At 71.3% G+C, this 91,529-nt stretch carries 102 protein-coding genes and 1 tRNA gene (1 of these 103 cut by a window edge); 65 read left to right on the top strand and 38 right to left on the bottom strand.

Annotated elements, in window-relative coordinates; genetic code table 11:
• The first annotated feature begins 56 nt into the window (after positions 1-56).
• The 5 genes from C5708_RS07775 (at position 57) to fba (ending at position 5,385) form a co-directional block, all read left to right on the top strand.
• On the top strand, positions 57-452 hold the full coding sequence (locus tag C5708_RS07775; protein ID WP_242919584.1) for a VOC family protein: 396 nt from the start codon (positions 57-59) through the stop codon (positions 450-452).
• 8 nt (positions 453-460) lie between these two features.
• Positions 461-1,672, top strand: coding sequence for a formate-dependent phosphoribosylglycinamide formyltransferase (gene purT / locus C5708_RS07770; protein WP_242919582.1), 1,212 nt, complete (start codon positions 461-463; stop codon positions 1,670-1,672).
• Positions 1,673-1,853: 181 nt separating this feature from the next.
• Positions 1,854-2,861, top strand: a complete 1,008-nt coding sequence (gap, locus tag C5708_RS07765) for a type I glyceraldehyde-3-phosphate dehydrogenase (protein WP_242919580.1) — start codon at positions 1,854-1,856, stop codon at positions 2,859-2,861.
• A gap of 185 nt (positions 2,862-3,046) precedes the next feature.
• Entirely contained in the window at positions 3,047-4,237 is a 1,191-nt protein-coding gene (locus C5708_RS07760) for a phosphoglycerate kinase (RefSeq protein WP_242919578.1), read from the top strand.
• Between the two features lie 59 nt (positions 4,238-4,296).
• On the top strand, positions 4,297-5,385 hold the full coding sequence (gene fba, locus C5708_RS07755; protein ID WP_242919576.1) for a class II fructose-bisphosphate aldolase: 1,089 nt from the start codon (positions 4,297-4,299) through the stop codon (positions 5,383-5,385).
• An 87-nt stretch (positions 5,386-5,472) separates the two neighbouring features.
• Here the strand turns inward: fba and C5708_RS07750 are convergent, their stop codons facing one another.
• From C5708_RS07750 to C5708_RS07740, 3 genes are all read right to left on the bottom strand, one after another.
• Positions 5,473-6,105: a DUF2799 domain-containing protein gene (locus C5708_RS07750; RefSeq protein WP_242919574.1), complete on the bottom strand. Its 633-nt coding sequence runs from the start codon at positions 6,103-6,105 to the stop codon at positions 5,473-5,475.
• Between the two features lie 106 nt (positions 6,106-6,211).
• Complete coding sequence (gene bfr / locus C5708_RS07745) at positions 6,212-6,694, bottom strand: bacterioferritin (protein WP_242919572.1); 483 nt, start codon at positions 6,692-6,694, stop codon at positions 6,212-6,214.
• A gap of 126 nt (positions 6,695-6,820) precedes the next feature.
• Positions 6,821-7,006 (bottom strand): (2Fe-2S)-binding protein, encoded by a 186-nt coding sequence (locus C5708_RS07740; RefSeq protein WP_242919570.1) that lies wholly within the window; start codon positions 7,004-7,006, stop codon positions 6,821-6,823.
• Between the two features lie 161 nt (positions 7,007-7,167).
• On the opposite strand from C5708_RS07740, the gene C5708_RS07735 reads away from it, so the two are divergent.
• From C5708_RS07735 to C5708_RS07705, 7 genes are all read left to right on the top strand, one after another.
• Positions 7,168-7,755 carry a GbsR/MarR family transcriptional regulator gene (locus C5708_RS07735; RefSeq protein ID WP_242919568.1) on the top strand — a complete coding sequence of 196 codons (588 nt, stop codon included), beginning with the start codon at positions 7,168-7,170 and terminating at the stop codon, positions 7,753-7,755.
• Positions 7,756-7,759: 4 nt separating this feature from the next.
• Positions 7,760-9,178: a cytochrome ubiquinol oxidase subunit I gene (locus tag C5708_RS07730; protein ID WP_242919566.1), complete on the top strand. Its 1,419-nt coding sequence runs from the start codon at positions 7,760-7,762 to the stop codon at positions 9,176-9,178.
• The gene (gene cydB / locus C5708_RS07725) at positions 9,175-10,200 is read left to right on the top strand and encodes a cytochrome d ubiquinol oxidase subunit II (RefSeq protein ID WP_242919564.1); all 1,026 of its coding nucleotides are present in this window, start codon (positions 9,175-9,177) and stop codon (positions 10,198-10,200) included. The genes C5708_RS07730 and cydB overlap by 4 nt, the downstream gene beginning before the upstream one ends.
• The gene (locus C5708_RS07720) at positions 10,184-10,342 is read left to right on the top strand and encodes a hypothetical protein (protein WP_242919562.1); all 159 of its coding nucleotides are present in this window, start codon (positions 10,184-10,186) and stop codon (positions 10,340-10,342) included. Before cydB ends, C5708_RS07720 begins: the two co-directional genes overlap by 17 nt.
• A gap of 61 nt (positions 10,343-10,403) precedes the next feature.
• Complete coding sequence (gene thiE / locus C5708_RS07715; RefSeq protein WP_242919560.1) at positions 10,404-11,051, top strand: thiamine phosphate synthase; 648 nt, start codon at positions 10,404-10,406, stop codon at positions 11,049-11,051.
• Positions 11,052-11,201: 150 nt separating this feature from the next.
• Positions 11,202-12,002, top strand: coding sequence for an inositol monophosphatase family protein (locus C5708_RS07710; RefSeq protein WP_242919558.1), 801 nt, complete (start codon positions 11,202-11,204; stop codon positions 12,000-12,002).
• 67 nt (positions 12,003-12,069) lie between these two features.
• On the top strand, positions 12,070-13,158 hold the full coding sequence (locus C5708_RS07705; protein WP_242919556.1) for a glycerophosphodiester phosphodiesterase: 1,089 nt from the start codon (positions 12,070-12,072) through the stop codon (positions 13,156-13,158).
• A 4-nt stretch (positions 13,159-13,162) separates the two neighbouring features.
• Here C5708_RS07705 and C5708_RS07700 read toward each other — a convergent pair whose 3' ends face one another.
• On the bottom strand, positions 13,163-13,621 hold the full coding sequence (locus C5708_RS07700; protein ID WP_242919554.1) for a hypothetical protein: 459 nt from the start codon (positions 13,619-13,621) through the stop codon (positions 13,163-13,165).
• A gap of 97 nt (positions 13,622-13,718) precedes the next feature.
• Between C5708_RS07700 and C5708_RS07695 the strand changes: the two genes are divergently transcribed.
• A complete protein-coding gene (locus C5708_RS07695) occupies positions 13,719-15,014 on the top strand; it encodes a hypothetical protein (RefSeq protein WP_242919552.1) in 1,296 nt (431 codons plus the stop codon).
• A 54-nt stretch (positions 15,015-15,068) separates the two neighbouring features.
• Here the strand turns inward: C5708_RS07695 and C5708_RS07690 are convergent, their stop codons facing one another.
• Positions 15,069-16,922 (bottom strand): ABC transporter transmembrane domain-containing protein, encoded by a 1,854-nt coding sequence (locus C5708_RS07690; RefSeq protein ID WP_242919550.1) that lies wholly within the window; start codon positions 16,920-16,922, stop codon positions 15,069-15,071.
• 140 nt (positions 16,923-17,062) lie between these two features.
• On the opposite strand from C5708_RS07690, the gene rpmE reads away from it, so the two are divergent.
• Positions 17,063-17,290: a 50S ribosomal protein L31 gene (gene rpmE, locus C5708_RS07685; RefSeq protein ID WP_242919548.1), complete on the top strand. Its 228-nt coding sequence runs from the start codon at positions 17,063-17,065 to the stop codon at positions 17,288-17,290.
• 133 nt (positions 17,291-17,423) lie between these two features.
• On the opposite strand, the gene C5708_RS07680 is transcribed toward rpmE, so the two are convergent.
• Positions 17,424-17,963 carry a DUF1465 family protein gene (locus C5708_RS07680; protein ID WP_278253807.1) on the bottom strand — a complete coding sequence of 180 codons (540 nt, stop codon included), beginning with the start codon at positions 17,961-17,963 and terminating at the stop codon, positions 17,424-17,426.
• A gap of 95 nt (positions 17,964-18,058) precedes the next feature.
• On the bottom strand, positions 18,059-18,262 hold the full coding sequence (locus C5708_RS07675) for a DUF1192 family protein (protein ID WP_121449816.1): 204 nt from the start codon (positions 18,260-18,262) through the stop codon (positions 18,059-18,061).
• 87 nt (positions 18,263-18,349) lie between these two features.
• Here C5708_RS07675 and C5708_RS07670 point away from each other — a divergent pair, with 87 nt between their 5' ends.
• Positions 18,350-19,333: an NAD(P)H-quinone oxidoreductase gene (locus C5708_RS07670; protein WP_242919665.1), complete on the top strand. Its 984-nt coding sequence runs from the start codon at positions 18,350-18,352 to the stop codon at positions 19,331-19,333.
• Positions 19,334-19,473: 140 nt separating this feature from the next.
• Entirely contained in the window at positions 19,474-20,187 is a 714-nt protein-coding gene (locus C5708_RS07665; RefSeq protein WP_242919546.1) for a cell cycle transcriptional regulator TrcR, read from the top strand.
• Between the two features lie 100 nt (positions 20,188-20,287).
• On the opposite strand, the gene C5708_RS07660 is transcribed toward C5708_RS07665, so the two are convergent.
• Complete coding sequence (locus C5708_RS07660) at positions 20,288-21,772, bottom strand: sigma-54 dependent transcriptional regulator (RefSeq protein ID WP_242919544.1); 1,485 nt, start codon at positions 21,770-21,772, stop codon at positions 20,288-20,290.
• A gap of 226 nt (positions 21,773-21,998) precedes the next feature.
• Here C5708_RS07660 and C5708_RS07655 point away from each other — a divergent pair, with 226 nt between their 5' ends.
• The 4 genes from C5708_RS07655 (at position 21,999) to C5708_RS07640 (ending at position 26,892) form a co-directional block, all read left to right on the top strand.
• Positions 21,999-23,789 carry a M3 family oligoendopeptidase gene (locus tag C5708_RS07655; protein ID WP_242919542.1) on the top strand — a complete coding sequence of 597 codons (1,791 nt, stop codon included), beginning with the start codon at positions 21,999-22,001 and terminating at the stop codon, positions 23,787-23,789.
• 184 nt (positions 23,790-23,973) lie between these two features.
• Positions 23,974-25,320 (top strand): AarF/UbiB family protein, encoded by a 1,347-nt coding sequence (locus C5708_RS07650; protein ID WP_242919540.1) that lies wholly within the window; start codon positions 23,974-23,976, stop codon positions 25,318-25,320.
• Positions 25,321-25,468: 148 nt separating this feature from the next.
• Complete coding sequence (locus tag C5708_RS07645) at positions 25,469-25,933, top strand: PaaI family thioesterase (RefSeq protein WP_242919538.1); 465 nt, start codon at positions 25,469-25,471, stop codon at positions 25,931-25,933.
• Positions 25,934-25,947: 14 nt separating this feature from the next.
• Complete coding sequence (locus C5708_RS07640) at positions 25,948-26,892, top strand: alpha/beta hydrolase (protein WP_242919536.1); 945 nt, start codon at positions 25,948-25,950, stop codon at positions 26,890-26,892.
• Here C5708_RS07640 and C5708_RS07635 read toward each other — a convergent pair.
• The gene (locus C5708_RS07635; RefSeq protein WP_242919534.1) at positions 26,889-27,713 is read right to left on the bottom strand and encodes an FkbM family methyltransferase; all 825 of its coding nucleotides are present in this window, start codon (positions 27,711-27,713) and stop codon (positions 26,889-26,891) included. The two genes, C5708_RS07640 and C5708_RS07635, sit on opposite strands and share 4 nt — an antisense overlap.
• A gap of 136 nt (positions 27,714-27,849) precedes the next feature.
• Between C5708_RS07635 and C5708_RS07630 the strand changes: the two genes are divergently transcribed.
• From C5708_RS07630 to C5708_RS07600, 7 genes are all read left to right on the top strand, one after another.
• On the top strand, positions 27,850-28,077 hold the full coding sequence (locus tag C5708_RS07630) for an aa3-type cytochrome c oxidase subunit IV (protein ID WP_242919532.1): 228 nt from the start codon (positions 27,850-27,852) through the stop codon (positions 28,075-28,077).
• 246 nt (positions 28,078-28,323) lie between these two features.
• Positions 28,324-29,460: a Re/Si-specific NAD(P)(+) transhydrogenase subunit alpha gene (locus C5708_RS07625; RefSeq protein WP_242919530.1), complete on the top strand. Its 1,137-nt coding sequence runs from the start codon at positions 28,324-28,326 to the stop codon at positions 29,458-29,460.
• A gap of 13 nt (positions 29,461-29,473) precedes the next feature.
• Positions 29,474-29,794 (top strand): proton-translocating transhydrogenase family protein, encoded by a 321-nt coding sequence (locus tag C5708_RS07620; RefSeq protein WP_242919528.1) that lies wholly within the window; start codon positions 29,474-29,476, stop codon positions 29,792-29,794.
• 18 nt (positions 29,795-29,812) lie between these two features.
• Entirely contained in the window at positions 29,813-31,225 is a 1,413-nt protein-coding gene (locus tag C5708_RS07615) for an NAD(P)(+) transhydrogenase (Re/Si-specific) subunit beta (RefSeq protein WP_242919526.1), read from the top strand.
• 197 nt (positions 31,226-31,422) lie between these two features.
• Entirely contained in the window at positions 31,423-32,313 is an 891-nt protein-coding gene (locus C5708_RS07610) for an alpha/beta fold hydrolase (protein WP_347567002.1), read from the top strand.
• 36 nt (positions 32,314-32,349) lie between these two features.
• A complete protein-coding gene (locus tag C5708_RS07605; RefSeq protein WP_242919522.1) occupies positions 32,350-33,285 on the top strand; it encodes an ATP-binding cassette domain-containing protein in 936 nt (311 codons plus the stop codon).
• Positions 33,282-34,622 (top strand): ABC transporter permease, encoded by a 1,341-nt coding sequence (locus C5708_RS07600; protein WP_242919520.1) that lies wholly within the window; start codon positions 33,282-33,284, stop codon positions 34,620-34,622. The genes C5708_RS07605 and C5708_RS07600 overlap by 4 nt, the downstream gene beginning before the upstream one ends.
• 129 nt (positions 34,623-34,751) lie before the next feature.
• On the opposite strand, the gene rpsU is transcribed toward C5708_RS07600, so the two are convergent.
• On the bottom strand, positions 34,752-34,985 hold the full coding sequence (rpsU, locus tag C5708_RS07595; protein WP_091735317.1) for a 30S ribosomal protein S21: 234 nt from the start codon (positions 34,983-34,985) through the stop codon (positions 34,752-34,754).
• Between the two features lie 165 nt (positions 34,986-35,150).
• Here rpsU and C5708_RS07590 point away from each other — a divergent pair, with 165 nt between their 5' ends.
• On the top strand, positions 35,151-35,810 hold the full coding sequence (locus C5708_RS07590; protein ID WP_242919518.1) for a COQ9 family protein: 660 nt from the start codon (positions 35,151-35,153) through the stop codon (positions 35,808-35,810).
• Between the two features lie 48 nt (positions 35,811-35,858).
• Here C5708_RS07590 and C5708_RS07585 read toward each other — a convergent pair whose 3' ends face one another.
• Both C5708_RS07585 and purE read right to left on the bottom strand, forming a co-directional pair.
• Positions 35,859-36,938 (bottom strand): 5-(carboxyamino)imidazole ribonucleotide synthase, encoded by a 1,080-nt coding sequence (locus tag C5708_RS07585; RefSeq protein WP_242919516.1) that lies wholly within the window; start codon positions 36,936-36,938, stop codon positions 35,859-35,861.
• 7 nt (positions 36,939-36,945) lie between these two features.
• A complete protein-coding gene (gene purE / locus C5708_RS07580; protein ID WP_242919514.1) occupies positions 36,946-37,440 on the bottom strand; it encodes a 5-(carboxyamino)imidazole ribonucleotide mutase in 495 nt (164 codons plus the stop codon).
• 143 nt (positions 37,441-37,583) lie between these two features.
• Between purE and C5708_RS07575 the strand changes: the two genes are divergently transcribed.
• Both C5708_RS07575 and C5708_RS07570 read left to right on the top strand, forming a co-directional pair.
• Positions 37,584-38,318, top strand: a complete 735-nt coding sequence (locus tag C5708_RS07575; RefSeq protein WP_242919512.1) for a GGDEF domain-containing protein — start codon at positions 37,584-37,586, stop codon at positions 38,316-38,318.
• 5 nt (positions 38,319-38,323) lie between these two features.
• Positions 38,324-39,508, top strand: a complete 1,185-nt coding sequence (locus tag C5708_RS07570; protein WP_242919510.1) for a serine hydrolase domain-containing protein — start codon at positions 38,324-38,326, stop codon at positions 39,506-39,508.
• 5 nt (positions 39,509-39,513) lie between these two features.
• Here the strand turns inward: C5708_RS07570 and C5708_RS07565 are convergent, their stop codons facing one another.
• From C5708_RS07565 to C5708_RS07555, 3 genes are read right to left on the bottom strand one after another with little or no spacing between them, the layout of a single operon-like run.
• Positions 39,514-39,732 carry a DUF465 domain-containing protein gene (locus tag C5708_RS07565; RefSeq protein WP_242919508.1) on the bottom strand — a complete coding sequence of 73 codons (219 nt, stop codon included), beginning with the start codon at positions 39,730-39,732 and terminating at the stop codon, positions 39,514-39,516.
• A gap of 55 nt (positions 39,733-39,787) precedes the next feature.
• Complete coding sequence (locus tag C5708_RS07560) at positions 39,788-40,252, bottom strand: TIGR02444 family protein (RefSeq protein WP_242919506.1); 465 nt, start codon at positions 40,250-40,252, stop codon at positions 39,788-39,790.
• Positions 40,249-40,860, bottom strand: a complete 612-nt coding sequence (locus C5708_RS07555) for a UbiX family flavin prenyltransferase (RefSeq protein WP_242919504.1) — start codon at positions 40,858-40,860, stop codon at positions 40,249-40,251. The genes C5708_RS07560 and C5708_RS07555 overlap by 4 nt, the downstream gene beginning before the upstream one ends.
• A gap of 126 nt (positions 40,861-40,986) precedes the next feature.
• Between C5708_RS07555 and C5708_RS07550 the strand changes: the two genes are divergently transcribed.
• Positions 40,987-41,160 carry a DUF465 domain-containing protein gene (locus C5708_RS07550; RefSeq protein WP_242919502.1) on the top strand — a complete coding sequence of 58 codons (174 nt, stop codon included), beginning with the start codon at positions 40,987-40,989 and terminating at the stop codon, positions 41,158-41,160.
• A gap of 155 nt (positions 41,161-41,315) precedes the next feature.
• Here C5708_RS07550 and pseB read toward each other — a convergent pair whose 3' ends face one another.
• Together pseB and C5708_RS07540 are read right to left on the bottom strand one after the other, a co-directional pair.
• Entirely contained in the window at positions 41,316-42,446 is a 1,131-nt protein-coding gene (gene pseB / locus C5708_RS07545) for a UDP-N-acetylglucosamine 4,6-dehydratase (inverting) (protein ID WP_242919500.1), read from the bottom strand.
• A 24-nt stretch (positions 42,447-42,470) separates the two neighbouring features.
• Complete coding sequence (locus C5708_RS07540) at positions 42,471-43,097, bottom strand: glutathione S-transferase (protein ID WP_242919498.1); 627 nt, start codon at positions 43,095-43,097, stop codon at positions 42,471-42,473.
• 177 nt (positions 43,098-43,274) lie between these two features.
• Here C5708_RS07540 and C5708_RS07535 point away from each other — a divergent pair, with 177 nt between their 5' ends.
• On the top strand, positions 43,275-43,835 hold the full coding sequence (locus C5708_RS07535) for a hypothetical protein (RefSeq protein ID WP_242919496.1): 561 nt from the start codon (positions 43,275-43,277) through the stop codon (positions 43,833-43,835).
• Between the two features lie 10 nt (positions 43,836-43,845).
• Here C5708_RS07535 and mnmD read toward each other — a convergent pair whose 3' ends face one another.
• From mnmD to motA, 3 genes are all read right to left on the bottom strand, one after another.
• Positions 43,846-45,666, bottom strand: coding sequence for a tRNA (5-methylaminomethyl-2-thiouridine)(34)-methyltransferase MnmD (gene mnmD / locus C5708_RS07530; protein ID WP_242919494.1), 1,821 nt, complete (start codon positions 45,664-45,666; stop codon positions 43,846-43,848).
• Between the two features lie 89 nt (positions 45,667-45,755).
• Positions 45,756-46,145 (bottom strand): hypothetical protein, encoded by a 390-nt coding sequence (locus tag C5708_RS07525; protein WP_242919492.1) that lies wholly within the window; start codon positions 46,143-46,145, stop codon positions 45,756-45,758.
• A gap of 180 nt (positions 46,146-46,325) precedes the next feature.
• Positions 46,326-47,198 carry a flagellar motor stator protein MotA gene (gene motA / locus C5708_RS07520; RefSeq protein ID WP_242919490.1) on the bottom strand — a complete coding sequence of 291 codons (873 nt, stop codon included), beginning with the start codon at positions 47,196-47,198 and terminating at the stop codon, positions 46,326-46,328.
• A gap of 177 nt (positions 47,199-47,375) precedes the next feature.
• Here motA and C5708_RS07515 point away from each other — a divergent pair, with 177 nt between their 5' ends.
• Entirely contained in the window at positions 47,376-48,701 is a 1,326-nt protein-coding gene (locus C5708_RS07515) for an MFS transporter (RefSeq protein ID WP_242919488.1), read from the top strand.
• 7 nt (positions 48,702-48,708) lie between these two features.
• Here the strand turns inward: C5708_RS07515 and C5708_RS07510 are convergent, their stop codons facing one another.
• Positions 48,709-50,031 carry a lytic murein transglycosylase gene (locus tag C5708_RS07510; RefSeq protein ID WP_242919486.1) on the bottom strand — a complete coding sequence of 441 codons (1,323 nt, stop codon included), beginning with the start codon at positions 50,029-50,031 and terminating at the stop codon, positions 48,709-48,711.
• Positions 50,032-50,198: 167 nt separating this feature from the next.
• Between C5708_RS07510 and ykgO the strand changes: the two genes are divergently transcribed.
• The 6 genes from ykgO to pseI all read left to right on the top strand — a co-directional run bounded on the left by ykgO (position 50,199) and on the right by pseI (position 53,927).
• The gene (ykgO, locus tag C5708_RS07505; RefSeq protein ID WP_099620601.1) at positions 50,199-50,324 is read left to right on the top strand and encodes a type B 50S ribosomal protein L36; all 126 of its coding nucleotides are present in this window, start codon (positions 50,199-50,201) and stop codon (positions 50,322-50,324) included.
• A gap of 10 nt (positions 50,325-50,334) precedes the next feature.
• On the top strand, positions 50,335-50,949 hold the full coding sequence (locus tag C5708_RS07500) for an HAD family phosphatase (RefSeq protein WP_242919484.1): 615 nt from the start codon (positions 50,335-50,337) through the stop codon (positions 50,947-50,949).
• 66 nt (positions 50,950-51,015) lie between these two features.
• A complete protein-coding gene (locus C5708_RS07495; protein WP_242919482.1) occupies positions 51,016-51,282 on the top strand; it encodes a DUF2312 domain-containing protein in 267 nt (88 codons plus the stop codon).
• Complete coding sequence (locus C5708_RS07490; RefSeq protein WP_242919480.1) at positions 51,279-51,611, top strand: hypothetical protein; 333 nt, start codon at positions 51,279-51,281, stop codon at positions 51,609-51,611. Before C5708_RS07495 ends, C5708_RS07490 begins: the two co-directional genes overlap by 4 nt.
• Positions 51,612-51,648: 37 nt before the next feature.
• Entirely contained in the window at positions 51,649-52,869 is a 1,221-nt protein-coding gene (pseC, locus tag C5708_RS07485; protein WP_242919478.1) for a UDP-4-amino-4,6-dideoxy-N-acetyl-beta-L-altrosamine transaminase, read from the top strand.
• The gene (pseI, locus tag C5708_RS07480) at positions 52,866-53,927 is read left to right on the top strand and encodes a pseudaminic acid synthase (protein ID WP_242919476.1); all 1,062 of its coding nucleotides are present in this window, start codon (positions 52,866-52,868) and stop codon (positions 53,925-53,927) included. The genes pseC and pseI overlap by 4 nt, the downstream gene beginning before the upstream one ends.
• Here the strand turns inward: pseI and pseG are convergent.
• Positions 53,924-54,985 (bottom strand): UDP-2,4-diacetamido-2,4,6-trideoxy-beta-L-altropyranose hydrolase, encoded by a 1,062-nt coding sequence (gene pseG / locus C5708_RS07475; RefSeq protein ID WP_242919474.1) that lies wholly within the window; start codon positions 54,983-54,985, stop codon positions 53,924-53,926. The two genes, pseI and pseG, sit on opposite strands and share 4 nt — an antisense overlap.
• Before the next feature lie 169 nt (positions 54,986-55,154).
• Here pseG and C5708_RS07470 point away from each other — a divergent pair, with 169 nt between their 5' ends.
• Positions 55,155-55,535 (top strand): hypothetical protein, encoded by a 381-nt coding sequence (locus tag C5708_RS07470; protein WP_242919472.1) that lies wholly within the window; start codon positions 55,155-55,157, stop codon positions 55,533-55,535.
• Positions 55,536-55,550: 15 nt separating this feature from the next.
• Here C5708_RS07470 and C5708_RS07465 read toward each other — a convergent pair whose 3' ends face one another.
• The 6 genes from C5708_RS07465 to C5708_RS07440 all read right to left on the bottom strand — a co-directional run bounded on the left by C5708_RS07465 (position 55,551) and on the right by C5708_RS07440 (position 60,459).
• Positions 55,551-56,018 carry a DUF3617 family protein gene (locus C5708_RS07465; protein WP_242919471.1) on the bottom strand — a complete coding sequence of 156 codons (468 nt, stop codon included), beginning with the start codon at positions 56,016-56,018 and terminating at the stop codon, positions 55,551-55,553.
• A gap of 67 nt (positions 56,019-56,085) precedes the next feature.
• The gene (locus C5708_RS07460; RefSeq protein ID WP_242919469.1) at positions 56,086-57,711 is read right to left on the bottom strand and encodes a YadA-like family protein; all 1,626 of its coding nucleotides are present in this window, start codon (positions 57,709-57,711) and stop codon (positions 56,086-56,088) included.
• Between the two features lie 384 nt (positions 57,712-58,095).
• A complete protein-coding gene (locus tag C5708_RS07455) occupies positions 58,096-59,196 on the bottom strand; it encodes a hypothetical protein (RefSeq protein ID WP_242919467.1) in 1,101 nt (366 codons plus the stop codon).
• A gap of 103 nt (positions 59,197-59,299) precedes the next feature.
• On the bottom strand, positions 59,300-59,839 hold the full coding sequence (locus C5708_RS07450; protein WP_242919465.1) for an AAA family ATPase: 540 nt from the start codon (positions 59,837-59,839) through the stop codon (positions 59,300-59,302).
• Positions 59,840-59,946: 107 nt separating this feature from the next.
• Positions 59,947-60,021, bottom strand: a tRNA-Val gene (locus tag C5708_RS07445).
• Between the two features lie 81 nt (positions 60,022-60,102).
• Positions 60,103-60,459 carry a response regulator gene (locus C5708_RS07440; RefSeq protein WP_121449798.1) on the bottom strand — a complete coding sequence of 119 codons (357 nt, stop codon included), beginning with the start codon at positions 60,457-60,459 and terminating at the stop codon, positions 60,103-60,105.
• Between the two features lie 129 nt (positions 60,460-60,588).
• Here C5708_RS07440 and C5708_RS07435 point away from each other — a divergent pair, with 129 nt between their 5' ends.
• Together C5708_RS07435 and typA are read left to right on the top strand one after the other, a co-directional pair.
• The gene (locus C5708_RS07435; protein ID WP_242919463.1) at positions 60,589-61,515 is read left to right on the top strand and encodes an N-formylglutamate amidohydrolase; all 927 of its coding nucleotides are present in this window, start codon (positions 60,589-60,591) and stop codon (positions 61,513-61,515) included.
• 524 nt (positions 61,516-62,039) lie between these two features.
• Positions 62,040-63,875, top strand: a complete 1,836-nt coding sequence (typA, locus tag C5708_RS07430; protein ID WP_242919461.1) for a translational GTPase TypA — start codon at positions 62,040-62,042, stop codon at positions 63,873-63,875.
• Between the two features lie 112 nt (positions 63,876-63,987).
• On the opposite strand, the gene C5708_RS07425 is transcribed toward typA, so the two are convergent.
• Complete coding sequence (locus C5708_RS07425) at positions 63,988-64,479, bottom strand: hypothetical protein (protein ID WP_242919459.1); 492 nt, start codon at positions 64,477-64,479, stop codon at positions 63,988-63,990.
• Between the two features lie 326 nt (positions 64,480-64,805).
• Between C5708_RS07425 and C5708_RS07420 the strand changes: the two genes are divergently transcribed.
• A complete protein-coding gene (locus tag C5708_RS07420; protein WP_242919457.1) occupies positions 64,806-65,165 on the top strand; it encodes a nuclear transport factor 2 family protein in 360 nt (119 codons plus the stop codon).
• A gap of 115 nt (positions 65,166-65,280) precedes the next feature.
• Here the strand turns inward: C5708_RS07420 and C5708_RS07415 are convergent, their stop codons facing one another.
• The 3 genes from C5708_RS07415 to C5708_RS07405 form a co-directional block, all read right to left on the bottom strand.
• A complete protein-coding gene (locus C5708_RS07415) occupies positions 65,281-66,042 on the bottom strand; it encodes an SDR family oxidoreductase (RefSeq protein ID WP_242919455.1) in 762 nt (253 codons plus the stop codon).
• Between the two features lie 94 nt (positions 66,043-66,136).
• Positions 66,137-66,658: a VOC family protein gene (locus C5708_RS07410; RefSeq protein ID WP_242919453.1), complete on the bottom strand. Its 522-nt coding sequence runs from the start codon at positions 66,656-66,658 to the stop codon at positions 66,137-66,139.
• A complete protein-coding gene (locus tag C5708_RS07405) occupies positions 66,655-67,221 on the bottom strand; it encodes a carboxymuconolactone decarboxylase family protein (protein ID WP_242919451.1) in 567 nt (188 codons plus the stop codon). Before C5708_RS07405 ends, C5708_RS07410 begins: the two co-directional genes overlap by 4 nt.
• A 152-nt stretch (positions 67,222-67,373) precedes the next feature.
• Here C5708_RS07405 and C5708_RS07400 point away from each other — a divergent pair, with 152 nt between their 5' ends.
• Entirely contained in the window at positions 67,374-68,798 is a 1,425-nt protein-coding gene (locus C5708_RS07400) for an MFS transporter (RefSeq protein WP_242919449.1), read from the top strand.
• Between the two features lie 14 nt (positions 68,799-68,812).
• Here the strand turns inward: C5708_RS07400 and C5708_RS07395 are convergent, their stop codons facing one another.
• A complete protein-coding gene (locus C5708_RS07395) occupies positions 68,813-69,532 on the bottom strand; it encodes a hypothetical protein (RefSeq protein WP_242919442.1) in 720 nt (239 codons plus the stop codon).
• Positions 69,533-69,584: 52 nt separating this feature from the next.
• Entirely contained in the window at positions 69,585-71,600 is a 2,016-nt protein-coding gene (locus C5708_RS07390) for a methylmalonyl-CoA mutase family protein (RefSeq protein ID WP_242919440.1), read from the bottom strand.
• A 294-nt stretch (positions 71,601-71,894) separates the two neighbouring features.
• On the opposite strand from C5708_RS07390, the gene ccrA reads away from it, so the two are divergent.
• From ccrA to C5708_RS07370, 4 genes are all read left to right on the top strand, one after another.
• Positions 71,895-73,175 (top strand): crotonyl-CoA carboxylase/reductase, encoded by a 1,281-nt coding sequence (gene ccrA / locus C5708_RS07385; protein WP_242919438.1) that lies wholly within the window; start codon positions 71,895-71,897, stop codon positions 73,173-73,175.
• A gap of 122 nt (positions 73,176-73,297) precedes the next feature.
• A complete protein-coding gene (locus C5708_RS07380; protein ID WP_242919437.1) occupies positions 73,298-74,770 on the top strand; it encodes a M20 family peptidase in 1,473 nt (490 codons plus the stop codon).
• Positions 74,771-74,893: 123 nt separating this feature from the next.
• Positions 74,894-76,000 carry an aromatic ring-hydroxylating dioxygenase subunit alpha gene (locus C5708_RS07375; protein WP_242919435.1) on the top strand — a complete coding sequence of 369 codons (1,107 nt, stop codon included), beginning with the start codon at positions 74,894-74,896 and terminating at the stop codon, positions 75,998-76,000.
• Between the two features lie 283 nt (positions 76,001-76,283).
• The gene (locus tag C5708_RS07370; RefSeq protein ID WP_242919433.1) at positions 76,284-76,856 is read left to right on the top strand and encodes an XRE family transcriptional regulator; all 573 of its coding nucleotides are present in this window, start codon (positions 76,284-76,286) and stop codon (positions 76,854-76,856) included.
• A 15-nt stretch (positions 76,857-76,871) separates the two neighbouring features.
• On the opposite strand, the gene C5708_RS07365 is transcribed toward C5708_RS07370, so the two are convergent.
• Entirely contained in the window at positions 76,872-77,138 is a 267-nt protein-coding gene (locus C5708_RS07365; RefSeq protein ID WP_242919431.1) for a barstar family protein, read from the bottom strand.
• Between the two features lie 361 nt (positions 77,139-77,499).
• Between C5708_RS07365 and C5708_RS07360 the strand changes: the two genes are divergently transcribed.
• The 11 genes from C5708_RS07360 to C5708_RS07310 are packed head-to-tail and all read left to right on the top strand — an operon-like array spanning position 77,500 to position 85,151.
• A complete protein-coding gene (locus C5708_RS07360; protein WP_242919428.1) occupies positions 77,500-77,796 on the top strand; it encodes an STAS domain-containing protein in 297 nt (98 codons plus the stop codon).
• Positions 77,793-78,158 (top strand): response regulator, encoded by a 366-nt coding sequence (locus C5708_RS07355; RefSeq protein WP_242919427.1) that lies wholly within the window; start codon positions 77,793-77,795, stop codon positions 78,156-78,158. Before C5708_RS07360 ends, C5708_RS07355 begins: the two co-directional genes overlap by 4 nt.
• A gap of 23 nt (positions 78,159-78,181) precedes the next feature.
• Complete coding sequence (locus C5708_RS07350; RefSeq protein WP_242919425.1) at positions 78,182-80,341, top strand: chemotaxis protein CheA; 2,160 nt, start codon at positions 78,182-78,184, stop codon at positions 80,339-80,341.
• Positions 80,342-80,343: 2 nt separating this feature from the next.
• Positions 80,344-80,805, top strand: a complete 462-nt coding sequence (locus C5708_RS07345) for a chemotaxis protein CheW (RefSeq protein WP_242919423.1) — start codon at positions 80,344-80,346, stop codon at positions 80,803-80,805.
• Positions 80,802-81,683, top strand: coding sequence for a protein-glutamate O-methyltransferase (locus C5708_RS07340; RefSeq protein ID WP_242919421.1), 882 nt, complete (start codon positions 80,802-80,804; stop codon positions 81,681-81,683). The genes C5708_RS07345 and C5708_RS07340 overlap by 4 nt, the downstream gene beginning before the upstream one ends.
• On the top strand, positions 81,680-82,711 hold the full coding sequence (locus C5708_RS07335) for a chemotaxis response regulator protein-glutamate methylesterase (protein WP_242919419.1): 1,032 nt from the start codon (positions 81,680-81,682) through the stop codon (positions 82,709-82,711). The genes C5708_RS07340 and C5708_RS07335 overlap by 4 nt, the downstream gene beginning before the upstream one ends.
• A 12-nt stretch (positions 82,712-82,723) precedes the next feature.
• Complete coding sequence (locus tag C5708_RS07330) at positions 82,724-83,113, top strand: response regulator (RefSeq protein WP_242919417.1); 390 nt, start codon at positions 82,724-82,726, stop codon at positions 83,111-83,113.
• Complete coding sequence (locus C5708_RS07325; protein WP_347567001.1) at positions 83,110-83,679, top strand: chemotaxis protein CheD; 570 nt, start codon at positions 83,110-83,112, stop codon at positions 83,677-83,679. The genes C5708_RS07330 and C5708_RS07325 overlap by 4 nt, the downstream gene beginning before the upstream one ends.
• Positions 83,679-84,065, top strand: coding sequence for a hypothetical protein (locus C5708_RS07320; RefSeq protein WP_242919416.1), 387 nt, complete (start codon positions 83,679-83,681; stop codon positions 84,063-84,065). The genes C5708_RS07325 and C5708_RS07320 overlap by 1 nt, the downstream gene beginning before the upstream one ends.
• 25 nt (positions 84,066-84,090) lie before the next feature.
• Entirely contained in the window at positions 84,091-84,702 is a 612-nt protein-coding gene (locus tag C5708_RS07315) for a response regulator (protein ID WP_242919414.1), read from the top strand.
• Positions 84,699-85,151 (top strand): hypothetical protein, encoded by a 453-nt coding sequence (locus C5708_RS07310; RefSeq protein ID WP_242919412.1) that lies wholly within the window; start codon positions 84,699-84,701, stop codon positions 85,149-85,151. Before C5708_RS07315 ends, C5708_RS07310 begins: the two co-directional genes overlap by 4 nt.
• Here the strand turns inward: C5708_RS07310 and C5708_RS07305 are convergent.
• A complete protein-coding gene (locus tag C5708_RS07305) occupies positions 85,148-85,483 on the bottom strand; it encodes a hypothetical protein (RefSeq protein WP_242919410.1) in 336 nt (111 codons plus the stop codon). The genes C5708_RS07310 and C5708_RS07305 overlap by 4 nt on opposite strands.
• Before the next feature lie 237 nt (positions 85,484-85,720).
• Here C5708_RS07305 and C5708_RS07300 point away from each other — a divergent pair, with 237 nt between their 5' ends.
• Positions 85,721-86,254, top strand: a complete 534-nt coding sequence (locus tag C5708_RS07300; protein WP_242919408.1) for a MarR family transcriptional regulator — start codon at positions 85,721-85,723, stop codon at positions 86,252-86,254.
• Here C5708_RS07300 and C5708_RS07295 read toward each other — a convergent pair.
• Positions 86,251-88,566 carry a PAS domain-containing sensor histidine kinase gene (locus C5708_RS07295; RefSeq protein WP_242919406.1) on the bottom strand — a complete coding sequence of 772 codons (2,316 nt, stop codon included), beginning with the start codon at positions 88,564-88,566 and terminating at the stop codon, positions 86,251-86,253. The genes C5708_RS07300 and C5708_RS07295 overlap by 4 nt on opposite strands.
• A gap of 153 nt (positions 88,567-88,719) precedes the next feature.
• Between C5708_RS07295 and C5708_RS07290 the strand changes: the two genes are divergently transcribed.
• From C5708_RS07290 to C5708_RS07270, 5 genes are read left to right on the top strand one after another with little or no spacing between them, the layout of a single operon-like run.
• A complete protein-coding gene (locus C5708_RS07290; protein WP_242919404.1) occupies positions 88,720-89,304 on the top strand; it encodes a hypothetical protein in 585 nt (194 codons plus the stop codon).
• Positions 89,305-89,324: 20 nt separating this feature from the next.
• A complete protein-coding gene (locus C5708_RS07285) occupies positions 89,325-89,744 on the top strand; it encodes a metallopeptidase family protein (RefSeq protein WP_242919402.1) in 420 nt (139 codons plus the stop codon).
• Complete coding sequence (locus C5708_RS07280) at positions 89,741-90,160, top strand: SWIM zinc finger family protein (RefSeq protein ID WP_242919400.1); 420 nt, start codon at positions 89,741-89,743, stop codon at positions 90,158-90,160. The genes C5708_RS07285 and C5708_RS07280 overlap by 4 nt, the downstream gene beginning before the upstream one ends.
• A gap of 26 nt (positions 90,161-90,186) precedes the next feature.
• Complete coding sequence (locus C5708_RS07275) at positions 90,187-90,621, top strand: DUF1330 domain-containing protein (protein ID WP_242919398.1); 435 nt, start codon at positions 90,187-90,189, stop codon at positions 90,619-90,621.
• A 31-nt stretch (positions 90,622-90,652) separates the two neighbouring features.
• The gene (locus tag C5708_RS07270; RefSeq protein ID WP_242919396.1) at positions 90,653-91,075 is read left to right on the top strand and encodes a hypothetical protein; all 423 of its coding nucleotides are present in this window, start codon (positions 90,653-90,655) and stop codon (positions 91,073-91,075) included.
• 15 nt (positions 91,076-91,090) lie between these two features.
• Here the strand turns inward: C5708_RS07270 and C5708_RS07265 are convergent, their stop codons facing one another.
• Positions 91,091-91,529, bottom strand: partial view of an amidohydrolase family protein gene (locus tag C5708_RS07265; protein WP_242919394.1) — the 3' portion only. Its footprint extends 1,301 nt past the window's final position; the window shows 439 of its 1,740 coding nt (coding positions 1,302-1,740); its start codon lies beyond the right edge, outside the window; it ends in the stop codon at positions 91,091-91,093.

Genomic DNA, 91,529 nt, shown 5'->3' with positions numbered 1-91,529 from the left:
CTGGGTTCCCGCTTTCGCGGGGATGAGCGGAAGAGAGGACCAAAGGCCCAGACCCGATGCCCCAGACCCTGGCCGCGATCACCCTGCTGGTCCGCGACTATGACGAGGCCAGGCGTTTCTATGTCGAGGCGCTGGGTTTCGATCTGGTCGAGGACACGCCGCTGAGCGAGACCAAGCGCCGGCTGCGGGTGGCGCCGCCGGGATCGGCGACCTGCCTGCTGCTGGCCAAGGCGGCGGACGCGGCCCAGGCCGCCGCCGTCGGCGTCCAAGCCGGCGGGCGGGTGTTCCTGTTCCTGGAGACCGACGACTTCGACCGCGACCACGCCCGCTATCTCGCGGCCGGCGTGATCTTCCGCGAACCCCCGCGCCAAGAATCCTATGGCAAGGTGGCGGTGTTCGAGGATCTGTACGGCAATCCCTGGGACCTCATCGAACGCCGTCGAGAAGGATGACGACCACCATGCGCATCGGCACCCCCCTGTCGCCCACGGCGACCAAGGTCATGCTTCTGGGCTCCGGCGAGCTGGGCAAGGAGGTGGCGATCGAGCTTCAGCGCCTGGGCGTCGAGGTGATCGCCGTCGACCGCTACGCCGACGCGCCGGCCATGCAGGTCGCCCACCGCAGCCACGTCGTGGCCATGACCGACCCGGCCGCCCTGCGCGCGGTGATCGAACAAGAGCGCCCGCATCTGGTGGTGCCCGAGATCGAGGCCATCGCCACCGACGAGCTGGCCCGCATCGAGGCCGAGGGCCTGGCCGTGGTCATCCCCACGGCGCGGGCCACCCAGCTGACCATGAACCGCGAGGGCATCCGCCGGCTGGCGGCCGAGGATCTGGGCCTGCCGACCAGCCCCTACGCCTTCGCCTCCACCGCCGAGGAGCTGGCCCAGGGCGCGGCCGAGGTCGCCGGCTATCCCTGCTTCGTCAAGCCGGTGATGTCGTCGTCCGGCAAGGGCCAGAGCTATGTCGAGAGCCCGGCCGGGATCGAGGCCGCCTGGGCCTACGCCCTGGCCGCCGGACGGGTCGAACAGGCCCGCGTCATCGTCGAGGGCCGCATCGACTTCGATTTCGAGATCACCCTGCTGACCGTGCGCGCCCGCGGCGCCGGCGGCGAGATCGAGACCCATTTCTGCGCCCCGATCGGCCACCGCCAGGTCAGGGGCGACTATGTCGAGAGCTGGCAGCCCCAGGCGATGAGCCCGGCCGCGATCGCCAAGGCCCAGGACATCGCCCGCAAGGTGACGGCCGTCCTCGGCGGCCCAGATACGGGCTTGGGCCTGTTCGGGGTCGAGCTGTTCGTCAAGGGCGACGAGGTGTGGTTCTCCGAGGTCAGCCCCCGGCCGCACGACACCGGCCTGGTCACCCTGGTCAGCCAGCACCTGAGCGAGTTCGCCCTGCACGCCCGCGCCATCCTCGGCCTGCCGGTCGACGTCGCCCAGCGCGAGCCGGGCGCCAGCGCGGTGATCTATGGCGGCATGGAGGCCAAGGCCATCGCCTTCGAGGGCGTCGAAGAGGCCCTGGCCGTCCCCGGCTCGGACCTGCGCCTGTTCGGCAAGCCGGAAAGCTTCGAGCGCCGGCGCATGGGCGTGGCCCTGGCCCGCGGCGGCGACGTCGACCAGGCCCGCGAGCGGGCGCGCGAGGCGGCGGGACGGGTCAGGCCGGTCGCCGGCTGAGCCGTGGACGGCCCCTCGCGAATGATGACAACGTTGTCGCGAAGAATCCGTAACGCCACTTGACCGGGCCAGGGGTTGACTTCCGCCCCCCCGCCCGCAAAACGCCCCCGAACCCTCTTGGGCGAAATCAGATGACGCGGGTCTGCGGACCGGCGTCGGGGAAGACTACAAGGAGAGACCCATGGCCCTTCGCGTCGCCATCAACGGATTCGGTCGGATCGGCCGCCTGGTGCTGCGCTCGATCGCCGAGCACGCGCGGCGCGATATCGAGGTCGTGGCCATCAACGACCTGGGCCCGGTCGAGACCAACGCCCACCTGCTGCGCTACGACTCGGTGCACGGCCGCTTCCCGGGCGTCGTCACCTCGGGCGAGGACTGGCTGGACGTCGGCCTCGGCAAGATCAAGGTCACCGCCGAGCGCGACCCGGCCAACCTGCCGCACAAGGCCCTGGGCGTCGACATCGCCCTGGAATGCACCGGCATCTTCACCTCCAAGGACAAGGCCTCGGCCCACCTGACCGCCGGCGCCAAGCGCGTGCTGGTCTCGGCCCCGGCCGACGGCGCCGACAAGACCATCGTCTTCAAGGTCAACCACGAGACCCTGACCAAGGATGACATCGTCGTCTCCAACGGCTCGTGCACCACCAACGCCCTGGCCCCGGTCGCCAAGGTGCTGAACGACCTGTTCGGCATCGAGCGCGGCTACATGACCACCATCCACGCCTATACCGGCGACCAACCGACCCTCGACACCCTGCACAAGGACCTCTACCGCGGCCGCGCGGCGGCCCTGTCGATGATCCCGACCTCGACCGGCGCGGCCAAGGCGCTGGGCCTGGTGCTGCCGGAGTTGAAGGGCAAGCTGGACGGCTCGTCGATCCGCGTTCCGACCCCGAACGTCTCGGTCGTCGACCTCAAGGTCGTCGCCGCGCGCGAAGTGACGGTGGCGGAAATCAACGCCGCCCTGCAGGCGGCCGCCGACGGCCCGATGAAGGGCGTCTTGTTCACCACCACCGACCCGGTGGTCTCCAGCGACCTGAACCACATCGCCGCCAGCTCGACCGCCGCCCTGCCGCAGACCCAGGTCGTCGACGGCAAGCTGGCCCGCGTGCTGAGCTGGTATGACAACGAGTGGGGCTTCGCCACCCGCATGAGCGACACCGCGCTCGAAATGGCCAAGTTCCTCTAAGACCCGCCTGCCCCCCTTCTCCCTCGATGGGAGAAGGGCCGGGGATGAGGGTGAGCGCAGGGCGGGTCGGGAATGGGCGCGAGAGGCGCCGAGGTCCAGCCTGCCTCGTACGAGCGCTGCGCGCTCACCCCCATCCCAACCCTTCCCCCATCGAGGGGGAAGGGCTTTTGAGAAGAGCCCCTCCGATGACCTTCCGCAATCTCGAAACCGCCGATCTCGCCGGCAAGCGCGCCCTGGTCCGCGTCGACTTCAACGTGCCGATGGACGGCGGCCGCGTGACCGACGACACCCGCCTGCGCGCGGCGCTGCCGACCATCCGCTTCCTCGGCGCCAAGGGCGCCAAGGTGGTGCTGCTGGCCCACTTCGACCGGCCCAAGGGCAAGCGCGTGTCGGAAATGAGCCTGAAGCCGGTGGTCGCGCCGCTGGCGGCGCTGCTGGAGCAGCCGGTCGCCTTCGCCGACGATTGCGTGGGCCCCGACGCCCAGGCCGTGGTCGACGGGCTGGAGCCGGGCGGCGTCGCCCTGCTGGAGAACCTGCGCTTCCACGCCGGCGAGGAAAAGAACGACCCGGCCTTCGCCGCCGAGCTGGCCAAGCTGGGCGACCTCTATGTCGACGACGCCTTCTCGGCCGCCCACCGCGCCCACGCCTCGACCGAAGGCGTGGCCCGGCTGCTGCCGGCCTATCCGGGCCTGGCCATGCGGCGCGAGCTGGAGATGCTGGACGCGGCCCTCGGCCAGCCGGTCAAGCCGGTGCTGGGCGTCGTCGGCGGCTCCAAGGTCTCGACCAAGCTCGACCTGCTCAAGAATCTGGTCGGCAAGCTCGACGCCCTGGCCATCGGCGGCGGCATGGCCAACACCTTCCTCTACGCCCAGGGCCACGGCGTCGGCGCCTCGCTGTGCGAGACCGACCTCGCCGACACCGCCCGCGAGATCATGGCCCTGGCCGAAAAGAGCGGCTGCGAACTGCTGCTGCCGGTCGACCTCGTCGTCGCCGACGACCTCAAGCCCGGCGTCGCCACCCAGGTGCGCGGCCTGGACGCGGTCGGCGCGGGCGAGAAGATCTTCGACGCCGGTCCCAGGTCGGTCGAGCGCCTGCTGCAGGTCATGGACCAGTCCAAGACCCTGATCTGGAACGGCCCGCTGGGCGTGTTCGAGGTTCCGCCGTTCGACGCCGCCACCATGGCCGCCGCCCGGCATGCGGCGTCCCTGGCCAAATCGGGTAAGCTGGTGGCGGTGGCCGGCGGCGGTGATACGGTTGCGGCCCTGAACGCGGCCCGGGCGACGGACGAATTCACCTTCGTCTCGACGGCCGGCGGCGCGTTCCTCGAATGGATGGAGGGCAAGACCCTTCCCGGCGTCGCGGCGCTGGCGATCTGACAATCAAATATCGGCCGCACGGCGAAAACGCCGGCGGCCCACTCCGAGGAATACTACCGATGGCGCGGATCACGCTCCGACAACTACTCGACCATGCCGCCGAGCACGGCTACGGCCTGCCGGCGTTCAACATCAACAACATGGAGCAGGGCCTGGCGATCATGGAGGCGGCCGAGGCCGTCGACGCGCCGGTCATCATCCAGGCCAGCCGCGGCGCGCGCAACTACGCCAACGACATCGTGCTGGCCCGCCTGATCGACGCCCTGGTCGAGCTTTATCCGAACATCCCGGTGTGCATGCACCAGGACCACGGCAACGGCCCGGCCACCTGCGCCACGGCGATCCAGTACGGCTTCACCTCGGTGATGATGGACGGCTCGCTGAAGGAAGACGCCAAGACCCCGGCCGACTACGACTACAACGTCGCCGTCACCCGCAAGGTGGTCGAGATGGCCCACAGCTGCGGCGTCTCGGTCGAGGGCGAGCTGGGCGTGCTCGGCAGCCTGGAGACCGGCATGGGCGAGGCCGAGGACGGCCACGGCTTCGAGGGCAAGCTCGACCACTCGCAGCTGCTGACCGATCCGGCCCAGGCGGTCGATTTCGTCAAGGCGACGGAAGTCGACGCCCTGGCCATCGCCATGGGCACCAGCCACGGCGCCTACAAGTTCTCGCGCAAGCCGGACGGCGCGGTGCTGGCCATGAACGTGATCGAGGAGATCCACCGCCGCCTGCCCAACACCCACCTGGTGATGCACGGCTCGTCGTCGGTGCCGCAGGACCTGCAGGACGTCATCAACCAGTACGGCGGCGAGATGCCCCAGACCTGGGGCGTGCCGGTCGAAGAGATCCAGCGCGGCATCAAGCACGGCGTGCGCAAGATCAACATCGACACCGACAACCGCATGGCCATGACCGGCGCCATCCGCAAGGTGCTGGCCGAGAAGCCGGGCGAGTTCGACCCGCGCGCCTATCTGAAGCCGGCCAAGGAAGCCATGCGCAAGGTCTGCCAGCAGCGCTTCCAGGAGTTCGGGGCCGAAGGCTTCGCCTCCAGGATCAAGCCGCTGTCGACCGCGGCCATGGCCAAGCGCTACGCCAAGGGCGAGCTGTCGCCCAAGTTCGGCGCGGCGGCGAAGGCGGCGGCGGAGTGATCCGCCGCGACCCGGCCTGAATGCGAAAGGGCTCCCCGGCGGGGAGCCCTTTTTTCTGGTCCGGAGCGACGCGCCGGAAGGGCGGCCTCACCAGGTTCCGTAGATCGGCGTGAAACGGGCGCGGACCATGCTGAGATCGCGCTCGGCCGCGTCGCGGGCGTAGCTGGCGTCGCGCCAGTCGTCGTCGACCCGGCGGCGGTCGTCGCGCAGCCGGCGCAGGTGTTCGCGGATCGAGCGCCGCTGTTCGTCGGTGGTCTTGGGATCGTCCATCCGCGCCTCCTCGTCGCGGATGTCGCGATCGAGGCGGCGGCGGCGGCTGTCGGCCGAGCTGCGGTCGCTCTCGGCGTGGTCGAGGCGGGCCTGGGCGTCGTGCACCAGCCCGCCGTCGGCGAACCCGGCCAAGAAGCCGCGCTCCAGGGGCGGCGGGCAGACGCCCTTGTAGCTGTCGCCGTTGCGGCCGGCCAGGAAGCCCCGCGCCGGCGTGCAATAGAGCGGCAGGCCGCGTTCGCGGGAGGCGTAATAGACGCGCGCGTCCGGCGCCACGCCGTACTGGGCGCAGGCCTTGCCGTGGTCGTTGATGCGGCTGGCCGGATAGCCGTCGACGCCGTCGGCGTAGCCGATGGCGGACCAGTCGCCCTGCAGGCATTGACCCTTGTCGAGGGTCTCGCACCCGGTCAGGGCCAGACCCGCCGCCACGACCGCCATCCACCTCGAACCCATGCCGCCCTCCAAGCCGGCCGGGGCGCGCATCCACGGCGCCCGCAAGCTATGCGAGCATATGACGAGGTCTTGATGAACCGTGGCTGAACCCGGCCGATGCGCCGGCCTACTCGCCTTCCAGCTCGCCCAGCGCGCTTTGCAGATAGTTCTGCTCGCCCAGCGACTTCACCAGCGACAGCTGGGTCTCCAGGAAGTCGATATGCTCCTCGGTGTCCTCGAGGATCTCCGTCAGCAGTTCGCGGCTGACATAGTCCTGGGCCTCCTCGCACTGCTTGATCCCGGGAACCAGCATGGCGCGGCCGGCGGTCTCGACCGAAAGGTCGGCGGCCAGGCATTCGGGCACGTGCTCGCCGATCGACAGCTTGTGCAGGTCCTGCAGGTTGGGCAGGCCGTCCAGGAACAGGATGCGCTTGATGAGCTTGTCGGCGTGCTTCATCTCGCCGATCGATTCGTCATAGGTGATCTTGCCCAGACGCTTGAAGCCCCAGTTCTCGTACATGCGGGCATGCAGGAAATACTGATTCACCGCGGTCAGCTCATTGGTGAGCACAGCGTTGAGCAGCTTGATGATCGCCTTGTCGCCTTGCATGTCGAAGCTCTCCCGCGGGTCGAATTTCGCGGAAACTCCCCCAAGGCGAAGACTTATTCAACCTCTATGTTTGCAAGTCATTCTGCGTCTCGGGCGCGACCTGTTCAACGACCCTATTCGGCGGCCCTATTCGGCGGCGTAGCGGAGGGCCTCGCGGGTCTCGGCGATCATGTCGCGCATGTCGCACACGCACTTGGCGCATTGGGGCGCGGCGCCGCAGCGACGGAACACCTCGGCCGGCCGCGTCGCGCCCTGGTCGATGGCGGCGCGGACTTCGCGCTCACGGATGCCGTTGCAGTTGCAGACGTACAAGGAACCGATCCCCGATGGAGGAATTCTCCTGACGACAGGGGTATAGCAGATGCGAACGCCGTTGCAACTCATTTGCAGGATGGGCGGGGGCGCATCGTGCGCTTGCCAGGAATTCAGTGACGTTGTAATTTTCAGAAAATTCTGAAATTACGGGAATGCCTATGCAGCTGCCGCCCCTGATCCAGACCTTCGTCCTGCATTTCGGCGAGATGGGCGGGCGCTGGGGCGTCAACCGCACCGTCGGCCAGATCTACGCCCTGCTGTTCCTGTCCGACCGGCCGCTGAACGCCGAACAGATCACCGAGGCGCTGGGGATCAGCCGCTCGAACGTCAGCATGGGCATGAAGGAGCTGGAAGGCTGGCGGCTGGTGCGCAAGCGCCACCTGCCCGGCGACCGGCGCGAGTATTTCGAGGCCCCCGACGACATCTGGCAGATCGTCCGCACCCTGGCCGAGGAACGGCGCAAGCGCGAGGTCGACCCCACCCTGTCGATGCTGCGCGACGTGCTGATGGAGCAGCCCTCCGGGCCGGAGGAGCGCCACGCCCAGGACAAGATGCGCCAGATGCACGACCTGATCGAGCTGCTGACCGGCTGGGCCGGCGACGTGCAGAAGCTCGACAACGCCAGCCTCATGGGCCTGCTCAAGCTCGGCGCCGGCGTCTCCAAGCTGCTCGAGATCAAGGGCAAGCTCACCGTGATCGGCGGCGGCAAGCGCCGGAACCAAGCGACGGACGAAGGGGAGATCTGACGCAATGGACCTTGAAGCCCTGCTGCTGGCGCGATTGCAGTTCGCCTTCACGATCGGCTGGCACATCATCTTTCCCAGCTTCACCATCGGCCTGGCCAGCTTCCTGGCCGTGCTGGAGGGAGCCTGGCTGGTCACCAAGCGCGACGTCTTCAAGACGCTGTACCTGTTCTGGGTGAAGATCTTCGCCCTGTCGTTCGGCATGGGCGTCGTCTCCGGCGTGGTGATGAGCTACCAGTTCGGCGCCAACTGGAGCGTGTTCGCCACCCAGACCGGCCCGGTGCTGGGGCCGCTGCTCGGCTTCGAGGTGCTGACCGCCTTCTTCCTGGAGGCGAGCTTCCTGGGGGTGATGCTGTTCGGCTGGAAGAAGGTCGGCCCCGGCCTGCACTTCGCCGCCACCGCCCTGGTGGCGGGCGGCACCCTGGTCTCGGCCTTCTGGATCCTGTCGGCCAACAGCTGGATGCAGTTTCCGACCGGCTTCGGCCACGACGCTTCCGGACGGATGGTCGCCCTGGACTGGCTGCAGGTGATCTTCTCGCCGACCTTCCCCAGCCGTTTCGCCCACATGGTGCTGGCCGCCTACCTGACCACTTCGCTGGTGGTGGGCGCGGCCTCGGCCTGGGCGCTGCTCAAGCGGCCTGACCAGCCGGAATCGCGGCTGGCCCTGCGCATGGCCATCGGCATGTTCGCCGTCGTCGCGCCGCTGCAGCTGGTCGTCGGCGACATCTCCGGCGACGTCGCCGCCCGCTACCAGCCCTCCAAGCTGGCGGCCATCGAGGCGTTCTGGGAGACCAAGGCCGGCCAGGCCTTCCACATCGTCGCCTGGCCCGACCGCCAGGCCGAGACCAACCGCTGGGAGGTCTCCATCCCCAAGCTGGGCAGCCTGATCGTCGCCAAGGACGCCAACGCCGAGGTCAAGGGCCTGAAGGCCTTCGCCAAGGAGGACCGCCCGCCGGTCGGCCTGGTGTTCTGGGCGTTCCGCGTCATGGTCGGCCTCGGCCTGCTGATGATCGCCCTGGGCTTCTGGGGCGCATGGCTGTGGTGGCGGGGCGGCGGACCGGAGCGGTCGCGGACCTATCTGCGCTTCGCCGTCGCCATGGGTCCGGCCGGCTTCGTCGCGGTGATCGCCGGCTGGATGGTCGCCGAGATCGGCCGCCAGCCGTGGGTGGTGTTCGGCGTCATGCGCACGGCGAGCGCCGCCTCGCCGGTGCACGCCGGGACCGTCTCGGCTTCCCTGCTGATGTTCCTGGCGGTGTACGCCATCGTGTTCTCGGTCGGCGCGCTCTACATCCTGCGCCTGATCGCCCAGGGCCCCGCCGCCGTCGCGGCCGAGCCCGCCCTCGCCGGCCCGCGCGCGCCGGGCTCGGCCCTGGCCGCCGCCCCTGACGCCGACGCCGGCCTCGTCTCGCGGGAGAGCGACCGATGAGCCTCGACCTTCCCCTGATCTGGGCCGGGCTGATCGCCACGGCCGTGCTGCTCTACGTGCTGCTCGACGGCTTCGACCTCGGCGTCGGCATCCTGTTCCCGCTGGCCCGCAGCCCGGCCGACCGCGACGTGATGATGAACTCCATCGCCCCGGTCTGGGACGGCAACGAGACCTGGCTGGTGCTGGGCGGCGGCGGCCTGTTCGCCGCCTTCCCCCTGGCCTACGCCGTGATCATGCCGGCCCTCTACCTGCCGGTCTACATGATGCTGGGGGCCCTGATCCTGCGCGGCGTGGCCTTCGAGTTCCGCCTGCACGGCCGCCGGCGCGGCAAGGCGTTCTGGACCGGCGCCTTCGCCTTCGGCTCGCTGGCGGCGACCTTCTCGCAGGGCCTGATCCTCGGCGGCTTCATCCAGGGCGTGAAGGTCGAGAACAACGCCTTCGCCGGCGGCGCCTTCGACTGGCTGACCCCCTACACCCTGCTGGTCGCCTGCGGCCTGGTCGCCGGCTACGCCCTGCTCGGCGCGACGTGGCTGGTGCTCAAGAGCCAGGACGAGCTGCACGGCGACGCCCGCCGCTGGGCCTGGATCGCCGCCTTCCTGACCGCCGTGCTGCTGGGCCTGGTCAGCATCGCCACCCTGGTCTCGCACCCGCAGGTGGCCGAGCGCTGGGGCGTCGCCGCCGGGGCGGTCGACTGGGGCTATTTCGCCCCGCGCGCCGTCATCCCGCTGCTCGGCGCGGCCGGGCTGGGGGTCATCGCCTACGGCCTGGCCAAGCGGTCGCACCCGCTGCCCTTCGTCGGCGCAGCCCTGGTGTTCCTGTCCGGCTATTTCGGGCTGGCCGTCGGCTTCGCCCCCTTCGTGGTGCCCTACGCCCTGACCTTCCGCGACGCGGCCTCGGCCGACAATGCCCTGGGCCTGATGCTGGCGGGGGTGGCGATCCTGCTGCCGGTGATCCTCGGCTACACCGTCTGGGTCTACTGGCTGTTCCGCGGCAAGGTGACGCCCGATGCCGGCTATCATTGAACCCCAGGGCCCGCCGGAGCCGGGCGCGCCGGCGCCCGCCCTTTGGCGGCGGCTGGCCTGGTTCGTCGGGCTGGCGGTCGCCGCCGCCGCCGCGACCGCCCTGGTCGCCTACGGCATGAAGGCCCTGCTGCCGCCGCCATGAGGGCGAACCCAGCGAGCATCGGCCATTGACGGGGCGCGGGCGGGGTCGTAGCGGCGGGGGCATGGACGCCCTCTGCCGCCTCTACCTGATCACCCCGCCCCGTCTCGACGACCTGGCCGGCTTCGGCCTCGCCCTGGCCGCGGCGCTGGACGCCGGCGACGTCGCCGCCGTGCAGATCCGCCTCAAGGACGCCGGCGACGACGTGGTCGCGGCGGCGGTCGACGCCCTGGCGCCCGTCGCCCACGCCCGCGGCGCGGCGGTGATCCTCAACGACCGTCCCGACCTCGCCGCCCGGCTCGGCTGCGACGGCGTGCACGTCGGCCAGTCGGACGTCCCCCTGGCCCAGGCGCGCAAGATCGTCGGGCCCGACCGCATGATCGGCGTCACCTGCCATGACAGCCGCCACCTGGCCATGGAGGCCGCCGAGGGCGGGGCCGACTACGTCGCCTTCGGCGCCTTCTTCCCGACCGCCACCAAGGACGCGCCGATCCGCGCCGAGGCGGAGGTCCTGGCCATCTGGCAGGAGACCATGGAGATTCCCTGCGTCGCCATCGGCGGGATCACGCCCCAGAACTGCCGGCCGCTGGTCGCCGCCGGGGCCGACTTCCTGGCGGTGTCGGCCGGGGTCTGGGCCCACGCGGACGGCCCGGCCGCCGCCGTCGCCGCCTTCAACGCCGAGATCGCCAGGGGCCTGGCCGAGCGGGCCTGACCGCGCCGGCCCGGGGCGGCCCCAGGGCGGCCCCAGGGCGGCCAGGCGGCGCGAACTTGCCTTATGGCCCCCGCGCCATTAGGTTCCGCCGCCAATTTCCGACCGCCCGCCAACGCCTTCGGCGGGTCGCGTAGCGAAAGAGAAGCCCCCGTGTCCACGCCCTCCGCCCTCCTGAAAGTCATGATCGACGCGTGCCGCAAGGCCGCCAAGGGCCTGACCCGCGACTTCGGCGAGCTGAGCGAGCTGCAGGTCTCGCGCAAGGGGCCGGCCGACTTCGTCTCGGCCGCCGACCTCAAGGCCGAGAAGATCCTGTTCGAGGAACTGGCCAAGGCCCGCCCCGGCTACGGCTTCCTGGGCGAGGAGCGCGGCATGGTCGAGGGCACCGACAAGACCCACACCTGGATCGCCGACCCGCTCGACGGCACCACCAACTTCCTGCACGCCATCCCGCACTTCGCGGTGACCGTCGCCCTGGAGCGCGACGGCGTCATCGTCGCCGGCGTCACCTACAACCCGATCACCAACGAGGCGTTCTGGGCCGAGAAGGGCAAGGGCTGCTTCGTCAACGACAAGCGCCTGCGCGTCGCCGGCCGCAAGCACATGGACGACGCCGTGCTGGCCACCGGCATCCCCTTCCTGGGCAAGCCCGGCCACGCCCAGTTCCTGAAGGAACTGCACCAGATCAGCCAGCGCGTCGCCGGGGTGCGCCGCTTCGGCTCGGCCGCCCTCGACCTGGCCTATGTCGCCGCCGGCCGCTTCGACGGCTTCTGGGAGCGCGACCTCAAGCCCTGGGACGTGGCGGCCGGCGTGCTGTTCGTCGCCGAGGCGGGCGGCAAGGTCAGCGACCTCGACGATCCCGAGCGCGACCCGGTCAAGACCGGGGCGATCTGCGCCGCCAACCTCGACCTGCATCCGCAGATCGTCGAGCGCCTGAAGGCGGCCTCGGCCTGAGGCCAGGCGCGCGGCGGCCCCGCGCCGCCTTGACGAAACCGACACACAGGCCGGCTATGTCAGGTCCATGGACCTGACCCGCCGCTCCGCCGCCGCCCTCGCCCTGTCCGCCGCGCTCGTCCCGCAAGCCGGGCGCGCCGCGCCGCCGCGCAAGCGGCCGGTGGTCATCGCCCATCGCGGCGCCAGCGGCGAGCGGCCGGAGGAAAGCCTGGCCGCCTACAAGCTGGCCATCGAGGAAGGCGCGGATTTCATCGAGCCCGACCTCGTCCCCACCAAGGACGGCGTGCTGGTCGCCCGCCACGAGAACGAGATCGGCGGCACCACCGACGTCGCCGCCCGCCCCGAGTTCGCCGCCCGCAAGACCACCAAGCTCATCGACGGCGAGAAGATCACCGGCTGGTTCACCGAAGACTTCACCCTGGCCGAGCTGAAGACCGTCCGCACCCGCGAGCGCCTGCCGCAGCTGCGCCCGGAAAGCGCCAGCCACAACGGCGAGGGGCCGATCCTGACCTATCAGGAGATCGTCGACCTGGCCAAGGCCGAGAGCCGGCGCACCGGCCGCGTCATCGGCACCTATCCGGAGATGAAGCACCCGACCTACTTCGCCTCCATCGGCCTGCCGCTGGAGCATCGGCTGGCCGACCTCCTCAAGAAGAACGACCTGAGCTCGGCCTCGGCGCCGGTGTTCGTGCAATGCTTCGAGGTCGCGGCGCTGAAGACCTTCCGCACCCTGTCCAAAGCGCGGCTGGTGCAGCTGGTGTCCAACGAGGGCGCGCCGGCCGACTTCGTCGCCCGCGGCGACAAGACCGCCTACGCCGACATGGTCACCCCCGCCGGACTGAAGGCCGTCGCCGCCTATGCCGACGGCCTGGGGCCGGACAAGGTCATGGTCGTGCCGCAGGACAAGGAGCGCCTGCTGCCGGCCACCAGCCTGGTGCGCGACGCCCACGCCGCCGGCCTGGTGGTGCACCCCTGGACGGTGCGGGCCGAGAACTTCTTCCTGCCCGAGAGCCTGCGCCGGGGCGACAAGACCGCGCCGGACTATCTGCGCCAACACGGCGACGTCGCCGCCCTGTTCGCCGCCCTCTACGCGGCCGGGGTCGACGGCCTGTTCAGCGACTTCACCGCCCTGGCGGTCAAGGCCCGCGCGGCCTGAGCCTTCAGAAGCCGAAGCTCAGCTTGGCGCCCAGGAAACGGCCCTCGGGGTCGCTGCCGTGGGCGGACGCCGCGCCGTCGTCGCCGGCATAGGGCTGGCGACCGCACAGGAACCCCACCGACCCGGTGGCCGAGGACCGCTCGAACCGCCGGTCGAGGCTGGTGCTGACCACGCCCGCCGCGCGCAAGGCGTCGGCCTGGCGCAGGCGATCGGCCTGGTCCTGGGGCATGGGCGAGTAGGCCGGGACGCCCGCCGGCTTCGACGGCCCGATCGCCGACGCCGTTGCCAGGGCCCGCTGAAGCGGCGTCTGGAGATCGCCCGGCGGGGCCGAGGCCTGCGCCCAGGCCGGGCCGGAACCCGTGGCCGTCGCGACGCCGAGCGCCAGGACGACCATGAAGACGCGATGTTTGGGGCGGGCGCGGACCATGGCGGCCATCCACAGCTTGCGAGGAGCCCATTGCATCACGCCCGCGCCGTCTGCGCCAGGGCTTGCGACGCTTGCCTGGCGCCGGGCGGCGCGGAATAGTCCGCGCCTGTCCCTTCGCCCTCCAGGACCTCGCATGCTCGTCCGCCTCCTTAGCCTCGCCGCCGCCGCGCTGATCGTCGCCACGCCCGCCCTGGCCGCCAAGCAAGGCCGGCTCGACGGGATCGCCCGCGACTATGTGCGCCTGACCCTGGAGATCGGCGAGCGCGATCCCGGCTATGTCGACGCCTATTACGGCCCCGCCGACTGGGCCGCCCAGGCCAAGGCCCATCCGCGCGACCTGGCGGCGCTGAAGGCCGAGACCCTGCGCCTGGAGGCGGCGGTCAAGGCGGTCGCCCCGGCCAAGTCGTCGCCGATCGAGCGCCGGCGGCGGACCTTCCTCGCCGCCCAGCTCAAGGCCGCTGAGACCCGGCTCGATATGTTGTCGGGGACCAGGTTCAGCTTCGAGGACGAGGCTAAAGGCCTGTTCGCCGCGCGCCCGACCCTCAAGCCGCTCGGCGCCTATGATCCGGTCCTGAAGAAGATCGACGCCCTGGTCCCCGGCGAGGGGCCGTTGTGGTCGCGGGTCGAGGCCTTCCACGACCGCTTCGTCATTCCGACCGACAAGCTGGACGCGGTGATGCGCGCGGCCATCGCCGAGTGCCGCCGCCGCACGGTCGCCCACGTCGCCCTGCCGGCGAACGAGACCTTCACCCTGGAGTTCGTCAAGAACCAGCCCTGGTCTGGCTACAACTGGTACAAGGGGAACGCGACCAGCCTGATCCAGGTCAACACCGACTTCCCCATCCGCATCAGCCGCGCCGTCGACCTCGGCTGCCACGAGGGCTATCCCGGCCACCACGTGCTGAACATGCTGCTCGAGGAGAAGCTGGCCAAGGGCCGCGGCTGGATCGAGTTCACCGTCTATCCGCTGTTCTCGCCGCAGTCGCTGATCGCCGAGGGCTCGGCCAATTTCGGCATCGACCTGGCCTTCCCCGGCGACGAGCGCCGCGCCTTCGAGGCCGGGACGCTGTATCCCCTGGCCGGGCTCGATCCCGCCCAGGCCGGGCGCTACCTGGAGCTGGTCCGCGCGGTCCAGGCCCTGTCCGGCGCCCGCTTCACCATCGCCGCCGACTATCTGGCCGGCCGCATCGACAAGGCCAGGGCGCTGGACCTGCTGCAGACCTACCAGCTGTTGTCGCGCCCGCGCGCCGAGCAGTCGTTGAGCTTCATCGACAAGTACCGCAGCTACGTCATCAACTACGGCCTGGGCCAGGACATGGTGCGCGACCATGTCGACGCCGCCGGCCCCGACCCGGCGGCGCGCTGGAAGGCGATGGCGGCGGTGATCTCCGAGCCGACCGTGCCGGCGGACCTGACGGGCGGACGGTGAACGGGCGAGCCCTGCCTGTCCTCCCCCGCGCGCGGGGGAGGACTTAAGAAAAGATCAGGCCGCGTCGGCGGCGAACTGCAGCTTGGCCAGCTTGGCGTAGAGGCCGCCGCGGGCGAACAGCTCGCCATGGGCGCCTTCCTCGACCACCCGCCCCTCGTCGATGACCACGATGCGGTCGGCGCGCAGCACGGTGGCCAGCCGATGGGCGATGACCAGGGTGGTGCGGCCGCGCATGGCGTCGTGCAGGGCCCGCTGCACCAGCCGCTCGTTCTCGGCGTCGAGGGCGCTGGTCGCCTCGTCGAGCAGCAGCACCGGCGCGTCGCGGACCAGGGCGCGGGCGATGGCCAGGCGCTGTCGCTGGCCGCCGGACAGGGTCTTGGCCCGCTCGCCGATCGGGGTGTCGTAGCCCTCGGGCAGGGCCGACAGGAAGCCGTCGGCCTCGGCCGCGCGGGCGGCCGCCCTCAGGTCGTCGTCGCCGGCGCCCTCGCGGCCGAAGCGCAGGTTGTCGAGGGCCGAGCCCGAGAACAGCGGCGCGTCCTGGGCCACCAGGGCCAGCCGCGCCCGCACGTCGGCGGGATCGGCGTCGCGCAGGTCGACGCCGTCCAGGCGCACCACGCCCTCCTGGGGATCGTAGAAGCGCAGCAGCAGGCGCAGCACCGTGCTCTTGCCGGCGCCGGACGGCCCGACCAGGGCCACGGTCTCGCCCGGCCGCACCGCCAGCGAGAAGCCGCGCAGGGCGGGCAGGTCCGGGCGGCCGGGATAGGCGAAGGTGACGTCCTCGAAGGAGATCTCGCCGCGCGGCGGCGTCGGCATGACGACGGGCGTCGCCGGCGGGGCGATGCCCGGGCGGGCCGACAGCAGCTCGGATATCCGCTGCATGGCCCCCGCCGCCTTCTGCACCTCGCCCCAGACCTCGCCCAGCGAGCCGACCGAGCCGGCGGCCATGATCGACAGTATGGCGAACTGGATCAGCGTGCCCCAGGTCATGGTCTTGGCGACGAGGACGGCGTGGGCGCCGGTCCACAACACCAGGGCCACGCCGCCGAACACGGCGGCGATGACCAGGGCGGTCATGACGGCGCGGGCCCGGATGCGGCGCACCGAGGTCTTGAAGGCCAGCTCCACCGCCTCGCCGAACCGGGCCGAGGCGGCGCGCTCGCGGCCGAAGGCCTGGACGGTGTCGAGGGCGTCGAGGCTCTCGCCGGCGTAGCCGACGGCGTCGGCGAAGCGGTCCTGGGCGCTGACCGACAGCTTGCGCACACGCCGGCCGAAGAAGAACAGCGGCGCCAGCACCAGCGGCACGGTCAGCACGATGAAGCCGGCCAGCTTGGGACTGACCACCACCAGCATCACCACCGCCCCGATCAGGGACAGGCCGTTGCGCAGGGCGATCGAGGCGCCCGAGCCGACCATGGTCTCGACGATGGCGATGTCGGTGGTCATCCGCGACAGCACCTCGCCGGTGCGGGTCTTGAGGAAGAACCCCGGATCGAGGCGCAGGACGTGGTCGTAGACCGCCTTGCGCAGGTCGGCGACCACCCGCTCGCCCAGGCGGGTGACGAAGAAGAAGCGCAGCGCCGTGGCCACGGCCAGCACCGCCAGGTCGACGGCCAGGACCAGGAAGGCCTGGTTGACCGTCTTCATCGCCCCGCCCTGGAAGCCGTGGTCGACCACCCAGCGCGACGCCGCCGACAGGGCCAGCGTCGCCCCGGTCGACAGCAGCAGGAAGAACACTGCGGCGACGGCGTCGGGGGCGTGGCCGCGCACGAACGGCAGCAGGCGGGCCAGCGGCCGCAGGTCGCGCTGGCGCTCGCGCTTCTGGGACTGCTCGGCCAGCTGGGCGGCCAGCACCGCGCCGGCGCCGGGGCGGCCGGCGGCCTCGGGGGCCGATCCGTTCACGTCAGTCATGCAATTCCTTCAGCCCGCCGCTCCAGCTCGCCCTTGCCATCCGGCCCGGGTTTCTGTATAGCCGCGCATCTTCATTGGCCCGCCCATGACGGCGGGTCGTTTTCCGTTCCGCGCCCGCCTTAAGTCGGTTGGACATCGCCATGAAACAAGACACCCACCCCGACTACCACTTCATCACCGTGGTGATGACGGACGGGACGACCTATCAGACGCGCTCGACCTACGGCAAGGAAGGCGCGACGCTGAACCTCGACATCGACCCGAAGACCCACCCGGCCTGGACCGGCGGCAACCAGACGCTTCTGGACCGCGGCGGCCGCGTGTCGCGCTTCAACGCCAAGTTCGGCGCGTTCACGGGTAAAAAGTAAGGCGCTCCCAGCGCCTGGGGCTGAGAAGCCGGCCGCATCCGATGCGGCCGGCTTTTTTCTTGCCTGGTTTCGTTCTCGCCGGCGTTCTCGCCGGTCGCCGCCCCGCGTCGGCGCGGGGCGGAGGCGGGGCGGCCTAGGAGCCGCCGAAGGCCGCCTGCAGCTTCTCCATCTGGGACAGCACCGGGTGCGGCGCGGTCCGCGCCGCGGCGGTCTCCACGTACATGCGGCGGTCCAGGTGCAGGATGCGCTCATAGAGGCGCTCGGACCTGGCCAGCAGGGTCAGGAGCCCGCCCGGCAGGTCGTCGGCGCCCTCGACCGGCTGGGCCTGGCACACTTCCTGGGCGCCGAGGCGATAGCGGTCGTCGCAGGCGTCGACGGGGTTCATGTCGCCTTCGCGCACCGCCCGCTGGACCAGCAGCCACGAGGCCACCTGCATCAGCCGGGTGGTCAGGCGCATGCTCTCCGAGGCGTAGGCCAGGGCCGCGCCGCGCGACAGCATCTTGGAATCATGGCGACCGGCGCCGTCGAGATAGGCGGCGGTCTCCTCGACCAGCTCCATGCCCTCCTCGAAGGTATGGTCGAACAGCTCGGAGCGAGCAAAGTCCTGCACCACCCCCGCTCGCCACAAACCCGGCTCAGGGGCGACCATCTCGCCGCCGACTTCGATCGTCATTCGCCCCTACCTCCAGGCTGGGAAATCGTTCGCACACGGCCCCCCGGCTGCAACCCTCGTGCCAACCGGGCCTGGGGCGTCGCCGTCATCCCCAGCTATCTCTGCTTGAAGAGGGCGTCGGCGGCCGCGCGCCCCGCCCGCTTGAATTCGAGCCGGCCGCGGGTGCGCTCGATCTCGGCGGTCAGCCGCTCGATGCGCTCCTCAAGCTCCTCGACCCCATAGAGGTCCAGATCCTCGCGCGCCAGGGCGACCAGGGCTTCGCCGCGCGCGGACCGTGGGCCGACCGGTTCGTCCAACATCGTTCAAGCCCTCCCTTTCCTCCGTTGCAAGGGGCCGCTATCTGACGCCTGACTGGCCCAATGCGCAAGTTTCGAGAGGATGGCATGATCCCGCAGACCATGACCGCCATCGCCGTGAGGGGCGGCAAGGGCGCCGCCGCCGACCTGCATCCGATTCAAATCGAGACGCCGGCGCCCCGCCAGGGCGAAATCCTGATCCGGGTTCGCGCGGCCGGGGTGAACCGTCCCGATCTGCTCCAGCGCATGGGTCTCTATCCGCCGCCGGCCGGCGCGCCGGAGACCCTGGGCCTGGAGGCCGCCGGCGAGGTGGCGGCGACCGGACCGGGCGCGGTCCGCTGGAAGGTCGGCGACCGGGTCACGGCCCTGCTGGGCGGCGGCGGCTACGCCGAATACGCCCGCGTCGACGCCCGCCACGCCCTGCCGATCCCCGACGGCCTCGACCTGACCGAGGCCGCCGCCCTGCCCGAGACGGTGTTCACCGTCTACGCCAACGTGTTCGAGCACGGCGCGCTGAAGGCCGGCGAGACGCTGCTGCTGCATGGGGCCACCTCCGGCATCGGCGTCGCCGCCATCCAGATGGCCAAGGCGGCCGGCGCCAAGGTGATCGCCACCGCCCGCGGCGCCGACAAGGCCGAGGTCGCCCGCCGCCTGGGCGCCGACGTCGCCGTCGACGCCTCGGCCGAGGACTTCGTCGAGGCGGCCAGGGCGGCCGGCGGCGCCGACGTCGTCCTCGACATGGTCGGCGGCCCGTATTTCGCCAGGAACATCGAGGCGTTGAACCTCGGCGGCCGGCTGGTCCACATCGCCGCCCAGGCCGGCCCGACGGTGGAGATGAACATCATGCGCGTCATGCAAAAGCGCGTCGTGGTCACCGGCTCCACCCTGCGCCCCCGCGACGCCGACGAGAAGGCGCGGCTGGCGGCCGCCGTCGAGGCGACGGCCTGGCCATGGATCGCCGCCGGCCGGCTGCGCCCGGTGATCGACGCCGTCTTCCCCCTGGCCGAGGCGGCCGGGGCGCACGCCCACCTGGAGGGCGGCGCCCATGTCGGCAAGGTGATGCTGACCGCCTGAGCCGCCCGCGTCCGAGGCCAGGGAACCCGCTGACTCGATTCGGCATTTCCCTTGGCGACGGAACCGCATTATATGTTCCGGTTACATACCCGCCCGGCCGAAAGGCCGGGCGCCGTCATTTCTGGAGCCTCGCTAGAGCCATGACCGACATCCTGATGCCCAAGGCGACGGCCGTCTGGCTGGTGGACAACACCTCGCTGACCTTCGAGCAGATCGCCGACTTCTGCGGCCTGCACCATCTCGAAGTGAAGGGCATCGCCGACGGCGAAGTGGCGCGCGACATCCGCGGCGCCGACCCGATCGCCAACGGCCAGCTCAGCCGCGAGGAGCTCGACGCGGCCCAGGCCAACCCGAACTACCGCATGAAGGCGCAGAAGTCGCGTCACGCCGAGCTGCTGAAGCCGGCCAAGAAGGCGCCGCGCTATACGCCGGTCTCGCGCCGCCAGGACCGTCCGGACGCCATCGCCTGGTTCCTGCGCAACCACCCGGAAGTGACCGACGCCCAGATCTCCAAGATCCTCGGCACCACCAAGGCCACCATCGAGCAGGTGCGCGGCCGCACCCACTGGAACGCGGCCAACATCAAGCCGGTCGACCCGGTGACGCTGGGCCTGGTCGGCCAGCTCGACCTCGACGCCCTGGTGCGCAAGGCGGCTGAAAAGAAGGCCAAGGACGACGCCAAGCGCGGCATCGTCGACGGGCCGAGCCTGCGCCCCGCCGCCGAGACCGTAGCCGAAGAGCCCGAGATCGAGGACGACGAGGACCACCGCCACGGCGGCCGTCGCGCCGAGCCGACCATCGACAGCGTGTTCGGCTCGTCCAGCCCGGCCCACGACGACGACGACGAGGACTAAGCGCCTCGCACGCCAAAGACGTCGAAACCCTCCCGCGCCCAAGGCCGGGAGGGTTTTTTCATGCGGCGGCGACGCCCCTCACGCTCGCCAAGGGGGAGGGTCAGCCGGCTTCCTTGAGCACGTCTTCCAGGCCCTGCTCGCGGACCTTGCGATAGAGGGTCGAGCGGCCGATGCCGAGACGGCGGGCGACCTCGCTCATGTGGCCGGCGTAGATCTCGATGGCGAGCTGGATCAGGTCGCGCTCGATCTCCTCCAGGGTGCGCAGATGACCGCGCTCGTCGAGGATGCGCACCGGCGCGTCGACCGGCATCTCGGCCAGCAGTTGCTCGGCGGTGGGCAGGCCGTCGGGCGCGCCGATCGCCGGCAAGGCGGCCGCCGGCGCCGGACGGACCAGATCGTCCATCGGCGGCTTCAGGCCCGACACCGCCGGGAAGTCGTGCGGCTGCAGATAGGGCGCGTCGGCCAGGACGATGGCGCGATAGACGGCGTTCTCGAGCTGGCGGACATTGCCCGGCCAGTCGTGGGCGGCCAGCAGGGCCAGGGTCTCGGCCGTGGCCCCGACCACCCGCTTGCCTTCCTCGATGTTGAAGCGGCGCACGAAGGCCTCGACCAGGGCGGGGATGTCCTCGCGGCGCTCGCGCAGGGACGGCGCGTCGATGGGAAAGACGTTGAGACGATAGAACAGGTCCTCGCGGAACCGGCCCTCGGCGACGGCCTGGGCCAGGTCGCGGTTGGTCGCCGAGACGATGCGCACGTCGACCCGCACCGCCCGCTTGGCGCCGACGGGATCGATCTCGCTCTCCTGCAGGGCCCGCAGCAGCTTGACCTGGATGTCGAGCGGCAGCTCGCCGACCTCGTCGAGGAACAGGGTGCCGCCGTTGGCTTCCTGGAACTTGCCCAGGTGCTTGTCGACCGCGCCGGTGAACGAGCCCTTCTCGTGGCCGAACAGGATCGACTCGACCAGGTTCTCGGGCAGGGCGCCGCAGTTGACCGCCACGAACGGCTTGCCGGCGCGCTCGGACGAGCCGTGCACGGCGCGGGCGATCAGCTCCTTGCCGACGCCGCTCTCGCCCAGGATCAGGATCGGGATCGAGGTCTTGGCCGCCCGCTCGCCCATGCGCTTGACCTGGGTCATGGCCGGCGAACCGCCGATCAGCTCGTCGAAGCCGACCCGGCCGCTGGTGCGCTTCTTCAGGCGGTCGACCTCGACGCGCAGGTCGCCCATCTGCAGGGCGTTGCGGATCGAGACCAGGATGCGCTCGGGTGCGGCCGGCTTGACGAAGAAGTCCTGGGCCCCGGCCTGCATGGCCTGGACCACCGTGTCGATGCCGCCGGTGGCGGTCAGCACCACCACCGGCTGGGAGAAGCCCCGCTGGCGCAGCTCGGCCAAGGTCGCCTGGCCGCCCAGGCCCGGCATCACCAGGTCGAGCATGATCACGTCGGCCGGCTGGCCGGCCACGAGGGCGTCGATGGCCTGCTCGCCGGTCTCGGCGTGCGAGACGCCGAAGCCCTCGCGCTCGAGCACGGCCTGGATCAGCCGACGCTGGGTCGGATCGTCATCGACGACGAGCACCGTCTTGGTCATTGTCAGACACCCTGCACCATCACGCCTGTCCGCTTCTGTGACGGATCAGGCTCATTTTGGGACGGTTGTACCGGGCCGGGGTAAAGGGCGGGTTGAGGAGACCTGAGTCCCGCGTTAACGGCCGCCGCCGGGTGAAAGGAAACGGGAACCATGACGCCCCGCCCGACGGCGGATTTTCGCCGCCGCGGGCGAGCATGACGCCGGCCGACACGCTATATCGAAACGCATGAACGCTCCCCTCAAGACCGACGCCCTGCCCGAGTGGCGCCTCGACGACCTCTACGCCGGCCGGGACGACCCCCGCATCGCCGCCGACCTGGCCGCCGCCAAGGCCGCCAACGACGCCCTGGTCGCGCTCAAGGGCGCCTTCGTCGCCGCCCGCGCCAAGCCGCCGCGCCTGGGCGCGCTGATCGAGCAAGGCGTCGGCCTCTACGAGACGGCGACCAACGGGCTGTGGTCGGTCGGCGCCTATGGCGCGCTGGCCGCCTCGACCGCCCGCGACGACCCGGCCTGGGCCAAGTTCGAATCCGACATCCGCGCCAAGTCGTCGGCCATCGCCGCCGAGAGCATCTTCTTCACCCTGGAGCTGAACGAGCTCGAAGAGGCCGAGATCGACGCCGCCCTGGCCGCCCATCCGGCGGCGGCCCGCTGGCGGCCCTGGCTGCGCCGCGTGCGCCTGACCCGGCCGCACGAGCTGTCGTCCGACCTGGAGCGCCTGCTGGTCGACCGCTCCCCCGCCGTCGGCAACTGGATCCGCCTGTTCGACGAGACCCTGGGCCGGCTGACCGCCGAGGTCAGCGACGAACATCTGACCCTGCCCGAGACGCTGAACCGCCTGTCCGACCCGGACGCGGCGCGGCGCAAGGAGGCCGCCGAGGGCCTGGCCCTGGCGCTGGAGGAACGCACGCCGGTCCTGGCGCTGGCGCTCAACACCCTGGCCTTCGAAAAGCAGGTCGAGGACCGCTGGCGCCGCTACGCGACCCCCGCCCAGTCGCGCCACCTGGCCAACGAGGTCGACGCCGACGCGGTCGAGGCGCTGGAGGCGGCGGTGGTGGAATCCTATCCGCGCCTGTCGCACCGCTATTATGCGCTGAAGGCCAAGGCCATGGGCCGCGAGACCCTGGACCACTGGGACCGCAACGCCCCGCTCGATACGGCCGAGCCGGTCCGCTACGACTGGAGCCAGGCCCGGACGGTCGTGCTCGACTCCTTCGCCGAGCTGGCGCCGAAGTTCGCGACCGCGGCCGAGACCTTCTTCGACAAGCCGTGGATCGACGCGCGCCCGCGCCCCGGCAAGCAGTCGGGCGCCTATTCGCACCCGGTGACGGCCGAGCGGCACCCCTATGTGTTCATGAACTACATGGGCGAGCGGCGCGACGTGCTGACCCTGGCCCACGAACTGGGCCACGCCGTGCACCAGACCCTGGCCGCGCCGCTGGGCACCCTTCTGGCCGACACGCCGCTGACCCTGGCCGAGACCGCCTCGATCTTCGGCGAGGGGCTGGTGTTCGACCGCCTGCTGGCCGAGGCCAAGGGGGCCGAGCGCCGCGCCCTGCTGGCCGGCAAGATCGAGGACAGCCTCAACACCGTGGTGCGGCAGATCGCCTTCCACCGCTTCGAGACCCGCTTCCACGACGCCCGCCGCGAGGGCGAGCTGGCCCCCGACCAGATCGGCGCCCTGTGGCTGGAGACGATGGCCGAAAGCCTAGGCCCGGCCATCACGCTCAATCCCGGCTATGAGCACTATTGGGCCTATGTCAGCCACTTCGCCCACGCGCCGTTCTACGTGTACGCCTACGCGTTCGGGAACCTGCTGGTCGAGGCCCTGGCCGAGAAGCGCCGCCAGGACCCGGCGGCTTTCGCACCGCTGTACGAGGACCTGCTCGCCGCCGGCGGCACCCGCACCTATGTCGAGGCGCTGAAGCCGTTCGGCCTCAATCCGCGCGAGAAGGCGTTCTGGCAGGCGGGCTGCGCGCGGCTGGAACGGCTGGTCGACGAATTCGAGGCCCTGACGTGACGCGTCGCCACGCCAAAGCCCTTCCCCCTCGATGGGGGAAGGGTTGGGATGGGGGTGCGGCCACGGCGCCGCAGAATCATTCACGATCCGGCGGAGCGCCTCCCGATCTCTTCCTGAAACGCCCTGCCTTCACCCTCACCCCTGCCCCTCTCCCATCGAGGGAGAGGGAAGCGGGAGCGTTGTCATGACCGACGATCCCGAGCGTAACCGCCTGGCCGGCCGCATCGGCCGCTTCGCCAAGGTCGGCGTCGGCCTGTCGGGGGCGGCGGCGACCTATGGCCGCAACCGCCTGTTCGGCGGCGACGACGTCGACGCCCGCAACGCCAAGGCGCTGAAGGAGGCGCTGGGCAAGCTGAAGGGGCCGCTGATGAAGGCGGCCCAGATGTTCGCCACCGTGCCCGACATGCTGCCGCCGGAGTTCGCCGCCGAGCTGGCCGAGCTGCAGACCAACGCCCCGGCCATGGGCTGGCCGTTCGTGCGCCGGCGCATGGCCGCCGAACTCGGGGCCGACTGGCAGGCGCGCTTCGGAAGCTTCGAGCATGAGGCGGCGGCGGCCGCCTCGCTCGGCCAGGTCCATCGCGCCACCAGCCTCGACGGCCGGCCGCTGGCGGTGAAGCTGCAATATCCCGACATGCAGAGCGCGGTCGAAAGCGACCTCGCCCAGCTGCGGGCGGTGTTCGCCCTGTTCAAGCGCATGGACGGCTCGATCGACCCCAGCCAGATCATCGAGGAGATATCCGAGCGCCTGCGCGAGGAGCTGGACTACGAGCGCGAGGCCAAGCACATGGCGCTCTACGCCGGCTTCTTTTCCGGCCGCGACGACATCGCCGTGCCGGTTCCCGAATCGACCCTGTCGACCCGCCGGCTGCTGACCATGAACTGGCTGGACGGCCGCGGCCTGATGGCCTTCAAGGACGCCCCGCAGGAGACCCGCGACAGCATCGCCAGGCGGCTGTTCGAGGCCTGGTGGACGCCGATGACCACCCTGGGCGTCATCCATGGCGACCCGCACCTGGGCAACTACACCTTCACCGAGGACGCCGGGCGGCTGAACCTGCTCGACTTCGGCTGCGTGCGCATCTTCCCGCCGCGCTTCGTCGCCGGCGTGGTGAGGCTCTATCGCGCCCTGCTCAAGGACGATCGGGCCGAGCAGGTCGAGGCCTATCGCAGCTGGGGCTTCTCACGCCTGAACGACGACCTGGTCGACGTGCTCAACGTCTGGGCCCGCTTCATCTACGGCCCGCTGCTCGACGACCGCAAGCGCACCGTCGCCGACGGCGTCGCCCCCGGCGCCTATGGCCGCCGCGAAGCCTATCGCGTGCGCCAGGCCCTGAAGGAAAAGGGGCCCGTGACCATCCCGCGCGAGTTCGTGTTCATGGACCGGGCGGCCATCGGCCTGGGCGCGGCCTTCCTGCACCTGCACGCCGAGCACAACTGGCACGCCCTGTTCAACGCCTCGCTAGAGGGCTTCTCGGAGGAGGCCCTGGCGGCGCGCCAGACGGCGGCGCTGGCGGCGGTCGGGCTGGCTTAAGGCCGCGCCTCTCTTCGCTGTCATCCCGGAAAGCTCGCCCTTCGGGCGCTCCGGCCGGGCTGACGACGCCGGAGCGGCTTCCCCGGCGTCAGGCTTGTGTCCGCCGCGGCGGGGGTCTAGTCCGAACGGACGTTTGAAGGCTGGCCGCATGTCCGACGATCTCACCGCCACCCAGACCGCCGTCGTGCCCGAGGGCTACGAGGTGCTGCCGTGGACGCGCGGGTTCGGCCGCCAGATCGGCCCGCTCTACCACCGTCACGGCGACGGAGGCGACGTGCTGGGCTTCCGGGTCGAGGAGCACCACACCAACGGCCTGGGCAATTGTCATGGCGGCATGCTGATGAGCTTCGCCGACATGGCCTGGGGCCGCGTCGTCTCGGTCGAGCGGTCGGTGTCGTGGGTCACGGTGCGGCTGACCTGCGACTTCCTGTCCGGCGCCCGGCTGGGCGACTGGGTCGAGGGCGCGGGCGAACTGCTGGGCGAGAGCGACGGCGTGTTCACCGTGCGCGGCCGCATCTGGGCCGGCGAGCGGATGTTGATGACCGGGACGGGGGTGTTCAAGGCCCTGCGCGAGCGCGCGCCCCGTCCGGGCGAGAAAGCCTTCCAGGGCTAGGGCGGGGAGCAGACATGGCCGACGATCAGACGCCGTTTCCGGCCCCGCTGGCCCGCTTCCGGGGCGAGACGCCCGAGGCGCCCCGCTGGTTCCAGCAGGCGATCGCCCAGGCGCCGGAGCGGCGGCGCATCCCGGTCTCCGGGGCCGGGATCGAACTCCTGACCTGGGGCGAGGTCGGCAAGCCGGGCCTTCTCTTCCTGCACGGCAACGGCGCCCACGCCGACTGGTGGAGCTTCATCGCGCCGTTCTTCGCCGCCGACTGGCGGGTGGCGGCGATCTCGTGGTCGGGCATGGGCGGCTCGGACTGGCGGCCGGAATATTCCGGCGCGGTGTTCGCCGAGGAGATCTTCGCCGCCGCCGAGGCCGCTGGCCTGGAGGCGGGCGGGGCGCGGCCGGTGGTGGTCGGCCACTCCTTCGGCGGCTTCCCGCTGATGTACGCCGCCGCCCACCACCCCGAGCGGCTGCGGGCGGCGGTGCTGGTCGATTCCAGCGTGCAGCCCCCGGAGAAGCGCTGGCGCGGCCCGCCCCAGCGCCTGCGGCCCAACAACGTCTATCCCACCCTGGAGGAGGCGCTGGCCCGCTTCCGCTTCGCCCCGCCGCAGGGCTGCGACAACCCGTTCGTGGCCGACTTCATCGCCCGCCGCTCGCTCAGGCGCGCGCCGCTGGAGGACGGCTCCGGCGAGGGCTGGACCTGGAAATTCGATCCCATGCTGTGGACCAATTTCCGCATGGGCGACCTCGGCGACCTGCTGCCGGCCATGAAGGCGCCGACGGCCCTGATCTGGGGCGAACGGTCCAACCTGATGACCGACGAGGTAGTCGACTACATGCTCGGCCGCATGCCCGCCGACGTGAAGACCATGGTGGTTCCCGACGCCGACCACCACGTCATGGTCGACCAGCCCCTGGCCTTCGTCGCCGCCCTGCGCGGCCTGCTGGCCGGCTGGTCCCCCAGCTAGCGGCGGACGTAGAGCCGGTTGCGGCCCGAGCCCTTGGCGCGGACGGCGACATCCTCGACCAGGCCGGCGGCCAGCAGCGGCGGCTCGATGCGGGTGGCGGCCTCGGCGGCGTTCTCGCCCTCGACCTCGACCATCACGCTCTTGACCAGGGGCAGGGTCTGCGGCGCGCCGGCCAGGATCAGCCCCTCGACCCCGTCGACGTCGATCTTCAGGTGGTCGGGCGCGGCCAGGCCGAAAGCCTGGCGCAGGTCGTCGATGCGGTAGGCCGGCACGCCCTGGCTGAACACCGACTGGAACTCGCCGAACTGGTTGGGCTGGCCGCCGACCGAATTGCCGCCCGAACCCGGCGCCATCGCCGCCAGCGACAGGTGGGTGAGGCCGGTCTCGTCGGACAGGGCCACGCACAGGGGAAACACCCGCTCGCCCAGGCCGTTGAGCGACAGGTGCTCGATCAGCACCCCGAAGCTGGTGGCCTTGGGCTCGAAGGCGAACACCGCCACCTCGGGCTTGAGGGCGGCGTACATCGAGAAAAGCCCCGTGGCCGCGCCGACGTCCCACAGAGTCTCGCCGGCGGCGATGGCGTCGATCCAGTCGAGCATCTCGGGCTCCTCGCGCTCGAAGTCGAGGGCCGCGGCCGCCAGGTGCGGGCCGCGCAGCGGCAGCACCTTCAAGGCGCCGCGCCGGGTGTCGATCACGGCCGCGGCCTCGCCGTCCAGCCGCTCGACCAGCCGCGCCAGGGTCATGGCCCGGCGGCGGGGGTTCTGCGGCGCCACGACGGCGTTGATGATCCCGTGCAGGGCGCGGGCGACCGATCGGCTCATGGCCTTCTCCAGATGCAGGAAGGTGGCGATTAGCCCGCCGCGCGGCCCGCGGCAACGGCCCGGTCTTGAGCCCGCGGCCCCGATCGTGTAGTCGGCGAGGCGAATTCCCCTTATCCATCTGAGAGACTTGGCACCGATGGGCGAGTATCACCGCGGCGAAATGGACATCCAGGAACAGTCCGCGACCTACGATTTCTTCATGGGCATGACCAAGTGGGGCTCGCTGGCCGTCGCCGCCCTGGTGCTGGCCCTGACCCTGTGGTTCTGCACCTCGGCCGGCTTCATCGGCGGCCTGATCCCGGCCGTCGTGCTGGTGGCCGTCGGCGTCGCGGTCCTGCGCGACAAGCCCGCCGCCGAGCACTAGGCCGCGTCGAGACCGGATCGCCCGATCCGGTCTCGGGAAACGCGATCGGGCGCCTGATCCGCTCCAGTTGCGGGCCAGGCCGCCTGGCGATCCGGATTTCGGCGTTCTCGACAAGGTTCGAACGCGCTTCGAACGCCGCATCGCAGCAAGATTTTTTCGCAACGCAACCTTGTCGGGCTCGACAAGGGGCAAGAACCTCCCCTAAACAAGCGTTCAACATAAGCGGACGCCGGGAGGGGAAGCCGTATGGCCGCAAGCATCGCCGTCACCAAGGAACGTCGAGCGGACGAGACCCGTGTCGCCGTAACGCCCGAGGCGGTCAAGAAGCTGGTCTCGGCCGGGTTCGCCCTCGTCGTCGAGAGCGGCGCCGGGGCGGCGGCCTCCTTTCCTGATTCCGACTACCAGGCCGCCGGCGCGACGATCGCCAAGTCCGCCGCCGACGCCCTGAAGGCCGCCGACATCGTGCTCAAGGTGCGCGGCCTGGACGGCGAGGAGATCGCCGCGCTCAAGCCCGGCGCCCTGGTCATCGGCCTGTTCAACCCGCACCAGGACAGGGCGCTGCTCGACGCCCTGGCCAAGCAGGGCGCCACGGCCTTCGCCATGGAGTTCGTGCCGCGCATCACCCGCGCCCAGGTCATGGACGCCCTGTCGTCCCAGGCCAACCTCGCCGGCTATCGCGCGGTGATCGAGGCGGCCGAGACCTATGGCCGCGCCCTGCCGATGATGATGACCGCCGCCGGCACCGTCGCCGCCGCCAAGGTGTTCATCATGGGGGTCGGCGTCGCCGGCCTGCAGGCCATCGCCACCGCCCGCCGCCTGGGCGCCGTCGTCACCGCCACCGACGTGCGGCCGGCGACCAAGGAGCAGGTCGAGAGCCTGGGGGCCAAGTTCCTCGCCGTCGAGGACGAGGAGTTCAAGAACGCCCAGACCGCCGGCGGCTACGCCAAGGAGATGAGCGCCGAATACCAGGCCAAGCAGGCCGCGCTGATCTCCGAGCACATCAAGAAGCAGGACATCGTCATCACCACCGCCCTGATCCCGGGCCGGCCGGCCCCCAAGCTGGTCAGCGCCGAGCAGGTGGCCTCGATGAAGCCGGGCTCGGTGATCGTCGACCTGGCCATCGAGCAGGGCGGCAACGTGGCCGGCGCCAAGATCGGCGAGATCGCCGATGTCGGCGGCGTGAAGATCGCGGGCGTTCCCAACCTGCCCGGCCGGATCGCCGCCGACGCCTCCAACCTCTACGCCCGCAACCTGACCGCCTTCGTCGGCCTGCTGGTCGACAAGGAAGGCGTCCTGGCCCCCGACTTCGAGGACGAGATCCTCAAGGCGGCCCTGGTGGTCCAGGGCGGCCAGATCGTCCACCCCGCTCTCAAGACCGCCTGAGGAGTCCGCGCCGATGGAAGCCGTCGACCCGACCGTCTTTCGCCTCGCCATCTTCGTGCTGGCGATCTTCGTGGGCTACTACGTGGTGTGGAGCGTCACGCCGGCCCTGCACACGCCGCTGATGGCGGTGACCAACGCCATCTCCTCGGTGATCATCGTCGGCGCCCTGCTGGCCGCCGCCGCCCATGGCGGCGGAGCCGAAGGCTCGGGCGCCTCGGTGTGGATCTCCAAGGCCGCCGGCGCCGTGGCCGCCGGCCTGGTGGCCGTCAACATCTTCGGCGGCTTCCTGGTCACCCAGCGGATGCTGGCCATGTACAAGAAGAAGCAGAAGTAAGCGGGGCCGGGGGAAACCATGAACGCCAACATCGCCGCCCTGGCCTATCTGGTCTCGGGCGTCCTCTTCATCCTGGCCCTGCGGGGGCTGTCCAGCCCCGAGACCAGCCGCACCGGCAACCGCAACGGCATGATCGGCATGGCCATCGCCGTCGGCGTCACCCTGTGGACCCTGTGGGGCCAGGGAACGCTGGACGCCGTGACCCTGGGCCTGATCGTCGCCGGCGTCGCCGTCGGCGGGGGGATCGGCGCGGTGATCGCCCGCCGCGTGCCGATGACCGCCATGCCGCAGCTGGTCGCCGCCTTCCACAGCCTGGTCGGCCTGGCCGCCTGCCTGGTGGCCGTGGCCGCCATCTACACCCCGGCCGCCTACGGCATCGCCACGGCCGACGGGGTCAAGCTGGAGAGCCTGATCGAGCTGTCCCTGGGCGTGGCCATCGGCGCCGTCACCTTCACCGGCTCGCTGATCGCCTTCGCCAAGCTGAACGGCAACATGAGCGGCGCGCCGATCCTGCTGCCGACCCGCCACCTGATCAACATCGCCATCGGCCTGGCCCTGGTCGGCCTCATCGTCGTGCTGGTGGTCAGCGGCGGCCAGGCCAAGTGGGCGTTCTGGGCCATCTTCGCCCTGGCCCTGCTGGCCGGGATCACCTTGATCATCCCCATCGGCGGCGCCGACATGCCGGTGGTGGTGTCGATGCTGAACTCCTATTCCGGCTGGGCGGCGGCGGCTCTGGGCTTCACCCTGGAGAACACCACCCTGATCATCACCGGGGCCCTGGTCGGCTCGTCGGGGGCGATCCTGTCCTACATCATGTGCAAGGGCATGAACCGCAGCTTCGTCTCGGTGATCCTCGGCGGCTTCGGGGCCGACGCGGCGGCGAGCGGCGGCGGCAAGGTCGAGACCCGGCCGGTCAAGCAGGGCAGCGCCGACGACGCCGCCTTCATCATGAAGAACGCCTCCAAGGTGATCATCGTCCCCGGCTACGGCATGGCCGTGGCCCAGGCCCAGCACGCCCTGCGCGAGATGGCCGACAAGCTCAAGGCCGAGGGCGTCGAGGTGAAGTACGCCATCCACCCCGTCGCCGGCCGCATGCCGGGACACATGAACGTGCTGCTGGCCGAGGCCAACGTGCCCTATGACGAGGTGTTCGAGCTCGAGGACATCAATTCCGAGTTCTCGACCGCCGACGTCGCCTTCGTCATCGGCGCCAACGACGTCACCAACCCGGCCGCCAAGACCGACCCGCAGAGCCCGATCTTCGGCATGCCGATCCTCGACGTCGAGAAGGCCCGCACCGTGCTGTTCGTCAAGCGCGGCATGGGCTCGGGCTACGCCGGGGTGGAGAACGAGCTGTTCTTCAAGGACAACACCATGATGCTGTTCGCCGACGCCAAGAAGATGGTCGAGGGCATCGTCAAGGGGCTGTAGACCGCCCCTCGCCGCCGCCCGGACTTACTTTCCGCGTCCATCCGGGACGCGGAAAGCGGCGAACCGGCAGTTTCCCGCCTTTTGTCGCGACGGCGACATATGGAACGCCTAGACAGGCCCCTATGTTCAGGCTCCTGACGAAGATCGTCGCCGGGTTGGCGCTTGTCCTCCTGGCCTATGTCGCGGTTGGAGGCCTGATGAGCGCGTTGGCGGGCGCGCCCCCGATGCGGGGGCGCATGATCGATATCGGCGACGGCCGTCGCATGCGCATCGTCTGCGAAGGCCCCCCGGCGGGCGGGCGTCCGACCGTGCTGTTCGAGGCCGGCGCCTTCGGCTTCGCCGCCGACTGGGGCGCGGTGCAGCAGCGGCTGGCCGAGCGCGGCGAGCGGTCCTGCGCCTATGACCGGGCCGGCCTCGGCTATTCCGACCCTGGCCCGGAGCCGCGCGACGCCCTGCACGCCGCCGGCGACCTGGAGAAGCTGCTGGCCGCCGCGCACGAGCCCGGCCCGTTCATCCTGGTCGGCCATTCCATGGCCGGGCTGCACGCCCGCGTGTTCGCCGGCCGCAATCCCGACCGGATCGCCGGGATCGTCTTGCTCGACGCCACCACCCCCGAGGCCATGGACGTCAAGCGGGTGCGCGATTTCGTCGGCCACTTCGAGACGCTGTCGCGCCTGGCCGCCTGGGGCGCCCAGGCCGGGCTCTACAAGCCGCTGGTGGCCACCTGGTTCGGCGACAAGATCGGCCTGCCGCCGGCGATCAAGCCCGAGAAGCGCTGGGCCTTCGCCTCGGCCCGGCACAACCGCTGGGCCGCCGACGAGGTCGGCCAGTGGCCGGCCTCGGCCGAGCAGGCCCGCGCCGCCGGGCCGTTCCGTCCCGAATGGCCGGTGGCGGTGATCACCGCCGGAACCGGCGCCGGCCGCCGCGGCTGGAAGGACCTCCAGGCCGCGCCCGCCCGCGCGTCGGCGCACGGCTCCTACGCCAACATCCCCGACGCCAGCCACGCCAGCCTGCTGGGTCTCGATCACGCCGACGCGATTGTGAAGGCCATCGATCATGTGCGGGACGCGCTGACGCCCGTCGCCTGATAGGACTGTCGTTTCGGTATGATTCGGGAGCCGACGATGGCGGCTGCGCTGCGCCTGGAAGGCGTTTCCAAGCGATACGGCGACTTCGAGGCCGTGCGCGACCTCAGCTTCGAGGCCTCTCCCGGCCGCATCCTCGGCTTCCTCGGCCCCAACGGCGCGGGCAAGACCTCGACCGTGCGGATGATCCTGGGCCTGTCGCGCCCCACCGACGGGGCCATCACCGTGCTCGGCGTCGGCGACGCCCGCAAGGTTCGCGACCGCATCGGCTTCCTGCCCGAGGAGCGCGGCCTCTACCGACGCATGACGCCGGTCGACGCCATCGCCTTCTTCAGCCAGCTCAAGGGCATGCCCCGCGCCAAGGCCCGCCGCCGCGCCGAGGCGATGCTGGAGGCGCAAGGGCTGGGCGAGGCCATGCGCCGGCCGATCAAGGCCCTGTCCAAGGGCATGGCCCAGAAGGTCCAGTTGCTGGCGGCCCTGGCGCACGAGCCCGAGCTGGTCATCCTCGACGAGCCGTTCGCCGGCCTCGACCCGGTCAACCAGATGTCGCTGGAGGCCATCCTCAAGAGCCTGGCCGCCCACGGCGCCACCGTAGTGTTCTCCACCCACGTCATGGAGCAGGCCGAGCGGCTGTGCGACCAGGTCGTGCTGATCGCCCGCGGCCGCAAGGTGTTCGACGGCGGCCTGTTCGAGGCGCGGTCGGCCGCGCCGCGCACCCTGCTGCTCGAAGGCGCGGTCACCGCCGCCGACGCCCTGGCCCTGCCCGGCGTCGCCGCGGTCGAGGCCCAGGCCCCGGGCGAGGACGGCGGCCTGCGCCTCACCGCCGTGCTGGCCCCCGGGGCCTCGGGCCAGGAGGCCCTGCGCGCCGCCTTCGCCCGCGACCTCGACCTCACCCGCTTCGAGCTGAGGGAGCCGTCGCTGTACGACGCCTTCATCGTGCTGACCGGCGGCGCCCGCCCGGAGGCCGCCCGATGAGCCGCCTGCTGACCATCGCCGTCCGCGAATACCTGGCCTATGTGCGCACCGTCGGCTTCTGGCTGTCGCTGTGCCTGATGCCCCTGGTGCTGGCGCTCAGCAGCCAGGCCCCCGCCCTGCTGGAGAAATCCTCGCCCAAGCCGGTGCTGACCATCGTCGACCTCGCCACCCCGGACGACTGTCCGGCCGAGGTGCAGACCTGCCTCTACGATCCGGTGCTGTCCCTGCGGCGCACCGTCGAAGACCGGCTGAAGGCCTCGACCGCCTATGTGGTGGTCGCGCCGCCGGCGCCGCTGCGCGCGGCGCGCACGCCCGAGGCCGTCGGCGCCGAGGCCAAGCGCCTGCTCGGCGGCGCGCGCCCGCCCGGCGACGGCCGCATCGACGCGGCGGGCGTGGTCTATCGCAACAACGGCCGCATCGCCGTCGACGTCTGGAGCCGCGACGTCGCCGACCGCGACCTGACGCGCGACGTTCAGGACGCGGTGTCCGAATGGATGCGGCGGGTCAACCTCCAGGCCCAGGGCCTGGACCCGATGCTGGCCACCAAGGTGATGGCCGAGCGGCCCGAGATGCACGCCTTCTCGCCCAAGGCCGCCGGCGGCGGGGCCGTGACCGACCGCGACCGCCTGCCCGGCCTGATCGGCTTCGGACTGGGGCTGCTGCTGTGGTCGGCGGTGATGACCGGGGCCGGCATCCTGCTCAACAGCGTCATCGAGGAGAAATCCAGCCGCATCCTTGAGATCCTGCTGGCCTCGGCCTCGACCACCGAGATCATGGGCGGCAAGATCCTGGGCGTGGCCGGCGTCACCTTCACGGTGCTGGCGGCCTGGGCGGCGATGGGGACGGCGGTGCTCGGCCATTTCGCCCCCGCCCTGCTGGGCGACGTCGCCGCCGTGCTGCTGAGCCACGGGCTGCTGGCCTATTTCGCCGCCTACCTTGTGGCCGGCTACCTGATGTACGCGGCGCTGTTCGCCGCCGTCGGCGCCTATTGCGAGACCACCCGCGACGCCCAGACCCTGCTTGGCCCGGTGATGCTGATCCTGGCCGTCCCGATCATCTTCATGGGCCAGGCGATCAGCCGGCCCGACGCCCCGCTGCTGCAGGCGCTGTCCTGGGTCCCGCCGTTCACGCCGTTCCTGATGGCGGCGCGGGCGGCCAGCCATCCGCCGGCCTGGCAGATCGCCCTGACGCTGATCGAGATGGTCGCCGCCACGGCGCTGGTGCTGTGGATCGCCGGACGCGCCTTCCGGGCCGGGGCCCTGTCCAGCGGCCGGCCCAGCCTGCGCGCCCTGATCGGATCGGTCGGGCGCGGCGACGAGACCCGCGCCCCGGACTGAGCCCGCCGCCGCCGGGCGGCGACCGCGCACGACAAAGGCCGCGCAGACTCTCTCTGCGCGGCCTTTGCTTTAGTTCCGTCCCGGGCAGACAGGGCGCAGGGCGGGCTCGCCCGCGCCGCACGGTTCTGCTTAACGAGCGGGCTTCTTCGGCGCGGCGATCAGGCCTTCGCGCTGGGCGCGCTTGCGGGCCAGCTTGCGGGCGCGGCGCACGGCCTCCGCCTTTTGGCGGGCGCGCTTTTCCGAGGGCTTCTCGTAATGGACGTGCCGCTTCATTTCGCGGAACGAGCCTTCACGCTGCATCTTCTTCTTCAGGGCCTTGAGCGCCTGGTCGACATTGTTGTCGCGCACGAAAATCTGAACGATGACTAGGTCCTCCTCTGTGCGCTCCGCTTCGTGTGCGATGGGCGGAACGAACAAGAACTTCGGACCCGAAGGGGCGTCCTTCGGGCTAGAGGGCGCGCTGATACCAGAGGCCGGGCTTGATGTCTATGGCGAGACGGCCGCTCGAGGCCGGTGTAGACTGACGAAATGGCCGACCATGACAGCGAACCCGCCGCCGACTGGGCGACGCAGACCGAACAACGTCTCCTCGACGCCGCCGTGGCCGCAGCGCCGGCCACGGGCTGGAGCGCCGCCCTGGTCGCCCGCGCCGCGCGCGATTGCGGCCTGACCGCCGCCGAGGCCGAGCTGCTGCTGCCGGGAGGCCCTCGCGACCTCGCCGCCCTGCTGTCGCGGCGGCACGATGCGGCGACGGCGACGGCCATGGCCGGGATCGACCCGCAGGGCCTCAAGATCCGCGAGCGCATCCGCGTCGGCGTCGAGACCCGGCTGGAGACGGCCGCCGCCGACGAGGCCGCCCTGCGCCGCTGCGCCGGCTTCCTGGCCCTGCCGTTCAACCTGCCGCTGGCCCTGCGCCTGGCCTGGGAGAGCGCCGACCACCTGTGGCGCTGGGCCGGCGACGTCGCCACCGACGAAAACCACTATTCCAAGCGGGCGATCCTGGCCGGCATCCTGGTCTCGGCCACCGCGGTGCGGCTGACCAACGGCCGCGAGGCGGCCAAGGCCTATGTCGGCGCCCGCATCGACAACGTCATGGCCTTCGAGAAATGGAAGGCGACGCGCAAGCGGACCGACCACCTGAAGGAGATGGCCGAGGCCCTCAGCCGGATGCGCTACGGCCGGGCCTGATTCGCCGCCGACTATCTGGCCTGCCCCGGCGACCGCTGACGCCGAGGCTCAGCCCTTCAGCGGCCGCAGGCGGTTGACGTGGCCCATCTTGCGGCCGGCCCGCGCCTCGCCCTTGCCGTACAGCCACAGGCGGGCCTCGGGCTCGGCCGCCAGCCGGGCCCAGGCGTCGGCCTCCTCGCCCAGCAGGTTCTCCATCTCGACATGGGCGAGCGGGGTGGTGGGGCCCAGCGGCCAGCCGGCGACGGCGCGCACATGCTGCTCGAACTGGTCGACCTCGCAGCCGTCCAGGGTCCAGTGGCCAGTGTTGTGGACGCGGGGCGCGAACTCGTTGACCAGCAGGCGGCCGCTCTTCAGCTCGAACATCTCGACCCCCATCACCCCGACATAGTCGAGGCGGGTCAGGATGCGGGCGGCGATGGTCTCGGCCTGCTCGACCGTGGCGGCCGAGGCCTTGGTCGGCGCGCTGGAGCGGCGCAGCACGCCGCCCTCGTGGTGGTTCTCGGCCAGGGGATAGCAGGCCACCTCGCCGTCGCGCCCCCGGGCGGCGATCACCGACACCTCGCGCACGAAATCGGCCCGCGCCTCCAGGATGGCCGGGCGGCGGCCGATGCGGTCGAAGGCGGCGTGGGCGTCGGCGTGGCTCTCGATCCAGGTCTGGCCCTTGCCGTCATAGCCCTCGCGCCGGGTCTTGAGCAGGGCCGGCGCGCCCAGCTTGTCGAGCGCGGGCAGGATGTCGGCCGGGCCGTCGATCACGGCGAAGCCCACGGTGGGAGCCCCGACCGCGTTGAGGAAGGTCTTCTCCTCGACCCGGTCCTGGGCCACGGCCAGGGCGCGCGGCCCCGGCGCGGTCTCGACCCCGAGGGCCTGGAGCTTGCCGACCACCTCGGCCGGGACGTTCTCGAACTCGAAGGTGACGACGTCGGCGACCTCGGCCAGGGCCGCCAGGGCCGCGTCGTCGTCATAGGGCGCGACGATGGTGCGCGCGGCCACGCGCCCGGCGCTGTCGTCGGCCCTGGGCGTCATGACGACGACGTCGAATCCCAGTCGCGCCGCCGCCAGGGCCAGCATCCGGCCGAGCTGGCCGCCGCCGAGGACGCCGATGGTCGAGCCAGGGGAAAGCGGTTTCATGGAACGCTCAATCGTCTTCGACGGCTTCGGACACCGAGGCGGTCTGGGCGGCGCGATGGTCGGCCAGGCGCCGGGCGAGGTCTGGGTCCGACAGGGCGAGAATCTGCGCGGCCAGCAGGCCGGCGTTCTTGGCCCCCGCCTCGCCGATGGCCAGGGTGGCGACGGGCACGCCCGCCGGCATCTGCACGATGGACAGCAGGGAATCGAGGCCCTTCAGCGCCTTGGACTGCACCGGCACCCCCAGCACCGGCAGCTCGGTCATCGAGGCGCACATGCCCGGCAGGTGCGCCGCGCCGCCGGCCCCGGCGATGACCACCTTGAAGCCGGCCGCCGCCGCGCCCTTGGCGAAGGCGTAGAGCCGGTCGGGCGTGCGGTGGGCCGAGACCACCTTGGCCTCGTAGGCCACGCCGAGGGCGTCGAGGCTGTCGGCGGCGCCCTTCAAGGTCGGCCAGTCCGAACGGCTGCCCATGATGATGGCGACGGGCGCCTGGCGCTCGGTCATGCTGCATCCCCTGGTCCCGGCGCGCGCGGGAAAGCCCGCCTGGAAAGGCGGCGGAGTATAGGCGCCGCCATTGCGCCCGCAACCGATCCCGTTAAGATTCGCCACGACGCATGGCGTGCGGGTCGATTCTGGGGGGACGGCTCATGAAATTGCTCGGGGTTCGGGCCGATCCGCTGGCGGCGGTCCGCCGTCGCGTCGCGCTCAAGGCCGAGGCGGCGGCCCACGCCGGCGGCGGCGCGAGCGCGGCTTCGGCCGACAGCGCCTCGTTCCTCGGCCTGTCCGAGGCCGACCTGACGCCGCCGGTGCAAGCGGCGCTGACCACCTTGCTGGCCGAGATCGACGAGCTGCGCCAGGAGGTCGGCCGGCTGAAGGGACGGCTGTCCGAGATGGAAGGCCTGGCCGACCGCGACGCCCTGACGCCCCTGCTCAACCGCCGCGCCTTCATGCGCGAGCTGAACCGCGCGGCGGTGTTCGCCCAGCGTTACGGCGGCCCGGCCAGCGTGGTGTTCTTCGACCTCGACGGCTTCAAGGCGGTCAACGACCGTTTCGGCCACGCGGCGGGCGACGCGGCCCTGAAGGCGGTGGCCGAGCGGCTGGCCGCCAACGTGCGCGGGTCCGACGTGGTCGGACGGCTGGGCGGCGACGAGTTCGGGGTGATCCTGGTGCAGGCCGACGCGGCCGCCGCCAAGGCCAAGGCCGCCGCCCTGGCCGCCGCCGTCGAGGCCGTTCCGGCCCAGTGCGGCGAGTGGTCGGTGCCGCTGCACGTCAGCTGGGGGGTGCGGCAGGTCGATCCGGACATGTCGCCCGAACAGGCCGTCGCCGACGCCGACGCGGCCATGTACGCGCGCAAGCGCGGCGCCCGCCGCGTGGCGGGATAGGCGCCATGCATGTGAAGCGATTGACGGCGGCGGCCATCGGGCTCTGGCTGGCGGCCGCGGGCCTGGCCACGGCCGCCCCGATCCGCGCGCTGGACGGCCGCGCCCTCGCCCCGGCGGCCATCGACGGACGGGTGCGAGGCCTGATGCGGGCCAACGACGTCAAGGGTCTGGCCCTGGCCCTGATCCGCGACGGCCGGGTCGTCTATGTGCGGACCTACGGCCTGCGCGACGTCGAGCGCGATCTGCCGCTGGAGCCGGACACGGTGATGTACGCCGCCTCCCTGACCAAGGCGACGTTCGCCTACATGGTCATGCAGCTGGTCGACGAGGGAAAGGTCGACCTCGACCGGTCGATCGCCGACTACCTGCCCAAGCCCCTGCCCGCCTATCCGAAATACGCCGACCTCGCCGGCGACGAACGCTGGCGCCGGCTGACCCCGCGCATCCTGCTGGACCACACCACCGGCTTCCAGAACTTCCGCTGGCTCGATCCCGACGGGAAGCTGCGGTTCCACCGCGATCCGGGGACGCGCTACGGCTATTCCGGCGAAGGCGTAAACCTGATGCAGTTCGTCCTGGAGCAGGGCCTCGGCCTCGACGTGGGCCAGGAGATGCAGCGCCGCGTGTTCGACCGCTTCGGCATGACCCGCACAAGCATGCTGTGGCGGGCCGACTTCGCGGCCAATGTCGCGAACGGCTACACGGCCGACGGCAAGCTTCAGCCGCACGACCGGCGCGAGAACGTCCGCGCCGCCGGCTCGATGGACACCACCATCGCCGACTGGTCGCGTTTCCTGGCCGGCGTCGCCCGCGGCGAGGGCCTGAGCGCCAAGGCCAAGGCCGAGATGATCCGCCTGCAGGTTCCGATCGACAGCGTGCGGCAGTTCCCCACCCTGGCGCCCGAGACCACCGACGAGAACAAGGCCGTCCGGCTGGGCTACGGCGTCGGCTGGGGGGTGTTCGAGACCCCGTTCGGCCACGCCTACTTCAAGGAAGGCCACGACGACGGCACGAGGAACTACGGCCTATGCGTCGAACCGCGCCGGGCCTGCATCGTGCTGATGTCGAACAGCGACCGGACCGAGGGGATCTACAAGGCCCTGGTCGACGAGCTGATGGGCGATGTCGGCATGCCCTGGCGGTGGGAGAACTACATCCCCTACGACCTGGCGGCCAAGACCGGCCGATAGGCGGATCAGGCGATGATGTCGGGGGTCAGCTGGTCTTCCAGCCGCTGGATCTCGTCGCGCAGGCCGAGCTTCTTCTTCTTCAGCCGGGCGATCTGCAGCTGGTCGGGCATGGGCAGGCTCTCCAGCGCCTCGACGGCGGCGTCGAGGTCCTGATGCTCCTGGCGCATTTCGGCGATGCGGGCCCGGAGCCCCTCGTCGTTGGCGGGCGGCGTATCGTCGTGCATGCCGAACTTCCCCTGCCGGCGCGAACGGCGCCGGCGCGGATAAATATCGGGAGCCTCAGGCGGGGTAAAGCCGTCGCGCGAGTTCGGCGCACGCCGCGTGGGGAGCCGCGCCGCTCCAGACCGCGCAGGCCGCCTCCAGCGCCTCGGCCGGCGAAGGCCGCGCCCCGGCCGGCGGCGTCAGGGCCTCCAGCGTTTCGAGCAGCAGCCGCTCGGCCGCCAGTTCGACGGTCTTGACCTGCTCGCGCAGGGCCTCGCGCGCGGCGTCCGCCACCGGCGGAACCGGGGCCTTGATCCGTCGGCGCACGCCGCGCAGGGGCTCCACGGCCGCCGCGTTCCAGGATCGCGCCGCCGCGACCGCCGCCGAAAGGCCGGCCGCGTCGGGCCAGCGCCCCGCCCCCGCCGCCCAGGCCGCCCAGATCGCCAGCGGCGCGCACTGGCCATGCCGGTCCTGGAGGTCGAGGCAGGCCTCGGCCGCCCCCGGCCGGGCGTAGGCCTCCAGGGCCCAGGCCCACAGGCTCAAGCCGCGTCCTCCGGACCGCCGGCGACGGGGCCGACGTCGCGGCCCCAGCGCCGCACCGGGCTCCAGCTCAGGCCGAACAGGTCGAGCGAACGGCCGACCGACTGGTCGACCATGTCCTCCAGGCTGGTCGGACGGGCGTAGAAGGCCGGCAGGGGCGGCGCGATCACCGCGCCCATCTCGGCCAGCCGCACCATGGTGCGCAGGTGGCCCAGGTGCAGCGGCGTCTCGCGCACCATCAGCACCAGCGGCCGCCGCTCCTTCAGCGTCACGTCGGCGGCGCGGGTCAGCAGGCTGGAGGTCACGCCGGTGGCGATCTCGCTCATGGTGCGCACCGAACAGGGCGCGACGATCATGCCCAGGGTCGGGAAGGAGCCGGAGGCGACGGCCGCGCCGACATCGGCGGCGCGATGGACCACCGAGGCCTTGGCGTTGAGGTCGGCCGGCGACAGCCCGGTCTCCTGGGCCAGGGTCAGGACGGCGGCCTTGGACAGCACCAGGTGGCTCTCGACCCCCAGCTCGGCGCAGGCCTCCAGCACGCGCACGCCGTAGACGATCCCCGACGCCCCCGAGACGCCGACGACCAGCCGTGGTGGTTCCTTGCCCGGCATCGACGCCTCCCTCCTGCCTAAAGCCTATGCGGCGGAAACAGGGCGGACCCTGCAACCGAATGTGATCTGACTCCGCCGCGACAGCGGGTGTTTACTTCAAGCGCCAACAGCATGGAGGCGCAACCCATGGCCATCGAAGCTCGAATTCGCGAACTCGGTTCCCGGCACAAGACCCTCGAACGCGCCATCGAAGAAGAGATGCGTCGGCCGGTCTACGACGAGTTGCGACTTGGTGAGCTCAAGCGGCAAAAGCTGAGGTTGAAGGAAGAGATGGAGAATCTGAGGTCGCGGGTCCACTGACGACGAAGCGCCGGCCGAAGCGCGGCGCGCCGCCGCTTCGGCCCGGAGCGATCCTGTCCTGACATCCCGACCCGCCGACAGGGATGCGGCGGGTGTCCTCGCGATCGCAGACCGGCGGCCTCTTTGACGCCGCGCCTGCATCCGTTGTTTCTTTGTCAGTCCGTGCGGCGACGCGCGGGCGAGGCGGCGCTCTCCGCCCCGATCATGGCCAGCAGGGTCGCGCCGTCCAGCCATTCGACATTGTTGTCGCTGGAATAGACGAACCCTTCCGCCGCCGGCCGCGAGGCGACGCCGAGGCGCGGGCGCGGATATTCGGCGAAGTCCGGCTCGATGATGTAGCGGTCGTCCAGCTCCAGGGTGGCGCGGGCGTCGTCGCCCGAGATCATCACCTCGTGCAGCTTCTCGCCTGGACGGATGCCGACCGTCCGCAGCGCGGCCCCGGGGGCCATGGCGCGGGCCACCTCGGTGACCTTCATACTGGGGATCTTGGGCACGAACAGCTCGCCGCCCCGCATCATCTCCAGCGACGACAGCACGAAGTTCACCCCCTGATCCAGGGTGATCCAGAAGCGGGTCATGCGCTCGTCGGTGATCGGCAGCTCCGAGGCGCCCCCGGCCAGCAGCCGCCGGAACAGCGGCACCACGCTGCCGCGCGAGCCGGCGACGTTGCCGTAGCGCACCACGCTGAACCGGCTGCCGATGTCGCCGGACAGGTTGTTGGCGGCCACGAAGGTCTTGTCCGAGGCCAGCTTGGTGGCCCCATAGAGGTTGATCGGGTTGCAGGCCTTGTCGGTGGACAGCGCCACCACCCGGGCCACGCCGTTGTTCAGGCTGGCCCACACCACGTTCTCGGCGCCGATGACGTTGGTGTGGATGCATTCCGAGGGATTGTACTCGGCGGCCGGCACCTGTTTCAGGGCGGCGGCGTGGATCACCACGTCGACCCCGCGCAGCGCCAGGGTCAGCCGCGCCCGGTCGCGCACGTCGCCCAGGAAGAACCGCAGCTTGGCGAAGACCTCGGCGGGCAGGCGCGCGCGCAGGTCCTCGGCCATCTCGTACTGTTTCAGTTCGTCGCGCGAGAAGATGATCACCTTCCTCGGCGCGTGGTCGCGCAGGGCGACGTCGACGAAGCGGCGGCCGAACGAGCCGGTGCCGCCGGTGATCAGGATCACCTTGCCGTCCAGCACCCGTCCGCTCGGCGCGAAGGCGCGCAGGGCCGCCGTCGCGTCCTTTGATCTCGCCTCGCCCACGTCCACGCCCCTCGACAGCGAATCACCGGGGCTCATCCTCGCCCAAGCCGGGCGCGGCTCCTAGCGGCCCAGCTCGTAGGGCCCGCCGCGCTCCAGGGCCCGGCGGTAGGCCGGCCGCGCGTGCAGCCGCTCCAGATAGGCCGCCGCCGCCGGTCGCCCGGCCAGCCTTCCGGTCGCCGCCGCGGCCTCCAGCACGAAGCTCATCTGGATGTCCGCCCCGGTCAGGGCCTCGCCGACCAGATAGTCGCGACCGGCCAGGGCGGCGTCGACATAGGCTAGGTGGTTGTCGATCTCGCCGAAGATGCGCGGGTGCAGCGGCGCGCCGGCCTCGCCCAGGCGGCCGACATAGAGCAGCAGCAGCAGGGGCAGCATGGCCGAGCCCTCGGCGAAGTGCAGCCAGTGCAGATAGTCGGCGCGGCCCGGCGCGCCCGGCGGCGGGCCCAGCCGGCCCTGGCCGTGGCGCTCGATCAGATACTCGACGATCGCCCCGGATTCGGCCAGCCGCAGGCCCTCGGCCTCGACCACCGGCGACTTGCCGAGGGGATGGACGGCCTTTAGCTCGGGCGGGGCCAGCCGCGTGACGGCGTCGCGTTGATAGGGAACGATCTCGTAGTCGAGCCCCAGCTCCTCCAGCAGCCAGAGGATGCGCTGCGAGCGCGAATTGTTGAGGTGATGGACGGTGATCATCGGCGTCTCCCTGCGGCTGGCGCATGGGATCACGGCCGCGCCGCCGACGGCAAGCGCCGCGCCGGGAGGCCGCCGGCGCCCGGCGACGATTTCCACCTCAGATGGGACTTTCAACCACGCCAAACCCATCGAGAGTTGTGCTAGCGTGGCCGCCGACCAAACAGGACGGGGTGCGCCATGATTTTCTTCAGACTGCTGGCCGGGATCATCGTCTTCGCCGGTTACGCCCTCTACGGCGATCAGAAGATCCGCGACGAACACTACACCAAGCCCCTGGCCAAGATGCCTGTGTACGCCTTCGCCCTGTACCAGCAGATGCTGTCGGCCGCCCTGACCGGCGCTTCGCTGTCCATCTCCGAGATCAAGCAAGTCCGGCTTGAGATCCTCTCGATGCTTTCGCAGGGCGCGGTGGAGCAGCGGAACCACGAGATGCGGAAGGTCCGGGAACAGATATCGCCCCTGGGCCGGCTGCTGTCGTGGTTCCTCAAGCAGAAGGGCCTGAGCTACCAACAGATCGAGGAGAAGTACGCCAAGGCCTTCAGCAAGGACGAGCAGGAACTGCACTTCAAGATCATCGAGTCGGCTTCGCGGTCCAACCCCAGCGTCTTCGGCAAGCTGGTGTCCAAGCTGACCGGCTGGTTCGGCGGCGGCTCGTCCTCCTCGGCCGCCTCAAGTTCTTCGTCTTCGAGTTCGTCGTCGACGCCGACGCCGACGCAGCCGATCCGCGCCAACCTCTAACCCGGCGAGATCAATCGCCGGCGGGCGACAACCCGCGCGGCAAGGGCGAGGGCGCGCCGAGCGCCAGGGCGGCGACGTGCTCGGCCAGCAGCGGCGCGGTGGAGAAGCCGCGCCCGCCCAGGCCGGCCAGCACGAACAGGCCGGGCTCGCCCGCCGTCCCGGCGAGGGGAACATGGCCCGGCGTCGCGGCGCGGACGCCGACGCGCGCCTCCAGGAAAGCTTCGTCCAGGGTCCGGGCCAGGGCCGGCCGGGCCTTGGCCAGGAGCGCCAGGTTGCGGCGGTCGTCGGCCGGCCGCCGGTCTAGCCCGAGATCGCCGCGGTCGTGCGTCGCCCCGAACAGCACGCCGCCGTCCCGGGTCGGCGCGGCGTAGCCGCCCCAGGCGGCGGGGACGCCGTCGAACGCCGCCGTCGGCGGCGCGGTCCAGGCCACCTGCCCCCGCACCGGCGACAGCGGCAGGTCCGGGACGAGGTCGCGCGTCGCCAGCCCCCCGGCCAGGCAGACGATCTCGGCCTCGGCGACAAGGGCGCCGGCCGCGTCGAACAGGCGCCAGACCCCGCCGTCGCGCTCCAGGCGCGCGACCCGGGCGCGGACCGGGGCGATCCCGTCCAGCCACGCCGCGATCAGGCGGGCCGGTTCGACGACGAGGGCGTCCGCGAACCACAGGCCGCCGCGCCCGCCCTCGACCTCGCCCAGGGCGGCGGCGACCTCGGCCGGCGAGCGGCGGGCCAGCGCCCCCGGCTCGAACAGGTCCGAGGCGGCGACGCGGTCGAAGCGGGAGGCGTCGCGGTCCGCCGCCTCGACCTGCAGCACGCCCCGGGCGATGACGGCCTGCGGCGCCGTGCGCGAGATCAGGTCGACGGCGCGGCGGAAGGCGTGGGCGAACAGGGCGGCGACCCGGCCGCCGCCGGCGTCGAGGCGGGGCGTGACCAGGGCGGCGGGATTGCCCGAGGCCCCGGCGCCGGGATGCTCGGCCTCGATCGCCAGGGGCGCGGCCCCCAGGGCGCGGAAGGCGCGGACCAGACTGGCGCCGGCGATCCCCGCGCCGACCACCGCCACCCGCGCGGGGGCGGCGGGGGCGGCGGCCTCGCCCGGCCAGACAGCCTCCAGCCGCTCGCGCTTGCGGCCATGGCCGGGGCGCTTGTCGACCGCGAAGCCCTGGGCCGCCAGCCCGCGCCGCACGGCGCCGGCGACGGTGAAGGTGGCCGCCCGCGCGCCCGGCGCCGAACGCGCCGCGACCAAGGCCAGAACCTCGTCGCTCCACATGCCGGGATTGAGCGCCGGCGAGAAGCCGTCGAGAAACCAGGCGTCGGCGGCGCCGTCCCAGGCGGCCAGGGCTTCGGCGGCGTCCATCACCGCCACGTCGAGGACGGCGTCCAGCTCGGGCAGATCGACGCGGTGGAAACCCCTCGCCCGGCCCGGCCAGCGATCCAGCAACAGCCGCGCCGTCGCCGCCAGCTCCGGCCAGGCGTCCAAGGCCCGCGCCGCCTCGGCGGCCGACATCGGAAACGCCTCGACCGAGAAGACCTGCAGCCGCCCGCCAGGCGGCCGCTCCCGCGCCCACAGGTCCAGCAGGGCGACGATGTTCAACCCGGAACCGAAGCCCAGTTCGCCCGCCACGAAGCGCGTCCGGCCGCGCCAGGCCTCGGGCAGGCCGCAGCCATGCAGATAGACGGCGCGGGATTCGGCCAGGCCGTCGGCCAGCGAATAGTAGACGTCGCCGAACCGGCGCGAGCGGGGGGCGCCGTCCTCGCCCCACTCCAGGTCGGCCTGGGCGAACTGGGCTTGGGCGGGCTCGGCTTGCTCGGCGGGGCGCGGCGCGTCGTCGGTCATGGCGGCCTGCAAACCCCGGATAGGCCCGCAATGCAAGAAGGGCCGCCCCGAGGGGCGGCCCTTCCACAGCTCAGGCTGGACGCCGAAGCTTACTTCTTTTCGGGCTTGGCCGTGCTCATCGCCGAGTCGGCGGCGGCCTTGGCCTTGTCGCCGGCGGTCTTGGCGGCCTCGCCCGCCGTCTTGGCGGAGTCGGCGGCGGTCTTGGCCGCGTCGCCAGCGGCGGCGGCGGCGGTGGAGGCGGCCTGGCCGGTGGCGGCGGCGGCGTCGCCGGCGGCCTTGCCGGCGTCGGCGGCGGCGGCGGCGGCGGTGTTGGCCGCGTCGGTGGCCGAGGTCGCGGCGGTGTTGGCGGTTTCAGCCGCCTGGGTGGCGGCGGCCGAGGCGTCGTTGGCCTTTTCGGCGGGCTTGCCGCAGGCGGCGACGGACAGGGCGGCGACGGCCGCGCCGGCGACCATCATCTTGCGCAGAATGTCGGAGGTCATAGTCCTGGCTCCCTTTGGAGGTTAGAGCGCGTCGTTGAGTCTCGCGCCCCCCGCCGGCGAGTAAGCCCCCATTTCCAGGACCCGGCAAGACGGTTCTGCGACCCTCCGCTCACGGCGGGTCGTTCCGCGCCGAAACGGCTTCGGGCGGGCGCGCCGCGACGGGCGGCGGCGAACGGGCGGTCAGACCGCGTCGTTAGGAATGGCGCCGAGCGCCTCTTCGAGCTCCAGGAAGCTGGGCTGCGAGGGGGAGGGAACGTTGCCGCGGCCGATTTCGACCGAAATCTGGGCGGCGTTGCCGTGAAGATGGGCGACCAGCACCGACTGGATGATGCGGTAGAACGCGCCCTCCTCGTCGACGACGTCCTTCAGACGCTGGGCCATCGGCCCGACCAGGCCATAGGCCAGGAACACGCCGAGGAAGGTGCCGACCAGGGCGCCGCCGATCATCGCGCCGAGCACGGCCGGCGGCTCGGTGATCGAGCCCATGGTCTTGATGACCCCCAGCACGGCGGCGACGATGCCCAGCGCCGGCAGGGCGTCGGCCATGTTGGTCAGGGCGTGGGCCGGGGCCAGGGCCTCGTGGTGATGCTTTTCGAGCTGCTTCTCCATCGCGTCCTCGACCTGGTGGGGGTCCTCCAGGTTCATGGTCATCATCCGCAGGGTGTCGCAGATGAAGGCGACGGCGAAGTGGTCCTTCATCACCTTGGGATAGCGCGAGAAGATGGTGCTCTCTTCCGGGCGTTCGATGTGGCTCTCCAGGGCGATGACGCCCTTGGACTTCATGGTCTTGGTCAGCAGGAACAGCAGCGACAGGAGGTCAGTGTAGTCCGACGCCTTCCATTTCGGGCCGCTGAAGATCTTCTTGAAGCCGCCGCCGGTGGCCTTGATCGTCGCCATCGAGTTCGAAATCAGGAACGCCGCCACGCCGGCGCCGCCGATGGCCATCAGCTCGTGCGGGGCGGCCTCGAGGATCACCCCGATCTTGCCGCCCGACATGATGAAGCTTCCGAACACCAACCCGAACAGCAGGACGATGCCGATGATCTGGAACATGTAGCGCGTGACCCCCGAGGCGGCGCGGGCTCGCCGTTTCGACGGCCGCGGGATACCCACAATCAACGTTAATGTTTAATTCCGCGTTTGCATTGCGCCCTGGGCCGCCTCCGACTAATCAACGTTCAGGGAGGAGAGGGAGAGCGGGATCAACCCGCCCCGGCCAACGCTCTGATCATGATCGACATCGTCGCCGTCAGCGAACGCGACCGCCGTCGCGCCTTCGGCATCCTGTTCGCGGTCTCCATCGTCACGTCGCTGGGCGTCACCGGCATGCAGTCGATCCTGCCGTCCATCGGCCGCGAGATCGGCATTCCCGACCCGATGGTGGCGGCGATCTTCTCGCTGTCGGCCCTGCTGTGGGCGGCCACCTCGCCGATCTGGGCGCGGCAGGCCGACCTGCGCGGCCGCAAGCCGATGATCATCCTCGGCCTGGCCGGCTTCATGATGTCGATGCTGTGCTGCGGCCTGGTGGTCAGCGCCGGCCTGAGGCATCTGGCCGCGCCGGCGGCCATCTTCGTGCTGTTCCTGTTCGCCCGCGCCCTGTTCGGCACCTTCGGCTCGGCCGCCAGCCCGGCCACCCAGGCCTACATGGCCGAGCGCACCGGCCGCGACCAGCGCACCGAGACCATGGCGGCCCTGGCCGGCGCCACGGGCCTCGGCACCATCATCGGCCCGGCGGTGGCCCCCCTGTTCATCCTGCCGATCGTCGGCCTGGCCGGGCCGATGTACACCTTTGCCCTCATCGCCCTGGTCACGCTGGTGGTCGTCGCGCGCGGCCTGCCGGAGGCCTGGGCCGGTCCGCGCCGGCTGACCCCCGGCCAGGAGCGGTTCGTGCCGGCCGCCGCCAAGGCCGAGGGCAAGCTGCGCCCCCTGTGGCGCGACCCGCGCCTGACGCCGTTCCTGGTCTACGGCTTCCTGATCGCCTCGTGCCAGACCGCCAACACCCAGATTCTCGGCTTCATGATCATCGACAAGCTGCACCTGCCGCCGCTGAAGGCGCAGGGCTTCATCACCGTGGCGATGATGACCGGGGCCATCGCCGGCGTGCTGGCCCAATGGGGCCTGATCCGCATGTTCCGGATGAACCCCAAGCACCTGCTGCGCTGGGGCGCGGGCCTGGCGGCGGCCGCCTGCCTGATGATCGCCCTGGCCCCCGACTACTGGAGCGTGGTGGTCGGCTACGCCCTGGCGGTGCTGGGCTTCAGCTTCGCGCGGCCGGGCTTCACCGCCGGGGCCTCGCTGGCGGTGAGCGGCGAGGAGCAGGCCCGCGTCGCCGGGGCCATAGCCGCCGTCAACGGCGTCAACGTCGTGCTCGGCCCGGCCTATGTGAAGCTCTATGAAATGGTCCACGCCGCGCCGTTCCTGCTGAACGCGGCGATCCTGGCGGCGATGCTGGCCTACGCCTTCCTGAGCCAGCCGCTGCGCAGCGCCGGCGAGAACCCGGCCACCGACGCCGACGCCGCCCTCGCCACCCTGGAGCGCACCGAGGAGGGCTCGTGAAGCCGCCTCAGCGTCCGGTCGGCGGCGACGCCGGCTGCGGCGCGGGGACGGGGGACGGGGCGGCGGCGATCCCGGCCTCGGCCCTGAGTTGCTGGATGACCGACGCCGACAGGTAGCCGTCGGCCGGCAGGCGCCGCGCCTTCTGCCAGGCGCGCAGGGCCGCGCGGGTGTTGACCCCGACCACCCCGTCGGCCGAGCCGGGATCGAAGCCCAGCCTGGCCAGGGCCTGCTGGGCGGCCACCCGGTCGGCCAGCGACAGCGGCGTCTCGTAGGGCCAGGGCGCGACCAGCGGCCCGCCGCCGGTGAAGCGGTCGGCCAGCATGCCCGCCGCCAGGGCGTAGGCCAGCGAGTTGTTGTACTTGCGGATGACGAAATGGTTGGGGAACAGCAGGAAGGCGGGCCCCGCCGCGCCGGCCGGCAGCATCAGCTGGGCCTCGGCCAGGGAATCGGCCTCGCTCCAGCCGTAGCCGTCCGCCGGCCTGACCCCCAGCGCCGCCCAGGCCGCCGGGGTCTGCCTGGGCCCCTCCGACAGGCCGTAGTCGAACCCGGCGGGCAGGACCACTTCGCGCGCCCAGCCCTCGCCGCGCCGCCAGCCCGCCTTGGCCAGCAGGTTGGCCGCCGAGGCCAGGGCGTCGGCGGGCGAGCCCCAGATGTCGCGGCGGCCGTCGCCGTCGCCGTCGACGGCGGTGCTGAGGAAGGTCTCGGGCACGAACTGGGTCTGGCCCATGGCCCCCGCCCAGGAGCCCTTCAACTGCGCCCGCGTCGCCTCGCCGGAAGCCAGGATGCGCAGGGCGGCGATCAGCTGCAGCTCGGCCCAGTCGCGGCGGCGGCCGTCATAGGCCAGGGTGGCCAACGAGCGGACGGTGTCGAAATCGCCCTGCACCGCCCCGAAGGCCGATTCCATCGCCCACACCCCGAGCAGGATGTCGCCGGGAACCCCGAAGCGGCGAGAGACGTCCGGCAGCCAGGTCAGGCTCTCGCGCTTGCTGCGGCCGATGGCGACGCGGTCGTCCGAGACCACCCCGCGCAGGTAGTCGCCCACCGGCTTGGAGAATTCAGGCTGGCGGCCGTCGAGGGCGACGACCTTGGGGTTGGGCGTCAGCCCGGCCAGCTCGCGGTCGATCACCGCCTGCGGCACGCCGGCCCCGGCGGCCCGGGCGCGGAAGGCCGAAAGCCAGGCGTCGAAGGCCGCGTCGCCGCTGGAGGCCGGCGCGGCGGCGGCCGGGGCCGGAGCCGCCGGGGCCTGGGCGGTCTGGATCTTCAGCGGCGGGGTCGGGTCGGCGAGACCCGCGGCCGCCATCAACATGAAAGCGCGACGATGCATCATCATAGGCTAACGCGCATCGGCGACGGTTCAACGGGGCCCGGTTCTGACAAGGCCGTGATTGACTCCGGGCCGCCTTGAAACTATAGACCCGCCCTCCAGATCAACCGGCCGGTCTGATTGCGCGCCCGTTCGCGCGCGGATCGCCACGCGAAACTAACGAGACGAAAGTCATGAAGGTCAGAAGCTCGCTGAAGTCCCTTAAGAGCCGCCATCGCGACTGCAAGCTCGTGCGCCGCAAGGGCCGGATCTACGTGATCAACAAGACCGATCCGCGCTTCAAGGCCAAGCAAGGCTAAGAACCGCGTCGTGTCCGCCGAACGTCCCAGCGCCGTCGTCTGGGACGTCGGCAATGTGATCGTGCGCTGGGATCCGCGCACCCTCTATTCCAAGATCTTCCCCGACGCCGCCGAGCGCGACTGGTTCCTGAGCCACGTCTGCACCATGGCCTGGCACGCCGAGACCGACCGGGGCCTTTCCTTTTCCGAAAACGTCGCCCGGCTGAGCGCCGAGCACCCCGAGCACGCCCCGGCCATCGCCGCCTGGCGCGACCGCTGGTGGGAGATGTTCTCCGGCCCGATCGACGAGACCGTCGCGGCCATCGAGGACCTGCACGCCCGCGACGTGCCGATGTTCGGCCTGACCAACATGCCGGCCGAGACGGCCCAGCAGGTGTTCGCCATGAGCCCGGCCTTCGGGCGGCTGTCCGACATCGTGGTCTCGGGCGTCGAGGGCCTGATCAAGCCCGAGCCGGAGATCTACCACCTGACCGCCCGCCGGGCCGGCCGCGCGCCGGGCGAACTGCTGTTCGTCGACGACAACCTCGCCAACATCGAAGCGGCCCGCGCCCTCGGCTTCCACGTCCACCTGTTCGACGACCCGGCCGCCCTGCGCCCGGCGCTGGAACGCTGCGGCCTGTTGTGAGACGGCCCGCGCGCGGGTAGGAAGCGCGGCCTTTTCCTCTCCCGCGACTCGGAAGACCCTTTCGCCATGTCCGAAGATCAAGTCACCGTCGACATCCTCAACGCCACCGCCCAGACCCGCCTGAAGACCATCATCGAGCGCGTCGAGCGCCTCGAAGAGGAGAAGGCCGAGGTCATGGCCCACATCAAGGACGTGTTCGCCGAGGCCAAGGGCGAAGGCTTCGACGTCAAGGTGCTGCGCAAGGTCATCCGCATGCGCAAGCAGGACAAGGCCAAGCGCCAGGAGGAAGAGGCGCTGATCGACCTCTATCTGTCCGCCATCGGGGGTCTGTGAGGAAAGGCCCGCCCGACGCCAAGGCGCAGGCCAGACGGGCCGCGCTGAACGCGTTGAAGCGCGCGCGGCGGACGGCCGCGCGCAAGGGCGTCGAGCTCTCCGACTGGGAGGGCGAATTCCTCGGCTCGGTTGAGGACCGCATCAAGACCTATGGCCGCGCCTTCGGCGACCCGGACAAGGGCGCGCCGGGCACGATCCTGTCGGTGCTCCAGGGCGTCAAGCTCAAGGAGATCGCCGCCAAGGCCAAGGGCGAGAAGAAACCCATGGCCCGCGGCAAGGGTTTCCGCCGCAATGGCGCGCCCGCCGCCGCGACCGACGGCGAGGATTAACATTTCGGGCGCCCCGAACAGGGTTAAACTCGCGCCCGTGAGCCAAGCCGCCCCCTCCTTCCTGCCCTATGGCCGCCAGGCGATCGACGACGACGACATCGCCGCCGTCGCCGCCGCCCTGCGCTCGGATTTCCTGACCACCGGCCCGCGCGTCGAGGCGTTCGAGGCGGCGTTCGCCGAGGCGGTCGGCGCGCCGCACGCCGTGGCCTGCGCCAACGGCACCGCCGCCCTGCACCTGGCCATGCTGGCCCTGGACGTCAAGCCGGGCCAGGTCTGCATCGTCCCCTCGACCACCTTCGTCGCCACCGCCAACTGCGCCCGCTTCGTCGGGGCCGAGGTGGTGTTCGCCGACGTCGACGCCGACAGCGGCCTGATGACCCCGGCCACCCTGGCCGACGCCCTGCAGCGGGCCGTAGGGGCGGGGCGCAAGATCGCCGCCATCCTGCCCGTCCACATGACCGGCGCGGTCGTCGACCTGCCCGCCCTGGCCGCCCTGGCCCGCGAGGACGGTGCCGTCCTGATCGAGGACGCCTGCCACGCCGTCGGCTCGACCATGGACTTCGAGACCGGCCCGGAGCGTGTCGGCGACAGCCGCCACAGCGCCGCGACCTGCTTCAGCTTCCATCCGGTCAAGACCATCGCCACCGGCGAGGGCGGCATGGTGACGACGGGCGATCCGCGCCTGGCCCGGCGCCTGCGCGCCGCGCGCAGCCACGGCCTGACCCGCGACCCGGACAGCTTCGCCCAGGCCGACCTCGCCTTCGACGGCGGCAACGACCCGAACCCCTGGTACTACGAGATGGCCGAGGTGGGCTTCAATTACCGCCTGCCCGACGTGCTCTGCGCCCTCGGCCTCAGCCAGCTCGGCAAGCTGCCGGCCTTCGTCGCCCGCCGCCGGGCGCTGGCGGCGCGCTATCGCGACCTGCTGGCCCCGCTGGCCCCCATGGTGCGGGCCGCGCACGAGCCGGCCTGGAGCCGCGCCGCGCCGCACCTGTTCGTGGCCCTGATCGATTTCGAGGCCGCCGGCCGCTCGCGCCGGGCGGTGATGGCCGACCTGCAGGCCAGGGGGATCGGAACCCAGGTCCACTACATCCCGGTGCATCGCCAGCCTTATTATCGCGCCCTGGAGCCGGACCTGCACCTGCCCGGCGCGGACGCCTGGTACGGGCGCTGCCTGTCCCTGCCGCTGTTCCCCGGCATGGCCGACGACGATCCCGCCCGCGTGGTCGAGGCCCTGAAGGAGGCGCTGCGCCTGTGACCGCCGCCCCCTTCGTAGAGATCGCCGGCCGCCGCATCGGCGAGGATCAGCCGCCCTTCGTGATCTGCGAGCTGTCGGGCAACCACAACGGCTCGCTGGACCGGGCCCTGGCCATGATCGACGCCGCCGCGGCCACCGGCTGCGACGCAATCAAGATCCAGACCTACACCCCCGACACCATCACCATCGCCTCGGACCGCCCGGAGTTCCGCATCGCGGGCGGCCCCTGGGGCGGGCGCACCCTGCACGACCTCTACGGCGAGGCCTACACCCCCTACGAATGGCACGCGGCCCTGTTCCGGCGGGCGCGCGAGCGCGGCGTGACCCTGTTCTCCACCCCCTTCGACGAAACGGCGATCGAACTGCTGGAGAGCCTGGACGCCCCCGCCTACAAGATCGCCTCGTTCGAGGCCGTCGACCTGCCGCTGATCGCCAGCGTCGCCCGGCGCGGCAAGCCGATGATCATCTCGACGGGCCTCGCCAACCTCGCCGAGATCGAGGAGGCGGCGGCGACCGCCCGGGCCAACGGCTGCGCGCAGCTGGCGCTGCTGCACTGCGTCAGCGCCTATCCGGCCCCGATCGCCGAGGCCAATGTCCGCACCGTCGCCGACCTCGCCGCCCGCTTCGGCGTCGTCGCCGGCCTGTCGGACCACACGCCCGGAACCGCCGCCTCGGTCGCCGCCGTGGCCCTGGGCGCGGCGGTGATCGAGAAGCACTTCACCCTGGCCCGCGCCGACGGCGGCCCGGACGCCGGCTTCAGCCTGGAGCCGGACGAGTTCGCCGCCCTGGTCCGCGACTGCAAGGACGCCTGGGCGGCCCTGGGCCGCGCCCACTACGACCTCAAGGGCTCGGAGGCGGCCAACGCCCAGTTCCGCCGCTCGCTTTACGTCGTGGCCGACGTCGCGGCCGGCGAGGCGCTGACCCCGGCCAACATCCGCTCCATCCGCCCCGGCCACGGCCTGCCGCCCAAGGCGCTGGACCACGTGCTCGGCCGCCGCGCCGCCCGCGATCTCAAGCGCGGCGAGGCCCTGGCCTGGGAGATGGTCGAAGGGGCCTAGAGCCGCGCCAGCAGGGCCTCGGCGACGCGGCCGGCGCCCAGGCCGTCGCACAGGGCGGCCGAGCGCGCGGCCAGGCCGCGCCGCAGCGCCGGCTCGCCGGTCAGCCGGCGGAAGGACCGCGCCAGCGCCGTCTCGAAGTCCGGATCGTCGATCGCCAGCGGCAAGGTCGCCCCGGCGGCGGCCATCCGCTCGGCCCCGCGCCGCTGGTTGTCGGCGAGCACCAGGGTCAGGGCCGGCAGGCCGAGCGTCGCCCGCTCCCAGGCCGAGCCGCCGCCGGCGCCGACCGCGATGTCGGCCTCGGCGCACAGGGCGGCCATGTCCGGCGCGTCGACGCGCAGGTCCAGCCGGGCGTCGGCCGCCGCCATGGCCTCCAGCGCCGCCAGGCTGGGCGCGCCACCGCCCAGCGCCACCACCATCCGGGCCGGGCCGAGCAGCGGCGCCAGGGTCCGCGCCACGCGCCCGCTGACCCCGCCAAGATCGGTCAGGCCGAGCGAGACCAGCACCGTCGAGACCGGCCCGGCCGCCTCCCGCCGGGCCAGGGCGGCCGGGCGAGCGCGGGCGAAATCCTCGCGGATCGGGGCGTAGCCCGGCCCCGCCAGCACCGTCGCGCCCTCCGGGACCAGCGCGGCATAGTCCTCGAGCATCCGCCCCAGACCGCTGTCGACCAGCAGATCGCAGGCGTGCGGGCGGTCAGCCAGATCGTCGAGCGCCAGGACGGGCCGCCCGCGGGCCGCGCGGGTCTCGTCCGCGGCGGCCAGGGCGTAGCCGTCAAACACCAGGGCGTCGGCCGGGATGGCGTCGGCGAACGCGGCGGCCGACGCCGCCAGGTCCTCGCCCGGGGCGGCGACGCGGACCAGGGCGGCCTCGCGGCCCGGCCCGGCGCGCTCCCAGCCCCCGCCCAGCACCGAGGCGGCGATGGCGGCCGCCCCCGACGGGACGACGAAATCGGTCCGCGCGCCGCGTGCGCGCAGCGCCTCGGCCAGGGTGCGGCATCGCATCAGGTGGCCGCCCCCGATCCGGGGGCCGCCGTCGACGACGAAGAGGATGCGATGGGTCATGCCCGGTTATCGCCCGGCCGCTCGCGCGCCGCCAGCCGCCGCGCGCGCCGGCGGCGCGCGGGCGGCCTGCCCCATATTGGGCGCCCCGAGGCTGGAGACCGGCGGGCCGGGCGACCATCCTTCTCCTGCGCCGGAACGGACGGCGATCCTGTTGCGGCTAGGGGCCGGCATGAGCGAAGTGCGGATCTGGATCGACGGGGTGATGGCCTGCTGGGACGGCGAAGGCGGCGGCTGGACCCGGCTGGCCGACACCCTGGCGCCGTCCTTCGCCGACCTCGCGCCTCAGCTCGACGAATGGGAGACCTTCTGGTCGGCCAAGGCGGCCTGCGAGCCGGTGATCGACGTGCGCGACCTGGGTTTCGACGGCGAGGACGCGCGCAACGCCGACTGGCGGTTCCGCTCGCGCCGCTGGCGCCTGCTGCACGGCGACGAGCCGCCGACCCCAGGGGCGACGCCGAGCGGCTATTCCGTCCATCGGTTCGACGACGGCTGGGTGCTGCAGGACGACGTGTTGAACCGCCCGGCGCTGCTGATCGCCGGGCGCCGCTGACGCCCGCCGGCGCGGTTATTTGCGGCAGTCGCCGACGCGGACGGCGTCGATGTCGGCCGCGTTCTCGATCGTGCGGCCGCCGATGGTCGAGGTGGTCTTGAACGTACCCGAATAGCGGTTCGGCGGACTGAGGGTGAAGCTGACCTCGGCCACCCCGCTGACGCCATGGCCGTTGCACACCGTCCTTTGCCGGGCCGTCGAGCCGCTGCGGACCCAGGGGTCCGGCCGGCACTCGGGATTGTCGGGCCGGTCGTTGCTGAACAGCTTGCCCGCGCGGCCGAAATCGGCGGGGCCAAGACAGCGTTCGCTGCGCCGCTCGGGCCGCGCCACGCCGTTGGCCTTGGGCCGGATGGTCTGGGCCCAAAGGCCGCTCTGCATCCGGGCGGCGAGGTCGGGAAGGGGCGACGGCGCGCTCGCGGACTGGGCGGCGGCGGCCCCGGCGAAGGCGACGAAGACGACGGTCGGTAGCCAGCGGATGGTCATGGAAAACTCCCTGCCTCAGTGAGAAACCGGCGCGGACGGCCTCGTCGCCCGCCCGCGCCGCAGCGGATCAATCGCCGAAGGTGTAGGTGGCCCCGCCGACGAAGCCGGCGTCGGACTTGCCGTAGCTGGGCGCGTAGGTGGCCGAGACGTTGTAGCGCCACTTGCCGTCGGTCGAGGTGTGGGCGAGGCCCAGCGCCAGCCCGGTCTGGCCGTGATAGAGGGCCAGCGCCCCGCCGAGCGAGGTCTTGCCCGGACGGTCGTCGAAGCGGATGCCGCTGGCCGCCAGGGCCAGGGCGGTGCCGGCCCTGGCCTGCTCGATCACTTCGTTGGTGCGGTTGTCGGTATAAGCCATCTGGGCCAGCTGGGACTGGTTGAGCTGGCTGACATTGACCGCGTCCGTGGGCGCCGTCCCCGCCGCCACGTTGACGATCCTGCGCTCGGCTCCCGCCGCTCCGACCGAGACGGTGTTGGCCTGATTGGCCACCGACCCCTGGCCCAGGGCCACGCTGTTGGCCGCCGTGGCCTGGGCGTTCTGGCCGAGAACCGTGGTGTTGGCCGCCGCCGCGTGCGCCGATTCGCCGACCGCGACGCTGTTGGTCGCCGTCGCGTCGACCAGGCTGTTGGCGCCGAGAGCGGTCGAGCCGTCGGCCGCCACCGTCGACATGAAGCCGATCGCGGTGTCGTTCGGCCCGACGGCCAGGGCCCCCGCGCCGACGCTGACGGCGCCCTTGCCCCCAGCCCGGCTGAAGCCGCCCAGCGCCACGCTCAGATCTCCCTGCGCGAGGGACACCGCCCCGAGGACGGTGCTGCCCACGCCCATGGCCATACTGTTGTTGCCGGTCACCGTGGCGTAGTTGGCGCCGGCGATGCTGCCTGAGCCCAAGGCGGTGGTCTGCTGGCCAGTCGCGCTGGCCTTGGCGCCGAGCGCCATGGCGTTCAGCCCCGCCGAGCTGGCCTGGTCGCCGATGGCGAGGTTGTCGGCGCCCGTCGCCTTGGCGGCCTGGCCAAGAGCGATCGCGCCCTTGCCCGACGTCACGGCCTGCGTGCCGATGGTCACGGCGTTGTCGCCCTGCGAGGCGGCCAGCGCGCCGATGGAGATCGAAGCGTTCCCGGCCGCGCTGGCCCCGGCGCCGGCCGCGATGGCCTGGACCCCGGAGGCGGAGGTGTCGCCGCCCAGCGCGACGGCCTGCTGGCCCAGGGCCTTGGCGTGGTCGCCGACCGCCACGGCGCTGTCGCTGGCCGCGCTATAGGCCCCGCCAGCGAAGGAACTGCCGCCGGAGGCGCTCGCGGCGGTCCCGATGGCGGTCGCGCCGCTGCCGGCGGCGTTGGCGCTGGACCCGACAGCGGTGCTGTTCTGATCGGAGGCGACGGCGTTCGCGCCATAGGCGCTGCTCTGCAAACCGGAGGCGGTCGCCGTGAAGCCGGTCGCCGTGCTCGAGTCCCCGCTCGCGGCGCTGTGGTCGCCGACCGAGATGGACGAGAGCCCCGACGCTTTCGAGACGGTTCCCACGGCGACGCTCTGATCGCCGCTCGCCTGGTTCATATTGCCGACCGCCACCGAGCTGACGCCGGATGCGGCGGCGGCGTGGCCTACCGCGATGGCGACGGCGCCCGAGGCGTTCGAATCGATGCCCACGGCGGTGCCGTCGAAACCCTGGGCCGAAGCATGGAAGCCGAACGCGCTGCCCTGCACGCCGGCCGCCGCGCTCGCCCCATACGCGGACCCTCCTGTGCCGGTCGCCTGGGCGTTATCGCCCACAGCCGTGGTTTCCATTCCACTGGCCGACGCCGGGTTGCCGCCCGAGCCCATCGCGACCGACCCCAATCCCGTCGCGACCCCGCCGCTGCCCGCCGGCGCGTATTGCGCGGCCGCGGGGTTCGCGGCCAGACCCAGCGCCGCGCAGGCCGCTCCCGCCAGCAGACGCCGGGCGCCCCGCCCGACCATCGCTCCGATGCCAATGTTTCCCATAAGCTACAGCCCCGTTTCATGTTCCTCTCATGCAGGGCTAGCGGTTCGGGGCGCGGACCACGTCAAAGGAACCTTTGAGACGGCCTTCGGCGCGGGCCGGGTGGAGACCTAGATCGGCAGGGTCATCTGGAAGAACTGCCGCACCAGATCGGCCTGTCGGGTGGTCTCGGTCTTGAAGAAGATGTGGTTGAGATGGGTGCGCGCCGTCGCCTCGGCGATGTCCAGCCGGCCGGCCGCCGCCAGCAGGCCCTCGCCGCGGATGATCTCGACCAGCAGGCGGATCTCGGCGGCGGTCAGGTCGAAGCACTTGCCGAAGGCGGCGGCGCGGCGGCTGAAATCCGACGACGGGTCGAGGATGAACATCGCCGCCGCGGCCAGCGGCCCGCCCAGGCCCTGGTCCTCGGCCTTGAGCGGCAGGATATGGGCGACCAGGGCCGGCAGGCCACCCTCGCGCGGCAGGGCCAGCGTCGCGCCGCCGCCGGTCTCGGCCGCCGCCTGGACGGCGGCGCGCAGGCGGTCGTTGAGGGCCGGCGTCGGCGTCGACAGCCGCCCCTGGCCCACGCGCAGGCTCTTCTGGCCGCGCAGCAGGGCTTCGGCGCGGGCGTTGGCGAACAGCACGCCGCCGTCGGCCGTCAGCAGAAGCGTGGCGAACCCGGCGGCCTGCATGGCCTGGTCCAAGGCGTCGCGGGCGCTCCGCGCCTCGCCCAGCAGCCCCTGGATGGCGTAGACGCGCTTGAAGTGCGGCGCGGCCCGCCGCAGCAGGCGCAGGCCGGCCAGATCCAGCTCCACGGCCGAATCGGACCGCCACAGCGCCAGGCCGCCGACATTGACCGCGTCCCAGACCAGATCGACGCCGACGATGTCGATCCAGTCCTGCGGCCGGGCCCATTCGTTGAAATATTCCGACGCCCGGTAGCCTTCCGACTGGGTGACGCTCCAGCCGTGGCGGACGCCGCCGGGGGCCGGCCGCCGGGTCAGCGGCGTCAGCGGGCAGATCTTCGCGTAATGCTCGCGATAGAGGTCGTTGTAATAGGGATCGACATTGTAGGCGGCCCCCACCTGCATGTAGCCGCACCGCCGGAACGAAATCCCCGCCGACACCGAATTGGTGCTTTCGGCCACGGTCTTCAGCACCCGGCCCCAGGCGGCGGGGTCGAGGGCGCAGTCGTAGATGTCGGCGATCAGCCGGTCATCGACGGTCGGTGACATCGCTGGATTGGCCCCGCAGCTAGGAACGAACGCGAAGGCTAACCCCGCACGGCGCCCCGTGGCCAGCCCGATGGCCGGCCCGGCGCGCGAACGCCGCTCCGGCTCACCCCGCCATCGCCGCGCGCGCCGCCGTCGCCCGCTCGGCGAGCGGCCCCGGCGCGATCATCGCCAGCTCGTAGCCGAGGTCGCGATAGGTCTCCTCGTGCACGGCCTCGAAGCGCAGGGCGTCCTCGAAGGTGATCCGCCGCACCGGCGTCGGCGCGCAAAAGCCGATGTTGCGCACGAACAGCACGCGCCGGCTGTAGATCCGTCCGGCCCGGACGCGCTCCAGTTCGGCGAGCAGCGCCGCCGTCGGCGGGCGGCCCAGGAAACGGCAGAGCGCCAGGGTGCAGACGGGCGAACGGTCGAACACCTGGACCTCGTCGGGCCAGGTCTCGGCGCGGCGCTGGCGCGCGGCCTGCAGGGCGACGATGGCGTCGATGAAGCCGGGCGAGGCCTCCGGCCGCGCCTCGCCGCGGGCCAGGGCCAGGGCGACGATGTCGGTGGCGGCCTCCTCGATCACCGCGAAGCCGTCGATCTCCAGCTGTCGCAGCAGCGTCGACTTGCCGGCGCCCGGGGCGCCGGTGAGGATGTGGCGGGGCATGAGGAGCCTCCGGGGCCGCCACGACGATGTCCGTACGCGCGGAGCGAGGACGGACGCAGGTCCCGAGCCAACGGCAGCGGCGGCGCGATGTCGCTATGGGAGGGAGATGGTGGACGCGACAGGGATTGAACCTGTGACCCCTACGATGTCAACGTAGTGCTCTCCCGCTGAGCTACGCGTCCGACCGGGCTCGATAGAGCAAGGCTCGAAAGAGCGGGAAGGCGGCGGATATAGCCGGGAGCTTCCGCCAGCGCAAGTCGCGTTTATGCGGCGATCATGCGCTCCACCTCGGCGACCAGGTCGCGCAGGTGGACGGGCTTGGACAGCACCTTGGCCCCGGCGGGCGCCTGCTCCTTGGCCGACAGGGCCACGGCGGCGAAGCCGGTGATGAACATGATGCGCAGGGCCGGCTGGCGGGCGGCGGCCTGGCGGGCGACCTCGATGCCGTCGATCCCCGGCATGACGATGTCGGTGAGCAGCAGGTCCCACGGCTCGTCGAGGGCGGAGACCGCCTCCTCGCCGTCGGGGCAGGAACGGACCTCGTAGCCCGCCCGCTCCAGGGCGCGCGCCAGGAAGCCGCGCAGGGATTCGTCGTCTTCGGCCAGGAGGATGCGGGTCATTAAGCGCTCTTGAAAACTGCTGGCGGGCGCGCCCCCGAGAGCGCCGTCGTCCGGGCACCCTACAGCGACAGACGTAAACCGCCGATAAACCTCTGGACGGATGCGCGCCGCAGCCGCGAAACTGGCGCCATGAACGCCTGGGAGCCCCTCGCCGCGCCGGTCGCCCCGGAAGACGCGCCGTTCGAGATCCATCGCCCCGCCGGGGACGACGGCCGCCAGGGACCGGCCGGGCCGATGGTGTTCGCCTCGCCGCATTCGGGCCGCTTCTACCCGCCGCAGATGATGGACGCCTCGGCCCTCGACGCCGACGCCATCCGCCGCTCGGAGGACGCCTTCGTCGATCTGCTGATCGACGGGGCCCTGGGGCACGGGGCGACGATCATGTGCGCCCGCTACGCCCGCGCCTATGTCGACGTCAATCGCGAGCCCTACGAGCTGGACCCGGCCATGTTCGAGGACGAACTGCCCGAGTTCGCCCGCGGCCGCACGGCGCGGGTGGCGGCCGGCCTCGGCTCGATCGCCCGCATCGTCGCCGAGGGCCAGGAGATCTACGCCCGCAAGCTGACCTTCGCCGAGGCGCGGGCGCGGATCGAGACGGTGCACCGGCCCTGGCACGAGCGGCTGGAGCGGCTGCTCGAAGAGGCCCGCGCCGCCTTCGGCTGCGCCCTGCTGATCGACTGGCACTCTATGCCGTCGGCGGCGGCCGCCACCGAAAGCCTCGGCGTTTCAGGAACGCGGCGGCGGCGCACCTGCGACATGGTGCTGGGCGACCGGTTCGGATCGGCTTGCTCGGCGCACGTCACCGGCCTGGTCGAGCGCGAGCTGGAGGCGATGGGCTATCTGGTGGCGCGCAACGCGCCCTACGCCGGCGGCCACACCACCGAACGCTACGGCCGGCCGGCCCGACGCGTGCACGCCCTGCAGATCGAGATCAACCGCAGCCTCTATCTCGACGAGGCGGCCATGCGGCCGAACCACGGCTTCGAGCGGTTGAAGAAGGACCTGACCCGGCTGACCGCCGCCCTGGCCCGCCAGGACTGGGCCAAGCTGTCCTGAGCCCCAGCCCAGCCATGGACCGCCGGCCTGGGAGGTTGAGCATATCCAGCCGCGCGCCATTGCAGACAGCCGACCGGCCAGACCGCCGCGGGCCAAAAAAAAGCCGCGCCCGAGGGCGCGGCGGAAGTCATTAGGGAGGAAACGCCCAGGAAGGGCAGAGGCGACAGAGCCGCCTCACGAACCTAGCTATACGGTGCGGCGCACAATGACGCAAGCATCAATTGCAAATCGGACGCAGATTTTCTGGAAGCCCTTTAAAAAACCCTGACATAGCAACGGTTTTTCAAACCCGATCGATGCAGTGGGCATATGCTGCATTGCACAATCATCGACGCCCGAACGGCCTTCGAAGCTTCCCTGGAACCGTCAGCGCGCGGTGAAAATCCGGGAAAATTCAGCAACTTGGGAATTCCGGGCGGCGGCCTCGGCGCGGCGCAGCAACGGCGGGGTGGCGCAAAGGGGCCAGTTCGCGTACAAGCCGCGCGCCTTCCCCGCTTTTTCAGAAACGTCCGGCCCGCGAACCTATGTCCCTGCGCAATATCGCCATCATCGCCCACGTCGACCATGGCAAGACCACTCTCGTCGACCAACTGCTGGCGCAGTCGGGCGTCTTCCGCGCCAACGAGGCGACGGTCGAGCGCGCCATGGACTCCAACGACCAGGAGCGCGAGCGCGGCATCACCATCCTGGCCAAGTGCACCTCGGTGCTCTGGAACGGCAAGGCCGGCGAGACCCGCATCAACATCATCGACACCCCCGGCCACGCCGACTTCGGCGGCGAGGTCGAGCGCATCCTGGGCATGGTCGACGGCTGCGTGCTGCTGGTCGACGCCGAGGAAGGCGTCATGCCGCAGACCAAGTTCGTGCTCGGCAAGGCGCTGAAGATGGGCCTGCGCCCGATCCTGTGCCTGAACAAGGTCGACCGGCCGCACGCCGATCCCGACCGCGTGCTGAACGCCGCCTTCGACCTGTTCGCCGCCATGGGCGCGACCGACGAGCAGCTCGACTTCCCGCACATCTACGCCTCGGGCAAGAACGGCTGGGCGACGCTGGACCTGGCCCAGCCGAACGACAATCTGGCCCCGCTGTTCGACCTGATCGTCGACCACGTGCCCGCCCCCAAGGCCGAGGCGCGCAAGGAAGAGCCGTTCAAGATCCTGTCGGTGCTGATCGAAAGCGACCCGTTCCTGGGCCGCCTGCTCACCGGCCGCATCGAAGCCGGCAAGGCCGTGCCGGGCCTGGCCATCAAGGCGCTGGACCGTAACGGCAAGGAAATCGAGCGCGGCCGCATCACCAAGGTGCTGGCCTTCCGCGGCCTGAAGCGCCAGCCGATCGACGAAGGCGCCGAGGCCGGCGACATCGTCGCCATCGCCGGCCTGTCCAAGGCCACCGTCGCCGACACCCTGTGCGCCCTCGACGTCACCGACGCCCTGCCGGCCCAGCCGATCGACCCGCCGACCATCTCGATGACGGTCTCGGTCAACGACAGCCCGCTGGCCGGCCGCGAAGGCGACAAGGTGCAGAGCCGGGTCATCCGCGACCGCCTGCTCAAGGAAGCGGAATCGAACGTCGCCATCCGCGTCACCGAGACCGCCGAGAAGGACGCCTACGAGGTCGCCGGCCGCGGCGAACTGCAGCTGGGCGTGCTGATCGAGGGCATGCGCCGCGAAGGCTTCGAAGTGTCGATCAGCCGCCCGCGGGTGGTGTTCCAGAACGACGCCGAGACCGGCCAGCGCCTGGAGCCGATCGAGGACGTGATGATCGACGTCGACGACGAGTTCACCGGCGTGGTCATCGAGAAGCTGTCGGCCCGCAAGGCCGAGCTCAAGGACATGGGCCCCTCGGGCGCCGGCAAGACCCGCATCAGCCTGGTCGCCCCGTCGCGCTCGCTGATCGGCTATCAGGGCGAATTCCTGACCGACACCCGCGGCTCGGGCGTGCTGAACCGGGTGTTCAGCCACTACGAGCCCTACAAGGGCGCCATCGACCAGCAGCGCAAGGGCGTGCTGATCTCGAACTCCGACGGCGAGACGGCGGCCTACGCCCTGTGGAACCTGGAGGAGCGCGGCGTGATGTTCGTCGGCGCCGGCGAGAAGACCTATCAGGGCATGATCATCGGCGAGAACGCCCGTTCGGACGACCTCGACGTCAATCCGATGAAGGCCAAGCAGCTGACCAACGTCCGCGCCTCGGGCAAGGACGAAGCCATCCGCCTGACCCCGCCGCGCCGCATGACCCTGGAACAGGCCATCGCCTATATCGAGGACGACGAGCTGGTCGAGGTCACCCCGAAGAACATCCGCCTGCGCAAGCAGGTGCTGAACCCCTCCTTCCGCAAGCGGAAGGTCAAGGAAGACTGATCGGCGGGCCTCAGCCGGGCCGATCCGCAAAGACCGCAGGCCGGGGCGCGAGCCCCGGCCTGTTTTTTATTCTCGATGCATGTCTCGATGCACGCGGCTTAGCCGCGAGGGCTCACCAGCCCCCGCCGACGCCCCCGTCGTGGCCGCCGCAGACGTTGCAGTTCTCGATCTGACGGCCGCCGACATTGACGTTGGCGTTGACCAGGCCCTGGCCGGGATGGCTGGAGCCGACCGTGGCGCGAGCGCCGACCAGAGCGTTCGGGCCGCCGACATTGGCCTTCACATTGGCCAGGCCGTCGACGCGGGCGCCCAGACCCAGCAGGCTGTCGCCGCCATGGCCGTTCGAGCCGCCGACATTGGCCTTGACGTTGGCCAGACCGTCGATGCGCAGGCCCAGGCCGAGCAGGCTGTCGCCGCCGCCGTTGTGGCCGCCGTTCGAACCGCCGACATTGGCCTTCACGCCGATAAGATCTCCGACGTTGAGATTCAGCCCCAACAGGCCGCCGCCGCCATACGACTGATGACGACCGCCGGCCTGGGCCCCCGAAGCGCCCAGGGCGGCGGCGATAGCGAACGCGGACGCAACCATAAGCACCTTGGACATCTTGACCTCCTGAGATGGACCGCTCGTGGCGATGCGGCCCTTCCGTTGAACAGCCCCGTCGAGTGTGATCCCGAAGAGCAGGAGGCGAGGAGCAAGGACGGCGCCGGCCCCGATTTGTTGGAAAACAACGGATTCTTAAGCTTGCCGATCTGTTGCGACACCGAAAAGTTGTTTCAAAAACTGTATTTGTCTCGTTATGGGACATTTTTCGGGCCAGACTCCCGAACAGGTTGCAGAAGCGCCGGCGACCACGTGACCCTACGCATCGCGGCTGTCACATCGGCCTGCTAGCATCCGGCGCGGGCGGGGCCTTGGAGGAAGACGCGATGAGCACCCAGGATATCGCCGCCGATCTGGTCGCCCTGTGCCGGGCCGGAAAATACGACGAGGCCGGAGAGAAGCATTGGGCCGACGACGTGCTGAGCGTCGAGGCCGGCGGCGGCGACATGGCCGAGATGCGCGGCAAGGACGCCGTCCGCGGCAAGGGCGAATGGTGGGCCCGCACCCACGAGGTCCACAGCGCCGAGGTCGGCGGCCCCTATGTCAACGGCGACCAGTTCGTGGTGCGCTTCACCATGGACATCACCAACCGCGAGACCGGCCAGCGGATGAACATGGACGAGGTCGGGGTCTACACCGTCAAGGGCGGCAAGATCGCCGAGGAGCGGTTCTTCTACGGCGGCTGAGCCTGAGCCGGACCGACGGGCGGCGTCCGCCTGACGCCCGGTCGGTCATGGCCGTCCCGGATCGGCCTTCGCCGGCCGTCCGGGATGAGGCGCGGCCTCGCCCTGGGGCGGGGGCCTAGATCGTCGCGCCGCCGTCGACGACGATCTTCTGGCCGGTCATGAAGTTGCCGGCCGCCGAGGCCAGGAACACCGCCGCGCCGGCGATCTCGTTCGGCTCGCCGATGCGGCGCAGGGGCGTGCCGGCGGTGGAGCGCTTCAGCGTCTCGGGGTTGTCCCACAGCGCCTTGGCGAAGTCGGTCTTGATCAGGCCCGGCGCGATGCAGTTCACCCGCACGTTATGCGGGCCGTATTCGTGGGCGAGGTTGCGGGCCAGCTGGAAGTCGGCCGCCTTGGAGATGTTGTAGGCGCCGATGATCGGCGAGCCGCGCAGGCCGCCGATCGACGAGACGATGATGATCGCCCCGTCCTTGCGCTCGATCATCTCGGGGACGACCATGTTGATCAGCCAGTGGTTGGCGATGACGTTGTTCTCGAGGATCTTGCGGAACTGGTCGTCCTCGATGCCGGCCATCGGCCCGTAATAGGGGTTGGAGGCGGCGTTGCAGACGACGACGTCGATCCTGCCGAACGCCTTGCGGGTCTCGTCGACCAGCCGCTGCAGGTCTTCCTTGGACGAGATGTTGGCCGGCACGGCGATGGCCGCCCCCGGATGGGCGGCGTTGATCTCGGCGGCGACCTCCTCGCAGGGGCCGGCCTTGCGCGAGGAGATGACCACCTTGGCCCCATGGTCGGCGAAGCGCTCGGCGACGGCCCGGCCGATGCCGCGCGACGAGCCGGTGATGACGGCGACCTTGCCGCTCAGGTCGAACAGATTCATGGGGCGCTCCCGAGCCTCGAACAGTTGTTTGATTTGTCCGCACCGTGAGACGCCCGCGCCCGCAGGTCAAGCGGGCAGGCGTCCGCCGAGGCGGCTAGAGCCGCCGGATCGGGTCGGTTCCGTCCCAGCTCCTGGCCGCCTCGGCGACGTGCTCGAAGAAGCGGCCCTTGCGGCCGCCGGTCTCGGACAGCTCGACGATGTCGTCGGGCCGGGCCGGGTGGACCAGATAGGCGAAGCGGCCGTCGGCGCCGACGGCGCCGCTCTGGCCGACCGCATAGCCCAGGGCGACCAGCTCGGCGAGGCGCGCATCGAATTCGGCCGTCCAGAAGGCGACGTGATGCAGGCCCGAACGGCCGGCCTCGGTGAACTCGGCGTACATGGTCGGCGTCGCGCAGCGCTGCTGGATCAGCTCGATCTGGTGCGGGCCGGAATTGGCCAGGGCGATGGAGACATGAGGATCGGACCGCACGCCGCGATGGACATAGTCGCGGAAGGCCGCGCGCTCGACATAGAACCACGGGCCGACGCCCAGCTCCTCGACCCAGCGCCGCATCTCGGCCTCGATGTCGGCGACGACGTAGGCGGTCTGGCGGATCGCCCCCAACGCCCCGGTCACGCCCGGGCCTCCTGGCGCTTGAGCGCGTCGACCACCCGCGTCCCGGCCGGCGGGTCGATGTCGGTGCGGGTGGTTTCAGTCAGCCGCGCCATGGTCATGTAGAAGCCGCAGGTCAGGATGGTCTCGACGATCTCGCGCGGGGTGAAGTGGGCCTGGGCGGCGCGCACCACGTCCTCGTCGGCCCGCACGATCTCGATCACCTGGGCGGCGAAGACCAGCAGGGCCCGGGTCCGCGCGTCGAACGCCGGGTCGTCGAAACGGCGCGCCTCGACCGCGTCGATCTGGGCCTGGACGCAGCCGCACGCGAGCGCGATGGGGACATGCTGGTTCCACTCGTACTCGCCGCCCTCCAGCTCGGCCGCCAGCAGGATGACCAGCTCGCGCAGGTCCGCGCCCAGGAGCTGCTTCGACAGGATCGCCCCGCCCAGGCGCAGGGTCGGGGCGAAGCAGGTCTCGGCGTTGGCCATCATGCGGAAGATGTTCAGCGGCGCGGCCAGCTTTCCGAAGGTCTCGCGGGTCTCGGGCGAGGCCTCGTCGAGATCGATGAACGGCACGAGCGGCATGGTCGGTCCTCCCCAGGACGAGCGTGTTGTTGTTATCGCCGTTCACTCTGCCGCGGCCGGCCGGGCCGTCAAGGCGGAGCGCGCTTGGCGAACGCCGCGCCCGGGTCCATCTACGGCCCCTCCGCCCGGCGGCCCCGAACGAGTAGGACGAGATGGAATCTTCCGCCGGCTGGCGCGACCTTCTGGCCAGGGACCTGGCGCCGCGCTTCGCCCTGCTTTGCCTGGGCGTATGGCTGAACGCCGCCGACACCCTGGTCACCGCCACCATCATGCCCAGCGTCGCCCGCGACGTCGGCGGCTACGCCTATTCCGGCTGGGCGACGGCGGCCTATCTGCTCGGCTCGATCGTCGCCGGGGCCAGCGCCGGCCGGCTGTCGATGAGCCTCGGCCTGCGGCGCGCCTCCATGCTGGCGGGCCTGGTCTACGCGGCCGGCTGCGGCCTGAGCGCGCTCGGGCCGGACTTCGCGACCTTCGTGGCCGGCCGGCTGATCCAGGGGCTGGGCGCGGGGGCCATCGTCGCCCTGTGCTACGTCGCCATCGCCGTACTGTTCCCCGAGCGCCTGTGGCCGCGCGTGTTCGCGGCGATCTCGGGCGTCTGGGGCGCGGCCACCCTGCTCGGCCCGCTGGTCGGCGGCCTGTTCGCCGAGGCCGGCTTCTGGCGGGGGGCGTTCTGGATGTTCGCCGCCCAGGCCCTGGTCTTCGTGGCCGCCGCCCCGGCCTTGCTCAAGGCCGTCCCGTCCGAACCGGGCTCCGGCCGCATCCCCGTTCCACAGCTGGCGGTGCTGACCGGGGCGGTGGCCCTGATCGCGGCGGCCGGCCTGGTCCGCGAGCCGTGGCTGGCGGCGGGCCTCGCCCTGCTCGGCGGCGGCGGGTTCCTGGCGCTGTTGCGCGTCAACGCCCGCGCCAGCGTCCGATTGCTGCCGCGCCAAGCCAACGACCTCGGCTCGGCCCCCGGCGCCGGCTATTTCATCATCTTCGCCCTGGAGGCGGCGGGCATCGGCCTCAGCGTCTACGGCCCGGCCTTCATCCAGGCCGTCCACGGCGCCTCGCCCCTGGTCGCCGGCTATATGATCAGCGCCATCGCCGCCGGCTGGACGATCACCGCCCTGTTGGTCGCCGGGGCCAAGCCGAAATGGCACGGCCCGAACATCCGCCTGGGCGCGAGCGTCGTCGTCGCCGGGCTGGCGCTCAGCGCCTGGGCGATCCCGCGCGGCGGCGAGGTCGCCATCGTCGGCGGACTGCTGCTGATGGGGGCCGGTTTCGGCCTGGCCTGGGCCTTCGTCGCCAAGCGGGTGATCGAAGCCCTGCCCCCGAACGAACGAGCCATGGGGTCGTCCGCCGTGCCCACCGCCCAGATGATCGGCGGCGCCGCCGGCTCGGCCGCCGCCAGCGCCCTGGCCCATGGCCTCGGCTTCGCCCAGGGCGTCGATCCGGCGCTGGCGGCCGCCCGCGGCCCGTGGCTGTTCGCCGCCTTGCCCGCTGGCGCTCCTGGGCTGGGCGGCGGCGTGGCGGCTGGGCGGCTGGGCGGCTGGGCGGCTGGGCGGCTGGGCGGCCGTGCTTACGCGAAGCCCGACTGACGATCCGCCCATATTCAGCTTGGCGCGAATTGCGGCCGTTGCGCGAGGATGGCTTTCAAGGCGTCCCGCGGCCGAAGGCCGGCGGGCGCGAGTTCGAGCTCCAGCACCCCGCCCTCCCGGCGGGTGCGTTCCTTGACCCCGGGGAGCTGATTGGCGCCGACGCTCAATAGCAGCGCCTGGGCGTCGCCAGAACGCTTGGGATGGTTCTCGGCGCCCACGAGAATGATGCGGTCGATCGCCGACCAAGGCAGAGCGCCCTTCCATTTGCGGGAATAGACGCCGTACCGGTCGATGCGCAGTACGACCTCGCATCTCAGCCTGCGCCAACCAGCCATGAGCAGAACGCCGAACCCAGCGCAAGACGCGACCCATAATCCAAGGCCCAGGTGATCGCTCTTCTGAATGAGCACCGGCGGCAGCGGGGCTGCGGCTCGAACGAACAAGCCGATGAGGACAAGCGCGATGAGCAGGGCCTCGCCCCTCTCCGCCCACGACGTCACCCAGACCCCGTCGCCGCGCGCGACGCCGTCGCCAAGAAAGCGCGCTATTCGCGGACGTTGCAGCACCCACTTGGCCGCCCAAGGCAGCAGGAACGCCCCAGACCACTCAGGCCCGAACATCCGCCCGTCGGGCAGGCGGGTTTGGTGCAGCCAGTACAAAAGACCGAGCGAGCCGGCCGATAAAAGAAATACAAGAAGGTCGAAAACCTTTCCCGTCGCGCGCGGCGGCTGCATGGTCGGGGCCCGATGCGTCATGATTGCAGACTAGCGCGCCTGCACGCCCAGGTCACGCCGGCTGCAAGGCCGCCTTCTCCGCCACCTTGACCACGTCGGCCATGATGCCGGTGAGCTGGAAGTCCTTGGGGGTGTAGACCCGCGCCACCCCCATCTGCTTCAGCACCAGGGCGTCCTCGGGCGGGACGATGCCGCCGACCACCACCGGCACCTTGTCCAGGCCCTCGGCCCGCATCAGGCGCACCACCTCCTGCACCAGGTCGAGGTGCGAGCCCGACAGGATCGACAGGCCGACCACATGGGCCTGCGCCTGTCTGGCGCGGGCGACGATCTCGGCCGGGGTCGAGCGGATGCCGTCATAGACCACCGACATGCCCACCGCCCGCGCCCGCGTGGCGATCTGCTCGGCGCCGTTGGAGTGGCCGTCGAGGCCCGGCTTGCCGACCAGGAAGGTCAGGGTGCGGCCCAGCACCTCGGACACCCGCTCGACCTCACGCGCCACCGCCTCGATGTCCTCGGAACCGTCGTTGGAGACCACCACCGCCACGCCGGTCGGCCCGCGATATTCGCCGAACACCTCACGCAAGGCCTGCGCCCACTCGCCCGTGGTCACGCCGGCCTTCGCGGCGGCGATCGAGGGCGGCATGATGTTACGCCCGTCACGGGCGGCGGCGCGCAAGCTCGCCAGGGCCGCCTCGACCGCGGCGGCGTCGCGCCCCTCGCGCCAGGCCCTGATCCTGGCGACCACCTCGGCCTCCAGGCGAGGGTCTACGGTCTCGATGGCGCTTTCGCCGGCCGACAGCGGCGAGACCTCGGTCTCGGTCCAGCGGTTGACCCCGACCACCACCTGGTCGCCGGTCTCGACCGCACGCACCCGCTCGGCGTTGGAGGCGACCAGGGCGGCCTTCATGTAGTCGATCGAGGCTGCCGGCCCACCGCCGCCCTCGCCCAGGTTGGCGGCGTTCAGCGCGTCCAGCCGCGCAAGCTCGGCCCGCGCCTCGTCCTTCAGGCGGCCGACCTTGGCCTCGACCACGTGGCTGCCGTCGAACAGGTCCTCGTATTCCAGGAGGTCGGTCTCGTAGGCCAGCACCTGCTGCAGCCGCAGGGACCACTGCTGGTCCCACGGGCGCGGCAGGCCCAGCGCCTCGTTCCAGGCCGGCAGCTGCAGGGCCCGCGCCCGCGCGTCCTTGGACAGGGTGACGGCCAGGGCCTCGAGCAGGATGCGATAGACGTTGTTCTCGGGCTGCGGCTCGGTCAGGCCCAGGCTGTTGACCTGCACCCCGTAGCGGAAGCGCCGCGCCTTGGCGTCCTGCACGCCGTAGCGCTGCAGCAGGATCTCGTCCCACAGCTGGGTGAAGGCGCGCATCTTGCACATCTCGGTGACGAACCGGATGCCGGCGTTGACGAAGAAGCTGATGCGCGAGGCGACGACGGCGAAGTCTTCCTCCGGCACCTGGCCCGAGGCCCTGACCGCATCCAGCACCGAGATCGCCGTGGCCAGGGCGAAGGCCAGCTCCTGCTCCGGCGTCGCCCCGGCCTCCTGCAGGTGGTAGCTGCAGACGTTCATCGGGTTCCACTTGGGCGTCTCCTTGTAGCACCAGGCGATCATGTCGCTGATCAGGCGCAGGGACGGCCCCGGCGGATAGATGTAGGTGCCGCGGGAGAGGTACTCTTTGATGAGGTCGTTCTGGGTGGTGCCCTGCAGGGCCGCCCGGTCGGCGTCCTGCTCGTCGGCCAGGGCGACATACAGCGCCAGCAGCCACGCCGCCGGGGCGTTGATGGTCATCGAGGTGTTCATGCGGTCGAGCGGAATGCCGTCGAACAGGGCGCGCATGTCGCCGATATGGCTGACCGGCACGCCGACCTTGCCGACCTCGCCGCGGGCCAGGACATGGTCGGGGTCGTAGCCGGTCTGGGTCGGCAGGTCGAAGGCGATGGAAAGCCCGGTCTGGCCCTTGGCCAGGTTGGCCCGATAGAGGGCGTTGGACGTCTCCGCCGTGGAATGGCCCGCATAGGTGCGGAAGATCCACGGCTGGTCCTTCGCGTGCTGGAACGGCGTTTCCGACATGGCTTCAACCCTGGGCCCGGGCCTTGCTGGCCTCTTGATCGGCGCAGTTAAGCCCAATCCGTGCTGCGCTGCAAAAGAATCCGCTTGCCAGGGTCAAACAGTTGTCACAGGCTCGCCTTGGGCGATGCGGCTGCGGAATGGCGGTCATACGGCCGAATCATGCGCGCAAAACCCCAATAGCCACACCTAACGGGTCGACTTTCACCGGGCCGACGCGGCGGGCGGGCGCGAACGCGACAGCGTTCGACGAAAACTTTTGCAGTGCAACGAAACGCCAAGTCGGAAGCTTGCCCCATGGACGCCGCCACCACCCTGTCGCCGCAGCCCGTGAAGGACCTCTACGAGATCGGCGAGATCCCGCCGGCCTTCCACGTGCCCGAGAAGATGTACGCCTGGACCGTGCGCAAGGAGCGCCACGGCCGCCCGGCGACGGCCATGCAGGTCGAGGTGGTGCCGACCTGGACCATCGGCGAGGACGAGGTCCTGGTGCTCGTGATGGCGGCCGGGGTGAACTACAACGGCGTCTGGGCGGCGCTGGGCGAGCCGATGAGCGTGCTCGACGTGCACAAGCAGCCCTACCATGTCGCCGGCTCGGACGCCTCGGGCGTGGTCTGGGCGGTGGGCAGGAAGGTCCGCCGCTGGAAGCCGGGCGACGAGGTGGTCATCCACTGCAATCAGGACGACGGCGACGACGAGGAGTGCAACGGCGGCGACCCGATGTTCTCGGCCACCCAACGCATCTGGGGCTACGAGACGCCGGACGGCAGCTTCGCCCAGTTCTGCCGGGTGCAGTCGCGCCAGCTGATGCCGCGCCCCAAACACCTGACCTGGGAGGAGGCCGCCTGCTACACCCTGACCCTGGCCACCGCCTACCGCATGCTGTTCGGCCACAAGCCGCATGAGCTGAAGCCCGGCCAGAACGTGCTGGTCTGGGGCGCCTCCGGGGGCCTGGGCGTGTTCGCCGTTCAGCTGGCCGCCGTCACCGGGGCCAACGCCATCGGCGTGGTCTCGTCCGAAGACAAGCGCGACTACGTGCTGTCGATGGGAGCCAAGGCGGTGCTGAACCGCAAGGACTTCGACTGCTGGGGCCAGCTGCCCAAGGTCAACGGCCCCGAATTCAACGACTACATGAAAGAGAGCCGCAAGTTCGGCAAGGCGATCTGGCAGGTCACCGGCGGCCGCGACGTCGACATGGTGTTCGAACACCCCGGCGAGAGCACGTTCCCGGTGTCGGTGTTCGTGGTCAAGCGCGGCGGCATGGTCGCCATCTGCGCCGGCACCTCCGGCTACAACCTGACCATGGACGCCCGCTTCCTGTGGATGCGCCAGAAGCGGGTGCAGGGCAGCCACTTCGCCAACCTGATGCAGGCCTCGGCCGCCAACCAGCTGGTCATCGACCGCCGCATCGACCCGTGCCTGTCGGAGGTGTTCGCCTGGGACGCCATCCCCGCCGCCCACGAGAAGATGCTCGACAACCAGCACCTGCCCGGAAACATGGGGGTGCTGGTCTGCGCCCAGCGCCCCGGCCTGCGCACCTTCGACGAGGTGCAGGAGATCGCCGCCGGAAACGGTTGAGCCGTTCAGTCGTCCCGGACGCGCTTTTGGCCCCTTCTCCCGCCGGGAGAGGAAACGCCGCGCGCGCTCTTGTCCAGACGGCCGCTTTGGCCCCAAGTTGATCAAAATTGGGGAGGAATACGATGGCCTTGGTGCGTAACGTCGCGTTGACCGCGGTCGGCGCGGTGCTGGTCCTGGGGGCCGTGGTCGCGGTCAGGACGGCGACCTACAAGCCGCCGGCCCAGGTCGAGGCCGGCGCGGTCAAGCTGGCCGCCTCGATCCCGATCGACAACGCCCGCGCCGCCCAGCATCTGGGCGAGGCCGTGCGCATCCAGACCGTCTCGCACCAGGACCCGGCCGAGAACCAGGCCGGCGAGTGGGAGAAGCTGCACCAGTGGCTCCAGGCCACCTATCCCGCCGCACACGCGGCGATGACGCGCGACGTCGTCGGCAAGAACTCGCTGGTCTATACGTGGCGGGGATCGGACCCGTCCCTGGCCCCGATCATCCTGATGGCCCACCAGGACGTGGTGCCGGTGACGGCGGGCACCGAGGGCGACTGGAAGCACGGGCCGTTCTCGGGCGACGTCGCCGACGACGCCGTCTGGGGACGCGGCTCGATCGACGACAAGGGCTCGCTGGTCACCCTGTTCGAAGCCGCCGACGCCCTGGCCGCGCGCGGCTTCAAGCCTCGGCGCACCGTCTACATCGTCTCGGGCGAGGACGAGGAGGCCGGCGGCTCCGGCGCCCAGGCGGCGACCGCCTTCCTCAAGAAGGCCGGCGTCACGGCCGACTGGGTGCTCGACGAGGGCATGGCGGTGATCGACGACCACCCGCTGACCCACAAGCCGGCCGCGATCATCGGCGTCGCCGAAAAGGGCTACGCCACCTTGAAGGTCACGGCCAAGGCCCCCGGCGGCCATTCGTCGACCCCGCCCAAGGACACCGGCGTCGTCACCCTGTCCAAGGCGCTGGTGGCCATCGCCGACCATCCCTTCCCGCTGAAGTTCTCCGGTCCGGGCGCCGACATGGTCAAGGCCCTGGCCCCCGAGGGCGGCCTGGCCATGAAGGTGGTGACCGCCAACAGCTGGCTGTTCGCCCCGCTGCTGACCTCGCAGTTCGGCAAGACCCCGGCCGGGGCGGCGATGCTGCACACCACCATCGCCCCGACCATGCTGAAGGGCAGCCCCAAGGAGAACGTGCTGCCGCAGGACGCCTCGGGCTGGATCAACTACCGCATCGCGCCGGGCGACACCTCCAGGGACGTGATGGAGCGGGCGCAATCGGCGGTTTCCGGCCTGCCGGTGACCCTGGGCTGGATCAAGACCCCCAACGAGCCCTCGCCGGTGTCGTCGACCCGCTCGGACGGCTGGAAGATTCTCGCCGCCCTCGCCGCCGACCAGTCCAAGGTCCCGGTGGCGCCCGGCCTGGTCGTGGCCGGCACCGACAGCCGCTACCTGCAGCCGGTGGCCAAGGACGTCTATCGCTTCCAGCCCCTGGTCGCCACGCTGGACGACCTGAAGATGATCCACGGCACCAACGAGCACATGACGCTGAAGAACCTGGCGCTGATGACCGACTTCTACGCCCGGCTGATCGCCACGGCGGCGGGGTGACGGCGGCGTACGCCCTCATGCTCCCGCCATCGCCCTCTCGCCGAGGGAGAGGGAGGGCCCCATGGCGCGGCCATGGGAGGGTGAGGGGTTACGGCGTCCGCAAGACATCGCTAAAACCCGGCCATGGCCGAAGGCGACATCAAGACCCGCAGCGCAGCCCCGAAACCGCAACGTTTCGGCCAGGGCTTCCTGCACGACATCTGGTATTTCGCCGCCCTGTCCGGCGACCTCAAGCCCGGCAAGCTGCAGCGCTATGAGATCCTCGGCGAGCCGGTGCTGCTCGGCCGCACGCGGGACGGCGAGGTCTACGCCCTGCGCGACATCTGCCCGCACCGCGCCGCGCCGCTGTCGGCCGGCAAGCTGACGCGCGAGGCCGACGGCGCCGAGACGGTGGAATGCCCCTATCACGGCTGGCGCTTCCGCACCGACGGCGCCTGTTCGGCCATCCCGTCCCTGGTCGCCGACCAGCAGGTCGACGTCGCCCGCATCCGCGTGCGCCGCTATCCCGCGGCCGAGAGCCAGGGCCTGGTGTTCGTGTGGATGACCTCGGACCCGCGCGGCGAGGGCGAACCCGACCAGCCGCCGCCGACCTTCCCCGGCGTGGTGGGCGGCGGGCCGAAGATGATCGACCGCATGGTGTTCGACGCCCATATCGACCACGCCGTCATCGGCCTGATGGACCCGGCGCACGGGCCTTACGTCCACCAGCAGTGGTGGTGGCGGACCTCGCATTCGCAGCACGACAAGGCCAAGAGGTTCGAGCCGCGCGAGGCCGGATTCTCGATGGTGCGCCACGCGCCGTCGTCGAACAGCTACGCCTACAAGCTGCTGGGCGGGGCGCCGGCCACCGAGATCACCTTCCGCCTGCCCGGCCTGCGCTGGGAGCACATCGTCGTCGGCCCGCGCCAGGTGCTGACCCTGACCTGCCTGACGCCGGTCAACGACAAGCAGACCCGCATCACCCAGATCACCTGGTCCGACCACTGGCTGGTCGGCCTGCTCAAACCCTTTCTGCGGCTGGGGGCCAAGGCCTTCCTGCGCCAGGACGGCGACATGGTGAACCTGCAGAACGAGGGCCTGCGCTACGACCCCTCGCTGCTGTGGATCGACGACGCCGACAAACAGGCCAAGTGGTACCAGGCGCTCAAGCGCGAATGGGCCGCCGCCCGCGCCGGCGGCCGGCCGTTCGAGAACCCGGTCGAGGGCGGCGTCCTGCGCTGGCGCAGCTAGACGTTGCGGGCGAGATCGCCCTGCTTCGAACGCCGTTCGTCTAACATCTTGAATGAATTGACGCTCGCACGGGTTTGGCGACGCGCGAAAGGTCGTGTAAACCATATTTCTCGCCTATCAGGCGAATCGGGCCGCGCCTCGACCGCAAGAGGCCCTCGGGTCTTGAAGCTCGCCTAGGGCGTCCTCGACGGAGCGCACGGTGCGCAGGTGAAGAGTACGCGGGGTGACTGGCGAAGGGTTTTCGCACGTGAAATCGCGTCTATCGCAAAAAGCCGGCGCCGCCGTGCGCAAACTGCGCCTCGCCAAGGGCTGGACCCTCGCGCAACTGGCCGAGCGGTCGACCATTCCGCTGTCCACCCTGTCCAAGGTCGAGCTGGGCCAGACCTCGCTCGGCTACGACAAGCTGATGCGCATCTGCAAGGCGCTGGAGATCGACCTGGAGCGGCTGGTCGACGCCGAGGCCGAGGCGGTGTCCAAGGCCCAGGCGGGCGACGCCTCGTCGGCCTCCGGCCGCCGCTCGGTGATCCGGGCCCAGGACGGAGCGCTGCTCGACGCCCCGATCGGCCGCCTGCGCGCGGCCGCGCACGACCTGCTGGGCAAGCCGTTCACGCCGGTGATCGCCGAGGTCAGGGCCCGCTCGATCGAGGACTGCGGCGGCTATGTCCGTCGCGAGGGCGAGGCCTACGCCCTGGTGCTGGACGGGGCGATGGTCATGCATTCCGAGCTCTACGCGCCGCTGCGCCTGGTGCGGGGCGACGCCGTCTATTTCGACGCCGGCATGGCCCACGCCTTCCTGGCCGACGGCGCCGAGCCCTGCCGCGCCCTCATCGTGCTCAGCGGCGACCATCGGCAATAGGCCGGCGCCGGGGCCTCAGGCCAGGCGCACGGCGATCCGCGTCGCCTCCGCCGCGATCCGCCGCAGCCCGTCCAGCAGCGAGCCCCCGCCCGCCGTCCGCAACCCGGCGAGCGCGGCGGTGTTGGTGAAGACGAGCTGGACCTCGCCGGGCCATCCGGGGCCCTGGTGCTCGACCGCGTCCCAGAAGGCGTCGAGGTTGCGGCCGAACAGTCCGCCCCGGTCGGCCGGGCGGCGTCGACATAGGCCCGCCAGAACGCTTCCAGCGTGCGCGCCTGGGCGCAATCGATCGTCGCCACGGGTTTCGGCGAGGTCATGGAAGGCTAAGGCGCCGCCGCCTCCGGGGGCCGGCGACCGGCGACCGGCGAGGCGCCGGGGCGGGCCGATTCCCGCATTTAACCAATCCTTAGACGGTCGAATGGAAGGGATCAGAAAGGACGGTTTCTGACTGCGGGGGGGCGATGCGGGGGAAAGGCTGGTCGGCCGGTCGCGGCGGCTCGCAAGGCGATGGAAATGACCATGCGCGGTCCGCAACGTTAACCAATTGGATGGTGTCCGCCGTCAGAATGGTCCCTGGATCGAACCTTCGGCCCGCCCATGCGGTAGGGCTTGGCGGCCTGCGGGTTGGATTTGGACGGGGAACCCCATGAACGACCATCCGGCCGACGCCCTGCGCCTGCCCGCCAACCTGGGCCTGGACCAGGCCGCCCCCCTTCGCGAAAGCCTGCTGCAGCGTCGCGGCCGGCCGCTGGAGATCGACGCCGGCGAGGTCGAGCGCCTCAGCGGCCCCTGCTTCCAGGTGCTGGTCAGCGCCCGCAAGACCTGGACCGCCGACGGCCAGCCCCTGCACATCGCCGTCAGCTCCCCCGCCTTCGAGAACGCCCTGGCCCTGCTTGGCGCGCCCGGGCTCGAACCCACTCACGAAAAGGATGTTGTGGCGTGACACAGACCGTACTGACCGTCGACGACTCCCGCACGATCCGCGAGATGCTGAACCACACCCTGAGCGCCGCCGGCTTCCGGGTGGTGACGGCCGAGGACGGCGTCCACGGCCTCGACGTGCTGCAGACCGAGCGGCCCGACGTCATCATCACCGACATCAACATGCCGCGCCTGGACGGCTTCGGCTTCATCGAGGCCGTGCGGGGCGACGCCGCCCACCGCGCCACGCCGATCCTGGTGCTGACCACCGAGAGCGAGCCGGAGAAGAAGGCCCGCGCCCGCGAGGCCGGCGCCACCGGCTGGATCGTCAAGCCGTTCAACCCGACCAAGCTGGTCGACGCCGTTCGCCGCGTCGCCGCCTGAACCTGACCGACCGGGGACCGACCATGGATCCGATGGAGGCGATTCGCGTCACCTTCTTCCAGGAATGCGAGGAGCTTCTCGCCCAGCTGGAGGAAGGCCTGCTCGCGATGGAGCAGGGCGAGCACGACGCCGAGACGATCAATTCGGTGTTCCGCGCCGTCCACTCGATCAAGGGCGGCGGCGGCGCCTTCGGGCTCGACCCGCTGGTGCGCTTCGCCCACGTCTTCGAGAACCTGCTCGACCAGATCCGCGGCGGCGTCACCGAGGCCGGCCACGAGGTCATCGCCGCCCTCCTGCGGGCCTCCGACATGCTGGCCGACCACGTCTCGGCCGCCCGCGACGGCGGGACGGCGGACGAGGCCCGCTCGGACGCCATCGCCGCGGCCCTGGTCGCCCTGACCGAGGGCGAGGCCCACGGCGGCGACGAAGCGGCCCCCGCCGAGTTCGAGGGCCTGAGCTTCACGCCGATGACCGTCGCCCTGGACGACGAGCCGGCCGGGGCGGCGCAGGCCGCCTGGATCATCCGCTTCAAGCCGCACGCCTCGCTCTACAACAAGGCCAACGACGCCGTGCTGGTGCTGCGCGAGCTGGGCTCGCTCGGCCGGATCGAGGTCGAGGTCGACGCCGAGGCCGTGCCGCTGCTCGACGCCATGGACCCCGAGGGCGCCTATCTCGACTGGACCGTGCGCCTGACCGGCGAGGCGGACGAGGCCGCCGTGCGCGAGGTGTTCAGCTTCGTCGACGAGGACTGCGACCTCGACATCGCCGCCGCGGACGCCGCCCCTGACGCCGCCATCGACCTGCTCAGCTCGCTGCTGGCCATCGGGACGGCGGGCGCCGAGGCGCCGCCGCTGCTGGCCCCGGCCATCGAGGACATCATCGCCGCCGCGCCCGCCGGCGCGCCCGGCAAGGCCGAGACCGCGCCCGCCAAGGCCGCCGAAAGCGCCGCCCTGCCCGCGCCCCAGACCATCCGCGTCGACCTCGAACGCGTCGACCGCCTGATCAACCTGGTCGGCGAACTGGTCATCAACCAGGCCATGCTGGCCCAGCGGGTGATGGAGAGCAGCGGCGCCGGCCAGGCCTCGGACGTCAACCTGGCCCTGGCCGATCTGGAGCACCTGACCCGGGGCATCCAGGACAGCGTCATGGCCATCCGCGCCCAGCCGGTGAAATCGGTGTTCCAGCGCATGCCGCGCCTGGTGCGCGAGGTCGGCGAGGCCGTCGGCAAGCGCGTGCGCCTGGTCACCGAAGGCGAGAACACCGAGGTCGACAAGACCGTGGTCGAGCGGCTGTCCGAGCCGATCACCCACATGATCCGCAACGCCATCGACCACGGCCTGGAGAGCCCCGCCGACCGCGAGGCCGCCGGCAAGCCGGCCGAGGGTTCGGTGCGCCTGACCGCCGGCCACCGCTCGGGGCGGATCGTCATCGAGGTCAGCGACGACGGCAAGGGCGTCGATCGCGCGCGGGTCAAGGCCAAGGCCATCGAGAAAGGCCTGATCGCGGCCGACGCCGTGCTGACCGACGAGGAGATCGACAACCTGATCTTCCTGCCCGGCTTCTCCACCGCCGCGGCGATCTCGGACATCTCCGGCCGCGGCGTCGGCATGGACGTGGTCAAGAAGTCGGTCCAGGCCCTGGGCGGGCGCATCTCGATCTCGTCGCAGCCGGGCCAGGGCTCGCGCTTCACCATGAGCCTGCCCCTGACCCTGGCCGTGCTCGACGGCATGGTGGTCTCGGTCGGCGACCAGACCCTGGTCGCGCCGCTGACGGCCATCGTCGAGAGCCTGAAGCCGCGCCCCGAGGAGGTGCGGCCGCTGGGGCCCGACAACTTCGTCCTGCAGATCCGCGACGTCTACGTGCCGCTGATCGACATCGGCCAGGCCATGGGCTTCTCGCGCACGCGGGTCGATCCCACCGAGGGCGTCGCCCTGCTGGTCGAGAGCGAAGGCGCCGGCCGCGTCGCCCTGATGGTCGACAACATCCAGGGCCAGCGCCAGGTGGTCATCAAGAGCCTGGAGGCCAACTACCGCCCCACCGAGGGCGTCGCCGCCGCCACCATCCTGGGCGACGGCCGCGTGGCCCTGATCCTCGACATCGACGGGGTGGTGACCGCCAACCGCCGCGTCGCCAACCGCCGCGACCCGCCCGCCCGCGAACCCCTGGCCCGGACTGGAACCTAGACATGAGCGAAATCGCCTTCGGGTCCGACAAGAGCGAGCTGATCTCCTTCCGCATCGGCGAGCAGGAGTTCTGCGTCGACATCATGGCCGTGCGCGAGATCCGCGGCTGGACGCCGGCGACGCCGGTGCCGCATTCGCCGACCTATGTGCGCGGAGTCATCAACCTGCGCGGCGCGGTGCTGCCGGTCATCGACCTGGCCGCCCGCCTCGGCCTCGGCGTCGCCGAGGCCACCGCCCGCCACGTCATCATCGTCGTGCAGATCGGCCGCCGGCAGATGGGCCTGCTGGTCGACGCCGTCTGCGACATCCTGTCGACCGCCGACCACGCCGTGCAGAAGACGCCGGACGTGGCCAGCGACTCCACCACGCAATTCGTCCGTGGTCTGATCGCGATGGAGGGCCGCATGATCAGCCTGATCGATCTCGCCTGCGTCCTCGACGAGCGGGAGGCCGAAGCCGCATGACGTCGGTCGGTCGGGGCAATTCGGCGCAGCCCGCCAGCGCCGAGCGGGAGTTCGTCTTCACCCCCGACGACTTCCGCGTGATCGCCGCCGTGCTGCACGGCGACGCCGGCATCTATCTGCCCGAGACCAAGGCGACCCTGGTCTATTCGCGGCTGGCCAAACGCCTGCGCCTGCTGGGGCTGTCGAGCTTCAACGACTATTGCGCCCTGATCCAGGACGAGGCCGGCGTCGACGAGCGCCAGGCCATGCTGGCGGCGCTGACCACCAACGTCACCCGCTTCTTCCGCGAGCCGCACCATTTCGACCACCTGCGCGAGCGGGTGCTGCCCGACCTCGTGGCCCGCGCCCGGGCCGGCGGGCGGGTGCGGCTGTGGTCGTCGGCCTGCTCCAGCGGCCAGGAGCCCTATTCCATGGCCCTGACCCTGCTGGCGGCCATGCCCGACGCGGCCCAGCACGACGTCAAGATCCTGGCCACCGACATCGACCCCAACGTCGTCGCCGTGGCGCGCGAGGGGGCCTATCGCCGCGACCTGCTGGAGGCGGTGCCGTCCTCGGACCGCTCGCGCCTCAAGCGCGCGCCGGAGCTGGGCGACGACGTCTGGCGCTTCTCGGACGAGGTGCGCGACCTCATCGCCTTCCGCGAGCTGAACCTGGTGCGGCCCTGGCCGATGAACGGCCGCTTCGACGTGATCTTCTGCCGCAACGTGGTGATCTATTTCGACGAACCGACCCAGGAGACGGTCTGGCGGCGGTTCATCGACATCATGACCCCGCAGGCCCGGCTCTATATCGGCCATTCCGAGCGCGTCACCGGCGACGACGGCCGGCTGGTCAGCGACGGCCTGACCGTCTACCGGCTGAAGGGAGCGGCCCGATGAGCCGGATCGGCGTCCTCGTCGTCGACGATTCGGCCACCATGCGCGGCGTGATCAGCGCCGCCCTGCGCCGCGACCCCGACATCGAGGTCCTGGGCGGGGCGGGCGATCCGCTGGAGGCGCGCGAGGCGATCAAGCGGCTCAATCCCGACGTCGTCACCCTCGACGTCGAGATGCCGAACATGAGCGGCATCGAGTTCCTGGAAAAGATCATGCGCCTGCGCCCGACGCCGGTGATCATGATCTCGACCCTGACCCAGGCCGGCGCCGAGACCACCATCGAGGCCCTGGAGCTGGGCGCGGTCGAATGCGTGGCCAAGCCCGGCCCGGGCGTCAGCGCCGCCGAGGCCTTCGCCGACCTGCCGGAAAAGGTGAAGGTCGCCGCCCGCTCGCGCCTGCGCCCGCTGGAAGGCCCGCGGACCGCCGCCCGGCCGGCGGCGCGCGAGGGTTTTCGCCCCAACGGCGCCCTGGTGGCCATCGGCTCGTCCACCGGTGGGGTCGAGGCCCTGCTGCAGGTGCTGTCGATCTTCCCGGACAACTGTCCGCCCACGGTCATCACCCAGCACATGCCGGCGACCTTCACCAAGAGCTTCGCCCGGCGGCTGGACAGCGCCTGCGCCGCCCACGTGGAAGAAGCCAGCGACGGCGCCCCCCTGGAGGTCGGCCGCATCTATCTGGCCCCCGGCGGCGACCGCCACCTGGCGGTGGAGCGGGCCGACGGCCTGCGCTGCCGCCTGCTCGAGGGCCCGCCGGTCAACGGCCATTCCCCCTCGGTCGACGTGCTGTTCGGCTCGGTGGCGACGACCATGGGGGCCAAGGCCCTGGGCGTCATCCTGACCGGCATGGGCCGCGACGGGGCCAGGGGACTTCTGGCCATGCGCGAGGCCGGCGCGCGATCGCTCGGCCAGGACGAGGCCAGCAGCGTGGTCTACGGCATGCCGCGCGCGGCTTTCGAACTCGGCGCCGTCGAGCGCCAAGCCTCACTTTCACGACTGGGCGGACTGATCCTGGACGCCTGCGCAGCTCATTAGGGACGACATAAGATGCCCGCCGCCTCATCCATCCGCGCCCTCGTCGTCGACGACCAGCTGACCATGCGCGCCCTGGTCCGCGCCGGCCTGCAGCAGATCGGCATGACCGACATCCGCGAGGCGGCCGACGGCGAAGCCGGGCTGCGGGTGCTGCTCGAAAAGCCGGCGCACCTGGTGGTCACCGACTTCAACATGCCCAAGCTCGACGGGCTGGGCCTGCTGCGCGCCATCCGCTCGCACCCGCCGCTGCGGACGACGGCGGTGATCATGCTCACCGGCCGCGCCGACGCCGAGCTGGTGCAGCGGGCGGTGCAGTACGGGGTCAACAACTACCTGGTGAAGCCGTTCACCGTGGCCACCCTGAAAGAGAAGATCGAAGCGGTCTTCGGGCAGCTGACATGAACCTGGGCCCGTCCCAGTCCTTCGCCGCCGGACGCGAGCGCACCGTCCACGTCGGGCAGGGCGAGTTCGAGGTCTCGGACGACCCCAACGTGGTGATGACCACGGTGCTGGGCTCGTGCGTGGCCGCCTGCATCCGCGACCCGGCCGCCGGGCTGGGCGGGATCAACCACTTCCTGCTGCCCGACCGCGAGGGCGGGTTCGAGGGCGAAGAGGCCCGGCGCTACGGCGTGCACGCCATGGAGATGCTGATCAACAGGCTGCTCCAGGCCGGCGCGCGGCGCGACCGCCTGGAGGCCAAGCTGTTCGGCGGGGCCTGCCTGTTCCAGCGGCTCAAGAACATCGGCGCGGACAATGCCGCCTTCGCCACCCGCTTCCTCGGCGCCGAAGGCATTCCCGTGCGCGGCGGCGACCTCGGCGGCGAGCGCGCCCGCCGCATCCGCTACTGGCCGGCCACCGGCCAGGCCTTCCAGCGGCTGCTCGATCCGTCGGAAGACCAAATCTTCATTCGGGAGCAACGTTCAGCGGTCAAAGCTCCCGTGGACCAAGGCGATCTGGAGTTGTTCTGATGGGCGAAGCCGCCGTGAAGACCGCGCCCATGGCGCAACCGGCGGCCCACACCCTGGCCGGGGCGCTGGTCGGCGTGGCCGACGAACTGCAAAGACTGGCGGGCGAAGGCGCGCGCCTGGAATCGACCTGCGCCCGCCTGGCCGGGCTGGCCGGACTGGACGAACGGGCGATGGAGGAGCTCCAGGCCCTCGACCGCGTCACCCAGCACCTGGCGGCGCTGGCCCGCTATGTCGGCGTGCTGTCGGACGAGCCGGCCGCCGCCCATGAGGTCGACCTGACGGCGGCGCTGCGCGCGGTGCCGCTGGCCGCCCTGGCTCGCAGCCTGGAGAAGGCCGAACCTCACGCCGGCGCCCTGGGCGACGCCGGCGACTTCGAATTGTTCTGATTTCGAGTTGTTCTAGGGGAGCCCCATGAGCGCGTCGAACTCGTCTGTCCGGCCGAGCCTGAAGGTCGACCTGTCGCGCAGCCGCGCGCTGATCGTCGACGACAGCCCCGATCACCGCGGACTGATTTCACGCATCCTCTCCAGCTTCGGCCTCAACCGCCAGGAAAAGCGCGACAGCCTCGCCTCGGCCAAGGAGGCGATCTACCTGCAGGAATTCGACCTGATGCTGGTCGAGGCGGCGATCAACGGCGCCGACGGCTTCGAGTTCGTGCGCTGGCTCCGCCGTTTCGCCCCGGAGCCCAACCGCTACTGCCCGGTGCTGATGGTCACCTCGGCCACCCAGCGCGACCGCGTGGCCGAGGCCCGCGACGCCGGCGCCAACTTCGTGGTGGCCAAGCCGGTGACGCCGGGCGTGCTGATGGAGCGCATCGTCTGGGTCGGCAAGGACCAGCGCCACTTCGTCGAGACCAACAGCTACGCCGGTCCCGACCGGCGCTTCCAGCACTTCGGACCGCCCGTCGGCACCAAGGGGCGCCGCAAGGACGACCTCGCGCCCGAGATCGGCGCCGCCTCCGAACCCAACATGTCGCAAGGCCAGATCGACATGCTGATCAAACCCATGAAGGTCAATCTATGAGCGACGCCCGCATCTTCGCCGTCTCCAATCCGCTGGCGGACGCGGTCGACGTCCGCTTCGGCCTGGAGGTCTCCTCCGCCCTCGGCCGCGCCGGCGCGGCGATGGAGGCGGCCAAACCCGGCATCATGAAGGCCATCGACGCCTCGATCGACGAGATCGAGGCGCTGTGCAAGGCCGACCCCGCGCCGCTGGACCGCATCTTCCAGCTGTCGAACGGCGTGCTGGGCCTGGCCGGCGCCTACGGCCTGGAACCGCTGTCGCGCTGCGCGGGACTGTTCTGCGACGCCCTGGATTCGATGCGCGGCGACGGGCGCTGGCGAGCCGACGCGGTGAAGATCTACGTGCGGACGCTGCGCGCCCTCGGCGACCGCTCGGACGGCGCCGTCGTCGACACCGACGTGCTCAAATCGCTGGAGGTGATGAACCAGCGGCTGGCGTCACCCGGCTAGGCCGCCTCGCCGGGCCCTTCGTCGGCGACCGCGACCAGCAGCCGCTCCAGCGCCTGCGCCCTGAATTCCTGCAGCCGCGCGGTCTCGCCGAGCCGGACCCGGGTCTCCTCAAGGATCGCGGCCACCGCCGCGCTGCCCCGCAGGTCGTCGATGGCCACCAGCGCGGCCTCCTCGGCCAGGGCGGTGTCGATCGCCGCGCGGGTCTCCTGCGACATCGCCGCCAGCGCGGCCAGGGTGGCGCGGCCGAAGCCGAGCGCGCACCGCACGTCGATATCGATCATGTCGAGCCGGGCGCGCAGTTCGTCGCCCTGCCGCGAAGGATTGCTGTTCAAGAAAGACACCGTCCGACGACGCTCGAAGATCGGCGAGCACGCGGCCGGCGTCATCGGCGCGTGTCGAAAGCAAAGCCAAGCGATGAAGAACTGGCGCGCGGATAAGGGAAACCAGCACGGGTGTCAAGAATTAATGTGCAAATGCACAAATTGCATTTGCGCAAGCTGCACCTGCACCTTGTGCATCTGCAAGAAACATGGCTCTTAGCGAAACGTTAACCGCGTTCGGGGGGATGCATGCCTGCGCAGGCGGAAGTGGAGATGGCCGTCGTCCAGGCCGCGCCGGCCGTCCCGGAGGACAGCCGGCAGGAGTATTTCTTCTATTTGCTGTTCCAGGCGGTGCGCCGTCGCGATCTGGCCTTCGGCGAGGTGCTGGAGGAGATCGATCTCAGCCTGCCCAAGTGGCGGGCTATCCTGACCATCCAGCGCATTCCCTGCTGCTCGATGGGCGAGCTGTCGGCCTACACCACCGTCGACCGCACCACCCTGACGCGGACTGTCGACCAGCTGGTGGCCGAGGGGCTGGTCCAGCGCGTCGCCACGCCGAACGACCGCCGGCAGGTGCATCTGGTGCTGACCGATCTCGGCGCGGAGGCCTACCAGGCCGCCGTCGCGCGGCTGCGGCGCTTCAACGACCAGGCCCTTCGCGGCGTCGCCGACGACGACGTGCTGCGGCTGTGCGAGGTGGTCCAGACCGTGGTGCGCAACCTGCACGAGGACCCCGACTGGGCCGAAAGCGTCATCCGCTTCGCCCGCGCCTCCGACGCCTAGAACTGCAGCTCGGGCTGGCCGGCGCCGGCGTAGGCGGTCTCCGGCAGGTGGCAGGTGAAGGTGGCGCCCTGCCCCGGCTCGCTCTCCAGCGCCACCCAGCCGCCGTGCAGCTCGACCAGGGCCTTGACCAGGGCGAGGCCGAGGCCGGGGCCGCCCCGCTCGCGGCCGACGAAGCGGTCGAAGATGTGGGCCTGGACGTGGAAGGGGATGCCGCGCCCGGTGTCGCTGACCTGGATCTGCACCTCGCTCATCGCCCGGCGGGCGCTGATGCGCACCGTTCCGCCGGCCGGGGTCTGGAACAGGGCGTTCTCCATCAGATGGTCGAGGGTCTGGCCCAGCCGGCGCCGGTCGGCCCGGATGACCCCCGCGGCCTCGTCCACCTCGACCTCGACCGCCACCTCGACCTCGGCCGCCCGGCGCGCGAACCGCTCGGCCGTCTCGGTCAGCAGGGCGTCGACCGGCACGTCGCCAAGGTCCAGCGCCATCTCGCCGGCGTCGATCTGGGCCATGTCGAGCACGTTGTCGATCGACCGGGCCAGCTGGGTCGCGGCGGCGCGCACCGAGGCCACGTGCCCGCGCGCCCGCTCGGGCAGGGCGGCGCCGGCATGGTCGAGCAGCTCGGAATAGCCGATGATCGTGGTCAGCGGCGTGCGCAGTTCGTAGGAGACGTTGCCGACGAAGTCGCGCTTCAGCCGCTCGGCCTCGTCCAGCGCCGCCGAACGGTCGGCCAGGGCTTTCTCCAGGCGGCGGGTGTCGGTGACGTCGGCGAAGGCGATCAGGGTGGCGCCGTCCGGCAGCGGCCGCGACTGGTAGGCGATGATGCGGTCGTCGCTGGTGCGGGCCTCGCCGCCGATGGCCACCCGCGCCTGCGGGTCGGGGTCGCCCACCCGCGCCTTGAGGTCGCGCCAGAACGCCATGTCGTGCAGGCGCGGCACGCACAGCTCGGCCACGCCGTCGAAGTCGCCCGCGTCGTCCAGCGCCGCCGCCGAGACGTTCCAGAACCGCTCGAACGCCTCGTTGTGCAGGCGAAGCCGCCCGTCCGATCCGAACACGGCGACAGCGTCGTTCAGCTTGTCCAGCGTCGCCTGCTGCACCTGGATCAGGGCGTTGTACTGGGCCTTGAGCCGCACCTCGCCGGTGATGTCCGAGAACAGCAGCAGCAGGCCGCCCAGGGGGTGCGGCTGTCGCACCACCCGCAGGGTGCGGCCGTCCGGCGTGGTCCACAGGTCGTCTGGGGCCGGGCCCAGGGCCTCGTAATGGGCCAGCTCGCCCGCCTTCCAGCGGGCGTAGTCGGCGGTCTCGGGCAGGCGGCGCCGCTGGCGCAGGCGGTCGAGCACCTCGCCGTGGGTCGGCTGCTCGGCCAGCCAGGCCGGCTCCAGGCCCCAGAGGTCGGCGAAGGCGGTGTTGTGGAAGGCCAGGCGCCGGCCCTGGCTGAAGATCGCCACCGCGTCGGCGATGTGGTTCAGGGTCTCGTCGTGGGCGCTGACATGGCGCTTGTGGGCCTCGCGCAGCTCCTCGGCGTCGGTGACGTCGAGGGCGAAGGCGCCCACCCCGCCGCCGGCCAGCGGCGCGGCGGCGACGTTGAAGGCCCGGCGCTGGCCCTTGACCGGGGCCCAGCGCAGGCTCTCGCGCCGCTCGCCCAGGTTGGCGGCCTCGGCGATCACCGCGTCGGCCCCGCGGTCGAAGGCAAGGCCCCGGGCCGCGGCGTCCGCCAGGCTCTCGGCCTCGGCGGCGTCGAGCCAGGCGCTGTTGGCCCACAGCAGCGCGCCGCCCGCGCCGCTGATCCAGGCCGGCGACGGCAGGCTGTCGATGAAGGCGGCGAAACGGGCGGCGGTGGGCAGGCCGGCGTCGGCCGAGGCCAGGGCGGTCAGGCGCAGCCAGGCGAAGGCCCCGGCGGCGCGCCCCTCGACGCTGATCAGGCCGGCCGGCCCGCGCGCCTCGAAGGTGCAGGGCTCGCCCGCGTCGAACAGGGTCTTCAGCCGGCGGCCATGCTCGGGATCGGCGCGCATCAGGGCGTGCACCACGACGGCGGGCTCAGGCTCGACGCCGAGCATCCGCGCGCAGGCCGCCAGGGCGTCCTCGCCCGAGGCCAGGGCGGCGCGGCCGTCCTCGACCGTCAGCAGGGCGCTGTCGAAGGCTTCGGCCGAGGCCGAGGCCGCCTCGGCGCGGCCTTCCACCGCGTCCAGCCGGGCCTGCAGCGCCGCCACGCGCGCGTCGGAGCGGCGGCGCTGGGCCAGGGCGGCCAGCGTCGCGGAGACGGCCAACAGCACCGCGCCCACGGCGGCGGCCAGAACAAGGTCGTTTAAGCCCATGGCCCCAAGGATAGCGCTTCAAACCGGCGAGCCGCCGCGTCGGCGAATCACCATCCGCCACCATAGGCCCAGGCGCGACGGCTGGCGAATGCGGCGGCGGCGCGACGATCAAACCGGTTGGATCGTGTCGAGATTGGGTCAGAATGCGGGGTCATGGCCGCCGTCCGCTATCCCGTCGCCCGCAACGCCGACGAGGCGCTGTCCAAGCCCCTGGGCCGCGCCGCCCGGGAAAGCGAGGCCCGCGACCTCGCCGGCGTGGCGGTGGAGTTCGTCAGCGAGGCCGCCGGAAGCGCCTATGTCGACCGCGAGGCGGCGCTGGACGCCTTCGCCGGGCGGGTCGACGACGAGCGCCCCGGCCGTGCTCCGGTCGCGCCCGAGGACCGCTTCTGCCAGCTGCGCGAGACGGTCGAACGGCGGCGGGGCCGCACGCCGGTCCGCGGCCAGGCCCGGCCGACCTTCGCCGAGGGGCGGCGCTGGCCGCCTCCCGCTCCGCCGCCGCCGACGGCCTGGCGGCTGTCGGTCAGCTACTGGCGCGTCGTCGACCCCGGCCGGCGCGCCGGGCTGGCCCAGGCGCGGCGGGCGCGGCGCTCGCCCCAGGCCGGCGATCTCGACCGCGAAACGGTGAAGGCCCTGGCCGACCAGCCCCTGCTGCCGGTGCGCCCGCAACAGCCGTTGGACGTCGGCCTGTTCGAGGTTCGCCCGCCCGAGGCGCCGCACATCTTGATGCCGGACGAATGATCCGGCCTTATCGCCCGATCATGACCCAGTCCTCCCCCGCCGCCTGGACCGGCGCCCGCGCGCCCAGCCTGGACGACTTCGCCGAACTGGCCGAGGCCGCCTTCGCCGCCCTGCCCGAGACCTTCCGCCGGCTGGCCGGCGAGGTGCAGTTCCGGGTCAGCGACTTCGCCGAGGAGGCCGTCCTCGACAGCCTGGGGATCGAGGACGCCTTCGAGCTGACCGGCCTCTATCACGGCGTCGACCTTTCCCGCCGCTCGGTGTTCGACCCCGCGCCGTCGGCCTCGATGGTGTTCCTCTATCGCCGGCCGATCCTCGACGAATGGGCCGAGCGCGGCGACGTGGCCCTGGACGAGCTGATCGCCCACGTGCTGGTGCACGAGATCGGCCATCATTTCGGCCTGTCCGACGACGACATCCACAACATCGAGGCCCAGGCGTGAACGGTCCGCATATCGACATCGAAGCCCTGCGCGAGGCCCTGGGCGACCGGCTGTTCGCCCGCGGCGAGGCCTATTTCGCCGACGGCCGCGTCGAGATCGTCGGCGTCGACGGCGACGTGGTCGTGGCCCACGTCAAGGGCGAGGAGGTCTATGCGGTCGAGTTCGCCGGCGGCGTCGCCGACAGCCGCTGCTCCTGCCCGGCCTTCGAGGACTGGGGCCTGTGCAAGCACCTGGCCGCCGTCGCCCTGACCGCCCGCGACCTGGACGCCGGCCGCGTGCAGGCCGCCCGCCACCGCCTCGCCCGGCTGCGCGAGGGGCTGGAGATCGAGGACAAGGACGGGCTGGTCGAGCTGCTGGTGCGCCTGGCCCGCCGCCATCCGGCGGTGCTGCGGGCGCTGGAGCAGGACGAGGCCTGACCCCGGCCGCAGGAAGGAGCCCGCCGATGACCGAATGCGTCGATCCCGAACGCGCGCAGTTCGAGGCCTTCAAGGCCCTGCCCCGCGACACGCCGATCCAGATGCTCAACCTGATCCGGCTGCGGCCCCTGGCGGCCTATCCGCCGGACCATCCCAATCACGGCCAGGGCCTGACCGGGCTGGAGGCCTACCGCGCCTATGGCCGCGAGACGGCGGCGCTGTTCGCCCGGCTGGGCGGGCGGCAGGTCTGGGCCGGACGGCCCGAGACGGTGGTCACCGGGCCGCCGGACGAGCGCTGGGACCTGGCCTTCATCGCCGAATATCCCAACGCCGGCGCCTTCCTGGCCATGGTGGTCGATCCGGCCTATCGCGAGCACGTCAAGCACCGCACGGCGGCGGTGGCCGATTCGCGCCTCGTCCGCCTGGCGCCGTTGACGCCGGGCGCGGGCTTCGGCGAATGAGGCCGCAACGCGCGGAGCGAAGGAACGGACGATGATCGAGCAACTGATCGAACGGGTGACGGCGGGGTCGAACCTGGGCCCGGATCAGGTCCGCGCGGCCCTGTCGGGGGCGCTCGGGCTGATCCAGAAACACGGCGACGGCGCCAAGGTGGCCGAGCTGTTCGACGCCGTTCCCGGCGCCGCCGGCTTGGCGGCCGAGGGCGCCCCGGCCCAGCAGGGCGGCGGGCTGCTCGGCGGCCTGATGAAGGGGTTCGGCGGCTCGGGCGGGGCGGCGATGTCGGACGCCATGGCCCTGGTGCAGAAGCTGGGCCGCGACGGCGTCCAGATGAGCGACCTGCAACAGGTGCTGCCGATCGCCCAGCAGTTCGTCGTCGAGAAGGTCGGCGAGGACAAGCTGGGCGAGGTGCTGCGCTCGATCCCCGGCGTCGGCGGCATGCTGGGCGGCAAGGCCTGACGCGCGGCCGCTCCCCTATTCCGCCGCCAGGGTCTTGGGCGCGGCCCGCGCGCCCCGCACCAGCCGTCCGGGCAGGGCCCCGGTCGGCTCGCCGTCGCGATAGGTGACCTGGCCGGCGACGATGGTGGCGGCGTAGCCGCTGGCCTTCTGGATCAGCCGTCGCCCGCCGGCCGGCAGGTCGTAGGCCACCTGCGGCGCATGCAGGGTCAGGTTGTCGTAGTCGATCAGGTTGAGGTCGGCGCGCAGACCGACCGCGACGCGGCCGCGATCGAGCAGGCCGACGGCGGCGGCGGTGTCGGCGGCCTGCATCCTGACCACCGCCTCCAGGGACAGCCTGGGCCCGCGCGTGCGGTCGCGCGTCCAATGGGTCAGCATCGAGGTCGGGAAGCTGCCGTCGGAGATCATGCCGACATGGGCGCCGCCGTCGCTGAGACCGGGAACGGTGTGAGCGTGG

Source organism: Caulobacter sp. CCUG 60055 (assembly GCF_022750545.1).
In the GTDB taxonomy this organism is placed as follows: domain Bacteria; phylum Pseudomonadota; class Alphaproteobacteria; order Caulobacterales; family Caulobacteraceae; genus PUIC01.
This window is presented reverse-complemented; position numbering and strand designations above follow the sequence as displayed.

Excerpts from the sequence above, each read along its gene's own strand:
- C5708_RS07535 (WP_242919496.1), top strand. The coding sequence starts at position 43,275 with ATGATTTTCTTCAGACTGCTGGCCGGGATCATCGTCTTCGCCGGTTAC.
- C5708_RS07295 (WP_242919406.1), bottom strand. The coding sequence starts at position 88,566 with ATGGGCTTAAACGACCTTGTTCTGGCCGCCGCCGTGGGCGCGGTGCTG.
- bfr (WP_242919572.1), bottom strand. The coding sequence starts at position 6,694 with ATGCAAGGCGACAAGGCGATCATCAAGCTGCTCAACGCTGTGCTCACC.
- C5708_RS07590 (WP_242919518.1), top strand. The coding sequence starts at position 35,151 with ATGGCCGACCATGACAGCGAACCCGCCGCCGACTGGGCGACGCAGACC.
- rpmE (WP_242919548.1), top strand. The coding sequence starts at position 17,063 with ATGAAACAAGACACCCACCCCGACTACCACTTCATCACCGTGGTGATG.
- C5708_RS07720 (WP_242919562.1), top strand. The coding sequence starts at position 10,184 with ATGCCGGCTATCATTGAACCCCAGGGCCCGCCGGAGCCGGGCGCGCCG.
- C5708_RS07310 (WP_242919412.1), top strand. The coding sequence starts at position 84,699 with ATGAGCGACGCCCGCATCTTCGCCGTCTCCAATCCGCTGGCGGACGCG.
- C5708_RS07525 (WP_242919492.1), bottom strand. The coding sequence starts at position 46,145 with ATGACCTCCGACATTCTGCGCAAGATGATGGTCGCCGGCGCGGCCGTC.
- C5708_RS07425 (WP_242919459.1), bottom strand. The coding sequence starts at position 64,479 with ATGTCCAAGGTGCTTATGGTTGCGTCCGCGTTCGCTATCGCCGCCGCC.
- typA (WP_242919461.1), top strand. The coding sequence starts at position 62,040 with ATGTCCCTGCGCAATATCGCCATCATCGCCCACGTCGACCATGGCAAG.
- C5708_RS07680 (WP_278253807.1), bottom strand. The coding sequence starts at position 17,963 with ATGACGATCGAAGTCGGCGGCGAGATGGTCGCCCCTGAGCCGGGTTTG.
- C5708_RS07540 (WP_242919498.1), bottom strand. The coding sequence starts at position 43,097 with ATGATCACCGTCCATCACCTCAACAATTCGCGCTCGCAGCGCATCCTC.
- C5708_RS07645 (WP_242919538.1), top strand. The coding sequence starts at position 25,469 with ATGTCCGACGATCTCACCGCCACCCAGACCGCCGTCGTGCCCGAGGGC.
- C5708_RS07300 (WP_242919408.1), top strand. The coding sequence starts at position 85,721 with ATGCCTGCGCAGGCGGAAGTGGAGATGGCCGTCGTCCAGGCCGCGCCG.
- C5708_RS07635 (WP_242919534.1), bottom strand. The coding sequence starts at position 27,713 with ATGAGCCGATCGGTCGCCCGCGCCCTGCACGGGATCATCAACGCCGTC.
- C5708_RS07455 (WP_242919467.1), bottom strand. The coding sequence starts at position 59,196 with ATGTCACCGACCGTCGATGACCGGCTGATCGCCGACATCTACGACTGC.
- C5708_RS07360 (WP_242919428.1), top strand. The coding sequence starts at position 77,500 with ATGAACGACCATCCGGCCGACGCCCTGCGCCTGCCCGCCAACCTGGGC.
- C5708_RS07450 (WP_242919465.1), bottom strand. The coding sequence starts at position 59,839 with ATGCCCCGCCACATCCTCACCGGCGCCCCGGGCGCCGGCAAGTCGACG.
- C5708_RS07420 (WP_242919457.1), top strand. The coding sequence starts at position 64,806 with ATGAGCACCCAGGATATCGCCGCCGATCTGGTCGCCCTGTGCCGGGCC.
- C5708_RS07380 (WP_242919437.1), top strand. The coding sequence starts at position 73,298 with ATGGCCTTGGTGCGTAACGTCGCGTTGACCGCGGTCGGCGCGGTGCTG.
- ccrA (WP_242919438.1), top strand. The coding sequence starts at position 71,895 with ATGGACGCCGCCACCACCCTGTCGCCGCAGCCCGTGAAGGACCTCTAC.
- C5708_RS07340 (WP_242919421.1), top strand. The coding sequence starts at position 80,802 with ATGACGTCGGTCGGTCGGGGCAATTCGGCGCAGCCCGCCAGCGCCGAG.
- C5708_RS07290 (WP_242919404.1), top strand. The coding sequence starts at position 88,720 with ATGGCCGCCGTCCGCTATCCCGTCGCCCGCAACGCCGACGAGGCGCTG.
- purE (WP_242919514.1), bottom strand. The coding sequence starts at position 37,440 with ATGACCGAGCGCCAGGCGCCCGTCGCCATCATCATGGGCAGCCGTTCG.
- C5708_RS07570 (WP_242919510.1), top strand. The coding sequence starts at position 38,324 with ATGCATGTGAAGCGATTGACGGCGGCGGCCATCGGGCTCTGGCTGGCG.
- C5708_RS07315 (WP_242919414.1), top strand. The coding sequence starts at position 84,091 with ATGAGCGCGTCGAACTCGTCTGTCCGGCCGAGCCTGAAGGTCGACCTG.
- pseG (WP_242919474.1), bottom strand. The coding sequence starts at position 54,985 with ATGACCCATCGCATCCTCTTCGTCGTCGACGGCGGCCCCCGGATCGGG.
- C5708_RS07600 (WP_242919520.1), top strand. The coding sequence starts at position 33,282 with ATGAGCCGCCTGCTGACCATCGCCGTCCGCGAATACCTGGCCTATGTG.
- C5708_RS07435 (WP_242919463.1), top strand. The coding sequence starts at position 60,589 with ATGAACGCCTGGGAGCCCCTCGCCGCGCCGGTCGCCCCGGAAGACGCG.
- C5708_RS07515 (WP_242919488.1), top strand. The coding sequence starts at position 47,376 with ATGATCGACATCGTCGCCGTCAGCGAACGCGACCGCCGTCGCGCCTTC.
- C5708_RS07640 (WP_242919536.1), top strand. The coding sequence starts at position 25,948 with ATGGCCGACGATCAGACGCCGTTTCCGGCCCCGCTGGCCCGCTTCCGG.
- C5708_RS07470 (WP_242919472.1), top strand. The coding sequence starts at position 55,155 with ATGAGCGAAGTGCGGATCTGGATCGACGGGGTGATGGCCTGCTGGGAC.
- C5708_RS07700 (WP_242919554.1), bottom strand. The coding sequence starts at position 13,621 with ATGCAATGGGCTCCTCGCAAGCTGTGGATGGCCGCCATGGTCCGCGCC.
- C5708_RS07375 (WP_242919435.1), top strand. The coding sequence starts at position 74,894 with ATGGCCGAAGGCGACATCAAGACCCGCAGCGCAGCCCCGAAACCGCAA.
- C5708_RS07775 (WP_242919584.1), top strand. The coding sequence starts at position 57 with ATGCCCCAGACCCTGGCCGCGATCACCCTGCTGGTCCGCGACTATGAC.
- C5708_RS07690 (WP_242919550.1), bottom strand. The coding sequence starts at position 16,922 with ATGACTGACGTGAACGGATCGGCCCCCGAGGCCGCCGGCCGCCCCGGC.
- C5708_RS07320 (WP_242919416.1), top strand. The coding sequence starts at position 83,679 with ATGGGCGAAGCCGCCGTGAAGACCGCGCCCATGGCGCAACCGGCGGCC.
- C5708_RS07405 (WP_242919451.1), bottom strand. The coding sequence starts at position 67,221 with ATGCCGCTCGTGCCGTTCATCGATCTCGACGAGGCCTCGCCCGAGACC.
- C5708_RS07585 (WP_242919516.1), bottom strand. The coding sequence starts at position 36,938 with ATGAAACCGCTTTCCCCTGGCTCGACCATCGGCGTCCTCGGCGGCGGC.
- C5708_RS07620 (WP_242919528.1), top strand. The coding sequence starts at position 29,474 with ATGGAAGCCGTCGACCCGACCGTCTTTCGCCTCGCCATCTTCGTGCTG.
- C5708_RS07390 (WP_242919440.1), bottom strand. The coding sequence starts at position 71,600 with ATGTCGGAAACGCCGTTCCAGCACGCGAAGGACCAGCCGTGGATCTTC.
- C5708_RS07395 (WP_242919442.1), bottom strand. The coding sequence starts at position 69,532 with ATGCAGCCGCCGCGCGCGACGGGAAAGGTTTTCGACCTTCTTGTATTT.
- C5708_RS07735 (WP_242919568.1), top strand. The coding sequence starts at position 7,168 with ATGCAGCTGCCGCCCCTGATCCAGACCTTCGTCCTGCATTTCGGCGAG.
- fba (WP_242919576.1), top strand. The coding sequence starts at position 4,297 with ATGGCGCGGATCACGCTCCGACAACTACTCGACCATGCCGCCGAGCAC.
- C5708_RS07345 (WP_242919423.1), top strand. The coding sequence starts at position 80,344 with ATGAGCGAAATCGCCTTCGGGTCCGACAAGAGCGAGCTGATCTCCTTC.
- C5708_RS07350 (WP_242919425.1), top strand. The coding sequence starts at position 78,182 with ATGGATCCGATGGAGGCGATTCGCGTCACCTTCTTCCAGGAATGCGAG.
- C5708_RS07575 (WP_242919512.1), top strand. The coding sequence starts at position 37,584 with ATGAAATTGCTCGGGGTTCGGGCCGATCCGCTGGCGGCGGTCCGCCGT.
- C5708_RS07665 (WP_242919546.1), top strand. The coding sequence starts at position 19,474 with ATGACCGACATCCTGATGCCCAAGGCGACGGCCGTCTGGCTGGTGGAC.
- C5708_RS07650 (WP_242919540.1), top strand. The coding sequence starts at position 23,974 with ATGACCGACGATCCCGAGCGTAACCGCCTGGCCGGCCGCATCGGCCGC.
- C5708_RS07705 (WP_242919556.1), top strand. The coding sequence starts at position 12,070 with ATGGACCTGACCCGCCGCTCCGCCGCCGCCCTCGCCCTGTCCGCCGCG.
- C5708_RS07750 (WP_242919574.1), bottom strand. The coding sequence starts at position 6,105 with ATGGGTTCGAGGTGGATGGCGGTCGTGGCGGCGGGTCTGGCCCTGACC.
- C5708_RS07660 (WP_242919544.1), bottom strand. The coding sequence starts at position 21,772 with ATGACCAAGACGGTGCTCGTCGTCGATGACGATCCGACCCAGCGTCGG.
- C5708_RS07630 (WP_242919532.1), top strand. The coding sequence starts at position 27,850 with ATGGGCGAGTATCACCGCGGCGAAATGGACATCCAGGAACAGTCCGCG.
- ykgO (WP_099620601.1), top strand. The coding sequence starts at position 50,199 with ATGAAGGTCAGAAGCTCGCTGAAGTCCCTTAAGAGCCGCCATCGCGAC.
- mnmD (WP_242919494.1), bottom strand. The coding sequence starts at position 45,666 with ATGACCGACGACGCGCCGCGCCCCGCCGAGCAAGCCGAGCCCGCCCAA.
- C5708_RS07760 (WP_242919578.1), top strand. The coding sequence starts at position 3,047 with ATGACCTTCCGCAATCTCGAAACCGCCGATCTCGCCGGCAAGCGCGCC.
- C5708_RS07550 (WP_242919502.1), top strand. The coding sequence starts at position 40,987 with ATGGCCATCGAAGCTCGAATTCGCGAACTCGGTTCCCGGCACAAGACC.
- C5708_RS07565 (WP_242919508.1), bottom strand. The coding sequence starts at position 39,732 with ATGCACGACGATACGCCGCCCGCCAACGACGAGGGGCTCCGGGCCCGC.
- C5708_RS07695 (WP_242919552.1), top strand. The coding sequence starts at position 13,719 with ATGCTCGTCCGCCTCCTTAGCCTCGCCGCCGCCGCGCTGATCGTCGCC.
- C5708_RS07330 (WP_242919417.1), top strand. The coding sequence starts at position 82,724 with ATGCCCGCCGCCTCATCCATCCGCGCCCTCGTCGTCGACGACCAGCTG.
- C5708_RS07510 (WP_242919486.1), bottom strand. The coding sequence starts at position 50,031 with ATGATGATGCATCGTCGCGCTTTCATGTTGATGGCGGCCGCGGGTCTC.
- gap (WP_242919580.1), top strand. The coding sequence starts at position 1,854 with ATGGCCCTTCGCGTCGCCATCAACGGATTCGGTCGGATCGGCCGCCTG.
- cydB (WP_242919564.1), top strand. The coding sequence starts at position 9,175 with ATGAGCCTCGACCTTCCCCTGATCTGGGCCGGGCTGATCGCCACGGCC.
- purT (WP_242919582.1), top strand. The coding sequence starts at position 461 with ATGCGCATCGGCACCCCCCTGTCGCCCACGGCGACCAAGGTCATGCTT.
- C5708_RS07655 (WP_242919542.1), top strand. The coding sequence starts at position 21,999 with ATGAACGCTCCCCTCAAGACCGACGCCCTGCCCGAGTGGCGCCTCGAC.
- C5708_RS07325 (WP_347567001.1), top strand. The coding sequence starts at position 83,110 with ATGAACCTGGGCCCGTCCCAGTCCTTCGCCGCCGGACGCGAGCGCACC.
- C5708_RS07270 (WP_242919396.1), top strand. The coding sequence starts at position 90,653 with ATGATCGAGCAACTGATCGAACGGGTGACGGCGGGGTCGAACCTGGGC.
- C5708_RS07555 (WP_242919504.1), bottom strand. The coding sequence starts at position 40,860 with ATGCCGGGCAAGGAACCACCACGGCTGGTCGTCGGCGTCTCGGGGGCG.
- C5708_RS07465 (WP_242919471.1), bottom strand. The coding sequence starts at position 56,018 with ATGACCATCCGCTGGCTACCGACCGTCGTCTTCGTCGCCTTCGCCGGG.
- C5708_RS07495 (WP_242919482.1), top strand. The coding sequence starts at position 51,016 with ATGTCCGAAGATCAAGTCACCGTCGACATCCTCAACGCCACCGCCCAG.
- C5708_RS07285 (WP_242919402.1), top strand. The coding sequence starts at position 89,325 with ATGACCCAGTCCTCCCCCGCCGCCTGGACCGGCGCCCGCGCGCCCAGC.
- C5708_RS07400 (WP_242919449.1), top strand. The coding sequence starts at position 67,374 with ATGGAATCTTCCGCCGGCTGGCGCGACCTTCTGGCCAGGGACCTGGCG.
- C5708_RS07610 (WP_347567002.1), top strand. The coding sequence starts at position 31,423 with ATGAGCGCGTTGGCGGGCGCGCCCCCGATGCGGGGGCGCATGATCGAT.
- C5708_RS07335 (WP_242919419.1), top strand. The coding sequence starts at position 81,680 with ATGAGCCGGATCGGCGTCCTCGTCGTCGACGATTCGGCCACCATGCGC.
- C5708_RS07730 (WP_242919566.1), top strand. The coding sequence starts at position 7,760 with ATGGACCTTGAAGCCCTGCTGCTGGCGCGATTGCAGTTCGCCTTCACG.
- C5708_RS07440 (WP_121449798.1), bottom strand. The coding sequence starts at position 60,459 with ATGACCCGCATCCTCCTGGCCGAAGACGACGAATCCCTGCGCGGCTTC.
- C5708_RS07675 (WP_121449816.1), bottom strand. The coding sequence starts at position 18,262 with ATGTTGGACGAACCGGTCGGCCCACGGTCCGCGCGCGGCGAAGCCCTG.
- C5708_RS07275 (WP_242919398.1), top strand. The coding sequence starts at position 90,187 with ATGACCGAATGCGTCGATCCCGAACGCGCGCAGTTCGAGGCCTTCAAG.
- C5708_RS07615 (WP_242919526.1), top strand. The coding sequence starts at position 29,813 with ATGAACGCCAACATCGCCGCCCTGGCCTATCTGGTCTCGGGCGTCCTC.
- pseB (WP_242919500.1), bottom strand. The coding sequence starts at position 42,446 with ATGAGCCCCGGTGATTCGCTGTCGAGGGGCGTGGACGTGGGCGAGGCG.
- C5708_RS07605 (WP_242919522.1), top strand. The coding sequence starts at position 32,350 with ATGGCGGCTGCGCTGCGCCTGGAAGGCGTTTCCAAGCGATACGGCGAC.
- C5708_RS07625 (WP_242919530.1), top strand. The coding sequence starts at position 28,324 with ATGGCCGCAAGCATCGCCGTCACCAAGGAACGTCGAGCGGACGAGACC.
- C5708_RS07415 (WP_242919455.1), bottom strand. The coding sequence starts at position 66,042 with ATGAATCTGTTCGACCTGAGCGGCAAGGTCGCCGTCATCACCGGCTCG.
- thiE (WP_242919560.1), top strand. The coding sequence starts at position 10,404 with ATGGACGCCCTCTGCCGCCTCTACCTGATCACCCCGCCCCGTCTCGAC.
- motA (WP_242919490.1), bottom strand. The coding sequence starts at position 47,198 with ATGTTCCAGATCATCGGCATCGTCCTGCTGTTCGGGTTGGTGTTCGGA.